Below are 99,003 nucleotides of genomic sequence, written 5' to 3'. Positions count from 1 at the left end.
ATGTCGGCCGGGTCGGGAGCAGTGTCGTCCATGATGGTCATCCTCAGGTTATGTGAAACCTGTATAATGAACCATATGGGTGAAATGTAGGAAAGGGGGGTGAGGGCCCTATTTTGCGCGGTGCCGTTGGATGGCGGTTTTGGGATGGGAAGCGGACGTTCGCTAACCATCCATAACCGTCGCCCCCGTGAAGGCGGGGGCCGCAATCGGCCGAGCGCAAGGTTGCCAGCGGCTCCCGCCTTCGCGGGGGCGACGGTTATTTGGCTAGCGCCCGCAATCGGCCGATTGCAGCCATTTCCTTCTTCGTCGCCCCGGACCCTTCGACAGGCTCAGGACAGGCTTGATCCGGGGTCCCGCTGGACGTCGAAAACTGCTGGCGCCCCCAAAAAAAGCGGGATCCCGGGTCAAGCCCGGGATGACGAAGTGTTGGGCAGCTACCGGCCGGTTGCTGCCGTTCTTCTCCTCTCCCGCAGGCGAGAGGGGGCAGCATGTCCTGCCAATGGCTGCTCACCACCCCAATTCAAACTTCGATTCCTTCCAAGCAGGTCTTGCGAAACAAATCTTCCATTTTAATAAAAAATGAAATATCATCATCACGGGCGCGCGGGCGACGCGCCGGAGGGAGAGGATCGATGCTGAAATTTTTCGCGGCGGGCCCCGACGTACCGGTCGATACGGGCAGCGATATCGATGGCCGTTTCCGGCATTACCGGATGCGGATCATCGCCGCGATCACGCTGGCATACGCGATCAGCTATATGTGCCGGCTGGCGATCAACATCGTCAAGAAGCCGCTGATCGACCAAGGCATCTTCACCCCGCTCGAACTCGGCATGATCGGTTCGGCGCTTTTCTATACCTATGCGGCGGGCAAGCTGATCAACGGCTTCGTCGCCGATCACAGCAATGTGAAGCGATTGTTCGCGGTCGGGATGCTGCTGTCGGCGCTGTGCAATATCGCGATGGGCTTTTCGACGCTGTTCTGGGTCACGGTGATGATCTGGGGATTGAACGGCTGGTTCCAGAGCTATGGCGCGCCGTCGTGCGTCGTCGCGCTGGCGAGCTGGTTTTCGAATCGCGAGCGCGGGCGTTATTATGGCATCTGGTCGACCGCGCATTCGATCGGCGAGGGGCTGACCTTTGCGCTCGTCACCGCGCTCGTTGCGGCGGGCGGCTGGCACTGGGGCTTCTGGGGCCCGGGTATCGCGACGCTGATCGCCGCGGTCGCCGCCTTTTATGCGATGGCCGACCGCCCGCGCACGCTCGGCCTGCCGACCGTCGCCGAATGGCGGAACGACCATTATGCGCCGCCGGTCGAAGGGGCGCCCGAACGCGGCGTGTTCGCGACCCAGCTGTCGATCCTTGCGATCCCGGCGGTGTGGGTACTCGCGCTCGCCAGCGCGGCCAATTATGTGACGCGCTATGCAATCAACAGCTGGGGCATCCTCTATCTGCAGGAGGCGCGCGGCTTTTCGCTGGGCGAGGCGGGGGTGATGCTGACCGCGAGCACCTTGGCGGGGGTCGCCGGGGCGCTGGCCTTCGGCTTCGTGTCGGACAAATTCTTTGCCGCGCGCCGCCCGCCCGTCAATCTGCTGTTCGGCGTGGTCGAGATCATCGGGCTGCTGACCTTCTTCTACGGTCCCGAGGGGCATGGCTGGGTGCTGCTTGGCGTGATCCTGTTCGGGCTCGGCATGACCGGGCTCGTCACCTCGCTCGGCGGGCTGTTCGCGATCGACATTTGTCCCAAGCGCGTCGCAGGGGCGGCGCTCGGCATGGTCGGCGTGTTCAGCTATCTCGGCGCGGCGGTGCAGGAGCAGGTGTCGGGGGCGCTGATCGACGCGAACATGCATATGGCGGGCAGCACGCGCGTCTATGATTTCGAACCGGTGATCTGGTTCTGGATCGGCTGTTCGGTCGTCGCGACATTGCTCGCGACGACATTGTGGAACACGAAACTGCGCGACTGATGTTTCTGCCGATATCAATCCAAAAGGCCGTTCGCCCCGAGGAGGGGCTGAGCGAAGCCGAAGACCCGTCTCGAAGGGTTCGACGACGTCGCGGTCCTTCGAGATGCCATTTCGACAAGCTCAATGGCTCCTCAGGACAAACGGCTGAAGGTGGACGGGGCCATTCTAAAGGACAGGATGATGATGGAACGACGCAAGCTCCTTTGGGGAACGGGAACGCTCGCCCTGCTCGTCGCGCTGCCGCGCCGGCTCTATGCCGCCGCGACCGGCTATCCGCGGCTGCTCGACGGGCCGATGATCGGCGCGACCGGCCCGAACAGCTTCACCGTCTGGTCGCGCGCGAGCGGTGCCTTCGGGGTCGCGGTCGAATATGCGACGCGGCGCGACTTTGCCGATGCGAAGACGACGGCGGCGGTCGCCGCGACGCAGGACAATGATTTGTGCACGGTGGTCGACGTGACGGGGCTCGAACCCGACACCGAATATCATTACCGGATCAAGGCCGACGGGATCGACGACCGGCACCAGCCGCTTGCCTTTCGCACGCGCACGGCACCCGATCGCCCGCGCCCGATCCGCATCGCTTTTGGCTCATGTGCGCGCGTCCAGCTCTATCCCGAACAGCCGGTGTTCGAGGCGGTGGCGGCGATGGAGCCCGACCTGTTCCTGTGGCTCGGCGACAATATCTATGCCGACAGCGACAGCGAGACGGCTTACTCGGCGCTCTATTCGCGCCAGCGTAACGTATCGGCGCTGGTGCCGCTGCTGCGGTCGGTGCCGCAGCTGGCGATCTGGGACGATCATGATTTCGGCTATAATAATTCCGACCGCCACAATGGCGTGAAGGAAATGACGCACCGGCTGTTCCGGCGCTGGTGGGCGAATCCGGCCGGCGGGACGGCCGATACACCGGGGATTTTCTTCCGCCACAGTTTCGGTCCGGTCGACATCTTCATGCTCGACGGGCGTTATCACCGCGATCCGCCCGATGCCCCCGACGGTCCGGCGAAGACGATGCTCGGCGCGGGGCAGAAGGCGTGGCTGAAGCGCGAGCTCAAGGCGTCGAAGGCGGCGTTCAAGATCCTCGCGTCGGGCACCGGCTGGTCGCTCGCCGAGAAGGATGGCGACAGCTGGGCCTCCTATCTGCATGAGCGGAACGAGATCCTCGATTTCATCCGCGACGAGAAGGTCGCCGGCTGCCTCGGCATTTCGGGCGACGTGCATCAGGGCGAGGTCAATTGCGTGCCCTGGTCCGACAAGGGCGGTTATGATTTCTATGATCTGGTGAGTTCGGGCCTCGCGCAATATCTCGCCCCGAAATTCGTCGACCAGCATCCCGAGGTGCGGCTGCGCGCCCCCTTTGTGCGCAGCGCCAATTTCGGGCTGCTCGAATTCCATTTCGATCCCGAGCCGCGCGTCGAACTGAGCGTGCGCGACGTGATCGGCGCGCCGGGGTCGGGCAAGCCGATTGTCTTGCGCGCCGCCGATCTGGTCAATGGCAAGCAGAGCTGGCGCGCGGCGATCGACCAGGATGAGCTCGAACGCCGCGAGCGCGCCCTGCGCGGCGGCAGCTATTATGGAGGCGAGTGAGAGATGCGGTTCGAAATGGTGACGATTGCGCGTGACGAGTTTGAAGCGATGAAAGCGTGGCTGCCATGCGCAACGCGCGAAGGCCTGTTCGAGACCTACCGGATCAGCCAGAACAGCTGGTACAAGCTGCGCGACGGCCAGCCGGTGAAGCGCCAGACGATCGAGCGGCTGCGCGAACGCTATCTTGAGGTGATCGAGGCATGACCCGGCCGACGCTCAACATTGCGCTGATCGGCAGCGGCTTCATGGGGCGGGCGCATGCGCTGGCCTTTGCCGCCGCCGACCGGACGTTCGAGCTGCCGCTGTCGCCGCGCGTCGTGCTGCTCGCCGACCGCGATCCGGCGACGGCACAGGGTGCCGCGGCGTCGCTGGGGATCCCGAAGGCGAGCGGCGACTGGCGCGAGGCGATCGCCGATCCGGGCATCGGCATGGTGGCGATCGCGACGCCGAACCTGCTCCACGCCCCGATCGCGATCGCCGCGCTCGAGGCGGGGAAGGTGGTCTATTGCGAAAAGCCGCTGGCGACGACGATCGCCGATGCAGAGGCGATGACCGCCGCGGCCGCAGCGTCGGGGCGGCCGACCGCGGTCGGCTTCACCTATCTCTACAATCCGATGATCGCGCTCGCGCGCGAGCTGATCGCCGCTGGCGAGATCGGCGAGGTGACCGCCTTTCGCGGCATCCATGCCGAGGATTTCATGGCGTCGGCCGATGCGCCGTTCAACTGGCGCTGCGAGCCCGACCAGGCGGGCGGTGCGCTCGCCGATATCGGCAGCCATATCATCGCGATGGCGCAGCATCTGGCCGGCGACATCGCATCGGTGGCGGGGCGGCTGCACACCGCTTATCCGACACGCCGCGATGCCGAGGGGACGGATCGCGCGGTGACGGTCGACGACCAGATGGACGCCGTCGTTGCCTTTGCGAACGGCGCGACGGGGACGCTGGCGGCGAGCTGGATCGCGAGCGGACACAAGATGGGGCTGTCGTTCGAGATCAGCGGGACCAAGGGGTCGATCAGCTTCACGCAGGAACAGTTCAACGAGCTCAAGCTGTACCGCGCGGGGCCGGGACGGACCAACGGCTTCACAACGATCTGCGCCGGGCCCGAACATGGCGATTACGGCGCCTTCTGTCCCGCGCCGGGGCACCAGATCGGCTATAACGACCTGAAGACGATCGAGGTCAAGGCGGCAGTTGAGGCCGCGGCGGGGCTGCCGTCGGCGGCGAAGAGCTTTGCCGATGCGCTGGCGGTGGAAAGGGTTGCCGACGCGATCCGGCGGTCGCATCGCGAGGGGGGCTGGGTGCGGCCGTAGGGGGAGGTAGCGGCCGGGAGCTGCCGTTTCCTTCTTCGCCAACCCGGACTTGATCCGGGGTCCCGCTGGACCTCGAAAACAACAGATGACTTCAAAATAAAGCGGGATCCCGGGTCAAGCCCGGGATGACGAAAGTGGGTGATACCTATGGCCGCTCCCCACCCCGACGCAGCCTTGCGCCAGCCTAAACCCGCGCCAGCGCCGTCAGCAGTTCGCCGTGGATCGCCGGCGTCGATGCCAGCACCGTCCCGTTCATCAGGTCGAGCGCGTTGCCGCGCGTGTCGGTGACGACCCCGCCCGCCTCGCGCACGATGACGACCCCCGCTGCCATGTCCCACGCGCTGACGCTCTGTTCCCAATAGGCGTCGTGGCGGCCGCAGGCGACCCACGCCATGTCGATGGCGCCGGCGCCGAGGCGGCGGATGCCGGTCACCCGCGGGGTGAGCCGTTCCATCTCGGCGTAAAATTGGCCGTGGTCGGGCTTGGTGGCAAAGGGGATGCCGACGCCGAGCACCGATTCCCCGATCGTCGTGCGCGCCGAAATATGGATGCGGCGTTCGCCCAGCCAGGCGCCGCTGCCCGTCCCGGCCCAGAACAGCTCGTCCATCGCGGGGACATAAGTCACACCCGCGATCACTTCGCCCTGCCGCGCCAACGCGATGTTGACCGCGAAGAGTGGGGATCCTGTCAGGAAGTTGGTCGTACCGTCGAGCGGATCGACCACCCACACATGGTCGGCGTCGCGGCCGGGCGTCAGCCCGCTTTCCTCACCGAGGAAGCCGTAATCGGGGGCAAGGGCCAGCAGCCGTTCGCGCACTATGGCCTCGGCCTTCAGGTCGGCTTCGGTGAACATGTCGGCGGCGCCGGCCTTGCTGTGGATCGTGAGCGTCGCAATGCGCTCGCGGTCGGCGATCAGTCCTTCGCCCGCGGCGTGAGCGGCGGCGATCATGGCGGAAATAAGGGGTGACATCGTCATGGAATGAATATACATTCTGTTTTTAGATAAAGATAGAAAAAATATTCTGAAATGACGTTGCGGGATGCGCCGCCACCGGCGCGCCCACGTTTATCGATGGAAGAGGGAGGGTTTGCGTGAAAACGAGCTTGTTCGCAATTGCCGCCATGCTGGCGGGCGTATCGGCCGCAGGTGCCGCCGCACAGGAAGCCGTGCCGGTCCGCACCGCTGCCGCGTCGGCCGAAACGCAGGCGACGCAGGGGTCGGGCGCCGACGGTGCGGTCGTGGTCGCCGATCCCGGCGATCCGTCGCGTTCGCTGATCCTTGCCGGCGCCGAATCGGCGGGCATCGACGTCTTCGACCTGAAAGGGCAGCGTGTCGGGGCGCACAAGGTCGGCAATATCCGCGGCCTCGACTTGCGCGCCGGGGCCGCGCCGGGCGGCACGCCGTTGCTTGCCGCGCTCGACGGCAAGGATAATACGCCGAAATTCTTCAGCGTCGGGGCCGGGGGCGTTCCGGCGCCGCTGACGCTGGCCGGGATCAAGCCCGAAATGACGATCGCGGCGCTCTGCTTTTCGCGCAGCCATCGCGACGGCACGCTCTATCTGTTCCTCGCGGGCGACAAGGGCGAGATCGAGCAATGGGGCCTTGCGGCCGATGCCGCGGGGGCGATGAGCGGCCGGATTGCGCGGCGCTGGTCGCTGGGGTCCGAAATCAAATATTGCGCCGCCGACGACCGCGGCTCGGTCTATTTCTCGCAGGAAGCGGTCGGCGTCTGGCGCTTCGCCGCCGAGCCCGAGGCCGAGATCGTGCCCGAGATCGTCGATATCGTCCGCCTCGGCCATATCACAGAGGAAGCGAAGGGGGTCGGCATTGCGCCCGACGGCCGCTTGCTGGTGTCCGACGCCTCGGCGAACCGGCTGAACATCTATGACCCCGTCGACGACCATGCCTATCTCGGCTCGGTCGCGCTCGCGGCGGGGGCGGACGCGGTCGAGGATGCGGGGAGCATCACCATCGCCGGGCCCGTCGTCGTCGTCGCCGACGACGATAATTCGCCCGAGCAGCCCAATTTCAAGATCGCCAGCTGGGCGGCGCTGCTCGCCGCGGCGGGGCTTCCCGAGCGTCCGGCGGCCGCGGCGCCCGAGACGATGCCGCTCGCGCTGGCGACGGTCGAGACCGACCCGGTCGAAACCGGCGGCGACGCGGCCGACGATCCGGCGATCTGGATCAACCCCGCCGACCCGTCGCAAAGCGTGATCATCGGGACGCAGAAACAGTCGGGGCTGTATGTCTATGGCCTCGACGGCAAGCAGATCCAGTTCCTGCCCGACGGCCGCATGAACAATGTCGACCTGCGCAGCGGCTTCCGCCTCGGCGGCCGCGACGTTACGCTGGTCACCGCGAGCAACCGCACCACCAAGGGCATTTCAATCTATCTGCTCGACCCCGTCACGCGCAAGCTGAGCGACGTCGCCGACGGGTTGCAGGATACGGGCTTCGACGATCCCTATGGCCTGTGCATGTACCGCAGCGCGAAGACGAAGAAGAGCTATGTCTTCGTCAACCAGGGCGACGGCAAGATGCGCCAGTGGGAACTGGTCGCGACCCCGGCGGGCAAGGTGCGCGCGAAGCTGATGCGCGACCTGCCGTTCGGATCGCAGGTCGAAGGCTGCGTCGCCGACGACGAGACCGGCATGCTTTATACCGGCGAGGAAGATGTCGGCATCTGGCGCGAGGGCGCCGAACCGCGCGGCGGGCCGGCGCGGACGATGCTGGCGAAGGTCACCGACAATCCGAAGCTCAAGGACGATATGGAAGGCATCGGGCTGTACGCGCAGGCGGGCGGCAAGGGCTATCTGGTCGTGTCGAGCCAGGGCAATGACAGCTATGCGGTGTTCCGCCGCGAGGGCAATAATGACTATGTCGGATCGTTCCGCATCGGCGCCGACATGGCGGCGGGCATCGACGGCGTGTCCGAAACCGACGGGCTCGACGTCACCAGCATGGCGGCGGGCCCGGCTTTCCCGCACGGGCTGATGGTGGCGCAGGACGGCCGCAACGTATCGCCGCCCGAGCATCAGAATTTCAAGCTGGTGCCGTGGGAGCGTATCGCCAAGGCGCTGGGGCTCGAAGCCGGGGATTGACCCTTGTGTGCCGCGGCGCGCGGCCGGCCCCTGCGGCCATCGCGCGCCGCGGTGATTTCTTCCGCTTTGGCGATCCCATGTTTTGCGGGGGCATGGCGGGTTGGGGCAGGAAACGGCCGTTTCCTGCCGTTCCATTCATCGTCACCCCGGACTTGATCCGGGGTCCACGACTTCAACGCCGCAGTGGATCCCGGATCAAGTCCGGGATGACGAGGAGGGGAGTAGAAAAGGCATGAAACGGCCGAAACTTGCCGTTCCGCCTTTCCTGCTCCGCCGCGCGTCATGAACCGGACGGCGCCGCTTGCGGTGCTTGACGAACCGGCGGTCCAGGCGCCATCCATGGCTATGGCCCGCGCCGTTCACGCCCTGCTTCTGGCGCTTCGCGACTTGCCGCAGCCGCGCGTGCTGCGCATTCTTGCGCTCAGCCTGGCGCTCACGCTGCTGCTCTTCGCCGCCGCCGGCACCGCGATCTTTTTCGGCGTGCGCCGGTCGCTCGCGCATGGCCAGTGGTTTGGTGCCGCCGGGCTCGACATGGCGGGCATCCTGGTCGTCCTGGCGCTGGTCGCGGGAAGCTGGCTGCTGTTTCGTGCGGTCGCGATCGCCGTGATCGGGCTGTTTGCCGACTCGATCGTCGCCGATGTCGAGGGACGCCATTATCCCGCCGCGGCGGCGCGCGCGATCGATGTCGGCTGGCGGCAGAATATCGCGCTGGCGCTGGCGTCGCTCGCGCGGCTGATCGGCGGCAATCTGATCGCGCTGCCCCTGTATCTCCTGCTCCTCGTCACCGGCGTCGGCACGCTATTGCTCGCGCTCGCCGTCAATGCGTTGCTGCTGGGCCGCGACCTCGAGGCGATGGTGCTCGCGCGCCACCCCGATCGCCCGCGCTTCGATCGCGCCGCGCGCTGGTCGCTCGGGCTGCTGTCCGCCGCAAGCTTCCTGGTTCCCGTCGCCAATCTGTTTGCGCCGATCGTCGGCGCGGCTATGGCCGTCCATATGCTGCACCTGCGCAGCGGGGACCGATAGATATGATCCAAAACCACCGCCGGGCCGCCATCACCGGGCCCGCCCCGATATTTTTGGCCCTGATATTGACGACCCTGACGCTCGGCGCCTGCGCCGGCCCCGCGATCCCGCGCCCCTCGACGCCCCCGGCGGTCGCCGCGCCGGCGCCGACCGTGGTCAAGCCGGTGCAGAACAACGCGCTGATCGGCAGCAGCGCCGACGCGATCGGCCGCATGTTCGGCAAACCGCGGCTCGACGTGACCGAGGGGGCCGGGCGCAAGCTGCAGTTCGCGGGCTCGAACTGCATCCTCGACATATATTTCTATGCGCCGCGCGTCGGCGCCGATCCGGTCGCGACGCATGTCGACGCGCGCACCCCCGACGGGCGCAATGCCGAAGTGAACAGCTGCGCGCAGAGCTTTCAGCGCTGAGCCGACGTCATAGAGCCAGTTCGGCGAGCGCCCATGCCGCGGCATCGGCGACCATCGGCGATGTGTCGGTCACCAGCCGCTCCAGCCGCGTGCGGAAGCGCACATCGCCGCTGTTTCCGGCGGCGATCGCGGCGTTGCGCACCATGCGGTTCCGCCCGAGCCGCTTGATCGGCGACCCTGCAAACACTTGCCGGAAGCCCGCATCGTCGAGCGCGAGCAGGTCGGCGAGCGCCGGTGCGACGAGTTCGGCGCGCGGCAGGAAGGCCCGGTGCGCGTGCGCGGTTTCGGCGAACTTGTTCCACGGGCAGGCGGCGAGACAATCGTCGCAGCCATAGATGCGGTTGCCGATCCCGCGCCGCAAATCGTCCGGGATCGGCCCGTCATGCTCGATCGTGAGGTACGAAACGCAGCGCCGCGCATCGAGCCGGTAGGGCGCCGGGAAGGCATCGGTGGGGCATGCATCCTGGCACGCCGAACAGCTGCCGCACGTATCGCGCCCCGGTGTCGACGGCGCGAGATCGAGCGTCGTGTAGATCGCGCCCAGAAACAGCCAGCTGCCATGGTCGCGGCTGACGAGATTGGTATGCTTGCCCTGCCAGCCGAGCCCGGCGGCCGCCGACAGCGGCTTTTCCATCACCGGCGCGGTGTCGACGAACACCTTGACCTCGGCATCCCTGGCTTCGGCGACGAGCCAGCGGGCGACCGCCTTCAGCGCCTTCTTGACGACGTCATGATAGTCACCGCCCTGCGCATAGACCGAAATCCGCCCGCGATCGGGCACATCGGCAAGCGCCAGCGGGTCGTGCGCCGGGGCGTAGCTCATGCCGAGAGCGATGACCGAGCGGACCTCGGGCCACAGCCCCTTGGGCGACCCGCGCTGGCCGGCGCGATTTTCCATCCAGATCATGCCGCCATGGCAGCCATCGGCGAGCCATTGGTTCAGCCGTGCCGCGGTTTGCGGCGCCGCCTCCGCCCCGGCGATGCCGAACGCCACGAAACCGTGCGCCCGCGCAACATCGGCGAGTCGCTGTTCGAGCGTGTCCGGGAAGGGGGGCAAGGCTTCGGCAACCATTGGCGCCCTATACGACAAGGACTCTGTCGTGCCATATAGCTATGACATCCCACCGTTCATCCTGAGGAGGGGCTGAGCGAAGTCGAAGCCTGTCCTGAGCGCCTGCAAGGCAGTCGAAGGGACCTGTCTCGAAGGACGCGGCGCGGCGTCAAATCCTTCGAGACGCCATTTCGACAAGCTCAATGGCTCCTCAGGACAAACGGTCGATTATTCAGGGACCCAGGTGTGAGCGATTATAGCGTCGAGGCGAACGGCCTCACCAAATATTTCGGCGATTTCAAGGCGGTCGACCATGTGTCGCTCGCGGTCCCCACCGGCAGCATCTATGGCGTGCTCGGCCCCAATGGCGCGGGGAAGACGACCAGCCTGCGCATGACACTCGGCATCATCGACCCCGACGAGGGGACGAGCCGCGTCTTTGGCGAGCGGCCGCAGTCGGTGCGCCACCGAATCGGCTATCTCCCCGAAGAGCGCGGGCTCTATCCCGGCATGAAGGCGCGTGACGCGATCGCCTTCATGGGGGCGCTGCGCGGACTCGACTGGTCGGAGGGCCGCCGCCGCGCCGCGGGCTTCATGACCGAACTTGGGCTGGAGCGGGTGATCGACGAAAAGATCCGCAAGATGTCGAAGGGCATGGCGCAGATGGTCCAGCTGATCGGATCGATCGTCCACGCCCCCGACCTGATCATCCTCGACGAACCTTTCTCGGGGCTCGACCCCGTCAACCAGGAACGGCTCGAAATGCTGGTGAAGCGCGAACGGACACGCGGCGCGACGATCCTTTTCTCGACGCATGTGATGGCGCACGCCGAGCGCCTCTGCGACCGCATCGCGATCATCGCGCGGTCGCAGCGCCGCTTCGAAGGCACCGTCGACGAAGCGCGCGCGCTGCTGCCGATGCAGGTGCGCTATACGCCGCGCACCGGCGGCGATGTCGCGGTCATCCTGCCGCCAGGTGCCGAACAGCGCGGCGATGCGTGGCATTTTTCGATCGAGGACAAGGCGGTCGAGCCGCTGTTGTCGCGGATCACCGCGAGCGGCCATGGCGTCACGGGCCTGTCGATCGCGCGCCCCGCGCTGCATGATGCCTTCGTCCATATCGTCCGCCAGGTCGATGCCGGGTTCGCGGCCGACGCGCGCAGCGACGCGATCGAGGAGGCCGCAGCATGAGCCCGTTCGCCAAGACCATGTTCGTGATCGCGCGCCGCGATTTCCTGTCGATCGTCGCGACCCCGACCTTCCTGCTCTTCCTGCTCGCCCCCTTGTTCATGATCGCGATGGGGGCGCTGGGCGGAGCCGGTGCGACGCAGCTCGCCGACAGCGCGCGCGGCGCCGGGCGCCTGGTCGCGGTGGTCGATGCCGCCGACGTCGAGGCCTTGCGCAGCGCCGATACCCGCCTGCGCAAGGCGATGGGCCGCGAACCCGCGACACTGGAGATCCGCGTCGCCGGGCCCGATGCCGCCGATCCGGTCGCGATCACCCGCGAAAAGGGCAGCGACACCTATGCGGTGATGACCGGCGCCTTCGCGAACCCGCGCATCGTCGAACGCGACGCCGACAGCAATTCGGGCCGCTACCTCGCCCTGCTCGCCAGCGACGTCCTGCGCGATCGGGCGGCCGGCGCGGTACCGCCCGCGCGCGCGCATTTCGAAAGCCTCGCCAACGGCGGGACGAGCATCGCCGCGCAGCAGTCGATGGGCTTCGGCGCGGTGTTCATCATCTTCCTCCTCACCCTGCTCCTCGCGGGACAGGCGGTGGGCATGCTGGCCGAGGAAAAGGGCAACAAGGTGATCGAAATCCTCGCCGCCGCGGTGCCGCTCGAAAGCGTCTTCATCGGCAAGCTGCTCGGCCTGCTCGGCGTCGCGATCCTGTTCATCGCCTTCTGGGCGGCGATGGCGGCCGGCGGCGGGCTGGTCTTCGCGTCGCAAATGGACCCGGCGGCCGCCCCTGCTGCCCTTGCCGCTGCGGGCAAGCCCGCCATCGCGCTCACCGCCGCCCCGGCGAGCGGCTGGCCCTTTTTCATCACCATCTCGCTTTGCTATTTCATCCTGTCCTTCCTCCTTCTCGGCGCGGTCTTCCTCGGCGTCGGGGCGCAAGCGGGAACGGTGCGCGAAATCCAGATGCTCAGCCTGCCGATCACCATCTTCCAGGTCGGCATGTTCAGCCTGTCGACCGCCGCCGCGAGCGCGCCGGGAACGGGCCTTGCGACCTTTGCGCAAATCTTTCCCTTCTCCTCGCCGCTCGCGATGGCGGCGCGCGCCGCGAGCGATGATGCCAAGGCGGTCCACCTGCTCGCGCTCGGCTGGCAGGCGATCTGGGTCGCGCTCGTCATCTGGCTTTCGGTGCGGCTGTTCCGCGCCGGGGTGCTCAGCGGCGGCGGCAGCTGGAAATTCTGGCGCCGCGCGCGGCCCGCCGCCGCGGCTGCGGCTGCCGGCGCTGCAGACATAACATGACCGTCGCCCCCGCGAAGGCGGGGGCCGCTGGCAGCCTCGCGCAACATTTATAGCGGCCCCCGCCTTCGCGGGGGCGACGGATAGGGATCGCAACTCAAACTCCCCAACGCGCTCCCTCCCGCTCCATTGACAAAGCTGTAAATAGTGGCATTCTGCAACTGAATCGGCCGCGCCAGACGGCTTTCGACAGAGGAGCGCCCCCCATGGCCACCGTCATCCGCGAAACCCCCGCCATCGCCAATCCCCTCGACATGTCCCGCGCCGACCTGTGGCGCGAGGATCAATGGCAGGAGCCGATGCGCCAGCTGCGCGCCGAATCGCCGATCTATTATTGCGAGGATTCGAAGTTCGGCGCCTATTGGTCGGTGACGACCTACAAGCCGATCCAGCATATCGAGGCGCTTCCCAAGATTTTTTCCTCGTCGTGGGAATATGGCGGCATCACCGTCGCCGGCGATGGGGTCGAACATCTGAAAGAGGGCGAGATCCCGATGCCGATGTTCATCGCGATGGACCCGCCGCAGCATAGCGCGCAGCGCCGCACCGTCGCCCCCGCCTTCGGCCCGTCGGAGATCGAGCGCATGCGCGCCGACACGCAGGCGCGCACCGCGGCGCTGATCGACACGCTGCCGGTCGGCGAGGCGTTCGACTGGGTCGAGCGGCTGTCGATCGAGCTGACGACCGACATGCTCGCGATCCTCTTCGATTTTCCGTGGGAAAACCGTCATAATCTGACGCGCTGGTCCGACGCGCTCGGCGATATCGAGAGCTTCAATACGCTCGAGGAACGCCAGGCGCGCCTTGCCACCGCCTTCGAAATGGGCGCCGCGTTCAAGGAATTATGGGATCATAAGGCGAAAAATCCCGGCCCGCACGACCTCATCTCGATCATGCTCCAGTCCGACGCGATGAATCACATGAGCCATGAGGAATTCATGGGCAACCTCATCCTGCTCATCGTCGGCGGCAACGATACGACGCGCAATTCGATGTCGGCCTACGCCTACGGCCTGCACTGCTTTCCCGAGGAACGCGCGAAGCTCGAGGCGAACCACGACCCCGACCTGGCGGTCAACGCGATGCACGAGATTATTCGCTGGCAGACCCCGCTCGCGCATATGCGCCGCACCGCGATGGAGGACACCGAATTGTTCGGCCACCAGATCCGGAAGCGCGACAAGCTCGCGCTCTGGTATGCCTCGGCCAACCGCGACGAAAGCATCTTCCCCGATGGCGACCGGATCATCGTCGACCGCGAAAATGCGCGCCGCCACCTTGCCTTCGGTTATGGCATCCACCGCTGCGTCGGCGCGCGCGTCGCCGAACTGCAGCTGACGACTTTGATCTCCGAAATGCAGAAGCGCCGCCTGCGCGTCAATGTCCTGTCGGAGCCCGAGCGCGTCAATGCGAGCTTCGTCCACGGCTATCGCCATATGCAGGTCGAACTCGAACGCTATTGACGGCGGTCACAGCCGCGCCCATTTCGCATGGCAACAGGGGGCATAAGGAGCCCTTCGATGATCGAACGCCGTTATCTGCTTTCCGGTCTCGCGCTTGGCGGCGCGCTGATCGCCGCGCCGATGCTGTTCGCCAAACCCGGCAAGCGCCCGCCGGCCGAGCCCGGCTGGCGGCTTTCCGATGCCGAATGGAAACAGCGCCTGTCGCCCTTATCCTATCGCGTCCTGCGCGAAGCGGCGACCGAACGCGCGTTCACCAGCCCGCTCGACAAGGAAAAGCGCGCCGGCACCTTCCTCTGCGCGGGATGCGCGCTGCCACTCTATGCCAGCCGCACCAAGTTCGACAGCGGCACCGGCTGGCCAAGCTTCTGGGCGCCGCTCACAGGCGCGATAGGCACCTCGACCGACCGCGAACTCGGCTATGTCCGCACCGAAGTCCATTGCCGCCGCTGCGCCGGGCACCTTGGCCATGTGTTCGATGATGGGCCAAAGCCGACCGGCAAACGCTATTGCATGAATGGCGCCGCGCTGACGTTCCGGGCGGGCTGAGGCCGGCTTTCCGGTCGCAGGCCGGTTTCGGCCGCAAGGAGCTCCGACTATCCTTGCGGGGAGGATTTATATCTCCGCTCTCCAACCCAAAACCGACGGTCTGCCTTTGGGTTTGCAATCCCCCTCAGCTCAGGACCCGTTAGGGTCCTGACCTTGGTCGCCAGCGCTTGGCCACGCCCGTCGCGCCATCCGCCACCTCGAAATATTTCGAATGACATCGATAACATTCTGCCTTACACGCAGCTGGAATATCGGGAGAGGCGCAATGATATCGACAGACGGACCCCGCGTGGAAACCGCCCGGGCCAGTGGCGTCGGCGTCGGCGTCGGCGGCGCGGGCGATCGTCTGGGGCTTGGCGTATCGGGCCTCTATCTCAGCCTCTATCTTCATTATGGCTTCTTCGCCTTCCTGCCGCTGTGGCTGAAAGCGACGGGCGCGCCGCACGAGGAAATCGGCGTGCTGATGGCGATCCCGATGGTCCTGCGGCTGCTGACCGTCGCGCCTTTTTCGGCGTTCGTCGGCCGGCGCGGGTGGGTGCGCAACGCGATCGCCTATACCTCGCTCGCATCGGCGGCGATCGTGCTGTTCCTGCTCGGCGAGCCCGATCATGCCGGGCGCATCCTGATCGTCATCTTCCTGTCGATCGTCTGGGACCAGATTCCGGTGCTGACCGATGCCTATGCGGTGATGGCGGTGCGCAGCCGTTCGCTCGATTTCGGGCGGCTGCGCGTCTGGGGGTCGATCGCCGTCGTGGTATCGAATGCGGCGGCGGGCTGGGCGATCGCGACCTTCGGGATCAAGATGCTGCCGCTGATGATCGCGGCGCTGCTTCTCGCGCCCGCGCTGGTCGCTTTCCTGCTGCCCGCCGATCGCCAGCTCTCGGCCGCCGGTGACGCTGTCGGCGGACGCTGGCGCGACCTGATCGGCGACCGCGGGCTCATCCTCGCGATGGTCGCGGCGTCGCTGATCATGGGCAGCCATGGCGTGGTCACCAGCTTCGGCGCGATCCAGTGGACCGCGCAGGGTATTTCGACGACCACCATCGGCCTGCTGCAGGCGCTGGCGGTCGCGGCGGAGATCGGCGCCTTCTGGTTCGGCGCCAGGCTGCTCGGCCAGCGCGATCCGCGCCTGCTGATCTGCGCCGGGGCGGTGGCGGCCGCGCTGCGCTGGGCGATCATGGCGACGAGCCCGGGGCTTGCCGTGCTGATCGTCGCGCAGCTTTTGAACGGCATCACCGCCACCGGCACCATCCTTGGCATCATGCTGGTGATCGCGACGCGCGTGCCGACGCATCTCAGCGCGACCGCGCAGGGGATGAACGCGGTGCTGCTGGGCGCGGTGCTCGCGGTTGCGACGGCGGGGTCGGGGTTGCTTTGGTCCTATGGGCTTGCGATTGCCTATGTCGCGATGGCGGTGCTCGCGCTGCTCGGCGCGCTGTGCGCCTGGCCGCGCGATGCCGGTGCCGGGGCGGCGATCAACACGGACGGTCTGTCCGCATCGGGAGTCGAATCATGACCAAAGCCATTCTCCTTGCCGTGCTGCTCGCGGGGGCGGTGCCTGCGGCGGCAATGGCCGAGACCGCGCCCGCGGCGCCGCCGACGCTGGGCCTCGACAAATGGCCGCTTCCCGACACGCTCAGCGCGGAGGGCAAGGCGGCGGCCGCCGCGGCGGCGCGCCAGGCGATGCCCGATCCGCTGCCGCCGATCGCCGATATCCGCGCGTTCATCGGGACGCTGCAGGCGACAATGGGGGCCGCGCTTCAGAAGCGCTACGAGGTGCGCGTCGAGGCTGCGACGATCGCGGGCATCCCCGTGCGCATCGTCTATCCCAAGGGGGTGAGCGCGCTGGGCAAGGGGCCGGTGCTGCTGAACCTGCACGGCGGCGGTTTCGCGATCGATTCGGGTTCGCTGACCGAGACGATCCCGATCGCGGCGCGCACCGGCCTGCCCGTCGTCGCGGTGCTTTATCGCCTGGCGCCCGAACATCCCTATCCGGCGGCGCTCGACGATGCGCTCGCGGTCTATCAGGCGCTCGAAAAGGACCGCAAGGCGAAGAGCATCGCGGTGTTCGGTACGTCGGCGGGGGCGTGTCTTTCGGGACAGCTGATGGCCCGCCTCGCCGGCATGGGCCGCCCGATGCCGGCGGCGCTCGCTTTCCTGTCGGGCAGCGCCGATCTGTCGCTGCGCGGCGATTCGGAAAGCTGGCTGCCGGGTCCCGGCTTCGACTGGGTCGCGAGCTATGCCGGCCAGACGCCGCTCGCCGATCCGATCCTCTCCCCGCTGCACGGCGACGTGTCGCGCTTTCCGCCGACCTTGCTGATGACCAGCTCGCGCGATTTCCTGCTCAGCCCGACCGCGATCCTGGCGCGCAAGCTGACCGAACAGGGCGTCGATGCGCGGCTGGTGATGTTCGACGGACTGCCGCACGCCTTCTGGGCCTATATGGCCATATCCGAAAGCGATCAGGCGAACGAACTGGTCGCGCGTTTCCTGAAGGACAGGCTTGCCGCTGCGACGAGGTAGCCGATAATCTTAATCGTCGCCCCCGCCAAGGCGGGGGCCGCTGTCGGCCTGGCGCAAGGTGGCTAGCGGCCCCCGCCTTCGCGGGGCGACGGATGTTGATCGATCAGCCGGGCGCCGCGAGATGATCGCGGTAGGTATCGCGCAGCACCTTCTTGTCGATCTTGCCCGTCGCGGTGAGCGGGACGGCGGCGAACACTATATCGTCGGGCATCCACCAGCGCACGACGCGCGTCTCGAGATGCGCGCGGACCTGTTCGGCGGTCACGCTCTCGCCCGCATGCGCTTCGATGACGAGCAGCGGGCGTTCCTCCCATTTGGGATGATAGACGCCGACGACCGCGGCGATGCGCACGCCGGGGCAGCCGGCCGCGGCGTTTTCGAGGTCGATCGAACTGATCCACTCGCCGCCCGACTTGATCACATCCTTGGCGCGGTCGGTGAGCCTCAGGAAGCCGAAGCGGTCGATGGTGCCGATATCGCCGGTGTCGAACCAGCCGTCGCGGTCCGCCGCGGGAAGATCGGGATAATAGCGGTCGACGACCCATGGCCCGCGCACCTGCAGCTTGCCCGCCTGTTCGCCGTCCCACGCCAGCGCCGTGCCCGCATCGTCGATGATGCGCAGCTCGATCCCGAACTGCATCCGCCCCTGGCGGGTCAGGATCGTCTCGGTCGCATAATCGTCGCCCTCGGCCATCAGCAGCGGCGTCGGGGTCGAGATGACGCCGAGCGGATTGGTCTCGGTCATTCCCCAGATCTGGAGGACGGTGACGCCATAGGTTTCGCGGAAGGTCTCGGCCATCGCGCGCGGCACCGCCGATCCGCCGATGACGAGGCGCTTCAATGCGCCGACCCCCTGGCCGCTGGTTTCGAGATGCGCGAGATACATCGTCCAGATCGTCGGCACCCCGCCCGAAAAGGTCACGCCTTCGCCCGCGATCAGATCGGCCAGGCTGGCGCCGTCCATCTTGTCGCACGGCAGGACGAGCTTGCAGCCGTTGATCGCGGCGGTGAAGGGCAGGCCCCAGGCGGTGGCATGATACATCGACGAACAGGGCATGATGACGTCGAAGGCGCTGAACCCGAACGCGCTGCTGAGCCCCGCCGCCATGCCGTGGAGGACGATCGAGCGGTGGCTGTAGAGCACGCCCTTCGGATCGCCGGTGGTGCCCGAGGTGTAGCAGAGGAACGCCGCCGCCTGTTCATCGAAGCGCGGCCAGGCGAAGTCGCCGTCCTCGGCGGCGAGCAGCGCTTCATAGGGCGCGGCGAGCAGGATGAAATGCTCGATCGCGGGCAGCAGCGGCTTCAGCCGCTCGACGAGGTCGGAGAGATTGGGTTCGAAGAACAGGATGCGGCTGCCGGCGTGGTTGATCGTGAAGGCGATCTGATCGTCGCTGAGGCGCGGGTTGGCGGTGTGCAGCACCGCGCCGATGCCGGGGACCGCGTAAAATAGCTCGAGATGGCGGTGGGTGTTCCAGGCGAGCGACGAGACGCGGTCGCCGCTGGCGATCCCCAGTTTCAACAGCGCCTGCGCGGCCGCCCGCGAACGGCGTTCGCAGCCCGCCCAGTCGTAACGCCAGACGGGCTCGCCCACCAGCTTCGAGACGATCTCGCGCTCGCCATGCGCGCGCGCGGCATGGGCGAGGATCGAACTGATCTGCAGGGGGAAATCCTGCATCAAAGCGGGCAGCATCGTCTCTCCTTTCGCGGCACCGGCGCCGCGTTCTTGTCTTTGCATCATGCCACCCGTGAGGATGGCTGTCAGCGGGTCCGCCGGAAGGGCTTGCCATCCTGCAGCCATTGCAGCCGCTCATCGCGCAGCGCGGCGCGGCGCACCTTGCCGGCGTCGCTGCGCAGCGGCCCGGCGGTGACCTCATAGCTTTCGGGGCATTTATATTTGGCGAGCCGGGTGCCGACGAACGCGCCGACCGCGTCGATCGACAGCGCTTCGCCGCCCTCGATAATCGCGTGCACCCGCTGGCCAAGGTCGTCGCACGGCAGTCCGACGACCACCGCGTCGGCCACCTCGGGATGTTCGCTCAGCGCCGCCTCGACCTCGGCGGCATAGATGTTCGCGCCGCCGCGGATGATCATGTCGCTGCGCCGGTCGGAGAGGAAGAGATAGCCGTCGGCATCGACATAGCCGAGGTCGCCGAGCGACAGCCGTTGTTCGCCGTCGAGCTTTGCCTCGGCGCCGACATAATGGAAGCGCGTCGAGGCATCGCCGCCGAAATAAATCTCGCCGATCTCGCCGGGCGGGCAGGGCAGGCCGTGCTCGTCGATGATGGTGACGACGTCGGGCGGCGCCTTGCCGACCGAGCCGGGCTTGGCGAGCCATTCCTCGCCGGTGATGATCAGCGCGGCGCCCTCGGTACCGGCATAGACTTCGAGGATGCGCTGGGGTCCGAGCCAGTCGATCCAGGCGCGCTTGAGCCACGGCGGGCACGCCGCCGCCATATGGCAGACGCATTGCAGGGAGGAGAGGTCGTAGCGCGTCCGCACCTCCGCGGGCAGGCTCCAGATGCGCTGCATCATCGTCGGCACCATGCACACCCATTCGACGCGCTCCTGCTCGATCAGGCGCAGCGCCTCTTCGGGGTCGAAGCGGCTCATCCCGATCACGCGCGACCCGGCGAGCAGCGCGAGGCTGGTGAAGAAGAAGGGGGCGTTGTGATAGAGCGGCCCCGGGTTGAGGATGGCGCCGCCGCGCGGCATGCGGACGAGATGGATCAGGCCGTCGAGCCGTTCGCCGAAGCGCGCCGGGGCATGGTCGACGATCAGCTTGGGGCGGCCGGTCGACCCGCCGCTGGTGACCGCTTTCCAATGCGCGGCGGCGAGGCCGGGCGGCAGCGCGGCGTCGCTGTCATCATCGTCATCGGGCGCCAGTCGCGGCACGCCTTCGGGGCCGTCGCCGCCGCGGATCAGGACGGCGGGGGCGGCGAGTTCGACGATCTGCGCCAGTTCGTGGCCGGGCAGCTTGGTCGGCAGAATGCACGGCGTCGCCCCTGCGCGCCACGCCGCGAAGCTGGCGATATGATGGTCGATCCCGTTGGGCAGCGAGATGGCGACGAAATCGTCGGGCTTGACACCGAGCGACACCAGCCGCCGCGCCCGCGCCGCGGCGCGGGCGTCGAGTTCGGCCCAGCTCAGCCGCTCGCCCGGATAGGTGATCGCGGTTTCACCGGCCTGCGGTCCGCTTCCGTGCGCCGACAATATCTGGTCGAAACTCGGGTCGGACATCGGGCTACTCCACAAAAGGCGAAAGATCGTAACTGTCGATAAAATCGGCAGTCACGCCATTTGTCCAGCCAAACCCGGTCTGCGTTTCATATTCGCCGCCGCCGCCGACGACCGCCCGCTCGACATCATATTTTTCGAACAGCAGCCCGGTGCGGGCAAAGGTCGTCCCCACCGTATCGACCCAGCGCCGGGCGATCTCGCGCGCGAGCCTGTCATGGCCATAGCGTTGCAGGCCCGCCGCCGCGATCCACTGCAGCGGCGCCCAGCCGTTCGGCCGGTCCCATTGCTGGCCGGTCTCGGCCAAGGTCGTGTTCAGCCCGCCGCGCGCGAGAAGCTGCGACGATACCGCGGCCGCGCTGCTGTCGGCCTGGTCCTGCGTCGCAACGCCGACGAGCAAAGGGGCCAGCGCAGCGGCGGTCAGCGGGGTACGGAGCTGGCCGCGTTCGATATCATAGTCGGCGAAATAGCCGCCGCCGGCATGCCAGAGATGGCGGTTCATCGCGTCGCGCCGGTCATCGGCCAGGCGCGCATAATGCGCCGCCTCACCATCGCCGCGCGCGGCGATCGCCATTTCCAGCCCGAACAGGAAGGCGTTGAGATCGACCGGGGCGATCGCGGTCGTGCGGATCGACGGCAGCGCGTCGCCATCGAGCCAGCGCGAGGAGAAGTCCCAGCCGCTTTCGGCTCCGGCGCGCAGGTCGCGATAGACGTCTGCGGCGGCGCGGCCGCTTTCGGCGGCCGTCGCGACATCCTCGCGCCAGCTTTCGTCGCGCGGCGTGTCGCGCGGGTCCCAATAGCGGTTGAGCAGATGGCCGTCGGCCAGCCGCGCGACCCGCGCGCCATGGCTGCCCGGCGCGAGCGTTTCGGCCCCCGCCATCCACCACGCATGTTCGCGCTTCATCGCCGACAGCCGGCGTGCCGCGACGTCGCGGCGTCCGTCATCCAGCAGTTCGACCATCATATGGAACAGCGGCGGTTGCGACCGGCCGAGATAATAGGTGCGGGTGCCGTTCGGGATATGGCCGTGCGTTTCGATGAGGTCGGTCATCGCATCGACGATGCCGTTGGCGAGTTCGAGCTCGCCGTCGCGGACGAGCCCCAGCATCGTGAAGAAGCTGTCCCAATAATAGATTTCGCGAAAGCGTCCGCCCGGCACGACATGCCGGTGCTGCACCGGCAGCGCCGATCCGCTCGCGGCTTCCTTCGGCGCGCGGGCGAGGTCCTTCCACAGGGCGCGGATATGCGCGCGCAGCGGCAGCACCGCCGGGCGGGCGCCCTGCCCGGCGGCCGGCAGGTCGAAATTGGCGGCGATGAAGGCGCGCAATGCCTCGTCGCCCGCGGCAAGCCGCGCGAAGTCGTGCATGATGTCGGCGACCGGCCGTTTGGGCAGCGCATCGACGAAGGTCTTGCCGTCGGGCAGGATCGCGCGCTCCTGCACCTTGGCGAGGAGGGGTCCGAACAGGTCGGCGGGGCTGGAATCGGGTCGCATCAGCGCGCCAGATGACGGCTGAAAAACGCCGCCTGCGCCGCCAGCGCATCGTCGGTTTCGGGGCATTCCATATAGGCCCAGAAGGCGTGCAGCATGCCTTCATAGACCATCAGGTCGGCATCGACCCCGGCCTTGCGCAGCGCGAGATGGAGCCGCACCGTCTGGCTGAGCAACTGGTCGCGCGTGCTCGCCATCAACAATGTGGGCGGCAGGCCCGACAGATCGCCATAGATGGGCGACAGCAACGGATCGGTCCGCCCGGTGCCGGCGCTATAATCCGCCAGCACCTCGGGCCCCGTCCGCGAGCCCATGATCGACGGCAGAAAGGCTTCGCAGTCGCTGACCAGCGCCAGGTCGGCCGACCCCGAAAAGACGCCCGCCGCCGCCGGCATCGGCAGCCCTTCGGCCTTGATCCGCGCCAATAGCTGGATCGTCAATATGGCGCCGGCCGAGGTGCCGTAAAGCCCGATCGCGGCCGCCGGCCGCTGCGCCAGCGCGTCGCGATAGACCGCCAGCGCGTCGTCGACCGCCGCGGGGAAAGGATGTTCGGGCGCCATCCGGTACATCACCGTGACGACGGGAATCGCGGTCAGCCCGGCGATCGGAATCGTCTCGGTCTCCGATCCCGAATCGACCATGAAGCCGCCGCCGTGGAAGTTGATCAGCAGCCGCTGGTCCGATTCGGCATCGCTGCCCCGGCGGCGGACGAACTTGACCGGTACCCCCGCCACGCTGCCCTTGCTCACTTCGACGTCGAAGCGTTTCGCGCGGCTCTTGTTCAGCGGCTTCAGATGATTGGCCGCCGCCGCGCGCACCGCCTTGCGCGTGATCGCATTGCGCATCAGCGTCGCGGTCATTTCGGGCGCCGATCCGCTGGCGATCAGCGGCGTCATGACCGCGCGCGCCTCGGCACTGACCGTCGGGGCCAGGGGCGGCTGTTGTTTGGAGCGGTCACCCATCGGTTCAGCGTCCGAAACGATAGCCGATCCGCACGCCGTACATCCGCGGCTCGGTATAGGTCAGCCCGACCATGCCCGACGATTGCGCATATTGGTCGAGCACGCCGACCGGCTTCGCCTCGTTGGTAATATTGTTCGCAAACAGGCTGAGGTCGATCGGGCGCCCGCCGATATCCTTCAGCTCGATGCTGGCGTTGAGCAGGCCATAGGCGGGCAGGAAGTTGTAGAAGGAGGCGTTGGTCTGTGCGGTCGAAACCTTGCTCTGGCGGGCATAGTTGACCGCGAGCACGATGTCGCCGGCGCTGCCGAGCGAGGTTTCGTACGAGCCGCCGACCGAAATCTTGTGCTTCGGCGTATAGGGGAAGGGTGCGCCGTCGAGGATCGCGCCCGCGCTTGCATCGGCGACCTCGGTGTAGCGCGCATCGATATAGGAATAGCTGCCGTTCAGCGTCAGCCCGCGCACCGGCACGACCGCCAGATTGAGCTCGACGCCCTGGATCTTTCCCTTCGCCGCGCTGCGCGTGACGTTGAGCGGTATCGTGCCGCCGGGCGTTTCGACCACCTCCGCCGTCGTGCGCTGGATATTGTCGTAGATACCGCGATAGGCGGCGATATTGGCGCGGACATCGACATTGCCGAGCGAGAATTGCGACTTCAGCCCGACCTCGATGTCGGAAAGCCGTTCGGGCTTGTAGGTGCGGAATTCCGAATCGACCGGCACCGGCCCGTTCACGCCGCCGGACTTGTACGCGTCGCGCGCGGTGACATAGACGTGGACGCCGGGCGTCACATCATAGTCGAGCGTCGCGGTGTAGCTTGGATAATCGCTGTCGACCGAACCCGAGACCGTCGGCGGGCCGCCGATCGTCTGCGCGGTGAAGCTATGCTCCCAGGTATAGCGCAGCCCGCCGGTCACGCTGAGCCCGGCGAGCGCGCCCGACAGCTTGCCAAGATCGACCGTCGCCTGCCCGAACACCGCTTCGCTCTTGTTCGTCTGGGTGAAAAAGCCCGAAATCGTCGGGAGCAGGGTGCCGATCGGGAAGAAGGTATATTCCTCGATCCCCGCCGGGTCGGACCAGCTCTGCCGGTCGAGATAGCCGCCGACCGAGAAATCGACCGCATCGTCGAACAGGGTGCCCTGAAGCTGCAGTTCCTCGGTGAAGAAATTGGGGGCGACGGTCGGAATGCGCCCGCGCTGGCCCGCGATCGGGAACGGCATGGCGTCATAGTCATAGCCGTAGATCGTGCGCAGCTCCGAATAGCTGATGATATTGCGCAGCTTGATATTGTCGCTGAGCTGCACCGAGGCCTGGTTGATCACCTGCCAATATTTCGTCTCCGAAAACTGGTCGAGGTCGTAGGATACGCGGCGCGGGCCGCGCGCCTGCTGTTCGGCGACCGCGGTCAGCACGCCGGGATAGAAGGCCGCCACGGGCAGGAACCCCAGCCCCAGCGCCGTGGCGTCGAAGCCCGCCGCGGGATTATAGGCGCCGAGCACGGTGCCGCCGCCGTTGTTTTCCGAATGATAATAGCGGACCATCGTATAGAGTTCGATGTTGTCGGTCGGCCGCACGGTCAGGCCGAAGCGGAAGCTTTCATAGGCGAGATTGTCATAATCCTTGCCCGCGAAGAAGGGGCCGACGTCCTTCGTATAGCCGTCGCGGCGGCCGACCTCGCCGGCGATGCGCAGCATCACGCGGCCGGGAACGATCGGGGTGTTGAGCGCGCCCTCGATCCGGCGGTCGTCATAATTGCCGAGCTGGACGCGGACATAGCCTTCGAACTCGTCCTTCGGCTTGACCGGTTCGAACAGGATATTGCCGCCGGTCGCATTCTTGCCGAACAAGGTGCCCTGCGGCCCCGCCAGCACCTGGATATTGGCCATGTCGAAATAGGTGCCGACGCGGCCATCGACGTTGACGCTGTTCGGCACTTCGGCGAAATAATTGACCACGCCCGGGGTCGAGCCGAACGCCGGTCCCTGGCCGCGCAGCGCGAAATAGGCGAATTCGCGCGGATAGCCGCCGCTGATCGTGAACAGCGAGGGGGTGTTGTCGGCGAGCGAGGTGCGGTCGCTAATCCCCTTTTGCTCGAGCGCTTCGTCGGTGAAGGCGGTGACCGCGATCGGCACGCTTTGCAGATTCTCTTCGCGGCGGCGGGCGGTGACGATAATATCACCGAGGCCGCTGTCGTCGCTGACCGCGGTTTCGCCCGGCGGCGACGCGTCGGCCTGCGCGAAGGCGGCGGCGGGCAGCAGGCTGGCGCCGCTGGCGAGGGCCACAAGAAAGGCGGAACGCATCGAAATCATCTCTTCCCTCCCAAAGGATAGCCGGATTCATCCGGTCGAGCCAGCGGTTGCGGCAAAATGTTATCGATGTCAATAGTTGTTGCGCCGGAAACCATAGGGGCTATCAACGAACGTTGCGAACCACTGCTATCGATAACAGGGAGAAGGCGTGATGAAGGATGCCGAGCAATTTGGCCCGTGGGTCAGCGACGAAGCAAAGGCCCGGTTCACCGCCTATCTGGCTGAGTCCGCCGCACCCGCCGACCTGGCGGCGGCGCGGCGCTTTTTCGCCGCCTATAACCAGCGCCTGCTCGACAAGGCGGAAGCCCGCTATGCGGTGGATATCGCCGAGCGCGAGATCGCCGGGGTGAAGGTCTACGACGTCGCCCCGGCCGGCGGCGCCGGACCGTCGCCGGTGCTGTTATGTCTCCATGGCGGCGGCTTCATGTGGGGCGAAGGGCCGGGGGCGCTGCTCGAGGCGGTGCCCGTCGCGGCGGTTTCGGGCCTGCGCGTGATCGCGGTCGATTATCGGCTGGCGCCCGAACATGTCTATCCCGCCGCGGTCGACGACATCGTCGCGGTCTATCGCGCCCTGCTCGCAGAGGCCGATCCCGGACAGATCGGCATCTACGGCTGCTCGGCCGGTGCGGTACTGACGACGCAGGCGGTGGTGCGCATCCTGCATGACGGCCTGCCCGGGCCGGCGGCGATCGGGATATTCCACGGCGCCCCGCTCGACTTCGCGGGCGACGCGGCGCTGGCGCAGCGGCTCTTCGACCCGCGCGCCGGTGCCGCCGCAACGCCGCGCATCGCCGGGCTTCCCTATTTTGCAGGCGCCGACCTTGACGATCCGCTCGTCCTGTCCGCGGGGCACCCTGAATGGCTGGCGAAATTCCCGCCGAGCCTGCTCATCTCGGCAACGCGCGATTTCGCAGCGAGCGCGGTTTCGGTGATGCACCGGCGCCTGCTCGCGGGAGGCGTCGATGCGCGCTTCGTCCTCTTCGACGGGCTCTGGCACGCGCATCATATGGACGTCGGCCTGCCCGAATCGGTCGAAACCTATGCGATCATCGCGGCATTTTTCCGCGAACATCTGGGCTGAAGCGAAGCGCGTTACCGATCCTTCCGCGTCTGCGGAATCACAACCAGGTCAGGACCCATAATCTTCCGTCATTCCCGCCTGCGCGGGAATGACGGAAGAGGATTTTCGGATAGGATTTAATGGGGTCCGTCTAACGACTCGTTTCGCGCGGTACGAGTTCGACGGGGAGGGCGTGCGCGGCGGGGACCGCGCGCTTTTCGATGAGGTCGATGACGGCCTGCCCGAGCGCGCGGCCGGCTTCGGCGCCGTCCTGCCGGATCGAACTGATCGACGGGCGGTGGACGCTGGCGACCGGCGCGTCGTCGAAGCCGACGATCGCGATCTCGTCCGGCACCGATATGCCGCGGTTCGACAGCGCGTCGCAGGCGCCCGCGGCGATCGAGTCGCTTGCGGCAAAGATCGCGTCGAACGCCATCCCGGCGTCGATCGCGCCGCCGACCGCCGCGGCGCCGCCTTCGGCGGTGAACGGACAGGGCAGCACGTCGACCAGTCGCGCTTCGCTCGATGCCAGCGCTTCGCGAAATCCTTCCAGGCGCGCCGCGATTTCGGGATGCTGGACATCGCCGAGGAACAGCAGCCGCGCGGCGCCGCGCGCGACGAGATGTCCGGCGGCCAGCTTGCCGCCCATCCGGTTGTCGCTGCCGACGACTTTCACGCTGACGCCGGGCACGGGTTCGCCCCAGGCGACGATCGGCAGGCTCATCGCCGAGACCTGCGTCACCCGGTGGGCGCCTTCGCCTTGCCCCAGCATTACCGCGCCGTCGGCGCCCACGGCGCTCGACGACAGGAAATGTTCGTTGGTGGTGAGCAGGGTCGAATAGCCGGCCGGGGTCAGCGTTTCGAGCAGCCCGCCGATGATCGAGAGGATCAGCGGGTCGGTGTGCGACTGGCGGCCGGGGTCGATCTGGTCGATCACGACCGCGATCGTCCGCGTCTCGCGCGTGCGCAGGCTGCGCGCCGCGACGTTCATCCGGTAACCGACCTGATTCGCGATCTCGGCGATGCGCGTCCGCACTTCGGGGCGGACGAGGTCGCTGCCGCGCAGCGCGCGCGAAACGGTGATTTTCGACACGCCGGCCAGCGCCGCGACCCGTTCCATGGTCGGCCGTTCGTCCTTGCCGATCTTGTTCATCGATGAACGTCCCCCGAAAATCCGGTCCCTATGTAGCCGCGAAGTAGCGGCGGACCAGCCCTCCTATCAAATCATTGGCTGCGGCCACCGCCGGAATCGTGATCGGCAGGAACTGGAAGCCGTGCGGCAGGCCGGGCAGGCGGCGGGCGAGCGTTTCGACCCCGGCGCGAACCAGCGCGGCGGCATAATATTCGCCATCGTCGCGCAGCGGGTCTTCCGACGCGGTCAGGACGATCGCCGGGGCCAGTCCGTCGTGGCGGCCGGCGCGCAGCGGCGAGACGAAAGGATCGGCGACGTCGGCGGCGCCGAGGTAAAATTCGCGGCAGGCATCGAGATAGGTTTTCGACAGGCCGGGCGCCGCGACCTCGGTGAACGCGGGCAGGGAGAAACCGAGGTCGGTGGCGGGGTGGATCAGCAGCTGGAACAAGGGTTGCGGCTTGCCTTCGTCGCGGAGGCGCAGCGTGGCGGCGGCGGTCAGGTTGCCGCCCGCGCTCTCGCCGCCCAGCGCGATCCGCGCGGGATCGCAGCCAAGCCCGGCCGCCGACCGGCGCGCCCAGGCAAAAGCGGTCATGGCATCGTCGAGCCCCGCCGGATATTTATGCTCGGGCGCCAGCCGGTAGCCGACGCCAAGCACCGCGCAGCCGCTCGCCGCGGCGAGGTGGCGCGTCATCGCGTCGTGCGTCTCCAAATCGCCGAACATCCAGCCGCCGCCGTGGAGAAAGACGAGCAACGGCAGCGGTGCATCCGACGCCGGGCGATAGAGGCGCACCGGCACGCCGTCGGCGTCGAGGTCTTCGACATGATCGATATCGGTTCCCGGCATCGCCGCCGCCATCATCGCCATATTGGCGCGCAGCATCGGGATGAGGCCGGGCGTCAGCGGCGGCATTTCGGCAGGTTCGCCGGCAAAGGCGGCAATATCGGGATCGAGCATGGAATATCCTTTCGCGATGACATCGATACCAATGCCATTCACGCTTGTCCAACGGCTCTTGCGGCGAGCCCGAATCGCCGTCGGTCAGCGTTGCGGAACGAGCTTGCCGGCGCCCCGGACGACGGCGGCCAGCGTCACGAAAATCGCTCCGCTGAAAACCAGCATCGCATCGACCGAAAAGCGGCCGACGGCGACGCCCGCGAGCGACGGCAGCAGCGCCGCGCCGCCGAGCTGAAACGCGGTGAGGTAGAGGATGGCGCGGCGGGCCGGATCGATTTCGATCAGCCAGCCGGCGAAGAAGGGCAGGGTGAACAGCCAGACGAAACCGAAGGCGATGCTGACGGCGATGATCGCCGCCGCGCTTCCCCGGCCGAGGAAGAAGGCGGTGACGAGCAGCGCCCCGGCCAGCGCGCAGGCGGCGATGGTCCGCCGGTTCGGCAGGCGCTCGCCGAAGCGCGCCGCGGTGAGCGCGCCGGCAACCTGCGCGACCAGGCACAGCGACACGGCGATCCCCTCGAACGCCGGGGGATATCCATAATGGATGAGCCAGAGCCCGAAATAGCTCCACACCGATACGATCGCGCCGAGGAAGAGCCCCGCCCCGGCGAGCGCGGTCAGGCTGGCGGGCGTCAGCGCGCCGCGTTCGGCATCGGGCGCGGTGGGCCGCAGACGGGACGGAAGCGAAAGCGCCGCCACGGCCGCGACCGCCCCCGCGGCGGCAAGCGCGATCAGCGCGCTGTCGGTGCGCGAACCCGCGACGGCGACGAGGGGGAGCAGCGCCGCGACGACGGCCTGCAGCAAGGTCTGGGCGGCGAGGAAGATCGCGCTGGCGCGCTCGACCCGCGCGACGCGCGAAATGGCGACGAGCGCCGACGCCACCAGCACCCCCTCGCCGATCCCCGCGGCGGCGCGGAGGAGCAGGAGTATCATCAGCCCCGATCGGCCCGTCATCGCCAGATTGAGGCCCGCGAGTGCCAGCCCGGCGAGGCCGATGACGAGGCGCGCGGGCAGCTGGCGAAGCAGCGCGATCCCGGCCAGCGAGCCGAGCACCATCGCGAGCATCTCGACCGTCACCAGATTGCCGACCTCGGCATCGATGATCCGCCCCTCCTCCACCATCGCGCCGAGCAGCACCGGCTGGACCCCGAGGACGAGCAGGGCGCACGAACCGATCAGGAGGGAGACCCCGAGCGTCCGCCCCGTGACCGGCGGCGGCGCGGCGGTCAAGACGCCGCCTTGTCCGCGCGCAGCGGCAAATATTCGGGGTCCGCGCGCAGCGGCAAATATTCGGGAAGGAAGGTCCGCGAATAGGCGATGCGCGCGCGGCGCGCCTGTTCCTCCATCGCGTCGGTGATCAGGCCGTGCCGGTGGATCGACAGCGACCAGATCGCGTCGTTGATCACGATCACCTCGACGAGCCGGTCGTGCAGGTCGGGGATTTCTGGCATGATGAATTTTTGGGTCATCACCGCGATGCTGTGGCCCGCCATCACGAAATTGCTGTCGAGATCCTGCATGCGGATGTCCGACGACCACGCCGGGCCGCCCAGCAGGACCTGCCGCGCCGCCGGGTGCGCGTTGAACCAGTTCCGGCCGGCGCGATATTGCAGCGTCTGAAAATCCTGCCAGCTTTCGACATCGTCGGGCACTTCGGTCAGTACGCCCTCTTCGAAATGCTTGAGATAGCGTTCGGCGAGCGCGCTGAACACAAGCTGCGGTTCGGGAAAGAAGTGATAGATCGACGGTGGCGAAATGCCGACCTCGGCCGCGATGGCATGGATGCTGATCGCCGACGGCGACAGCGTATCAAGCAGCCGTTCGGCGCCATCGAGGATCGCTTCGAACCGCGCGCGACTCCGCTTCTGCGCGGGGCGGCGGATCTCGGGACGGGCAACATCGGTGGTCGTCATGGGTGCTCCTGATGGCATCTATCATTCCCCTGCGACACAATAAAAGCAACTTTTATCTGGTTATAATGCTGATTTTGAAATTTCCTTGACAGATTTGCCGATTCTTGGTTTTTAAATCGGACAAATATCCGAAAATGGGAAAGGGGCTCCGATGGAACGCGCTTTGGCTTTGGTTTCGGTCTCGCTGCTGGCGCTGATGCCGGCCACGGCGGTGGCACAGGATGGCGCCGCCGGTTCGGCCAGTGCGGCGTCCGCGGGCGAAGAGGGCATCGGCGAAATCGTCGTCACCGCCCAGCGGCGGGCGCAGAATATTCAGGATGTGCCGATCAGCATTACGGCGATCAGCGGCGACGCGTTGACCGAGGTCGGCATCCGCGACCCGCGCGACCTGTCGATCCTCGTCCCCGGCCTGTCGTCGCAGGCGGGCACCTCGGCGACGACGACCTCGCTGTTCCTGCGCGGGGTCGGCATCGGCGACTTCAATTCGAACACGACGGGCGCGGTCGGCGTCTATGTCGACGACGTCTTCCTCGGCGCGAACGCCGGCAAGCTGTTCAACGTCTTCGACAGCGAAGGCATCGAGGTGCTGAAGGGGCCGCAAGGCACGCTTTACGGCCGCAACACCACGGCGGGCGCGATCCGTTTCTCGTCGCGCAAGCCGACCGACGAATTCAGAGCCAATGCCGCGCTCTCCTACGGCCGCTTCAACGAAGTGCAGGTCGAAGGCGGCGTCGGCGGGCCGATCGCGGGCGATGTGCTGAAGGCGCGCGTCGCGGGCACCTATTTGCGCCGCGACGGCTGGCTGCTCAACCGCGTCACCGGCCACAAGCTCAACGACCTCGACATGTGGGCGGGGCGCGCGATCGTCGATTTCACCCCGAACTCGGACATATTGATCCGCGCGATCGTCCACGGCGGGCAGAATCGCGGTGGCGCGCGCCAGTTCCAGCATCGCGGACAGGGCGTCGATTTCGCGGGCAACCCGAACTTCGCCAATGGCGTGCCGCTCGACGGCCTCGGCTATGCCGACACCGATGGCGACCTCAACGCCGGCGACTATGACATCGAGGGGCAGGAGCGCGTCAATGTGTTCGGTGCCTCGCTCACCGCGAGCATCGATATGGGCGGCATCACGCTGACCTCGATCAGCGCCTATGAACAGGTGCGCCGCAGCACCGTCGAGGATACCGACGCGAGCCCGAACAATGTGCTGACCGCGACCTATATCGACCGGCCGCAGCAATATAGCCAGGAACTGCGGCTGCAGTCGAAGGACGGCGGCGCGGTCAACTGGATCGTCGGCGGCTATTATTTCCACGACAAGCTCGTCACCGAAAGCGCGTTCGACATCCTGCGCGTCTTCCGCGATCCCGACGATCTGCCCGGCACGCTCGACCCGGTCAATTCGATCGGCAATTTCGCCTATCCCTATACGCAAAAGACCGAAAGCTGGGCCGCCTTCGCGCAGGCCGACGTCAAGCTGACCGACCGGCTGACGCTGACCGGCGGCCTGCGCTATTCGGTCGACAGCATCGATTTCGATTTCCACAGCTTCTTCGACGATGTCATCACCGTGCCGGTGCTCGACTTCACCGGATCGAAGACCTTCAAGGATCTGTCGTGGCGCGCCGCGCTGTCGTTCCAGGCGACCGACGACCTGCTCTTCTACGCCTCGTCTTCAAAGGGCTATAACAGCGGCGGCTTCGCCGGCGGCTCGTCGAGCGATCCGGCGCAGCTCCAGCCGTTCCGCTCGGAAAAGCTCTACGCCTATGAAGCGGGGTTCAAGAGCGACCTTGCCGGCCGGGCGTTGCGTTTCAATGCCGCGGTCTTTTATTACGACTATCGCGACCTGCAGGTGTTCGTCTTCGATACGTCGGGGGTGCTGCCCGTCCAGCGCAAGCTCAACGCGGGCAATGCCGAGCTTTACGGCCTGGAAATCGAACTGCAGGCGCAGCCGTCGCGCTATTTCAACGCCTTCGTCAACGCCAGCCTGCTGCACGCGCGCTACAAGGATTTCACCGCGCTCGCGGCCGAGGATTATTCGGGCAACAAGCTGGTCAACGCGCCCGAAGTCGCGATCTCGGCCGGTTTCGCGCTGACCCAGCCGCTGCCGGGCGACAGCGCGCTGCGGCTGCGCGTCGACGGCAGCCTCCAGTCGGAAACCTTCCTGACGCCCGACAATGCCCGGGCCAATCGCGTCAAACCCTATGGCACCGCAAATGCGCGGCTGTCTTGGCTGTCGCGCGACGAAAAGCTCGAACTGGCGCTCTGGGCCAAGAATATCACCGGCACGCGCTATGTGACCTATGTGTCGCCGGTCGTGACGATGGACCAGCTCAACTACAATGACCCTGCGACCTATGGCGTCCAGGCCGTCGTGAAATTCTGACCCGGCAAGCGAGATCGAAATGAACAATGTGCAGGATGCGGCGCTGCGCGCGCGCGCGCTGAAGGTGATCCCGAACGGGATGTACGGACATGAATCGGTGCGGCTGCTGCCCGCCAGTTTCCCGCAATTCTTCAGCAAGGCCGAGGGCGCCTATATCTGGGACGCCGACGGCAACCGCTATCTCGACTATATGTGCGCCTATGGCCCGAGCCTGCTCGGCTATCGCGATCCGCGCGTCGAGGCGGCGGCACAGGCGCAGGCGGCGGTCGGCGACACGCTGACCGGGCCGTCGCCGCTGATGGTCGAACTGGCCGAAACGCTCGTCGGCATGGTCGACCATGCCGACTGGGCGATGTTCTGCAAGAACGGCACCGATGCGACGACGATGGCGATGAGCAGCGCGCGCGCGCAGACCGGCAAGCGCATCGTCCTGGTCGCAGAGGGTGCCTATCATGGCGCCGCGCCCTGGTGCACGCCGATCCCCGCCGGCACCGTCGCCGAAGATCGCGCCCATGTCCGCGCCTATGTCTATAATGATGCCGCGAGTCTCGAAGCGGCCGTCGCGGAGGCGGGTGACGACCTGGCCGCGATCTTCGCCTCGCCCTTCCGCCACGATGCCTTCATCGATCAGGAAGCGCCCGATCCGGCCTATGCCCGGCGCGCACGCGACTTGTGCGACCGGGCAGGGGCGATGCTGATCGTCGACGAGGTGCGCGCGGGCTTCCGCCTCGCGCGCGGCAGCAGCTGGAGCGAGCTCGGCGTCCGGCCCGACCTCAGCACTTGGGGCAAATGTTTCGCCAACGGCCATCCGATTTCGGCGCTGCTCGGCGCGGACCGCTGCCGCGAGGGCGCGGGCGCCATTTACGCCACCGGCTCCTTCTGGCTCTCGGCGGTGCCGATGGCGGCCGCGATCGAGACGCTGCGGATCATCCGCGAGAGTGACTATCTCGAGCATATGGTCCGCCTGGGAGAACAGCTGCGGGCGGGGCTCGACGCCGCGGCGGCGAGCCACGGCTTCACGCTGCGCCAGACCGGTCCGGTCCAGATGCCGCAAATCCTGTTCGCGGGCGATCCCGATTTCCGTACCGGCTATGGCTGGGCCGAAGAGATGCTGGCGCGCGGCGTCTATATGCATCCCTGGCACAATATGTTCCTGTGCGCCGCGATGTCCGAAGCCGACATCGCGCTGACCCTTGCCGCGGCCGATGGCGCCTTTGCGGCGCTCGCGGCGCGGCGCGGCGAACTCGCGCCGCATCCGGTCCTGGTCGCGCTCGCGGCGGCGACGGCCGGCTGAAGATGCCGCTCGACCTGCTCGCCGTCGGCCTCACGACGATCGACATCACCGTCCATCCCGTCGCGTCGCTGCCCGAGGGCGAGACGGGGGAGATTGTCGAAAAGATCGTCCTGTCGCCGGCCGGGACCGCGGGGGGAACCATCTTCGTCGCGCAAAGGCTGGGCCTCAGCACCGCGATCGCCTCGGCGGTCGGCGACGATCCGCAGGGGCAGCTGATCCGGTCGATGTTCGATGCGGCCGGCGTCGACACCAGCCTGCTCGCCGTCGATCCGGGCTGGCCGACGTCGACCACCGTGCTGCCGGTCCGTCCGAACGGCGATCGCCCGAACTGGCATATGATGGGGGCAAGCATCTTTGCGCCCGTCACCGACGCGGTCTTTGCGGCGCTGGGCCGCACCGCGGCCGTCCACTGGGCCGGGGTGGGCTTTCCGGGCGCGGCGGGGAAAGGCGCCGATCTGCTCCGTCAGGCGCGGGCACGCGGCGTGTTCACCTCGTGCGATCTGATCGCGCCATCGGACGCGGCCGGGGCCGATCTGGCAACGCTGTTGCCGCACGTCGACCTGTTCATGCCCAGCCTCGCCGAAGTGCGCGTGCTCGCCGGGACCGACGACCCGGTCGAGGGCGCGCGCCGCTTCATGGCGCGCGGCGCGGGCGGGTGCCTGATCAAGATGGGCGGCGAAGGCGCTTTGCTCGTTCTTCCGGGCCGGCAAGTCCATGCGCCCGCGCACCGGATCGATCCGGTCGATACGACCAGTTGCGGCGACAGCCTGTGCGCGGGATATATCGCCGGGCGCGCGCGCGGTCTCGATCCCGCCGACGCGCTGCGTTTCGGGGTCGCCACCGCGGCGCAGGTCGCGCTCGGGGTCGGGACGCTGGGCACACTCGAAAGCTATGATGCGACGCTCGCGTTCATGCGCGATACGCCGGTAAGGGAAGAGGCGCGATGACCGAAGACGAAGCCCGGCAGCAGCTGGTCGATGCGATGCGCGCGCTCGATGCACGCGGGCTCAATCGCGGGACGTCGGGCAATCTGTCGCTCCGTTTCGGCGCCGGCATGTTCGTGACGCCGTCGGGCGTGACCCCCGATCGGCTGACCCCCGAAGCGATGGTGTTCGTCGGCGGTGACGGCAGCGTCGCGGCGGGCGCGGCGCGCCCGTCGAGCGAGTGGCGGATGCATATGGGCCTGTACCGGCGGCGCGCCGACGCGAACGCCATCGTTCATTGCCACGCGCGCCATGCGACGATCCTCGCCTGCGCGCACCGCGAGATTCCGCCGCTTCATTATATGGTCGCGGTCAGCGGCGGCGCGAGCGTCCCCGTCGCGCCCTATGCCACCTTCGGCAGCGAGGAACTGGCGGCGGGTGTCGTCGAGACGCTCGACGGCCGCCTCGCCTGCCTGATGGCGAACCACGGCCTGATCGCGCTCGGCCCCCGCCTCGCGACCGCGATGGCGATCGCCGAGGAGATCGAGGAACAGGCGGCGATCTATTGCGGTACGCTCGCGATCGGCGGCCCGAAGCTGCTCGATCCCGCCGAAATGGAACGGATTCTCGGCGCCTTCCGGCAATATGGGCAACGGGATGACCGGGATTAGGCCGGGCGTTGCAATGGGCTGGGCGGCGCCGTGGAATGCCGGGAACCCGGCTGTTCGCGGACATCTCGATCATCGTCACCCCGACTTGATCCGGGGTCCATTTATTCAGCGCCGCCGTGGATCCCGGATCAAGTCCGGGATGACGAAGTGAGGGTGAGCGAGTGGCAGCTCCCCATCCCAAAGCCGCCATCCGGGCAATTCAAATCCATCGCTCCGTCCCGGGTCAGCGGCATTTTCCCCAGCCGGCGCCGCGTACCGCGCGCCCCGGGGTGGCGCCGCTATGTTCGCCGTCCTTCAGCACCGCGACGCCGTTGACGAAGACGTCGCGAACCCCGACCGAATATTGGTGCGGCTCGGCAAAGGTCGCGCGGTCGGCGACCTTTGCCGGGTCGAAGACGACGACGTCGGCATAATAGCCGGGCTTCAGCGCGCCGCGCTCCTTGATCCCGAGGTTGGTCGCGGGCAGCGTCGTCAGCCGGTACACCGCATCGGCGAGCGTGATCAGCTTTTCGTCGCGAACATAACGGCCGAGCAGCCGCGCGACATTGCCATAGGTTCGCGGATGCGCCCCCGATTTCAGGAAGACGCCTTCGGGCGCCTGCGACGCCGCGTCGGACCCGAAGCTCATCCATGGCAGCTTCACCTGCGCGCGAACATTATCCTCCGACATCAGGAAATAGACGGTCCCGACGCGCGAGCCGTCCTCGACGACGAGGTCCATCGCGGTTTCCTCGGGCGATTTGCCGCGCATCGCCGCGACCTCCGCGAGCGTCTTGCCGGTCAGCGGCTTGAGCGCGTCATTCTTGAACCCCGACAGGATCATCTTGTCGGCGCCCGCGCCGAGGTAGAGATTTTCCCAGTCGCTGCCCGGCTGCTGCATTTCGGCTGCGACGCGCGCGCGAATCTTTGGGTCCTTCAGCCGCTCGATCCATGCCTCGAGCCCGCCCGCCTGCACCCAGGTCGGCATCGCGGCGTCGAGCCCGGTCGCCCCGGCGGTATAGGTGTACATATCGGCGGTGATCCGCTGCCCCGCGGCGCGCGCCGCCTCGACCTTTGCGACGACCGACGCCAGCTTGCCCCAATTGGCGCGGCCGCCGAGCTTGAGATGATAGATTTCGGCGGGCGCGCCTGAACGCCGCGAAATCTCGATCAGTTCGTCGACCGCTTCCTCGACCCGGTCGCCCTCGGACCGCATATGGCTGATATACATGCCGCCGCATTTCCCCGCCTCGGTCATCAGCGCGGCGAGCTCATCGGTCTCGGCATAGGATCCGGGGGCGTAGATCAGCGAGCTGCCGACGCCGAGCGCGCCTTCGTCCATCGCCTGGCGGACGAGCGCGCGCATGCGGTCCAGCTGCTGCGCGTCCGGATCGACATCGCCCTCGCCCAGTTCGTGGACGCGCACCGTCGCGGCGCCGACGAAGCTCGCGACATTGGGTGCGATGCCGCGCTTTTCGAGATAGGACAGATAGTCGCCGAGGCTGGTCCATTCGATCGGATATTTGATGTCGCCCTGGCGCTCGGTCTCATGGGCCTTCATCGCGGCGTTCATCGGCCCCATCGACCAGCCCTCGCCCATCACCTCCAATGTGACGCCCTGCCGGATGTCGCTCTGGCTTTTGGGGTCGGCGATCAGCGATTCGGTCGCCCAGCTCAGCATGTTGATGAACCCCGGCGCGACCGCCATGCCCGCCGCCGACACTTCGGTGCGGCCCTTGCCCGCCACCTTGCCGACCGCGACGATGCGATCCTTGTCGATCGCGACGTCGCCGACGACGCCCGGCGCGCCCGATCCGTCATAGATGGTGCCGCCGCGGATCACGACGTCATGGCTCGGCTCGGCGGCCAGCGCCGTGGCGGAGGCGGTCAGCAGCAGCGCGCTGCCCAAAAACCCTAGCCGTCGTTTCGCGTCCATCATCCGTCTCCCTGTTGCCTGCCTGCCTGCGGTTCCCGCGATTTCATCCGAATTTTCGAAAAATCACAAGCGCTTCCTGTCGTGGCGCGCGTCACGCTCTTTTGCGCGACGCCAAATTTGCTATGGCGGGCGCCGGGCACAATCTGCGCGCGGAGACAGCATGGACATTCCGGACGATATCTTCACCGAACCCGACGACGTCGCCCCCGATACGCTCGCCAATCTCGGGCCGCTCAGCCGGCTCGCGGGGATTTGGGAGGGCCATCGCGGCGTCGATATCAATCCCAAGGCCGACGGTCCCGAACAGCGCGCCTATTATGAGCGGATCGAAATGCACCCGATCGACCCGCAGGCGAACGGGCCGCAGCTTTTCTACGGGCTGCGTTATCATGTCCATGTCAACACCCCCGAAGAGGATATCGCCTTCCACGATCAGGTCGGATACTGGCTGTGGGAGCCCGCCACCGGGCTGGTCCTGCAGACGGTCGCGATCCCGCGCGGGCAGGTCGCGATCGCCGCCGGCCATGCTGCCGCGGGGGACATGCGGCTGGAGCTGAAGGCGACGCGCGGCACCAGCGAATATGGCATCTGCTCGACGACCTTCCTCGAACAGGCGTTCCGCACCGACAGCTATACGATCACCGTCGATTTCCACGACGACGGGTCGTGGAGCTATGTCTCCGACACCGTGCTGACGGTGCGCGGGCAGAGCGAACCCTTCCTCCACCGCGATCGCAACCATCTGGTCAAAGTGGGCGAAGCGGGGCCGAATCCGCTCGCTGAGATCGTGCGTGAACAGCAGAAAGGCTGAGTCCGAACCGCATTGGCGGGGCAAGGGAACCCCAGATTTATTCGGGTTGTAAAATGGGATCGGGCTGATCCATTGTCCGCCGTGTCGCAACCGGGGGGCAGCGCACGCCGATATGAGTCTGACGCACAATATCCTGATCGTCGACGATCATCCGATCACGCAGAACGGCCTCCGCCTCCTGTTCGCGGCGCATGAGCGTTTCACCGTCGTCGGCGCGCTCGATCGCGGCGCCACCGTCGGCGCCTTCGTCCAGTCACAGCCGGTCGATCTCGTCCTCCTCGACCTCAACATGCCCGACGTGCGCGGGATCAACATCCTCGCCGAAATCGTCGGGTCGCGCGACATGACGGTGATCATCCTGACCGGCGAGACCAACCTCGGCGAAATCGACTATGCGCTGAAACTTGGCGCGCGCGCCGTCGTCAGCAAGTCCGATCCGTCGGATCAGATCATCGCGGCGTGCGACGCGGCGCTCGCCGGCGACATCTATATCTCGCCCTTCATCGGCGAGGCGCTGGGCCGGTTCCAGCAGCCGCCGGTCGCGCTCTCGTCGCGCCAGATGGCGATCCTGCACTATCTGGCGCAGGGGGAAAGCAACAAGGAAATCTCCTATCGCCTGTCGATCGCCCAGCCGACGGTGTCGTTCCATATCGCCGAACTCAGGCGCAAGCTCGATGTGTCCAACAACCGCAAGATCGTCGAACGCGCGCAGGAATTAAACCTGCTCTGATGCACGGCGCAGCAGCGGATGGCCGATCAGCTCGCGGCACGGCGGCTTGATCATCATCATCCCGGTCACCTCGCTCAGCCGCCCGCGCGTGACGGTGGTGTCGTCATAGGTCAGCGCGATGATCCGTTCCGCTGGGCGGGTGGCGGCCGCAAGCGCGGCCTCGAATGTCTGGCGCTGGTCGAAATCGACGATCACCCAGTCCGGTAGCGCCGCCTGAAGCTCTTCCGGCTGGCAGGGCGCGACATTGTCGAAGGCGCACGGGACAGTGACGCGGACGATGGTGCCCGCCGCCGTCGATGACAGGATTTCCAGCCTTCCCGACAGGCTTTCGACCAGCCGCCGCGCCGCATGGAATCCCGACCCCGTCCCCTCGCCCCCCTCGTCGGCGCGCAGCCGGGCGGCCTCGCTCGCGTTCAGGGCCTTGCGCACCGCGTCGGACATGCCGCGTCCGGTATCGGCGATGGTGATCAGCGCGCTGTCGCCGTCGCGCGCCAGCGACAGCTTGGCGCCGCCGGTGTCGCTGTATTGATAGCTGTTGCTGAGCAGGTTCGCGAGCGCGCGCATCAACAGCGGCTTGTCCGAGACGATGGTGATATCGTCGGCGCCCTCGGTTTCGAGCACCAGATTCTTGCGCGCGAACGGGGTGCGGAACATCATCATCAGCGGCTCGACCAGCGCCTGCCCCTTGAAGCTGCTCAGCGCCACGAAACCGGAATCGCTGCCGACGATATTGGCCCCCGACATCGTCGTCGATACGATCTCGTTCAAATAGGTGGCCGAACTTTGCAGCATGCCGATCAGCTCGCCATTGTCCGCCGGTTCGGCGCTGCGCCTGAGCACGTCGACCGCGGTGTTGAGCGCCAGGATCACCTGCTTGCTGTCATGCCCCGACGCGTGGAGCAGCGCGTTCTGGCTGTTGACGGTGGCGAGCGCGAACGCCTTTTCCTCGGCCAGCCGCGCCGCGCGCTCGCTGATCGCCAGCCGTTCCGACAGCGACCGGGCATAGTTGAAATCCGCAGCGACCTTGTCGCGCTGGATCTTCTTGAGGTTGAGCCCCAGCGCGAGGGTGACCATCACCGATTCGAACAGCCCGATGGGCCCCGACAGATGCCAGTTGATCGGCAGCCAGGTGAAAAAGCCCATCGATGCGATCGCGGCGTAGATGATGAACAGCGCCAGGCTGGCCCAGCCGACGAACAGCGGCCACAGCTGATAGCCAAGCTGCTTCATCGCCGCGAAGCCGACGAAGGGCAGGAAAAGCGCGACGGCGATCGCGACGAGCCAGCCGCCGACGTGGAGCGCAAAGCGCAATCCGGGCGGATAAAGCGACAGGCCCGGCTGGAGGATCATCACCGCGAGCGAGCAGAAGATCAGCACTTTCAGCGCGATGTCGCGCTTCGGGAAATTGGTCCGGGTGTTGACGAAGACGCGGCAGAATTGTGCCATCGCCCCCGCGAAGCCGCATTTGAAGAAATCCTCGACCGCGACCCCGACCAGCGGTTTGTCGTAGAGGAAGAAGATGGTGAAATAGCCTTCCGAATGGACGGTGTTGAGCGCGAAGAAACCCTCGGCGACCGCGAGCCACAGAAATTCGCGATGCCCGGTGATCGAGAAGAAGAGGAAGTTGAGCAGCAGCAGGATGAAGGCGCCGATGACGACGCCCGACACCATCGAAATATTCGATCGCCGTTCCTTGAAGAAGGTGCCGTAGGTGCTGATCTTCAGCGGCATATAGGTCGAATTTTCGGACAGGAATTCGATCAGGATCAGCTTCTCCTGTCCCGGGTCGAGCACGAGTTCGGAACTGAACGCCTGATAGGTGCCCAGATTGCGCCGCGCCGTCTCCGGATCGGTGCCGTCGACGCGAAGGTCGAACCGGTCGCCCGCCGCCTCGTAAAGCCGGAAGAATTTCAGCGACCCGCGCCCGGTCGTCAATATCCAGCTGCCTTGCGTCGATCCGGCGTTCCGGACCTTCAAAAACAGTGCAGTCCTGACCCCCGGCGGGCCGAAATGGATCGTCTCGCCCTTGATGCGTTCGAGCGGCCGGTCCACCAGGTCACCGGGCCGCAGCCCCGCGAAATCGGGAACGTCTTTCGAATAGCGGATATAGGGCGCGACCGGTGCCGGATCCCGGCCCGCGTGAAGTTCGAACGCGGGTATGTCCGTCGCCGACGCCTTCGCCGGCGATCCGATCGCCGCGATGACAAATGCCAGAAAGACAATCCAGTATCGCATATTCCCCGCCCCGCAGACGGCTTTGCCCACCCTGCCGCGAAGGTCAATCGCGATGAGCATCGGGTGTCGCCGCGGCCGGTCGTCGACCCGGGCCGCGCCGCAAGGCGCCGCACCCGAAACCCCCGCTTTCGGGTGAATCGGGGATTACCCTAAAAAACATTGGGTAGACGGTTGGAGGTGCCGGCAATTATTCCGTCGATACAAAACTGAAAGATGCGGGGGCATCCAAACAGTTGACGGGACGCTGAATTCGGGTGTGGGGGGTACCCAGCCGGAAAGCGCTGATGCGTTTTCCGGCGAACCCCTGCCTGTGTCTGCAGAATCTAGGGGATCATCCAGCCATGACGAATATTTCCAAATCCCGCCTGCTCGCGACCAGCGCGATCGCCGGCCTGTCGATGCTCCAGCTGGCGCCCGCTGCTTTGGCGCAGGACAGTTTCGGTATCCACAACGACCAGCCCGAGCCGCTGGAAATCACGGTGGCCGAGGATGAAGTGATCGTCGGCGGCGATATCGGCGTCTACGCCGACAACGGCCCGGTGATCGTCGACAACCAGGGTGAAATCCGCGGCGACGGCACCATGCCCGGTGGCCCCGACAGCCGGCCAAGCGGCGGCGTGGTGATCGCGCAGGCGGGGTCGAGCATCACCAACGGCGGCACCATATCGGGCGGTTCGAACGGCATCGCGACCTCCTATTTCTTCAGCGAGGATGAGGACGGCGAAAATCTGCCGCCGCAGCCGCTTGCCGCCGGCACGGTGGTCGTCAACAGCGGGCAGATCGTCGGCGAGGGCGGCGCGGGTGTCGGACTGACCGGCGGCGGCAGCGTCACCAACGACGGCGGCGTGATCCAGGGCTATAACAATGCGATCACCGGCACCGCGGGCATCGGCGTCGCGATCACCGAATTCCCCGATGCGATCGCTTCGGACGCGACGGGGGTGGGGTCGATCGTCAACGATGACGGGCTGATCGAAGGCCAGACCTTCGGCGTCGTGCTGCAGGGCGGCGGGACGATCACGAACGAAGGCATGATCCGCAGCACCGGCGGCTTTAACCCGGCGACCCCCGGGATCACCCCCATCGGGATCGTCATGGGCGCGACCGACGCGCAGCAAGGGCGCAGCGCGACGCTCGACAACGACGGCGTCGTCCTCGGCTTCCTCGGCGTCCTGGCGGGCGGATCGCTCGAAACGACGACGATCGACAATGACGGGATCATCAACGGCAATGCGATCGGTATCATCGGCCAGTCGACCGGCGATCTTGTCATCAACAATGCCGAAGGCGCCGAAATCGCTTCGGGCGGCAACGCCATCGCGGCGAATAGCAGCAAACTGACGGTCAACAATGCCGGAACGATCCGCAGCCAGTCGCAGAACGGCATCAATATCCTGACCGCCGGCGCGGTGATCACCAACAGCGGCGTCATCAACGGTCAAGGGGCCGACGGCGTCCATGCGGCGGGGGCGGCCGACGGGACGGTGATCGACAATGCCGAAGGCAGCCTGATCACCGGGGCGCAATCGGGCGTCCATGTCGAACTGGGCAGTGTCACGCTGACCAACGCCGGCGAGATTTATGGCGGCGGCCTGTACGATGGTTTCGACGCGCCGCCCGACGGCGGGGTCACCATTTCGGGCGGTGCCAGCACGATCACCAACAGCGGCACGATCACCGGCGAACGGTTCGGGATCACCACCGCCAGCTATTATAATCCCGCGACCGGCCAGCTCGAAGGCCGCGCCACCGGCACGACGGTCGTCAACAGCGGCACCATCTATGGCTTTTCGGACGACGGCGTCCGCCTGATCGGCGGCGGCAGCGTCACCAACAGCGGCGAAATCGGCGGCCAGATCGGTGCGGGCGCCGACGGCGTGTCGATGTTCGCCTATCCCGATCAGGCGAGCGAGGATTATAGCGCGCTCGTCACCAACGAAGCCGACGGTCGGATCATCGGCAGCCGCTTCGGTGTCGTGCTGTCGGGGGGCGGCGACGTCGTCAACGACGGCACCATCCTCGGCGCCGCGGGCGGCGTCTATATTCAGGGTACCGCGCTCAACACCGATCCGGGCGAGGAACGCAGCGGCCTGACGGCGAATATCGTCAACACCGGCACGATCCAGGGCATCGGCGATTTCGGCGGCAGCCACGACAATGGTTTCGGCGTCGGGTTCGGCAGCGACATGGCGGCGGCGACGCTCACCAACAGCGGGACGATCACCAGCGATTTCTCCGACGCGGTCGGCCACAATTCCTTCGCCGACCTTTTGGTGACCAACGAAGACGGCGGCGTTATCGAGGGTGCGATCTCGGGCATCTATGGCGGCGGCAGCGGCGCCTTGACGGTCGACAATGCCGGGACGATCCGCGGCAATGGCACGGCCGCGACCTTCACGCAGTTCGATGCCGGTATTTCGATCGGCCATGCCGATACGATCGTCACGAACAGCGGCACGATTTCAGGCGCGGCGGCCGGCATCGCCACCTTTGCGGTGTTCGATGAGGAGCTTGGCCAGAATGTCATCGGAGCGACCGGGACCAGCATCGTCAACAGCGGCACGATCACCGGCGAAAGCGCCGCCGGCGTGCGCCTGCTGGGCGGCGGCACCGTCGCGAACAGCGGCACGGTCAAATCGCTGGGCGGCGACGGGATCCAGATCGTTCGCGGCGATGTGGCGCTCGACGACTTCGCGGCGGAGGTCGCCAACGAAGCGGGCGGCACGGTCACCGGCACCCGTTACGGGATCGTCGCGGGCGGCGGGGGCGGCAGCGTCGCCAATGCCGGCGCGATCGCGGGCTTCGCCGGCGGGGTGCTGATCCAGAGCGGCGACGAAGGGGAGGTGACGACCGCGTCGGTCCTCAATTCGGGCAGCATCACCAGCGTCCAGGGCTTCGGCGTCGCGCTTCAGGGCGCGCTTGCCGAAGCATCGCTCGAAAACAGCGGCAGCATCGCGGGCACCAACAGCGTCATCGTGAATGCGGCGAGTTCGACGATCGTCAACGCCGCGGGCGGCACGATCGCCGGCACCAACATTGGCGTCATCGGCCAAAGCGGCGTGCTCAGCCTGACCAACGCGGGTACGATCACGGGCACCAACAGCATCGGCATCTTCTCGGCCGGCCCGACGACGCTCGTCAATTCGGGGACGATCTCGGGCATGACCGCCAGCCCCGAAGGCGAACGCGCCGCCTTCGTGCTCGGCGCCTTCGACGATGTCGTCACGCTCCAGACCGGCAGCGTCATCAATGGTGCGATGGTGGCCGGCGACGGCAACGACAGCCTGATCCTCGACGGCGACATTCTGGACCTCACCGCGGCGCAGCAGGTCGGGGCCGCGGTCGGTTTCGAGGAGCTGACCGTCGCGGCGGGCTATTGGTCGACCGCAAGCTATGTCGGCGAATTCAACCATGTTGCGATTGCCGAGGGCGGCGCGTTGCAGGTCAACGAGATCGAATATGACGAGGGGCTGTTCTCGACCCCGATCTTCACCCCGGCGATCGCCAACGATGGCCTGCTGGTGGTCAATTTCGACGAGAGCGACGTCGTTTCGGGGCTCGGCCAGCTGTCGGTCACCGGCACCGGCGCGGTCCAGCTGATCGGCGAGGGCGTCTTCACGCTCGACACCGACAGCTTCGCGCATCTGGGCGGCACCACCGTCTCGAACGGCGGCCTCATCCTCACCGGCACGCTGCTTGGCGGCGTGACCACCGAGGGCGACGGCTTCTTCCAGCTCGGCGCGGGCGGGACCGAGGGCAATTTCGCGGGCGACCTCGTCAACAACGGCCGCTTCATCTTCAACCGCTCGGACGATTATGACTTCCTCGGCGGCTTCTCGGGCAACGGCACGCTCGACAAGATGGGCGACAGCGTCCTGACCTTCATGGGCGACTATGCGTTCGAAGGCGTCACCAACATCCTCGGCGGCGCGGTGCGCATCGGCGGCACGATCGATCCGGCGACCGACTTCAACCTCGGCGAAGGCGGCACGCTCGACATCACCGGCAAGGACCAGACGATCGGCGGCCTCGCGGGCGCCGCAGGCTCGAACGTCGAGATGGGCGAAAACAACCTGACCGTCGCGCAGGCGGGCGACAGCCAGTTCGGCGGCACCATCTCGGGCAGCGGCTCGTTCACCAAATCGGGCGACGGGACGCTCAACCTGACCGGCGATAGCGACTATAGCGGGCCGACGGCGGTCAACGGCGGCAAGCTGGCGGTCAACGGCTCGATCGTCTCCGACGTCACCGTCAACGACGGCGGGACGCTGGGCGGCAACGGCACCGTCGGGTCGACGGTGGTCGCCGCGGGCGGCACGATCGCACCGGGCAATTCGATCGGCCGACTCACGGTGAACGGCGACCTCGCCTTCGCCGCGGGCTCGACCTATGAGGTCGAGGTCAACGCCGCGGGGCAGGGCGACCGGCTCGACGCGACGGGCGCGGTGACGATCGCCGCCACGGCGGGCGTTTCGGTGCTCGCCGAAGACGGCGATTACAACCCGCGCACCGACTATGTGATCCTGACCGGCGTGGCGGGCGTCACCGGCACCTTCGGTTCGGTGACCACCGACCTTGCGTTCCTCGATCCGCTGCTCCGTTACGGTGCCAACAGCGTCACCCTGTCGCTTTATCGCAACGACATCGATTTCGCCGACGTCGCGCTCGGCTTCAACCAGGCGAGCGTCGCGGGGGCGGTCCAGTCGCTCGGCATCGACAATCCGCTGTTCGAAGCGGTGCTCGTCCAGAATGCCGCGACCGCGCAGACGAGCTTCGGCGACCTGTCGGGCGAGATCCATGCCAATGCGATCAGCGGCCTTACCGACGACAGCCGCCACCTTCGGAACGCGCTGCTGGGCATGCGCGCGCCGGAAGCAAGCGGCGCCTTTGTCTGGGGCTCGGCCTTCGGCGGCTGGGGCAAGTTCGACGCGCGGCCCGGCGGTCTCGCGATGGACACCGACCACAAGGGGCTGGTCGCCGGTATCGGCTATGGCGGCAACGGCTTTGCCGCGGCGCTCTCGGCGGGGATCGGCGGGTCGGACTTCAAGGCGAAGGGCCGGGGTGACAGCGCCGATGTCGAAAGCAAATATCTGGCGGCGCACGCGACCTATGGCGCTCCCGAAGGCGGCTTCCGCGGCACGATCGGGGTGACCTATGCGTGGCACGACGTCGACACCAGCCGGGCGGTGACGGTGGCGCCGTTCGCGCAGACGCTGACGTCGAAATATGACGCGAGCACGCTGCAGATCTTCGGCGAAATCGGCTACGACCTGACGACGGGCAAGGCATTGATCACCCCCTTCGCCCGCCTCGCGCACGTCAAGACCGACAGCGAAGCCTTCACCGAAGCGGGCGGCAACGCCGCGCTGGTGGTCGCCGACATCGACCAGAAGACCACCTTCCTCAGCCTCGGCGCGCGAGCGCGCTTCAACGCCGGCGAAACGGGCTTCCAGCCCTATCTCTCGGCGGCGTGGAACCGGGCGTTCGACGATCGCGGCGCAATCATGGTGTCGCGCTTCGCGGCGGGCGGCACACCCTTCGGCATCATCGGCTCGCCGATCCCGAAAAATTCGGCGGAGGTCGAGGCCGGGTTCGATTACAGCGCCGGCGCCTTCAACATCGGTGCCGCCTACACCGGCACGCTGGCGTCGGACCGCAACAGCCACGGCGTCCGCGTCACTGCTCGAATCGCTTTCTGACCAGAAGCGACCCTATCAGGGGCGGATCGTGCAGCCGGGGCCGGAACGACACGCGTCGTTCCGGCCCCTTCGCATTTCCACCAGCGTCCTGACCCTAGACGACCAGCAGCGCGAAGAGCAGCGACGCGGCGAAGCTGGCGAGCGTCGCGACGACGACAGGAACCCCGGCGCGCCAGCCCATGCCGATCAGCAGGCCAAGGTTGGTGCGCATCGCGGTTGCGGTGACCGCGAGCAGCAGCAGCGCCTTCGACGCCGTCAGGGCCCAGCCCTGCACGACCGCCGGCATCGCGACGACGCTGTTCAGCGTGACCATCGCCAGGAAGGCGAGGATGAACCAGGGCAGCGCGAGGCGGCGCCAGATCCGGGCGTCGCCACCCTCGGGCTTCAGCAGCAGGCTCACCAGCGCGACGACGGGGGCGAGCAGCGCGACGCGCGCCAGCTTGACGATCGTCGCGCCCGCGCCCGCCGCGTCCGAAAAGGCATAGCCGCCGCCGATCGCCTGCGCCACGTCATGGATCGACGCGCCGATCAGGAACCCCGCCTGCGCGTCGCTGAGCCCGAAATGGACGGCGAGCATCGGATAGATCGTCATCGCGAGCGCGCTGGCGAGAGAAATGCCGACGAGGGTCAGCGCGAACTGCGCCTGCGGCAGCCGCTGCCGCCCGATCACGCCATAAAGCGCCAGCGCCGCGCTCGCGCCGCAGATTGCCGTCGCGCCGCCCGCGAGCAATCCGGCATAGGGCGACTGTCCGGCGACACGCGCCCCCGCCAGCCCCGCCGCCATCGTCACCGCCATCACGACAAGCAGGCAGGCAAAAGGCACCGGGCCGAGCACGACGATCTGCGCGAAGGTCACCTGCAGCCCGAGCACGACGATGCCGGTCCGCAGGAAGCTGCGCGATGCGAAGTCGAGGCCCCGGTGCGTACGTTCGTCGGCCGAGATGAAATTGAGCGCCAGCCCGACGAGCAGGCCGAGCAGGATGATCGGCACGCCATAATGGTCGGACAGCCACGCCGCCGCCGCCGATCCCGCGGCGCAGGCGGCAAGCCCGGGAAACAAGCTGCCTTTCGGCGCCGTCCCCGCCGCCGTCCGGGCCAGATGCAGTTCGCCGAACAGATCACCGCCGCTCGGCAGATTGTTCCAATGCGCGTGGCGCATCGAGGTCCCGTCATTTCTGTCCAGCGCTGTCATAAGATCGCGCCATATCGTCAAGCGGGGCGAACGCGCAAGGCTTCTCTTGCGGTGCAGTGCGCGACGGGCCAAAGCAGACAGCGTGGTCAGCAGGCCGAGCGGGGAGATATACAGCCGTGACAGGGATTTGCCAGCCGGGTGCGGAGCGTTTGCGCGCATGACCCGGGCGACGATCAAGGATGTCTCGCGCGTCGCCGGCGTGTCGATCAAGACCGTGTCGCGCGTGCTCAACAAGGAACGTTATGTCAGTGACGACATGCGGCAAAAGGTCGAGGAAGCGGTCGCGCGCCTCAACTATCACCCGAGCCTCGCCGCGCGCACGCTCGCCGGGCGGCGGTCGTTCCAGATCGGGCTGATCCACGACAATCCCAGCCCCTATTACATCTTCAACATGCAGGCCGGCGTCGGGCAGCGCTGCCGCGAGGCGGACTTTCGCATGATCGTCCAGCCGTGCGACATCAACTCGCCCGGCCTCGTCGATGACATCGGGGCGCTGATCGATCAGGCGCAGCTCGACGGGATCATCATGACCCCCCCGGTCACCGACGTCGGCACCGCGCTTGCCGAGCTGTTCCGCCGCAAGATTCCCGTCGTGCGTGTCCAGCCGGGCACCGATCTCACCGCAACCTCGGCGGTTTACATCGACAATGTCCAGGCCGCCGACGACATGACGGCCTACCTCATCTCGCTCGGCCATCGCCGGATCGGGCTGGTCACCGGCCACGCCAATTATTTCGCCAGCGGCCAGCGCCTGACCGGTTACCGGCAAGCGCTCCAGCGCGCGGGCATCGGCTTTGACGCGGCGCTCGTTCACCCCGGCCAGTTCGATTTCCAGTCGGGCACTGCCGCCGCCGAGGCGCTGCTCGCGCTGCCCGAACCGCCGACCGCAATCTTCGCGAGCAGTGACGAAATGGCTGCGGGGGTGCTGGCCGCGGCGCACCGCAAGGGCATATCGGTGCCGGGCCAGCTTTCGGTCGCGGGTTTCGACGACACCGATCTGGCGCAGGTCGTCTGGCCGTCGCTGACGACGATCCGCCAGCCGATCCGCGACCTCGGCTATGCTGCCGCCGACCTGTTGCTCGAATTCGGCGAGACGATCGAGCGGCGGCAGCTTCCGCATGAACTGATCGTACGGGGGTCGACGGCGGGGCCGCGCGCATAGTCGTCGCCCCCGCGAAGGCGGGGGCCGTTGTCGGTTGACGCAGCGATGCTGGACAATTCCTCCAGCGGCCCCCGCCTTCGCGGGGGCGACGAAGATTTCGCTGTCCATTCCGATATGACAACGTTATCTTATCCACACGACAGATAGATTCGGGGAGAGACGATCTTGGCGCAAATCGCCGACAGACGCCGCTGGCTTTTGGTGGGGCTCGTCTTCATCGCGATCGTCCTCAACTATGTCGACCGCCAGATTCTCGCGCTGCTGAAGCCGACCCTGCAGGCCGAGTTCGACTGGACCGATCGCGATTACAGCCATATGGCCTCGGCTTTCCAGTTTGCCGCCGCGCTGGCGTTCCTCGGCACCGGCTGGTTCATCGACAAGGTCGGGCTGCGCTGGGGCTTTGCGATCGGCGTTGGCGTGTGGAGCCTCGCGGGCATGGCGCATGCCTTCGCCTCGACCGTCGCCGGCTTCGTCACCTCGCGGGCGGTCCTCGGTGCCGCCGAATCGATTGGTACCCCGGCCGCGGTGAAGACCGCCGCGACCTATTTCAACGCCAAGGAACGCAGCTTCGTCCTCGGCCTCGGCGGCATCGCGCCGAACGTCGGCGCGATCCTGACGCCCTTGCTCATCCCCTTGATGGCGCTGATGTGGGGCTGGCAGGCGACCTTCCTGATCGCCGGCGGCCTCGGGCTCGTCTGGGTGGTCGTCTGGCTCGCGGTCCGCATTCCCGAACAGCCCAACGCCGCGCGCGATGCCGCCGCGCCGAAGATCGCGTGGAGCAGCCTGCTCCGCGACCGCCGCCAATGGGCGGTGATCCTCGGCAAGGCGCTCACCGATCAGGTGTGGTGGTTCCTGCTCTTCTTCATGCCCGATCTGTTCCACCGCGTCTTCGGGCTGACGCAGGGCACGCTGGGCTTGCCCGTCGCCTTCGTCTATTTCATGGCGGCATTGGGCGGCATCACCGGTGGTTATCTGCCGTCCTATCTGATGGGCCGCCGCGGCTGGAGCGTGAACGCCGCGCGCAAGACGACGATGCTGATCTACGCGCTGCTCATCCTGCCCGTGCCCCTGCTCGTCGGCGTCGACAGCGCCTGGACCGCCGCGATGATCCTCGGCCTTGCGCTGTTCGCGCATCAGGGCTTTTCGACCAATCTCTTCGGCCTCACCACCGACGTCTTCCCCGCGCGCATCGTCGGTTCGGCGATCGGCATCGGCGCCTTCGCCGGCAATCTGTCGGGCATGGCGATGATCGAGTTCGCGGGCTGGTCGCTCGATACGGGCCGGGGATATCTGCCGATGTTCCTCGTCTGCGCCGTCACCTATCTCGTCGCGCTCGCCGCGATCCACCTCATCCTGCCGCGCATCGTCGCGGTCGATGAGGGGGAGGATGGCGACGTGCAGGTGCTGGCGCATTGAAGCCGACACCTACCCTTTGTCATTCCCGCGAAAGCGGGGATCCAGCCTTTTCGACCTTCTTTGCGCCTTCGCGGCGTTGCGTGAAATATCGAAATCTCACGCAAAGGCGCGAAGGCGCAAAGAAGACGAAATAATAGCCCTCCAGGCATCCTAAACTTTGCACAACCGGAACAAACTCGCTTCCATTCAGCCAACAATTGGAGTATATGACAGCGATGTCAGATTTTCTACCCGCTCCCGCCCATATGACCCTCGCCGGTCATGAGGTTTTGCCCATCGCCTGGGGCATGTGGCGCTTCGCCGGCATCGACGTCGCCATGGCACGCGCCCGGATAGACGCGGCGTTCGAGGCGGGCGTCGCGCTGTTCGACACCGCCGACATCTATGGCTGCGACACCCCCGGCGGCTTCGGCTCGGCCGAGGCGCTGCTCGGCGACGTCTTCGCCGAGGCGCCCGGCCTGCGTGACAAGATGGTCCTCGCGACCAAGGGCGGGATCATCCTCGGCGTACCTTATGACAGCAGCGCAGCCTACCTGACCTCGGCGATCGACATCTCGCTCCGGCGCCTGCGCACCGACCATGTCGAGCTGTGGCAGATCCACCGTCCCGACCTGCTCACCCACCCGCAGGAAAGCGCGCGGACGCTCGAGGATGCCCACCGGGCGGGCAAGATCGGCGCGATCGGCGTCTCTAACTTCACGCCCGCACAAACCGCGGCGCTCGCCAAATTCCTGCCCGTTCCGGTGGTCAGCCATCAGAGCGAATTTTCGCCGCTTCACCTCGCCCCGCTGTTCGACGGCATCTTCGACCAGTCGATGGCGGAGGGGATGCGTTTCCTCGCCTGGTCGCCGCTCGGCGGCGGCCGGCTTGGCGATCCGGCCGACGAGCGCACGCGCGCAGTCGCCGGACTGCTCGACGCGAAAGCCGCCGAATATGGCGTCTCGCGCGCCGCCGCGACCTACAGCTGGGTGATGGCGCATCCCGCGCGCCCGATCCCGATCGTCGGCACACAGAATGTCGAACGTATCCGTGAAATTCCGCAGGCCTTGGCGCCGCGCTGGACGCGCGCCGAATGGTATGCGGTGCTGCAGGTATCGATGGGGGAGAATCTGCCATGACCGACCGCTCGTGCGAAGTCAGCTGGTTTTCGGCGCTCTGCGACGACGACTATGAATTTCTGGGGGTTCCCGACCCGATGCTCAAGTCGAGCTGGGAACATTGCCGCGACATCGTGGTGCAGGCCGATACCTTGGGGTTCGACAATATCCTGCTGCCGTCGGGCTATGTGCTCGGCATCGACACCACCGCCTTCGCCGCGGCGATCGCGACGATGGTCAAGAACATCCGCTTGCTGATGGCGGTGCGCATCGGCGAAAGCTGGCCGCCGCAGCTCGCGCGCCAGATCGCGACGATCGACCAGATCCTCGGCGGCCGGCTGACGGTCAACATCATCTCCTCCGACATGCCGGGCGAGACGATGGACTCCGAACCGCGCTATCGCCGCACGGTCGAGGCGATGCATATCCTGAAGACTTTGCTCAATGGCGAGGCGCTCGACCATGACGGCGAGTTCTGGCAGCTGAAGCTCGAACCGCCGCGCGTCGGCATGGTGTCGGGCAAGGCGCCGCCGCTCTATTTCGGCGGCCTCTCGCCCGCCGCGCGCGACGCCGCCGCAAAGGGCTGCGACGTCTTCCTGATGTGGCCCGACCGCGAAGAGGTGGTGAAGGAGATCATCGCGGATATGACCAAGCGGGCCGCCGCCTACGGCCGCACGCTCAAATTCGGCTATCGCGCGCATATGATCGTCCGCGACACCGAAAGCGAAGCGCGCACCGCCGCCGACCGCCTGCTCTCGAAACTCGACGCCGCGAAAGGTGCCGAGATCAAGGCCAAGTCGCTCGACTCGCAGTCGTTCGGGGTCAACGCGCAGGTCGCCTTGCGCGAAGCCGCCTCCGACGACGGCTATGTCGAGGATAATCTCTGGACCGGCGTCGGCCGCGCCCGCTCGGGCTGCGGCGCCGCGATCGTCGGCGATCCCGATCAGGTGCTCGCGAAGCTGAACCGCTATCAGGACCTGGGCATCGAAGCCTTCATCCTCTCGGGCTACCCGCACGCGGCCGAAGCCGACCTCTTCGCGCGCCATGTGCTGCCGAAGATGAAGCACGGGCCGTTGATACTCTGACCCTCTTCGTCATTGCTTCGCTTCGCTCGCAATGACGATGGTTGTGGAAGGGGATACCCCGCCTCCACGTTTGAGACGTAGGAGAGAAGGAGACGGGGCACGCGCCCTTAAGCAGCGTGCGGCTTACCTGTTGATGAACAAAAGATATTATCCAGCCCACACCTGCGCATAGAGCATCGCCATCTCCTCCGCATCGGGCACCCGCGGATTGTTCGCCGGTGAGCCCGACGCCGCCGCCTGCGCACACATCGTCGGGACCAGCGCGTCCCAGCGCGCCGCGTCGATGCCCCATGCCGCGGGGCCCGGCACCGCGAGTTCGCGGTTCAATGCCGCCAGCTCATCGAGCAACCGCGCCACCGCCGACTGGTCGCCCTCGGCTTCGTCGGCCACCCCCATCGCCCGCGCGCAATCGGCATAGCGATGCAGCGCCGCGGGCGCCGACCAAGCGGTGACCGCGGGCAGCAGCATCGCGTTCGACAGCCCGTGCGGCACATGGAAATGCGCGCCGATCGGCCGGCTCATCCCGTGCACCAGCGCGACCGAACTGTTCGAAAAAGCGATCCCCGCCTGTGTCGCGCCCAGCATCATTGCCTCGCGCGCCGCGGCGTCCATCGGGTCGCTGCACACGCGGCGCAAATTCGGCGCAATCGCCCGCATCGCGAGCAAGGCCATGCCGTCGCTGAACGGGTTCGCGCGCTTCGACACATAAGCCTCGATCGCGTGCGTCAGCGAATCGATCCCCGTATCGGCGGTCAGCCGCACCGGCTTGGTAAAGGTCAGCGCATAATCGACCAGCGCCGCGACGGGCAGATAGGCGAGCCCCGGGCACAGCATCTTCTCGTCGGTCGTCTCGTCGGTGATGATCGTGAAACGCGTCGCCTCCGACCCCGTGCCGGCGGTGGTCGGGATCGCGATCACCGGCAGCCCCGGCGCGTCCTGAACATGCGGTGCCTTGTAATCGGCCATCGCGCCGCCGAACTCGCCGAGCACCGCAATCGCCTTCGCGCTGTCGAGCGGGCTGCCGCCGCCAAATCCGACGACGCAGTCGTGGTCGCCCTCCAGCCGATACGCCACCCCCGCGTCGATCGACGCCACCGTGGGGTCGGGCACCGTTTCGGCAAACACGCGCGAAGCGATGCCCGCCGCCGTCAGCCCATCGACCAGCTCGGCCACGCGCCCGCTGCTCACCAGCCAGCTATCGGTCACGATCAACGGCCGCGCCAGACCCAGCGCGCCAAGCACCTCGGCCAATTGCTTCGACGCGCCGCCGCCGATGCGCAGGATGCGGGGCAGGGCGATACTCGCGATACTCAACTCACCATCTCCTCGCGAATCGAACGGCGCGCCATCCAGAACAGCGCCGAGGCGAGCGCGCCGAAGAGGATGAAAATCATCAGCGACCAGCGCACGCCTTCCGCCGACCCTAGCCCCATCGGGCCCGAGAGGAAATCGCTGACCGCGCCCACGCCGAGCGGCCCGAGCCCGAGCCCGAGCAGGTTGATGATGAACAGCAGCACCGCCGACGCCGTCGCGCGCGTCTGCGGCCGCACCAACCCCTGCACGGCGGCGAAACCCGGCCCGTACCACAGCGTGTTGAGCACCGGCGGAAAGGCGAACATGGTCAGCGCGAACACTGCCGAATCCGCCATCAGTCCCGCGATATAGAAGGGGATGCCGAGGAAGGTCGAAACCGCCGGGATCGCGACATAGGCGCGCAGATCGCGCGCACCATATTTGTCGGCAAGCTGCCCGCCCATCCATGTGCCGAGCGCCCCCGTCAGCCCGAGCACGACGCCCAGCGCGACGCCGAGAAAGCCCGTCAGCCCCAGCCCGAAATCGCCCGCGATCAGCGTCAGTTCCGCGGCATGGTTGCGAAAGAAGAAGGGTGCGAGGAACGCCGCGGCGCCATAGCCGATGAACGCCTTGATCGCTGCGGCAAAGGCGATCAGCCAGAAGGTCCGCTTGCCGCGGATCTCTGCCATCGCGGTTTTGAAGTCGGGCCTAGACGCCTTCAACCTTGCCAGATCGCCATGCATCTGCCGTCGCGGTTCCTTCAGGGTCGTCCACGCGATCAGCGCCATCAGCACGCCGGGAGCGCCCGCGAACAGGAAGGCCGCCCGCCAGCCGTACGCATCGGCAATCAACCCGCCCAAGGCCAGCCCGAGCAGCCCGCCGAGCGGGATGCCGAGCGAATAGAAGGCGAGCGCCGACGCGCGCTTCTCCTTCGGCGTATAGTCGGTGATCAGCGAATGCGCTGGCGGCGTGCACCCCGCCTCGCCGATGCCGACGCCGATACGGCACAGCACGAGCTGGACGAAATTCTGCGCAAAGCCGCAGGTGACGGTGAAGATGCTCCACAGCCCCGCCGCGACCGCGATGATCCGCGGCCGGTCGCCCGTCTCGGCAAAGCGCGCGATCGGAATCCCGAGCACGGTATAGAAAAGCGCAAAGGCCAGCCCCGTCATCACCCCGAGCTGCCAGTCGGCGAGGTGCAGCTCATTCTTGATCGGCTCGGCGAGGATCGAGACGATCTGCCGGTCGAGGAAGTTCAGGATATAGATGATCAGCAGCACCGTCAGCGCATAGCGGCGGTACGCCGATGACACTGGCGGCAAGGCGGGCGGAGTAGCGGCTTCGGTTGTCATCTCATCCTCTCTCTATTCGTCACCCCGGACTTGATCCGGGGTCCCGCCCTGTCATTCGCCGCGACAAGCGGGATGCCGGGTCAAGCCCGGCATGACGGGGTCTTTCTATTTGTTCGGCCGCCAATTGACTCCCCCGCCCGACACGATATGACAGCGCTGTCTGAAAGGGAAGACATGCCCGAATTGCTCGTTCTTCAATCGGTCTGGGGCCTCGACAAATGCCCCGGTTTCGACATCGAAAACCGCCTCGACGAAGCGCTCGGCCAGGTCGTCGCCGCGGGCTTCGACGGCGTCGGCGTCAACCTCGCACGCACCGCGCGCACCGATGGGGTCGCGCGCGTGATGAACCCGCTCGGCCTTGCATGGGAAGGGCAGGTGCTCGTCCACGACGCGGACCAGCTCACCCACTGGATCGGCGAGGCGCAGCGGCTCGGCGCGCATCATCTCAACGTCCAGATCGCCGGCCCGACCGCCGATTTCCGCGCCGCGCTGCGCCTGATCGACAGTCTCGTCGCCGCGGCGAAGGACGCGCCGCTCCCCGTCTGGTTCGAAACCCACCGCGGCCGCCTCACCAACGATCTGCTCTTCACGCTGGAACTGCTCGAGGAACGCCCCGGATTTCCGCTCACCGCCGACCTGTCGCACTATCCGGTCGCGGGCGAGATGGAACTGCCGCTCCGCGACGACCAGCTCGCCGCGATCGAGACGATCCTGCAGGGGAGCCATAATTTCCATGGCCGCGTGTCTACGACGCATCAGGTGCAGGTCGCTCTCGATGCGCCGCAACATCGGGGCTGGCTCGACCAGCATATCGCTTGGTGGCGCCGCGGTCTCGAACTCTGGCTCGAGCAGGCGCGCGCAGATGATGCGCTGACCTTCATGTGCGAACTCGGGCCTCCCCCTTACGCGATCACTGCGCCCGACGGCAGCGAACTGACGAACCGCTGGGACGAAGCACAGCGTATGCGCGACATCGTGCGGGGGCTGTGGCGCGAGGTGGGGGGGATATAACTCTGTGCCCCTGCGAAGGCAGGGGCCCATCACCAAACCTATCCGTTCCCCATTACCGGCTGCTCGACAACCAGAGGTCCGGAAACGGGCCCCTGCCTTCGCAGGGGCACGGGAGAGCGGAATCATCACACCGCCACCGCATCCCGCCAGCGCGCAAACGCAGTATCGGCCTCATCGCGACCGACCTTCGGCAAAAACTCGGCATCGTATTGCGCCAGCCGCTTCAGATCGCCTGTCCCGAACAGGCCCGCACCCATCCCCGCCGCGAGTGCGGCGCCATAGGCGCTCGCCTCGCGTACCGCATGGCGCCGCACCGGCCGCTGCAAGGCGTCGGCCTGCAACTGCATCAGCGTCTCGCTCGCCGACAGCCCGCCCGCGACGGGCAGCGCCTCGGGCACCGGCAGCGCCGTCGCAATCACGTCCGCAATCTCGCGAAAGCGGAACGCGATCCCTTGCAACGCCGCGCGCGCGACCTGCCCCGGTCCGTCGGCAAAGCTCAGCCCGGCGATCAACCCGCGCGCCTCGAACTTGCCATGCGGCGCGCCCATCCCCGCAAGCGACGGTCGCACCACGACTTTTCCCGCATCGCTCACCGAAGCTGCCGCCGCTTCCATCGCAGCGGGCGATGCAAACAGCCCCAGCCCGCCGCACAGCCACTCGATCATCGATCCGGTGGTGATCACCATCCCCTCAACGCAAAACCGCGGCTTCCCGCCCGCAAAGGCCAGCGCCTCGGCGGGCATGCTGCTGTGGATCGTCTCGGGCACCGCGCCCGTCCCCGCCATCAGCACCCCCGACGTGCCATAGGTCGCCTTCCAGTCGCCGCGCTCCAGCGCGCCATGCGCGACCATCGCGGCCTCCTGGTCGGCGATCAGCGCGGTGATCGGCACCCGCGCGCCGAGTACCGCCGGATCGCTTGTCGCAATCGCGCCCCAGCTTTCGACCTGCGCCGGGAACATGGCTGCAGGCAGCTTCTGGTGGGCGACCAAGGCAGCATCCCATCCGGCGCCATTCGCATAATCATAATAGCCCGTCAGCCAGGCCGCCGAGGCATCGGTGACATGCGCGCCGCTAAGCTTGTAAGTCAGCCAGCTATCGAGCGTTCCCCATTGCAGCCCGCCGGGATCGCACCCCGACAGCGCAATCGCTGCGGGCAACTTTGCCGAAGGCACCTGCGGCCATCCAGCGAAGCCCGCCGCGCGAAGACGCTTATATTCGTCCATTCCGCGCAGGTCGCTCCACACGAGCATCGGTGCGACCGGCTCGCCGGTGGCGCGATCCCACAGCACGATGCTTGCGCGCTGTGTCGTCACGCCGATCGCGGCAACATCGGCGATGCTGCGTCCCGCCGCCGCCAGCGCGCCGTCGATCACCGCCCGGCAGATAGTCCAGACCCCGGCCGCGTCCTGCTCGACCAGCCCGGGGGCAGGGAAATGGCTCGCGATCGGCCATTTATCGACGCCCAGCACCGCGCCCGCCGGGTCGACCAGCATGGCGCGGGCGCCCGTCGTGCCCGCGTCGAGCGCGAGCAACAACTCAGGCATCGGGTATCAGATTGCCCGGGTTCATGATCCCTTCCGGATCGAGGCAATCCTTCACCCGCCGCAGCAACGCAACGCCGCTCTCGCCCAGATCATGGTGCAGATACGGCTTCCTCAGCCGCCCCGCGCCATGATGGTGCGCGACCCCGCCACCATGCTTCGCGGTCGCTTCCATGATCGCGCGCCAGCCGGCGAAATAGGCGGGCTCCATCTTCGCGCTGTCCTCGAACGTCGCCGCGAAGCTGAAATAGAGGTTGATGCCCGACCGATAGACATGGCTGCTGTGCGCCGACGCGTTGATCACGCCGGGAATTTCGTTGAGCGCCGCGATGCTGGCGTCATAGATCGCGCCGATCTCGCTCCAGCGCCCCGAAATCTCGACTGTGTCGGCGACATAACCGCGCTCGAACATGTCGCGCCAGCTCGGCACATGATTGCGCTTTTCGATCCACTGCTTCGCCGCCATCGGATCGCCCGCTTCGAGCCCCGCGCTCGCGCAGATTTCGTGCACCGCCGCCAGCTCGGCATCGACTCGAGCTTTCGGTCCCTCGTGGACCATCAGCAGCATCGCCTTGCCGCCCTGCTCATAGTCGCGGAACAGCCGCCGCACCTCGCGCCCGTCATACTGGCGCATCACCGGCGGGCGCCAATCGGCGCGCACGATCTGCCGCTGCGCCTCGAACCCGGCGCGCATATCGTTCGCATAGAAGATGCTGTAGTCGCGGTGCGGCGCCTTGGCGCGCAGCGAGAAGGTCACGCCGGTGATTACCCCCATCGTCCCTTCGGCGCCCATCAGCAGATGCCGCAAATCCGGCCCAGCGGCGGCGCGCACCGCCTTGCCCAGCGTTACCAGTTCGCCGTTCGGCAGCACCGCCTCGATCGAATGGATGATATCCTCGATATTGCCGTAAGCGGTCGAAAACTGCCCCGACGCGCGCGTCGCGACCCAGCCGCCGACACTGCTGATCGCGATCGACTGCGGCCAGTGACCGATCGTCAGCCCGTGCGCCGCGACCGCTTCCTCGGCTTCCATGCCGTTCAAACCGGCATCGAAGCTCGCGAGCAAATCGTCGCCGTCGATGGTGCGCACGCGGTTCATGCTGCTCATGTCGAGCAGGATCGCATCGGGCGTGGGCTCGATCCCGCCGCACACTCCGCTGCCAAGGCCATAGGGGATCAGCGGCACGCGCTTCTCCGCAGCCAGCCGCACGACCCTCTGCACATCCTCGACCGACTGCGGCCGCACGACGCATCCCGGTGCGGGCACCGTTTCGCCGCGCCAGTCGCGCAAGTGCTTGACCGCCCACTGGTCATAGCGCCGCGCTTGTCGCGCGTCGGCATCGCTCGCGACGCGGTCGGCGCCGATGACGTTGGCAAGGGCTTCGGCAATCGAACTCATTTCATTCTCCCAAAAGCCTGCGGCTCTCATCGTTGATCGCTCGGCAATGCGCGATTTGCGCCGCCTTCATCGCGTCATCCCAGCCGAGCAGCGCGCCCATCGCCTCGGCGGCTGGCGCGAGCGCACCAAGGCCCGCGCCCTCGTCGAACCACGCGCGTGCACTCCGCCGCACCCAATAATCCTCCAGCGTCGACGCACCCTCGTGCGTCACCGCGCGCGCCGCCTCGGCGGCGATATCGCCGCCTGCAATCACGATCTCGTTCGCCTCGTCGCCATAGAGTCCTGCCAGCCGTTCGGCCGCCAGCGGATCGAGCCCGGCGAGCCGCACTTCGCGCGATCCGCCGGGCAGCGGCGTGTGAGCGCTCGAACAGGGCGGGGCGCTCTTGCCCAGCCGTTCGAGGACCAGGTCGACCACCCGCCCGGCCATCGCGCGATAGGCGCTGAGCTTGCCCCCTGCGATCGACACCAGTCCGCTAGGCGAGGTCCATATCTCGTCCTTGCGCGATATTTCGTTCGCCTTCTTCCCCGGCTGCGCGATCAGCGGCCGCACCCCCGACCACAGCGAGACGATCTCGCCGTCCCTGATCGGGTCGACGCGCAGCGCCGCCTCGGCCGCGCGCAGCAGATAGTCGATGTCGTCGCGCGTCGGCGCGGGCCAGTAGACGGCGCCGTCGTGGAATACATCGGTCGTGCCGATATAGGTGAAGGCGCCGCGCGGGACCGCGAAGACGCTGCGCTTGTCCGGGGCACGAATGATGATCGTCGAATTGACCGGCAGCCGCGCGCGCGGCAGGACAAGGTGGATACCGCGGCTCATCGACATGCGCGTGTCGGTTTCACCCGCCTCCAGCCCGCGCACCTTGTCGACCCACGCGCCCGCGGCGTTTACCACCAGTTTCGCCCGGATCCGCGCCCCCCGGCCATCGTCCAGCGTTGACGTCGCGACCAGCCCGTCGCCCGTCAGTTCCGACGCCGCCGCATGATTAACCACCACCGCACCCGCGCCCCGCGCGCTCCGCACATTGGCGAGTACCAACCGCGCATCGTCGGTCAGAAACTCGGGATAGAGCACCGCGCCGTTCAGCCCGCCGGTCCGCATCAGCGGCTCGCGCCGTTGAAGCTCGCCCAGCCCGATCACCTCGTGCTTTTCTGCTTCGGGCACTCCGCCGAGTTTCTCGAACGCCCACAGCCCCGTGCGCAGCTTCGCGGTCATCGCCATGTTCGTCGTCGGGATCAGAAAGGGCGACAGCCGCGTCAGGTGCGGCGCGATCCGTCGCAGGATCTGCCGCTCCGATGCCGCTTCCTTGACCAGCGCAATATCACCCTGCGCCAGATAGCGCAGCCCGCCGTGGATCATCTTCGACGAACGGCTGCTCGTCCCGCTTGCATAGTCGCGCGCCTCGACCAGCGCAACCGACAGCCCGCGCATCGCCGCATCGCGCGCGATCCCCGCGCCGGTGATCCCGCCGCCGATCACCGCAAGGTCGAACGTCCGCGATTCCAGTTCGGCAAAGACCTGCGCGCGCCGCCGCGCATCGAGAGAGGTGCTGCTCATGCTCTCACGCTAAGCACATCACAGATGCATTGGTAATGCAAAACAGGAATGATATGCTGCGCGCCATGAACCTCCGCCGCCTGCGCCATTTCGACACCCTCTATCGCCTCGGCAGCTACGCGCGCGCCGCCGGCGAACTCGGCCTCACCCAATCGGCGCTCACCCGCTCGATCCAGAAGCTCGAGGAGGAACTCGGCGCCACGCTCTTCGACCGCACCACCCATTATGTCCGCCCGACGAGCGACGCCGATCGCCTGATCCGTTCGGCGCGCGACGTCATCGCCGCCTCGGCGAACCTCGAACAGGAAGCGCGCGGCCTCGGCCAGCCGAGCAGCGGCACCGTCGCGGTCGGCAGCGGGCCCTATCCGCTGCAACCCCTGCTCACCGATGCGATCGCGCGTTTCGCCGGGGCGCATCCGGGCGTGCGCGTCACCGTTACTGGCGGACCGTCGCAGCAACTCCTCGAAACCCTTGTCGACCGCCGCCTCGACCTCGTCGTGTGCAACCGCGCGAAGTTCGCCACGTCCGCCCACGCCGACGAGGTGCTTTGCATCCCGCTGCCGCCCGAACCTTTGATGCTCGTCTGCTCCTCCGGTCACCCGCTCGCGAAGGGGCAGGGCGACAGCGCCGATTTTCCCTGGGCGCTGCCGCGTCCCGCACCGGGCAGCAACCTGCCGCGCGCCCTCCGCGCCCGCTTCGCTGCCGGGCAATTTCCCGACTATGAACTCGACTCCACCGCCGCCTGCCTCGACATGGCGAGGAGCGGCCGCGCCATTACCGTCGTTCCGCGCGCGCTCGCGCTCCGCTCGGGCCTGCACATGATTGCGCTCCCGCCATCCGAAGTCACTCGCGACGCGATCCATCTCCTCCGCAACCGCAGCCGCAGCGCGCTTGTCGCCGCCTTCGTCGGGATATTGAAGGATGTCGCTCAGGCCGAAACGATCCCGTCGAACAGCGCCGCATCCGCCGACCCGGCGCGATAGAAGACCGGCGGCTCTCCGAACGGCGCCGCGACGGTCGCGTCGCTGCCGCCCGCGTAGCTCTTGCTCGACCACAGATGCACCCATTCGGCGCCCGCGGGCAGATAGGTCGTCCATTCGCTTTTCCCCGCCGCGATCACCGGCGCGACGAGCAGGTCGGGGCCGAGCAGATAGCTGGTCTGGATCGCATAGGTCTCCGCATCCTCCTCGAAATGCAGGAACAGCGGGCGCTGCACCGGCAGGCCAGTTTCCGACGCCTCCTTCGACAAGCGCCGCAGATAGGGCGCGAGATGCGCGTAGATCCGCGTCATCTTGGCAAAATGCGCGAGCAATTCGGGATCGTCGTCATATTGCACATTCTGCCGCGGCCGGTTGCCCTCATGCGTGCGCATCATCGACGTGAACGCCGACATCTCGGCCCAGCGCATCGCCAGTTCGGCATCGCGCGTGGTGTCGAACAGGCTGGTATAACCGCCGCAGTCGCTATGATGATGCGCGTTGCCGAGCATTCCCGCCGACAGCGCGGCGCAGATCACCGTGCCGATCCCGTCATGGCGGCTGAAATCGACCGCCTGGTCGCCCGCCCAAAGCATCGGGCAATGCCCCTGCACGCCGGCGGCGCCCGAGCGCATGAACACCATCATCTCGCCCGTCTGGCCGCGCCCGGCGATACCCCTGGCGTTCACTTCGCCCCACAGCGCCGGCCAGCGATTATGCGCGGTCATCCCGCTTTCGCCGTTCGCCAGCCGCACATCGACGGGCAGATATTCGCCGAAGTCAGCCATCCAGCCCGACAGCCCGAAATCGACCATCTTTTCGCCGATGATCGTGTCGGCGAACCACGCCGCCGCCGCCGGATTGGTGAAATCGACATGCCCGCAATCGAACTCGCCGAAGTCGATCACATAAGGCTCGTCGCGCTCGGGGTGCATGACCATATAGCCCTCTGTCGCTGCTTCGGCATAAAGCGGGCCGTCGACCGCCAGATAGGGGTTCACATAGCCGAGGAAGCGAATACCGCGTTCGCGCAGTTCGGCAATCCGCGCCGGCAGGTTTGGGTAACGTTCGGCATTCCATTGCCAGTCCCAGAACAGGCGGTTGCCGAAGCTGGTGATGCGCAGCCCGACCCAATCCTCGCACCACAGCCCCGATACCGCGACCCCGGCGTCCTCATAGGCCTTGAGGCGCGCAAAGCTGTTGTCGCCATCCTTCAGGCCGATGACGGCGCCCTTCAGCAGCCATTCGGGCAGCGGCGGCTGGCGTCCGAAGCGCGCCGACAATGCCGACACCAGATCGGTGAAACGCGGCCGCGCCCATAAGTCGATCTTCGCCGGGATCTCCCAGACCTCGACCTCGTGATAATCCTCGGCGCGAAAATCGAACGCCGCATAGGCAAAGCTGTCGACGTGCAACGCATAGCGCCGCGAACTCACATAGGTCGGCTGCGGATAATTGGTGTGGGCATAGCTGCCGCCGCCGCCCTTGCGGTGCGCTTCGACCTGCTGGAACAGCTCCGACGAGGGATCGCGGCCGACGCCGGGTTCGCTCGACCACAGCGGGAAATACCGACCGCGCAAGTCGAAATAGGAGAGTTGCTCGCCGCCGCCCCACACATGCTCGCCGGCCTCGGCCGCCACGCGCAGCCACAACCGGTTGAGCGCCGGGTCGAGCGCGGTCAGCGCGATCGTCGCGTCGTCCCCATCGCCCGAAACGCGCGCTTCGAGCAGCCAGGGCGAACCGGCGGCTTCGGCAAAACGCACGACCGGACCATCGGCCTCGACATGCCCGAGCGCGATCCGCTCGATCACCGTCTGCGAAACATCGAAATGCCCGAGCTTCGAATGCACATGCGCTTCGCCGCGTCCGACAAAGAAACAGGGCGCGCCGTCGCGATGCGAAAGGATCACCTGTCCGCCAAGGCGGAGTGCAAAGCCGGTGTCGAGCGCGTCAAGCGCCATGGGGAGGATCCTTTCCATCGTCGTCGCCCCCCGCGCAGGCGGGGGCGACGACAGCAGGTCGCCGCTGACTATAACCTATCGGACAAATTTATCCCCGCCGCATCGTGGACGGACGCGGCGGGGCAGGGGGTTCTTCAGAAGTTCATCCGCGCCGTCACCCCGGCATAACGCTCGGCATCGCGCGGCGTGATCTGGCGCATGAACGATGTGCCGTTCGGGATGCGCTGGATCACGAAATGCTTGTCGGTCAGATTCTTGACGATCAGCGACAGGCTGTATTTGTCGTCGGCGGTGCTCACCGTCAGCCCGGCGTCCCAGATCGCATAGCCTTTCTGGAAGGCGTTGGGATTCTGGTTGATGTCGAACTGGGTGCGGCTCTGATAGACGAGCGAGCTGTTGAGATCGACGTGGAAGCCTTCGATATTGAGCGGCAGGCGCCAGTCCATCGTCACCGTGCCCTTATATTTGGGCGCGAAGGGCAGAGGCTTGCCGTTGATTGCATCGGCGCAGGTCACCGCGGCACCGGGCGGGCAGATGAACTGGTTGATATGCGCGTCGGTATAGTTGAACCCGCCGCCGAGCGAGAAATCGTCGGTCAATGCGGCGTTGAAATCGACCTCGATCCCGCGCGTCGACACGGTGCCGGCGTTGGTCAGGCGGGTCACCACCTGCCCCGCGACAAGATCGAGGAAATTCGCCTGATAATTGTCGTATTTCGCATAAAAGGCGGCGATGTTCAGCGTGACGCGGCGATCGAACAGCCGCGTCTTGAGCCCGAGTTCATAGGCATTCGACTTTTCGGGATCGATGCGGCCAGTGTCGCGCGCCTGCATGTTGAAGAAGACATTGAGCGCCGGACCCTTGTAGCCGCGCGTGTACATGCCGTACGCCATGACGTCATCGCTGAGGTCATATTGCAGCCCGGCATTGCCCGACCAGCCATTTTCCTTGATCGACCCCTCGGCGGCGAAGTCGGGGTTCACACCCGGGAACGCCGTCAGCGAACTCGAATCGCGGACGAAGTCGTATGACACCTTGTCCTCGGTATAGCGCAGGCCGACGATGCCGCGGAACGCGTCGGTGAAATTGGCGGTCAGCTGCCCGAACGCCGAATAGCTCGTCAGCCGGGTCGTGAAGTCGGCGTCGCCCTGGTTGGTGACATAGGTCGACGATCCCGGCGCGCACGGGGTCAGCCCGCCGACGGTCGGCAAGGTCGACGCGGTGCACGATGTCACCGTGCGGTTGAAATAGTCGACTTCCTTCGTCTTGTAGAAATAAAGTCCCGCGACATATTCGAGGAACTGCGGGTTCGACGACGCGATGCGCAATTCCTGCGTGAACTGGTCGAATTTCAGGTCGCCGCGATCGTGCGACAGCACGTCGCCCGACGCGGTGCCGGTGTTGACATATTTGGGGGCATCCGACCGGAAATCGCCGTCGCGCTGCTGGTAGTTGTACCAGTGGCGATAGGCGGTGATCGACGTCAGCGTTGCGGCGCCCAGGTCGACGTCGATCTGCGCCGACACGCCGCTATTCTTGTCCTTCGTGTACGGATCGAGGTCGTTGTCGATATCCTTGTTCTTGCCGTCTAGCGTCAGCGGCGCGAGGCTGGGGATGAACACCGCATTGTTGAAGGGTGAAGAAAAGACGGTGCCGATGCTGTCGGCATAGCCATTGTCGCTATTCTTCGAATAATCGGCGATCAGCGTCACCTTTACCGCGTCGACCGGCTCGGCGATCAATTTCCCGCGCACGCCCCAATGCTCATATCCATTGACCTTGCGGCCGTTGAAGACGTTGCGGGCATTGCCGTCATATTGCGACCAGAAACCGGTGAGCGAGGCCTTGAGGCCCTCGCCGAGCGGGCCGCCGACGCTGGCGCGCAGCCGCATTTCATTGCCCTCGTACCAGGCGGCGTCGACATAGCCGCCCAGCGTATCGCCGGGTTCGCGCGACACGATGTTGATCACCCCGGCGCTGGCATTCTTGCCGAACAGGCTGCCCTGCGGGCCGCGCAGCACTTCGATCCGCTCGACATCCAGGAAGTCCGACGTCTGCTGGCCGGTGCGCGCATAAACGACGCCGTCGATCACCGTCGACACCGACGGTTCGACGCCGGAAGAGAAGCTGATCGTGCCGACGCCGCGGATCGACAGCGCCGAATCCTTGTTCGTATTGCCCTTGCGAAAGGTCAGCGTCGGAACACGCTGGAACAATTGCTCGGCCGAATTGACGTTCGCGCGCTCGAGCTGGTCGCCCGACACCACCGAGATGGCGACCGGCACATCCTGCAGATTCTGCGCGCGCTTTTGCGCCGTGACGATGATTTCGGCGCCGCCAAAGGCGCTCCCGTTGGTTTCGGCGCTATCCTGCGGCGCCGTCTCCTGCGCATGGGCGGGGGCCGCGAGCATCGCCGCCCCGGCCGTCGAAAGCGCCAGCGCCAGCCTGTATTTCGTCATCGTCATCGAAAACCTCTCCCCATTCGCCTCCGGCGGATCATGCGCCCGCCTGGATCAGGAACCATCGGCGAGACCGCGGTGCGCGGCCAGATATCGTCCGGTCGGCAAAAGGGCCAACCCGCCACGCAGTGGGATGCGCGTCAAAATCATATCAGTCCAATCGAGAAATATCGGTAGATTATGTCCAAATGCTATGGCTTGGGTTGACGGCCGCTTTTGGCCGGAAGCCGCCGTTCCCCTTATCGTCACCCCGGGCTCGATCCGGGGTCCCGCTGCATGGCTACTGCCGGTATCCGAAAAACGGGATCCGGGGTCGAGCCCGGGATGACCACGATAGGGAGCGGGAATTCTATCGCGAAGCCACCACCTGCTGCACATGCGCCAGGCACGCCGCCGTCTCGCGCTGCACATCGGCGTTCAGCCACGCGACGATCTCGGGCGTCGGTCCGATATCGGGCTCGAGCAACGCGAAATCCAGATATATGGGCGGCGAGATCGGGCGGACCGCGACCCCCAGCCGGTGAAAGCGCGGTGCGCTGAACGGTTCGGCGATCGTCACGCCCAGCCCGGCCTCGACGAAGGCATATAATATTTGCGAATGCTGCGTCTCCAGACGCCGCGATACGGTGATGCCCGATGTTTCCAGTGCGGTGTCGATCCCCGTCCACAGCGCATCGGCTTCGTGCATCGGGCCGACGAACTCCTCGCCTGCCAGATCGGATATCTTCAACCGCGCGCGCGCCGCGAGCGGGTGGTGGGCGGGCAGGATACAGACATATTCGGCGCGCGCGAGCGGCGTCGACCGGATGCCCTCGCGTCCCTGCATATCGACCCCGACGCCGAGATCGGCCTGACCCAGGAACACCCGCTCCTCGATCGCACGCTGGCCCAGCGATTCGACGATGATCTTGATGTCGGGATACAGGATACGGAACCGCGCGATCACCGCGGGCAGGATTGCCATCGCAATCGCGGCGAGCGCCGCGATCCGCACCGTGCCCACCGGATGCGCGCGAATGCGCCGCGCCGCCTGGTCGAGCAGGTCGAGCCCGGCGTAGCTGCGCCGCACCGCTTCATACAGCGCCTGCGCCTGCGCGGTCGGATGCACCCGCGCGCCGCGCCGGTCGAACAGGCGAAAGCCCACCGCGCGTTCCATATCGGCGATCAGCCGGCTCACCGATGGCTGGCTGATGTTGAGCATCGTTGCGGCGGCGGTGATGCCCCCGCTCATCATCACGGCGCGAAACGCCTCGACCTGTCTCATTCGCATGAGCCATAGTATAGACGTATGATTGCTCGATGCAATTCGATTGGATGCGATGGCTGATGCTGCGCTACGTGGCACTTTAGATAACATCGGGAGAGTGAAGATGGATTTCTCGGCGCAGCGCGACCAGTTCGCCAGCGAAGGCTATGCGGTCTTCGAACGCATCCTCGAAGGCGAGCTGCTCGACCTGCTCCGAGCCGAATGCGGCCGCGTGATCGACCGCGAGGACGCGCGCCTGGACGCGCTCGGGGTCGAAGTCGATGGCATCAGTCACAAGGGCAAGCGCTATTTCGCCGGCGAATGCCAGCGCCGCCAGCCCGCGCTCCGCGACATGCTGTTCAGCGAAACGATGGCTGATGTCTGCCGCGCGACGCTCGGCGACGACGCCTATTTCTTCTACGACCAATATGTCGTGAAGGGCGCCAGCGAGGGCATGCCGTTCAGCTGGCACCAGGATTCGGGTTATGTCGTCGGCAATGGCGGTCCCGCCGATCACAAGCCCTATCTCACCTGCTGGTGCACGCTCGACGACACGACGGTGGCCAACGGCACCGTGCGGATCCTGCCCTTTTCGCAGGCGCCCGATACGCGCGAGGGGATCGTCCCGCATGTCCGCCAGCCGGGCAGCAATGACCTTGTCGGCTACACCGGCGACAGCGAGGGGGTGACGCTCGAGGTTCCGGCGGGCAGCATCGTCGCTTTCTCCAGTCTCGCGCTCCACGCGACGGGATCCAATTCGACCCCGACCATGCGCCGCGTCTATCTGGCGCAATATTCACCCGAACCGATCCTCAACCCGGGCACCAGCCATCTGCGCCGCAATGCGATCGCCTTTCTGCGCGGCGGTTTGCAGGTCACCTTCAACTGATGATCGAGCGCCGCATCACAGCCCGCTGCCCGCATATCGTCGGCCTCGGCGGCAATGCGACCCCCGGCGGCTCGGCCGAGCGGCTGCTCGCCCACGCGCTGGCGCACTGCGCCGCGCAGGGGGCGACGACGGCGCTGTTCGCCGGTCCGGCGATCGACCTGCCGATGTATGCGCCGCACCGGAGCGAGCGCTGTCCGAAGGCGCAGGCGATGATCGCGGCGCTGCGCCAGGCCGACGGCGTCGTCATCGCCTCGCCCGGTTATCACGGCACCGTGTCGGGGCTGGTCAAGAATGCGCTCGATTATGTGCAGGACATGGCGGGCGATTCCGCCGCCTATTTCGATGGCCGTGCGGTCGGGCTGATCGCGGTTGCCGGCGGCTGGCAGGCGACGGGCAGCACGCTGGCCACCCTGCGCTCGATCACCCATGCCCTGCGCGGCTGGCCGACGCCGATGGCGGTTACGGTCAATTCGGCGCAGCCGGTTTTCGGCGATGATGGCGCGGTTGCCGACCCGGGAATCGCGGCGCAACTCGACCTGATGGCGCGGCAGGTCATGATCTTTGCCGACATGCAGCAACGGCACCGCGCCGCGATGCGCGAAGCGCTGCCCGCCGCCTCCGCCTGAACTCCTCGCATTTGCAGGTTGCCGTTAGGGAATCCCTAACCATTGCTAAGGAATAATACGCAGCAATCAGGATGGATGCTGTGGGGACATCCTTCATAAAAATGGGCGCGCGCCACCAAAATTTCACTCGCCCGCTGACCTCGGGTGCTGCAAGCGAGGATGAAGGATATGGGGGGTTTTCCCAGCCCGATGGACGATCCATCGAACCAGATTGAAAGCGAAACCGATCGCCGCGCCGCCGACCGCTTCTGCACGGTCTGCCGAATCGCGAAGATCGAACGCGAGGATGACGCCGGCCTGTGGCGGGTGCGCAATATATCCGATCGCGGCATGATGCTGTCGGCCGACGTTCCCGTCGAAACGGGCGAACGGCTGGAGATTGCGCTGTCGGAAAATGTCGTGCTGACCGGGCGGGTCGTCTGGGCCGAAAAGGGCCGCTGCGGCGTTGCGTTCGATAAGGAGATCGACGGTGTCGGCCTGCTCAAACAGCTCGCCGCCGAACAGCGCGAGGGCGGCTATCGCGCACCGCGCCTGCCCGTGCGGGTCAAGGCGACCGCGGCGACCGACGACGCGACGGTCCCGATCGACCTCGTCGACGTCTCGCAATCGGGTGCGGGCTTCATCCACGACGGCCGCTTCGAGGCGGGCATGGTGCTCAAGCTGATCCTCGAAGGCGGCATCAAGCGCCAGGCGGTCGTCCGCTGGTCGCGCGGCGGCCGCGGGGGGCTGTGGCTCACCGCGCCGCTCGACCGCACCGACCTCGAAAGCATCCGCCGCCTCGAAGGCTGACGTCTTTATCCACTGACGTGAAAACGGCACCGGCCCGCTCCCCCGCCCGGCCTCCCATAGGTTACTATCGTCAGGGAGGCCGGGCGGGGGAGCGGGCCGGTGCCGAGCCTGTTTCAGTGCAACTGAAACAGACCTAGCCCGCTCAATCCTTCAGCCACAGCAGTGGCTGGCGGACCGGGAAATTGCGCAAGACCTCGCCGATCTTCGGATCGGGGTCGAGCCGTTGCCACAGCTCGAGCCAGCCGGGGCGATCCAGCGCCAGGGCGCCGAACAACAGGCTCGGCTGGCGGACCGGAAACCCGTCCCAATATTCGATGTCGGGGGCGAGCGGCCATTGGCGCTTGTCGGCGATGAAGGGCGCCATCCACGCGATCGCGCCGCCGATCGACCGGCCGTCGGACGTCTGCCACGCGATAAGCGCGCCGGACCGCTCGGCAAGCAGCCATGCCGCGGCGGCGAGCACGTCGAGGTTGAACAGCGAATAGGCGTAAGGCTTGGTGCGCGCGAGTTCGAGCGGCTGACGCCCATCGGGTTCGATCTGGCTAGGGATGATCACGGTTTGCAGCCGCGCGCGCGCGGCATCAAGTACCGGCTTCCGATCGAGCAGGGTGGCAAAGGCGGCCGCCTGCAACAGCCAGCAGGTGCCATGGTTATTCTGCTGGTCGCGTTCTTCGATCCCGAACGGGGATGTCGTCAGCCAGTCGAGATAGTCGGTGAACCAGCGCTCGACGCCGACGCGGATCGCCGCATAGCCCGGCGCCTGGCGCGCCGCGAACAGCGTCGCGGCGCGCGCGACCTCGACGATCTGCAGCGTGTCGATCACCCCGATCGCGCGGCCGCTGTTCACCCCGATGATCGCCTGCGCATGGGCGAGGTCCGGGTTCATCCGCGTCGCCGGATCGACGAACCACGCGTCCAGATGGCGCATCGCGGCGCGGGCGAAGCGCGGATCGCCGGTCAGGTCCCACGCCGCCGCAAGCGTCGGCACATCGCGGCCGAAGGCGATCAATGCGTCGCGGTGACCGTCGAACTTGTCGGGGTTCGAGCGGCCGTCGCGGCGTATATAGGCACCGCCGGGGTTGGCAGGATCGGGCCACCAATAATCGCCCTCGGAATAATAGTCCTGCGGTCCCGCCGGGCTGCGCGGCGCGTTGATCGCGGCGATCGTGCGCGGCGCGCCGTCCAGCAACGCGGTCGCACGCGGCAGCAGGCGGCGGCGCTCGATCGCGCGAATATCCGGATATGGCCGGACGCCGGGCCGGGCATAGGCGGCAGGTCCGGCGAGCAGCGCGGCGAGGAGCAGCGTGCGCCGCGCGATCATCGGCGGGCTCCCGGGACGATGCGGTAACGTAGTGCGAAGTCGTCGTGCGCGGTGCGCGGATAGGTGCCCGGACCCCAGGCGATATCGGCGCGGACCAACAGTTCGTCGAGTGTTCCGGCGGGCCAGTGCATTTCCGGATACGGCCAGTCGGCGGCGCGGTTCCGATAGGCGGCGACATGGTCGGTCGCCTTGCGCAGCGAGCGCCCTTTGGCGCCCTCGTGATCATAGAGGTCGATGCCCAAGCAGGCGGCGCTGTCGGCGACGTCATAGGCGGCGGCGAGTGCATAGAGCGAATAATGGAAGCTGCGGGTGCGCGTCAGTTCGGCGGGCAGCGCCCCCGAAGGATCGATCTGCCGGTCGATGCGGGCCTTGGGAAAGGCGGCGGCGACGCGGGCCGCGACATCGGTGCGGCGGGCGAACAGCGCGAAGCGCGCGATCTGGGCGTCGTACCACAGGCCGTGGTTATTCTTGGCCGCCCGTTCGCCCCGGCCGTTCGGGCTGGTCAGCATCCAGTCGACATAGCGCGAGAACCAGCCTTCCAGCCCCCGCGTCTCGGCGGGGGTCAGCGCCCCCGACGGCGCGATCAGTCCGGCGGCATCGATCGCCGCGATGAAGCTTGCCCCGTCGAGCACCCCTTCGGGCCGCCCGTCGGCGACGCCGGGCACCGCCTGCGCATGGTTCATATTCGGGTTCATTGCGGTGGCGGGGTCGAGGAACCAGGCCCGGATCACCGCCGCCGCGCCGTCGGCATATTTCGCTTCGCCGCTGTAATAATAAGCCAGCGCCAGCACATCGGCGCTCCGCGCCATGCGGCTCAGCGCACTACGGTCGAAGCGGTCGCTTTCGATCTCGGGGTTCGTCTGGCCGTCGCGGCGCACATAGGCGCCCTTGGGGTTGGCGGGAACGGGCCACCAATAGCGGGCAAGGCTGACATAATCATGCTTGTCCCTCGAAACGGGAAGGCTGCGCTTGTCCATGACCGAGCCGGGCTTGCCGGCGAGCGCCCGGTCGGCGCGCGCGATCAGGTCGCGATAGGCGGCGGCGATCGCCGGATCGGCGGACAGCGCCGCCTTGATCGCCGTCAAGTCGGCAGGGCGCAGCGTGAAGGTGCGGCGCCCCCCGAAACTGGCGGCATAGCCTTCGCTGCCGCGGCAGACCGCTTCATTGGCCGGGGCCGAAAAAGCTGCCGCCGCGGACGGAATCGCCGCGGCGGCAAGGGCTAGGGGGAGGAGGGCGGCGCCGCGCGTCACAGGCGGACGCGGACGCCGAAGAAATATTGCGTCCCGCTGCGCGACACCTCGGCGATGCTGTCGTAGCCGCCCTTGACCATGATGTCGTTGGTCCCGGTGACGTTGAGCGCCTGCAGCTTCAGCTGGACGTTCGGCATGACGTCATATTGTGCCGACAGGTTGAGATAGGTGCCGCCGCGAATTTCGCGGTTGGTGCCGCCGTTGGGCTTGTAATAGCCCGACCGGTAACGAAGATTGGCGCGCAGCGAGAGGCCCCATTTTTCGAACCACACCGATCCGCTCGCGGTCCATTTCGACAGCCCGATCAGGTTCGCCGGGTCGACATAGCCCGCGATCGGGGAGGTGTCGGGATATTCGAAATTGGCGAAAGCGCGATTGACCGAACCCTGGATGCCCAGCCCGTCGAGCGGATCGGGCAGCCAGGTGAAGGCATGGCTCGCGGTCGCCTCGACCCCGTAAAGATGGCGCGTTTCATCGTCGTTCGCGGGGGCGACGGGGTTGATTATGATCGTTTCGGTGACCGGCGCGCCGCCGTCGCGGATCGTCGTGACGGTGATGTCGGTCGGAATCGATTCCTCGGCGCTGATCACCGTGCCCTTGGCCCATTTATAATAGCCGGCGATTGAGACGAGCGTGTCCTGCGAGGCATAAAGTTCGAGGCTGGCATCGACGTTCCACGCGCGCAGCGGTTTCAGGTTCGGATTGCCGGTCGTCGCATCGAAGATGATGTTGCCGGTCCCGGTTCCTTCGGACGGGTTGAGGTTGATCCCGGCGCCGAAGCTTTCGATCCCCGACCGGGCGATGGCGCGATAGGCGGCCAGGCGCAGCTTGACCTGCTGCGACAGGTCGAAGGCGATGTTCGCGCTCGGCAGGAAATAATTATAGCTGCCCTTGGTGATGTTCGACACGAGTTCGCCGTTCGGATCGACGTCGATGCTATAAGTGTCGCCGGCGCTTTCGATCGTCAGGATATAGGGCTGGCGATACCCCTTTGACGTGATGTCGGTCTTCACCCAGCGCAGGCCGATATTGCCGCTGACCGGCACATTGCCGAGGTCCGATTCGAAATTGGCCATCGCATAGGCGGCGTAGATGCGCTCGCGCACGTCGATGTCGCTGGGATCGCGGCCGTCGGCCGGGGTCGGCAGCGCATCGTCGCTGCCGGTGAAGGTCCGGAACAGGCAGTCATTGTCGAAGCTGGCCCAGCGGGTGACGTTGGTCCCCATGCCGCGCATATAGGAGGAGGTGGTGAAGGGCGTGCGGCACTGCCGGTTTGCCTGCGCGATCAGCTCGGCCGGGCTGACCCCGTCGATCGCCGCCAATGTGTTGAGATCATTGTTGCGGGCATTGTCGTTGGTGCGGTGGTGGTCGGAAAAACGGCCGCCGAACTTCACGCCGGTGAGGAAGCCGTCGAGTTCGCGTTCGATGTCGAGCTTTGCCGCCCAGATGCGATCCTCGCGATCGGTGACGAAGCGGCGCCGCGCATAAACCGAATTGGGCGCGGTGGTCACGAACAGGTCGGGATCGGTGATGTCGAAATCGTCGAACGCGACGACCGGCACGACATTATCGTCCTCATAGCTCAGCGTATAACCGACGCGGCGGTTCGACCGCATGCGCGTCTGCTTCTGCGTCTCGGTGCGGTGGCTGTTCGAATAGGAGGCGTCGAACGCGACGTTCCACCGCTCGGGCGACCAGATGAGGCTGAGCCCGCCGCCCAGATATTCCTCGTTGCGCTGGCGCGTTTCGAGCTGGTTTTCGAGGTTCGAATTGCCGCGATAGCTGATCAGCGAATGCGGCGAATAGCCGTTGCTGCCGGTCCCGACGATCAGTGGCTGAACCCCGCGCAGCCCCTCGGTGATCCCCAGCACGTTGCGCTCCTCGCGGCTGTTGCGCTTCGAATATTGGCCGTCGATCGAAATCTCGAAATCCGGGGTGGGGCGCCACTGGATCGCGCCGATGATCGCATCGCGCACTTCGGATGTCTTCTGGGTGCGGAAACTGCGCGACGAATTGGCGAAATAGGGATCGACGATCGTCTCGTTCGCGTTGCGCGCGGCTGGAGTGAAGGCGCAATTCAGGCTGTTCGTCGCGCCGTTGGTCGCGGCGGTGTTGCATAGCTGGAAGGTCGAGTTGCCGTTGTAATAATCCTCGGGCGCGGTCGTATCCTGCCGCTGATAGCCGATCGAAATGCCGATATCGCCGATCGCGGTCGAAAACTGGTCGACGTAGGAGATGTTGCCGCGATAGCCGAGGCCGTCATGCTGATAGACGTCATCGTCCTGCGGCTGGAAATCGCCGCGCAACTCGAACTGGATGCGGCGCTTGCCATAGTCGAGCGGCTTCATCGACTTGAGTTCGATCACCCCGCCGACGCCGCCTTCCAGAAAGTCGGCGCGCTGCGTCTTGTAGACGAGGACGCCGTTGACCAGTTCGGACGGGAATTGCTGGAAAGCGACCGAACGGTCGGGGCCCGCGGTCGACACCTCGCGGCCGTTGAAGGTCGAAAAGCTGAGTGTCGGGCCGAGGCCGCGCACCGACAGTTCGTTGGCATTGCCCTTGAAGCGGTCGGCCGAAACGCCGACGATGCGCTCGAGCGTGTCGCCGATCGAATTGTCGGGTGTCGCGCCGATCTCGTCGCTGACGAGGCCGTCGACGACGACGTCGGCGGCGCGCTTATACTCGATCGACGACCGCTGGGTCGCGCGCGCGCCGGTGACGATGATTTCGTCGCCGGCGGCCGTATCGGCCGTATCTGCAGCTGCGGCGACGCTGTCCTGGCTCCACGCGGGGGCGGCGGCGAGCAGCGTCGCCGGCGCAAGCAGCGAAGCGCGGGCGATCAGGGCCGATCGTGATGTCATTGTCTCTCTCCCAGTTCCGCCGGTCTACGCGCCAGCGCGGTAAATTGATACCGGTGTCAATTTCAGATGTAGTACAACTTTGCCCTTTTCGTCAATCCATCTCTTGGCCGGCTGGGGCACGATGGGCGGCGGTTGCCAGCACGGCGCTGGCTAGGCTGCGTGGACAAATTCGAATGTCCGTTATCGGCTGGGAGCGGACGTTTGGGAGGCTTGCTCTCTCCCCTTTAGGGGAGAGATACGGAGGCTTGCCGGTTTACCGGCTAGCCGCAGTTGAGAGGGGCTTTTACGCGTCCCCCTCTCCCAACCCTCTCCCCTGAAGGGGAGAGGGCTATATGTCCGCTCCCCACCCCAAAGCCGACGTTCGACGAGCGAATTTGTCCACGCGACCTAAGATTCGCACATATAATTCCTATCATTCCCGCAAGGGTGGGAATCCCGCTGCCTTCCTTTTTTCCTTCTTCGTGGCTTCGGCCTTTGTGCGAGATTTTTTGATTCGCACAAAGGCCAAAGCCACGAAGAAGTGGGATTACCTGGCGTGCCGACGGCCTCTCTGCGCCAGATCGTACATCGCCGTCCCCGCGAGGATGAAGGCGCCGGTGCCGTAGAATTGCGTTTCGTGCGCCGAAACGCTGTCGGGCCGGTCGCCGACCTGCTGGACCCAGCCGAGCATCCCGTCGGGCTGGACCGCCTGGCCGAGCGCCGTCCATCCGCGCACTGCCGCAGGTTCATAGACCTTGCGGTCGAGCAGCCCGTTGTCGACGCCCCATGCAAAGGCATAGGTGAAGAAGGCGGTGCCGCTCGCTTCGGGCGGCGTGCCCGGATCCTGATCGAGCAGCGACGCGGGCCAATAGCCATCGGCCTTTTGCAGCGTCACCAGCTTCGCCGCCATCTTTCTGAACCGCCCCTCATAATAGGGGCGCTGCGGGTCGTCGTCGCCGAGCACCTGCAGCACGCGGACGAGGCCGCCCATCACCCAGCCATTGCCGCGGCTCCAGAACAGCTTGCGTCCCTTGGCATCGCGCTGGCCGAAAAAGCGGCTGTCGCGGAAATACAGGTCTTCGCCCGGATCATAGAGATAGTCGGTCGTCGCTTTCCATTCCGCGTGAACAAAGGCGGCGTAGCGCGGATCGCCGGTCGCTATTCCGATGCGCAGCATCGTCGGCGGTGCCATGAACAAGGCGTCGCACCAGCACCAGCGTTCGGTGCACAGCGAATAGCCGCCGCCGGGCCGGGTGGGGGTGAATTCCAGGCTGTTGGTCCGGCGGTTGGTCAGGACATTGTCGAAATAGGCCCGCGACGGGGCGAGCGCGTCGCCGGCGCCGTTGCGCGCCGCCCATTCCCACGCCTGCGCAATCAACTGGTCGTCGGCGTGGAAGGCGAGCTTGCCGAGTTGCCATGCCTCGGCGCGGCCCAGTTCGATGACCGGGTCGCGGTAGCGTATGTCGCGTTCGGCAAGGTCGGTGAGCGCGACCCAGAAGGTTGCCTGTTGCCAGTCGCGCGGGTTGCGCACGCTCGGCCGCGCTGCCGGCATCTTGTCCCACGCCGCTCGGTGCGCGAGCTGCCAGTCGGCGACGCGGCGCGTTTCGACGAGGATATCGGCGGGCTGCGGCATGACGGGTTCGGCCGGGGCCGCCGCCGAGGCGCTGATCAGCATGAGCGGGGCAAGCAGGCTCAGCGACATGTCACATCCTTTGCGGGGGCCGGAGCGGCCGATGGCGTTGACATATCTCTTTCCCTTTTCGTCCGGCCCTGTCAATAAGGTTGTCAGACAACTTTGATTTTGGACCGAGGGGAAGACCATGCCGAAGATCGTGTCAGCACGCGTTATCGTGACAAGCCCGGGGCGCAATTTCGTGACGCTGAAGGTCGCATGCGACGACGGCACGACCGGCGTCGGCGACGCGACGCTGAACGGCCGCGAGCTCGCGGTGGTCAGCTATCTCGCCGACCATGTCGCCCCCTGCCTGATCGGCCGCGACGCGCACCGGATCGAGGATATCTGGCAATATCTGTACAAAGGCGCCTATTGGCGGCGCGGTCCGGTGACGATGGCGGCGATCGCGGCGGTCGACATGGCGCTGTGGGACATCAAGGGCAAGGTTGCGGGTTTGCCCGTCTATCAGTTGCTCGGTGGTGCAAGCCGGGAAGGCTGCATGGTCTATGGCCATGCCAATGGAACAAGCATTGCCGACACCATCGAAGCGGCGCTCGATTACCAGCGCCAGGGTTACAAGGCGATTCGCCTGCAGTGCGGCGTGCCGGGGATGGCGTCGACCTATGGCGTCAGCAAGGACCGCTATTTCTACGAGCCCGCCGACAATGACCTGCCGAGCGAGAATAGCTGGTCGACGGCGAAATATCTGCGCGTCGTCCCCGAATTGTTCGCGGCGGCGCGCGCGGCGCTGGGCTGGGACGTCCATCTGCTCCACGACGTTCACCATCGGCTGACCCCGATCGAGGCGGCGCGGCTTGGCAAGGATCTCGAGCCCTACCGTCCCTTCTGGATCGAGGATGCGACCCCGGCCGAGGATCAGGACGCGTTCCGCCTGATCCGCCAGCACACGACGACACCCTTGGCGGTCGGCGAGATTTTCTCCTCGGTCTGGGATTGCAAGGCGCTGATCGAGAACCGGCTGATCGACTATATTCGCGCCACCGTGCTCCACGCGGGCGGGATCACGCATATGCGCCAGATCGCCTCGCTCGCTGATCTCCATCAGATCCGCACCGGTTGCCATGGCGCCACCGACCTGTCGCCGGTGACGATGGCGGCGGCGCTGCACCTCGGCCTCGCGATCCCCAATTTCGGTATCCAGGAATATATGCGCCACACGGCCGAAACCGACGCGGTCTTTCCGCATGCCTGGCGCTTTGCCGACGGCATGCTCCATCCCGGCGAGGCGCCCGGGCTGGGGGTCGATATCGATGAGGCGCTGGCCGGAACCTTTCCTTATGCGCGCGCCTATCTGCCGGTGAACCGGCTCGAGGACGGGACGATGTGGAGCTGGTGATGCGCGCACTGCTCTCCCTGGCCCTGCTGTCGGTTCCGGCTGCGGCGGCGGATCACAAACCGCTGCGGCCGGCGACAGCCGCAGAGCAGAAAGCGCGGGCCGCGGCGCTGATCGCCGACTATCGATATGATGACCTGTTATGGGAGAATGACCGGATCGCCTATCGCATCTACGGCCGCGCGCTCGAACGGGCCGAGCCGCCGTCGTCGTCGGGAATCGATGCATGGGGAAAGCGGGTGCGCTGGCCCTATATGGACCGGCAGCTCCGCACCGGTGACCAGCACGCCGACCATGGCGAAGGGCTGGACTTCTATAATGTCGGGACCGGGCGCGGGGCTGGCGGGCTTGGCATCTGGTACGACAACAAGCTGTGGACGTCGCGCAATTATGTCCGGCCGCGCATCCTGAAATCGGGACCCGGTGTCGCCGACTTCACCGTCGATTATGAACCATGGCCGGTCGACACGCTCCGCACCGTCCGCGAGACGCGGCGTTTCACTTTGCCGGCGGGAACGAACTTCACCCGGCTGGTGTCGACGATCGCATCGAATAGTGAGGGCGAATTGATCGTCGGCATCGGCATTGCGAAGCGGCCGATCAATGGAAACCAGCCCGGCGAAGTGAAGCAGGACGGCGCCGCGGCCCGCTTGACATGGTGGGGTCCGGCGGACGGTAACAAGGGCCGGATGGCCGCGGCCGTGATCGTCGATCCGGCATCGTTCGCCGGCTTTGCCGAAGACGCCGACAATTATCTGATCCTTGCCCGCGTCCGGCCGGGAACGCCGTTCGTCTATTACAGCGGCGCGGCGTGGGATCGCGGCGGCGACTTCGCCACCAGGTCAGCGTGGCAGGCTTATGTCGACGCCCAGCGCCCCGATTTCCGGCCGCCGCACGGACCCTAGCCAGCATCGTGGCGCGGTGATAACGCTGGCCCATGGCGGTAACCAAGGCGGCTTCTCTCGCGGACGATCTTGTCCAGCGCTTCGAGGAACAGATCGAAACGGGGGACATGCCGCCGGGATCGCGCTTTCCGACCGAAAAGGCGATCACCGAGGATTTCGGCGTCAGCCGGACGGTCGTCCGCGAAGCCTATTCACGGCTTGCCGCGCGCGGCCTGCTCGTGTCGCGGCGAGGGTCGGGCGCTTATGTCGCCGACGGTGCGCAATATCGTGCCTTTCAGGTGACGCCCGACGAGATCGGCAATATCGGCGACGTCCTGCAACTCCTCGAGATGCGCATGGGATTTGAAGTCGAAATGGCCGAGCTCGCGGCGCAGCGGCGCACCGCGCCGGATTTGGCCGCCATCCGGGCCGCGTTGACGGCGATGGACGAAAGCACCGACGTCGATCGCTCGGTCGCCGCGGACACCGAATTTCACGCGGCGATCGCGCGTGCCACCGCCAACCCCTATTTCATCCGCTTCACGCAGTTCCTGGGGGTCAGGTTGGTTCCGTCGCGCCAGCTCTATTTGCAGGGCAGCGACGCATCCCAGCATCAACGCTATGCGCGGACGATCAACCGCGATCATCAGGCGATCTATGCCGCGATCGAGGCGGGCGATGCGGCCGCGGCGCGCCGGGCCGCCCGGCGCCATATCGAAAGGTCGATGGCGCGCTACCGGGCCCTGCAGGCGGCAGGGGAACGGAGTGGGCCGGGGGCCGGAGAGCATTTTTTGCCGGATCCGAAGGGATAGGGAAACGCCCGCCATGCCGCCGGCGTTTTTCGTCAATGTAACGTTAACCCAGAGGTAACGAATAGGTGACACATGTGTCTGCCTAACTTGATTTCGACTCGTGATGCTCTATGCGGGGGCGCGTGCAAGGTGACCCCGACAATTACATCAGTCTCCTTTCGGCCGCGCAAATCGAGACGTTGCGGCATGTTTTCGAGCATAAAAATTCCAAGGAGATCGCGCGCCTGATGGGCGTTTCGCCGCATACGGTTGATGAACGCGTTCGGCGGTCCTTGAGAAAGTTAAATGTTTCGAACAGGATAGAGGCCGCACGTATATTGGCGCGTAACGGTGTCTTCGATCATGTTACTCCTTATCAGCCTTTGACATATCAACTGATCGACCTAGGCGGCCCTCCACCCGCCAACGATGGCGATCCGGGGCGCAGTACGGCGGGGCGGGTTTTTGATATCGGTTCGCCATTTCCGACCGCGTCCCAGCCGTCCAACCGGCACGGGTTGATGGAAAGGATAATCTGGCCGATCCTGATCGCCTTCGCGACCATTTTGGCTTTTTCCGCCCTCTATTCGATCCTTGTCGGACTAGGTCGTGTTTTGACCTGAACGTTCGATTTGGAATGCTGCGGGGGGGACCGTTGGCATTCCCTTATTTCAAGGGACCATCATATGCTGAACGAAAGAGTTTCCGCAGCGAAGAGGATCGCCACCGAGCTGCATCGTGCCGAAGATGCCGTCGATGAGTTGATGATCCGGATCGCCCAGCTTGCGGCAACCTTGCCGACCGCGCGCCGTGAAACCAACATGTCCGCGATCGTCGGCCAGGAAGCGATGTCGAAAGTCGCGCACGCTCTCGCTGCGGCGGGCGAGGTTCGTCAGCTGCTCACCGACGCGCATCTCGCGCTGACGGTGACGCAAAAGGAGGTGGGCCTCGGCACGCGCATGTTCGGCGCTGGCGTCAAGCCGCCTTCGGGCGCGGCGCTGGCCGACGAAGGCAGCAACGATCATGCGGCTGAAGTGGCCGACCTTTCGTTCGCCAGGGCTTCGTAACCGACAGGAAGGTCGACGAGCCACATGTTGTGGACCGTGGCGTTATATTACGGCGTATTGCTTGTCACCGTGACCGTCGCGCTGCTGCGCGGCGGCCGTCTGGAACGATGGGCGGCGTACACCGCATTGATCGCCTCGGTCTCCACAACGATATTGGCACCTAATCCGGAATGGACCGACATCGAGATCAACATCTTCGTCGTGGACATCGCCGTGCTGGCGAGTTTCTGGCTTATTTCCCTGAAAACTCAGCGTTTCTGGCCATATTGGATCACCGGGTGGCAGCTGATCGCGATTTTCGGACATATCCAGAAGATGATGTTTTCGGAGATATTGGAGCGCCCTTATGCGCTGCTTTCGATGTATATTTCATATCCGATCCTGTTCGTAATTCTTTACGCATCGGGGTCGGCCGGACGGCGGGGTGATGTTGGGGCGTAACATGGAAATGCCCGGGGGGGTTCTCATCACATGCAGCAATTTTCGAACCAAGAAATTGCCGAGCTCAAGACGCGTATTGATCAAATCCACGAATTGCTGGCGACGCGCGGGGGCGACGAACCAGCAACCTTGGCAAAGGCTGCTTCGGTAGAGGCGATCGATGCGCCCAAAGCGATTCTGGTCAATCAGCTCTCATTCAACATCCAGATGCGCCGGCTGCGCAAGAGCCACTTTGGCAGCGCGCAGCTTTCCGGGCCGGTCTGGGACATGATGCTCGACCTGATGCTGGCCGCGTCGAATGGCCGCGAGCTTGGCGCGAGCGATCTGGCGACCGGTGCCGGCGTGCCCTTGTCGTCGGGCCTGCGGATGATCGCCGCGCTCGAAGATCTCGGGCTCGTCCGGCGTTTCATCGACGAACGCGACCGCCGCCGTTCGCTTGTCCAGCTGACCGACCGCGGTGCCGAGCGCATGGCGAGCTATTTCGAAACGATCGGCGCGGCGTGGCAGGACGGCCGGATCGCGGCGTGATCGCCGAGCGGCGTGGGGCCACGTCCGAATCGCCGGTCATTCGATCATTTCGCGCATCATCGCGTTGATCCTTGCCATCGCGTCGCGCTTGATCTGGCAGATGCGCGCCGCGCTGACGTCGAGGGTCAGGCCGATTTCCTGCAGATTAAGCTCTTCGAAGAAATAGAGCTGCAGCACCATTTGTTCGCGATCGGACAGGCGGTCGATGCACTGACGCAGCGCGTCCAGCGCATTCTCCTCCTCATACAGCGCGTCGGCGCCCGGCCGTTCGTCGGCGATCAGAAAATTTCCGCTCTCGGTCAGTTCGTCGAGCGAGGTCGAGCGGCCGTGCATCGCGCTGCGTTCGAGCGCGAAATATTCCTCCGCCGACATGTCGAAGGCCTCGGCCATTTCGGCCGCCGTCGGCGCGCGCATCAGATGCTGCTCGAGGGTGCCGCGAACGGTCCTGATCTGCTTGGTCGCGACCATCGCCGACCGTCCGGCGTCGGCCTCGCGGCGCAGCTGGTCGATCATCGCGCCGCGGATGCGGGTCGAGGCATAGGTGGCAAAGGCAAAGCCGCGCTCCTCATAATGGCGGCTCGCCTCGATCAGCGCGATCAGCCCGGTCTGAATGAGGTCGTCGAGCTCGCTCGTCCGCGACACGCGCGAATAGACTTGCCAGGCGATCTTGCGCACCAGCGGGGCATATTCGTCGACCAGCATTTCGACGCTGCCCGAATAGCCGCGCGGGCGCAGTGCCCCGCCGGCGGTGCCGGCCAGCTGTGGGGCGCCGGCGAACTGGTCGGCGGACTCAATTCTCATGATATTCGTCCTTCATCTGCGCATCCCGGGCGCTGCCGAGGCGCGGGATTTCCGCTCCGATGGTGGCGACGATTTCGGTCTGCTTGTTCGCAGGGATTTCGAGGTAGGAGATGACGGCGACGTCGGGGAACGTCGCGCGCACGAGCCGGGACAGCGCCGGGCGGCAGATCGGCGATGCGACGAGCGCGAAGCTGCGCGTCGATAACAGCAGGGGTTCGACTGCGGCGCCGATCTGCTCGACGATCTTCATCGCCATCCCATGTTCGAACGGCCATTCGGCACCGGGATTGGCGCGCACCGCCTGGTTGAGCAGCACTTCGATCTCGGGGCTGAAGGTGACGACGGGCAGCGGCATGCGGCTTGGCACGATGGTCTGGACGATCAGCGCCCCGATGCGCTGGCGCACCGCTTCGATCAGGTCGCTCTCGCCGAGCTGCTGCGCCGACAGTGCGACGAGCGCTTCGGCGATCTTGCGGAAATCGCGCAGCGGAACGCGTTCGATCAGCAGCGCCTTGCACAGGCTCGCGACGCGCGGCAGCGTATAGCCCTGCGGGCTGAGATTCTGCGCGAGCTGCGGATAGTGGATCTTCAGATTGTCGATCAGTGCCTGCGCATCGTCGATGCCGAACAGCTCGGCCGCCGAGGCGATGATGCTGTTGTTGAGGTGCGTGGCGACGACGGTTGCCGGGTCGACCACCGTATAGCCGGCGGCGATCGCGTCATTCTGGATCGCCTTGGGGATCCACAGTGCGTCGAGGCCGAAGGTCGGATCCTTGCACGGCCGGCCGGTGACCTTGCTGACAAGGTCGCCCGAATCGAGCGCGAGCATTTCATTCGGAAACACCTCGTCCTCGCCGACGATCACCCCGGCGACCGAGATGCGATAGACGTTGCCGGGCAGCGACAGGTCGTCGCTGACCTTGACCGGGGGGACGACGAAGCCGAGCTCCTTCGACAATTGGCGGCGGATGCCGGTGATCCGCGTCATCAGCGGCGCACCCTTGCGGTCGTCGACCATGGCGACGAGCGCATAGCCGATCTCGAGCTGGCACGCGCTTGAGGCGCTGACGTCGGCCCAGTCGATGTGATGCGGATCGGCGGCGGGCGCGGCGGGTTCGGGCGCCGCGGCCAGGTCGGCGGCCGAACGGCGCAACTGCCAGCCGATCGCGCCGGCCAGCGCGGCGGCGGGCAGGATCAGCATTTGCGGCATCGCCGGGACCATGCCGAGAATGAACAGGATGCCGCCGACCGCCATCCAGATCGTCGGCGACGCGAACTGGCTGCCGATCTGGCCGCTGAGGTCGAGCGGCGAATTGACGCGGGTGACGATCGCGGCGGCGGCGATCGAGAGCAGCAGCGCCGGGATCTGCGCGACGAGCGCATCGCCGATCGCGAGCGTGACATAGGTGCTGCCGGCTTCGGAGAAGGAAAGTCCGTGGCTGAAGATGCCGAGGATCAGGCCGCCGACGATGTTGACGAACAGGATCAGCAGGCCGGCGACCGCGTCGCCCTTCACGAACTTCGACGCACCGTCCATCGAGCCGTAGAAATCGGCTTCGGTGGCGACCTCCTGGCGGCGCGCCTTGGCTTCGTCGGGGGTGAGCAGGCCGGCGTTCAGGTCGGCGTCGATCGCCATCTGCTTGCCGGGCAGCGCGTCGAGCGTGAAGCGCGCCGACACTTCGGACACGCGCCCCGCGCCCTTGGTGATGACGACGAGGTTGATGATCATCAGCACGACGAACACGAAAATGCCGACGACATAATCGCCGCCGATCAGCACCTGGCCGAACGCCTCGATGACATGGCCCGCCGATGCCGTGCCTTCGTGCCCGTGGACGAGCACGACGCGCGTCGAGGCGACGTTGAGCGCGAGCCGGAACAATGTCGCGAGCAGCAGCACGGTCGGAAAGGCCGAGAAATCGAGCGGTTTCGACGCTTGCAGCGCGACCATCAGGATCAGCAGGCTGATCATGATATTGGCGACGAAGCTCAAGTCGAGGATCAGTGGCGAAACCGGGATCACCATCAGCGCGACGAGGATCAGCATCCCCGCCGGCAGCGCGGCAGCGCCCGCCATGCGGCCGGCCTGGCCGAGGCTGAAGCCCCCGGTCATGCGGCGCCTCCGAGCGACGCGAGCCGCTGATAGGCCTGGGCGGCGAAGCCCATCGAGAGTTTCCTGGGCATGGGCTGAATATCCATCATCGGGAGCGGCGGCCGGCCGGCGGCTTCGCCGCTGGAGCTCGCCATCTGCATGCGCCATGCGGGGGCAAGGCTTTGGCCGGGTGCCATCACGGGCGCCTCGCCATCGTCGAGCTTGGCACGGAATCGGTCGCGGATTTCGCCGAGGCTGCGCATGCTGCCGTCGGCGGCATAGAAGATCGAGCGGTTCGCGGCGGCGGCGTCGGGCATCATCGTCGCGCCCGCTTGGTCGGGATTGCTTTCCCACGCCGACAGGAATTTCGCGGCGCCGCCGCTGCCGAGGAAATGCGCGAGATACAGGTCGACGGGTTCGGCGCTGCGGCCGATCCGGCTTTCCAGATAGTCGCGATTGTCCGACGTCAGCGCGGCCGCCATGCTCGACGCGGCGGCGGGATCGTCGCGCAGGTCGAAAATCTGCTCGCGGAGTGCGGGATCGCTGATCGACAGGCGCCCCGACGCGTCGCGGCCGATCGCGTTCGCCGCCCAGCCGAGACCATGGTCGGTGCCGTGCCGCTTCAGCGTGGCAAGCCAGGTCTGGCGGGTAAACTGGAACAGCCCGCGTGCCGACGAGGTCGTTGCCTTGGCGGTCGGGTTGAACGCGCTTTCGACCCGGGCGACGTCGAACAGATAGTCGAAATCAATCCCCGTCCGCGCCGACGCGTTCTGCACCGCATCCATGACGGGTGCGGCGACGCGCGGGGCTTGGGGGTTGTTGATCGCATTCATGGCTTTGGTTCCGCTGGTTCAGCAGACCAAAAGCAATCATCGTGCCATTTCTAAAATTCCGTATTGAAACGAAGGATGTTCAATAGGTTAGGGCCGTTCCACGGGTCTGGATGCCGCGGACCTGATGGTTGTTGTCAATCCTCTGACGCGTCCAGTTCTTCAATATGTTGATGCGAATTGCCGCGGCTTCGAGCTGGCCGAGGACCTGCTCGATCAGCACCTTGGCGCGGCTTTCGCCGCCTTCGGCGACGGGCGCGCCGCGAAACAGGATCACTGCGGTCGCCAAGGCTTCGGTCGCGGCGATGATTGCCCCGGCATCATGCCCGTCGAGTGCGCCGACCAGCGTATCGAGCTGCGCCTGCACCTCTTCCATCTGCGCCAGCATCAGGCTGCGCCGCCTTGCTGAAATCGCAGCATGGCTTTTGCGATGACCGTGGAATCGGGAGCATAGCTTCCATTGGCGATAGCGGTGCGCAGCGTCGCGACGCGCGACACATCGACCGTCGGGCCCCGATCGGCGAGTTCGCCGGCCATGGTGATCAGCCGCGCGGCGGGGAGGGGGTCCTGCGCTGACGCGCGGACCGGCGCCCGCACCGCTGCGTTGGCCTCGCCCGCGATCTTGCGCGCGGCGCCCGCGCGGACGATGCCGCCGATGGCTTGCAGCCCGATCTTGCTGTCACCCGACATTTCCGCCTCCTCGGGCGTCCGTCAGAAAAGTGACGGCGCCGCTATCGAAGTCTTTAACGGCCGATGGTCGGGGGGATTAAGCCGGGGTGCCGGAAAAATGACATGGGCCCGATGTTCAGGTTGGGCGATGCGGCGGATAGCGGCCGGTTGCGGACATTTCCTTCTTCGTCACCCCGGACTTGATCCGGGGTCCCGCTGGACGTCGAACCTGCGCTACCTTCAAAAAGCGGGATCCCGGGTCAAGCCCGGGATGACGAAAGGGGTAGCAGGAAACAAAGAAAAACCCGGCGGCGTCGGAAAATCGACAGCCGCCGGGCTGGTGCGACCCAGAGGGCAGAGGGTTCAGTCCTGGAGGCGGGCGCGGCCCGGGCCGGTGACGGTGGCGCTGAGCGTGCTTTTGGCGTCGTTGCCGCGCAGCGCGATCGTCTCGCCGACGCGCCCGTCTTCGGAAGCGATCGCGGCATAGCTGATCGAGTAGCTTTCGGTGTCGATCGTCACGCGGACATTGTCGCCGCGGCGGATCACCGGTGCCGCCGCAGCCGGGCGGGCGTAACTCGCCTGCGTCGGCGTCACCCCGGCGGGACCGGTCATCGGCACCCGCAGGCGCCAGCCGAGCGAGGGACAGCGCACCGCGAGCGTCTGGGCGTCGATCGCGGTGATCGATGCCTGCTCGGGACAGCGCGCCAGCTTGATGCGGCGATCGATCGGGGTCGCCGAACGGCCCATCGCATTCGCCACCATCGCGGTGAGCACGTCGATCGTCTGCCAGTCCTCGCTGGCTTGCTGGGCGTTGGCGGCGGGAGTGCAGGCGATGATGCCGGCAATCAGGCACAGGCTTGTCTTGCGAACCATGATCCATCTCCTTCAGGTCCAAAATGGTCGCGGACCGTCAAGCAGGAAGCGTGCCAGTCGCGCTTTGCGGCGGCGTTGCGCCGCGCAAAAGGGGCCGACGTCAAACTTTTGACTGGCAGCGCGGCAAGACGGTGCTGCCCTTGGCATATTTAATATAACCTATTGAAAAATAGCAATAAATATATTTTGGCACGGCCATTGCATCACGCCTTGTGTCTTCCGCGCACCCGCGCCGGCCACCGCCGGACGGGAACCGCGGTGAAGGAAGGAATGGTACGATGGCATCCGAAAAGCTCTTTGGCCTGCACGCGACGGCGCTTCAGCTGCGCAGCCAGCGCATGATGCTGCTCGCGTCGAACATCGCCAACGCCGCGACGCCGGGTTACAAGGCGCGCGACCTCGATTTCTCGAAAGCGCTCGACCTTGCGCAGCAGGGCGGTTCGGCCGCCGATGCGATGGAGGGCGCGATGGCCTATCGCGTTCCGGTCCAGGCCTCGCTCGACGGCAACACCGTCGAAATGGCGACCGAACAGACGGCCTTCGCCGAAAACGCGCTCGCCTACCGGTCGAGCCTCGCCTTCCTTTCGGGCCGCGTCAACACGCTGACCCGCGCGATCAAGGGCGAATGACGATGAACGGCAATTTCTCGGTCTTCGACATCAGCGGCCGCGCCATGTCGGCGCAACTCGTCCGCCTGAACACCACCGCATCGAACCTTGCCAACGCGGGGACGGTCGCGGGCAGCGAGGCAGGCGCCTTCCGCTCGATGAAGCCGGTGTTCCGCACCGTGATGGACGACCATGGCCGCGCGACGGTGCAGGTCGACCAGGTCACGGTGGGCAAGATGGCGCCGTCGAAACGGCACGACCCGTCGAACCCGCTCGCCGACAAGGACGGCAACGTCTGGGAAGCCGCGGTCGATAGCGCCGCCGAGCTGGTCGAGATGGTCGAGACCGCACGCCAGTATCAGAACAATGTCCAGGTCCTCGAAACCGCCAAGGGCCTGATCAACGAAACTCTCAGGATGGGACAATAAAATGGCCGTCAACAGCATCACCAGCAACAATAATCCCGTGCTCCAGCCCAAGGGCAGCGGCCAGCAGATGGGACAGAGCGATTTCCTGCGCCTGATGACCGCGCAGCTTAGCCAGCAGGATCCGTTCAACCCGGTCGATAACCAGCAGATGGTGGCGCAGATGGCGCAATTTTCCAGCCTTGCCGGGATCACCGAAACCAACACGACGCTGCAGCAGATTTCCGACCAGCTCAAATCGCAAACCGCGCTGCTGCAGGACATCAAGGCCGCGTCGAAGACCCCCACCACCGAGGAAGGATAAGTCCATGTCATTCTATACGTCACTTTCGGGCCTCAAGGGCGCGCAGACCGACATGTCGGTCATCTCGAACAATATCGCCAACGCCGGTTCGATCGGCTTCAAGCGCAGCACCGCGCAGTTCGGCGACATCTTCGCCGCGTCGCCGAGCCAGTCGACGAAGATGATCGCGGGCCAGGGCGCGCAGCTCAACGGCATCACCCAGCAGTTCACGCAAGGGTCGTATGAAACGAGCGACAAGACGCTCGACATGGCGATCGTCGGCGAAGGCCTGTTCGTCGTCAAGGGCGCGCCGCCGACCAACGCCGTCACCTATTCGCGCAACGGCGCCTTCTCGCCGCTCGAGGACGGCCGCGTCGTTGATTCGACGGGCGCGACGATGCAGCTGCTGCCGGTCGACGCCGACGGCAATGTCACCAACCGCACGCTGGCCGGCGCGCAGGATTTCATCCTGCCCAAACATGCGGCGGGCAATGCCGATGCCGCGCTGGTCAATGTTTCGATCGGCACCGACGGCCTCGTCACCGCGACCTTCGCCGACGGGTCGGCTCAGAAGCTCGGCAAGGTCGCGATGGCAACCTTCCCCGCGATGGACGGGCTGCGTCCGGTCGGCGATTCGCACTGGCAGTCGACGGGCGACAGCGGCCAGCCCGTCATCGATGCCCCGGGCAGCGGCGCGATGGGCGCGGTCCGTTCGGGCGCGCTCGAACGGTCGAACGTCGACATCACCGAAGAGCTGGTGCTGCTGATCGCGGCGCAGCGCAATTTCCAGGCGAATGCCAAGGCGATCGAGGGCGCGTCGTCGCTGACCCAGACGATCATCGGCATGCGCTGACCCCCCACCAACCAACGACGACTGATCGCCGCTTGCCGGGAGCTTCCGCATGGACCGCCTCATCTACACCAGCCTTACCGCGATGCGGGGCAGCATGGCCCGGCAGACGGCGATCGCAAACAATCTCGCCAATGCGCAGACGCCCGGCTTTCGCGCCGACATGGCCGAAGCCCAGACCTTGTGGCTGAACGGCAGCGGCGTGAATGCCCGTGCCGTCTCGTCGGAGGAAGTGATCGGCGCCGACATGCGCGCCGGCACCATCACCGCGACCGGCCGCGACCTCGACATCGCGATGCAGGGCGACGCGATGCTCGTCGTGCAGGCGGCGGACGGCGAAGAAGCCTATACGCGCCGCGGCGACCTGATGGTCGCGCCGAGCGGGCTGCTGTCGACCGGCGACGGGCATCCGGTGCAGGGAACGCAAGGACCGGTGACGATCCCGCCCGCCGATGCGGTGACGATCGACGACGAAGGCCGGGTTTTCGTTGTCCCGGCCGGCGGCGATCCCGAAAACCCGGTCGAGGTCGACCGGCTGCGGCTCGCCACCCCGACCGGATCGGACATCGTCAAGGGCCTCGACAATCTGTTCCGCGTCAAGGGCGGCGGCATCCTGCCCGACGATCCCGAGGCGCGGGTCATCACCCGTTCGATCGAGGGATCGAACGTCGCCGCGACCAGTGCGCTCGTCGAGATGATCGAGGCGAGCAAGAGCTGGGATTCACAACTCAAGCTGATCAGCGACGCGCGCGACATGGACAGCGCGACCGCCAATCTGATGCAGCTGCCCCGTTAGAGCACGTCCACAGGAGATAATGACATGAGCTTCGGTGCCTTGCACGTCGCGCGAACCGGTCTGGATGCCCAAGGCTTCCGGATGCAGGTGATCGCCAACAATCTGGCCAACGTCAACACCACCGGTTTCAAGCGCGACCGCGCCAATTTCGAAACCCTGAGCTATCAGATGATGACCCAGCCCGGCGCGCCGTCGTCGGCCGAAAACCGTTATGCGACCGGGCTCAACCTCGGCACCGGCGTGTCGCTCGCCGGCACCGCGCGTATCGACACGCAGGGCAGTTTCTCGACCACCGGCAACGGGCTCGACGTCGCGATCGACGGCGCGGGTTTCTTTCAGATCCAGATGCCCGACGGGCGGACCGGCTATACCCGCGCCGGCAATTTCACGACGTCGCCCGAAGGCACGATCGTGACCTCCGACGGCAAGCCGGTCCAGCCGGCGATCCAGATCCCCGACGGCGCGACCGGCATCACGATCGGCGCCGATGGCACCGTGTCGGCGCAGTTGCAGGGCGATGCCGAAACCACCGAACTCGGCAAGATCGAGATCGCGCGCTTCGCCAACCCGGCGGGGCTGCAGGCGATCGGTGACAATATGCTCCTCGAAACCGCCGCCTCGGGGGCGCCGCAGGTCGGTGCCGCCGGCATCGAAGGCCGCGGGACGCTGCGCGGCGGGATGCTCGAGGGATCGAACGTCAATGTCGTCGAGGAACTCGTCGACATGATCGAGACGCAGCGCGCCTATGAGGTCAATTCGAAGATGATCCAGGCGACCGACGAGATGATGAAAAATGCGACCCAGACTCTCTAAGGGCCTGCTTCTGCTCCTCACGTTTGCGCCCCTGACGGCGCAGGCGAAGGAGAAGGTCGCGCCCGATACCTTTGCGGTCACCATGCCCGCGCCGCCGCCGGCGCCGCCGGCGAATGGCTCGATCTTCCAGGGTGCCTATGTGCCGCTCACCTCGGGCGGCCGGGCGGGCCAGGTCGGCGACATCATCACCATCCAGCTTGTCGAGCGCACCGCTGCGACGAAAAGCAACGCCGCGGGGACGCAGCGCGACGGCAATATCGGCCTGACGCCGCCGTCGACCGGCCCGCTGTCGCTGTTCAACCCCAGCGACGTCGCGATGGGTGGCGGCCAGCAGTTCAAGGGCAAGGGCGACGCGTCGCAATCGAACGCGCTGTCGGGCGAGGTCAGCGTGACCGTCGCCGCCGTCTATCCGAACGGGACGATGCTGGTGAAGGGCGAGAAGCTGCTCACCCTCAATCGCGGCGACGAGCGCGTCCAGATCGCCGGGATCGTCCGCGCGATCGACATCAGCCCCGACAACCGCATCCTGTCGACCCGCGTCGCCAATGCGAACATCCGTTATGTCGGCAAGGGCGAGATCGCCCGCGCCAGCCAGCAGGGCTGGCTGCAGCGCTTCTTCTCGATCATCAGCCCCTTCTAAGGAATTTGAAGTGACCCAGCGTCCCGCCTTCATCGCCTTCCTGATGCTGCTCCTCGCGGGGCTGAGCTTCTCCGCGCCGGCGCACGCCGAACGGATCAAGGACATGGGCCAGTTCCAGGGCCTCCGCGCCAACCAGCTGACCGGTTACGGCATCGTCGTCGGTCTCGCAGGGACCGGCGATGACAGCCTCGATTATTCGACGCTCGGCATGAAGGGTGCGATTTCGCGCTTCGGGCTGACCTTGCCGCCCGGACTGAACCCGGCGCTCAAGAACGCCGCGGCGGTGATGATCACCGCCGAACTGCCGCCCTTCGCCAAACCCGGCCAGCGCCTCGACGTCACCGTCTCGGCGATCGGCAAGGCGAAAAGCCTGCGCGGCGGCACGCTCGTCCTCGCGCCGCTCTATGGCGCCGACGGTCAGATCTACGCGATGGTGCAGGGCAATCTTGTCATCGGCGGGCTTGGCGTCGACGCGGCCGACGGGTCGAAGCTGACGGTCAATGTGCCGTCGAGCGGCCGGATCGCCAGCGGCGCGACGGTCGAGCGTTCGGTCGACACCGGCTTTGCGGCGGGCGACTGGCTGACCTTCAACCTCCACCAGTTCGACGCGACCAATGCCAAGCGCGTCGCCGACGCGATTAACGCCTCGATCCCGGGCAGCGCATCGATGATCGACGGCGCCAGCATCGCGATCCGCGCGGCGGGCAATGGCGACGACCGCATGCGGCTGATGTCACGGATCGAGAATCTGGGCGTAGAACGCGCTGACCCGCCGGCCAAGGTGATCGTCAACGCGCGCACCGGCACGGTGGTGATCAATGGCGCGGTCCGCGTCGGCACCGCCGCGATCACGCAGGGCAAGCTGACCGTGTCGATCAAGGAATCGCCGATGGTCGTCCAGCCGGCGCCGTTCAGCCGCGGCGAGACTGCGGTCGAACAATCGAGCGATATCAAGGTGACCGAAGAGGCGCGTCCCGTCTTCATGATGAAGCCGAGCGCCTCGCTGGCCGAACTGGTCGATTCGATCAACCGGCTTGGCGTCGCTCCCGGCGACCTTGTCGCCATCCTCGAGGCGCTGAGCCAGGCCGGCGCCCTCACTGCGGAACTGGTGATCATATGACGATGCCCATTTCTTCTGTTGGTGCGACCCCGGCGCCTGCCGCCGCTGGCGGCGGGGGCGACGGCGGGCTGCGCAAGGCGGCCGAAGCTTTCGAGGCCGTGATCCTGCGCCAGCTGATGGCATCGATGCGGCAGGCCAAGCTCGGCGACGATATCTTCGGGTCGAGCGCGACCGACAATTTCCGCGAGATGGCCGACGCCAAGACCGCCGACAGCATCGCCGCGATGCGCCAGTTCGGTATCGCCGACATGGTCGAGGCGCAGTTCCGCGGCCGCGCCGCCGCGGCCGCGACGGGAGCCACGCAATGAGCGACCTGCTGAACATCGGGGCGAGCGGGCTGCGCGCCTATTCGCGCGCGCTGTCGACCATTGGCGATAATATCGCCAATGCGCAGACGCCGGGCTATGCGCGGCGCACGCTTGAACTTCGCGAGGCGCTGGGGGCGGGGGATAGTTCGCTGGTCCGCGCCAACGTGCGCCCGGGCGGGGTCGACATTCGCGGCGTCAGCCGCGCGGTCGACGCCTGGCTGACGGCCGATGCGCGCATCTCATCGGGCGATGCCGAGCGTTCGGGCACCAAACTGGCCTGGCTGGACCGCGTCGAAACCGCACTCAGCAATGAAAGCAACGGCATCAAGACCGGGCTCACCAAAGTCTTCACCACCGCCGACCAGCTCACCGCCGATCCGTCGAACCGGACGTTGCGGAGCCAGTTCCTGCAGGCGGTCGATGACGTCGCATCGGGCTTCCGCACCGCGGCGGGCCAGCTTTCGGATATGGCCGAGGGTGTGTCGGCCGCCGCGACCAGTGCGGTCGACCAGTTCAATGCCGATCTGAATGCACTCGAACAGATTAATGCCGGCCTGCGCAAGGCGCGCCCCGGCTCGACCGGCGAAGCCTCGCTGCTCGACGAGCGCGACCGGCTGATCGATGTGCTGTCGGCGCAGGGCGGGGTGACCGCCAGCTTTGACGACCGCGGCGCGGCGACGCTGCGTGCGACGGCGAGCGGCGACGTCCTCGTCGGCGGCGGCGTGGTCACACCGATCGCGGTGACGACGGCCGCCGACGGCCGCGTCTCCTTTTCGATTGCCGGCGGGGCGCCGTTTACGACGTCTACGGGCTCGCTCGCCGGGCTTTCGGAAGCGTCGAACCATATCGCCGGCCAACGCGCCGCGCTCGACACGAAGGCGAGCGACTTTGCCGCGCAGCTCAACGCCGCGCATCAGGCGGGCACCGACGCCAATGGCAACCCCGGCGCCGCGCTCTTTACCGGCACCGCCAGCGCCGCGACACTGACCGCCGCGCCGCTCACCGCCGATCAGGTCGCCGCCGCCGATGCGAGCGGCGCCAATGGCAATATGCTCGCACTCGGCGCGATGCGCGGTGCGAACGATCCCGAATCGCAATGGTCGGGCCACATCGCGACCCAGGCGCAGGCGACCGCCTCGGCGCGCGCGCAGGATGCGGCCGCGACGACACGCGCCGATGCCGCGGCAGCGGCGCGCGGCGAGGTCAGCGAAGTCGATCTCGACCGCGAGGCGGCCGACCTGATGCGCTTCCAGCAGGCCTATTCGGCTGCGGCGCGGACGATCCAGGTCGCGCGCGAAACGATGCAAGCGCTGCTCAGCGCGGTCTAGGAAAGGCGACCATCATGATCAACGCCGTGGGCAATCGCATGACGCGCGAAATCGCGCGCCAGCGCAGCATCGCCGACCAGATCGAGCGCAGCCAGACGCAGATCTCGACCCAGAAGAAATTGCTGCGCGGGTCGGACGATAGCGTTGCCTCGCATCGCATTGCGACGATCGGCACCGCGCAGGCGAGCACCGAGACCTGGGCGCGCAATGTCAAGAGCGCCGAGGCGATGGTTGCGCAGGCCGACACCGCGCTCGGCACGGCGGGCAACCTGCTTTCTCGGGCGCGCGAACTGACGCTGTCGGCGGCGAACGGGTCGATGAATCCCGCCGACCGGGCGAGCGTCGCCGCCGAACTGACGGCGATCGCCGACGAGATCGACAGCCTTGCGGCAACGCGCGACGTCAATGGCGAGCCGCTGTTCGCCGCGAGCAGCGCGCGGACGATGCGCTTCGACACCGACACCAGCTTCGCGCCCGTGCCGACGGCCGCCGACGCTTTCGTGGTCGACGGCAATCCGGTTTCGACAATGCTGCGCGATGCGGCGGCGGCGGTGGGCGGCGGCGACACCGCCATCATCGGCGCCTCGCTCGACACGCTCGCCGCCGGCATTTCGCACGTCGCCGACCAGCGCGCGACGATGGGGCTCGCGGCCGGTCGCCTCGAACGCATCGGCGACAGCCTCGCGAGCCGCAGCATCACGCTTGCGGATGAACGGTCGGGGCTCGAGGACACCGACCTGGCGGTCGCGATCGCCCAGCTCAACGCACAGAATCTGACGCTCGAGGCGGCGCAATCGGCCTTCGCGCGCATCAACCGGCAGAGCTTGTTCGATATTTTGAGCTGATCAGGCTCAATCTTTCGCGCCCGCTGCCGTTAATCATCAAGACGTCCCGTTTTGCCGGGGGTTTGAACCCCCGACTGGAGTAGATTCCGCATGTTTCCCGTTGTCGGCATCATCGTATTGATCCTGCTGGTGTTCGGGGGCTTCGCGCTGACCGGCGGCAATCTCGAACCCGTGCTTCATGCGCTGCCGCACGAAATGCTGATCATCGGCGGCGCCGCGATCGGCTCGCTGATCATCGGCAATTCGGGCAAGGAACTGAAAGCGCTCGGCGGCGGGCTCGGCAAGGTGTTCAAGGGCCCGACCTACCAGAAGGCCGATTATCTCGACTGCATCCTGCTCGTCTCGACGCTGATGAAGATGATGCGCACCGAGGGGCCCGTCGCGGTCGAGCCGCATATCGAGGATCCGGCCAGCTCGCCGCTCTTCCAGCAATATCCCAAGCTTCTGAAGGACCAGACGCTCGTCCACCTGATCTGCGATACGCTGCGCCTGGTCGTCGTGTCGTCGGGGACGCTCGACCCGCATGCGGTCGAGGAGGTCATGGACAGTGCGCTGAAAAGCCATCACCACCATGCGATCAAGCCCGCCGACGGGCTGCAGAGCCTCGCCGACGCGCTCCCGGCGCTCGGCATTGTCGCCGCGGTGCTCGGCGTCGTGAAGACGATGGGGTCGATCGACAAACCGCCCGAGGTCCTCGGCGCGATGATCGGGTCGGCGCTCGTCGGGACATTTCTTGGCGTGCTGCTCGCCTATGGCCTGGTCGGCCCGTTCGCGACGCGTGCGCGCACGGTGATCGAAAGCGATGCCGCCATCTATCATACGGTAAAGCAGCTGATCATCGCCTCGCTGCACGGCCATCCGCAGCCGCTGGTGATCGAAGCGGCCCGTTCGGGCGTCGACCATGCGAACCAGCCGAGCTTCGCCGAAGTCTTTGACGGAATGCGCGGTCGCTGATGGCCGCGCGTCCGAACACCCCGGTTCGCCCGATCATCGTCAAGAAGATCATCGAGGCACCGCACGCCGCGCACCATGGCGGTGCGTGGAAGGTCGCCTATGCCGACTTCGTTACCGCGATGATGGCCTTCTTCCTCTTGATGTGGCTGCTTGGCGCGACGACCGAGAAGCAGCGCAAGGCGCTTGCCGACTATTTCGCGCCGACGCTCGTCAAGACGAAACAGGAAAGCGCGGGCTCAAACGGCATGTTCGGCGGCGATTCGATCGTCTCGGCCGACGATTATCCGCACGCGGCCGGCCAGACCGGGTCGCGCTCGATCACCATCCCCAAGGACGCCGTGGGCGGGCCCAAGGAGGCGTCGGGCCGCGAGAGCGAGCGGATGAAGTTCCAGCAGGTCGCGAAATCGCTGATCGAGCGCGTGCAGAAAAAGGGCGATCTCAAGCGCCTCGCGCGCAACCTGCGTTTTACCGAAACCACCGAAGGGCTGCGCATCGACGTCATCGACGATGCCGATTTTTCGATGTTCGCCAGCGGCACCAGCCAGTTGACCCCCGACGGCGCGCGGCTGTTCCGGGAAATCGCGGAACCGATCGCGCACGTTCCCAACCGGCTGATGATCCGCGGCCACACCGACGCTGCGCCCTGGTCGGCCAAATCGGGGACCAACAACTGGCGCCTGTCGGTCGACCGTGCCGAGGTGGTTCGCCACTATCTTGAGTTTCGCGGCATCGGCACCGAGCGCTTCTCGCGTATCGAAGGTGTGGCCGATCGTGAGCCTTATCTGCCGTCGGATCGATTCGATCCGCGCAACCGGCGCATTTCGATCACGCTCGGCTGGGGCGGTGCCGGAAACAATTAGTGCCAATCTGGCAGCGTTGAATTGCTTAACGACGCAATCGCGGGAGCATTGCTGCCAACTTAGCAATAACCCTTTGTTTTGAATGGGTTATGGCAAAGTGAATAAGCTTTTGTTTACCATTTTCGTCAATCTCTGGATCCATGGAAGGCGCCGATTGGGGGGCGCGGTGGAGACGGTAATGAACGTGGGGCAGAACAACGGCGGCGCGGGGGCGCTTGAAACGCTGATCATCGGGACCAGCCCGGCGACGCAGCGGCTGCGCGAAATGATCCGCCGCGTCGCACGGTCGAACGCATCGGTCATGCTGTGCGGCCCGTCGGGTTCGGGCAAGGAACTCGTCGCCCGTGCCATCCACGACGAGGGCGTCCGTTCGGGCAAGCCCTTTGCCGCGATCAACTGCGGCGCCATCCCCGGCGAACTCATCGAATCCGAATTGTTCGGCCATGAAAAAGGCTCGTTCACCGGCGCCACCGCCCGCCGCCTCGGTCATTTCGAGGCGAGTGAAGGCGGCACCGTCTTTCTCGACGAAATCGGCGACATGCGGTTCGACATGCAGGTCAAGCTGCTCCGTGTGCTCGAAGACCGGACGATCGTCCGCGTCGGCAGCAGCGATGTCCGCAGCGTCGATGTTCGGGTTATCTCGGCGACGCATCAGGATCTCGATGCCGCGATCGCCGACGGCAAATTCCGCGAAGACCTGTTCTTCCGGCTCGGCGTGGTTGTGTTGCAGGTCCCCAGCCTCGCCAGCCGCGTCGAGGATATTCCGGCGCTGATCCGCCACTTCCAACGCCAGATGCCGGCCGACGCCAAGTGCCGTTATGACGATGCGGCGATGGCGCTGCTGATGCAGCATGGCTGGCCGGGCAATGTGCGCGAACTGCGCAATTTCGTCGAGCGCGCCAGCGTTCTTCACGGCGGCGAGACGCTTGGCGTCGAAGACGTCATCATGCTTTTGAACCCCACCGCTGCCTTTACGCCCGTACGGGCTGTTCCCGGCAGCCCCGTCCTGGTGCAGACCAGCGCGGAAGAACATGCTGCCCCGGCGGCGCACGCCAAGACGCCGGCGCCCGGCCGCCCGATCGATCTGAAACGCGAGATCGAAACGATCGAACTCGAACAGATCCACGTCGCGCTCGACCTGGCCGACGGCATTATTTCCGAAGCGGCGCGCCTGCTCACGCTCAAGCGCACGACGCTGATCGAGAAGATGCGCAAATATGGCGTCCAGCAAGCGGCCTGACCCGCTGCGGACAAGATTCCAGTTTGAATAGGGGACTCTGGTCCGTCCCCTTGCAACCACCCGGTCGCCCGTCCCCACCTTGGGCGGCCGGGTGATCTCCTTTGGCGGCGATATCCTTTGCAACCCAAGACGAATTGACCGCTTGCGGGGCCGGAAGCTGCCGTTCTTCTCCCCTCCCTTTTAGGGAGGGGCCGGGGGTGGGTAGCCGCCGAAGGCGGCGCTCTTCCTCTTGCTCGCTGCGCTCGCGGCCCACCCCAAACCCCACCCAAAAAGGGAGGGGAATGTCTC

General features: G+C 66.3%; 83 protein-coding genes. 51 read left to right on the top strand and 32 right to left on the bottom strand.

The features are described 5' to 3' along the window. Positions 1–632 precede the first annotated feature (632 nt). From FHR22_RS22025 to FHR22_RS22010, 4 genes are all read left to right on the top strand, one after another. Positions 633–1,967, top strand: coding sequence for an MFS transporter (locus FHR22_RS22025; protein WP_166946392.1), 1,335 nt, complete (start codon positions 633–635; stop codon positions 1,965–1,967). A 180-nt stretch (positions 1,968–2,147) separates the two neighbouring features. Then, positions 2,148–3,557, top strand: coding sequence for an alkaline phosphatase D family protein (locus FHR22_RS22020; protein ID WP_166946390.1), 1,410 nt, complete (start codon positions 2,148–2,150; stop codon positions 3,555–3,557). Positions 3,558–3,560: 3 nt separating this feature from the next. Beyond that, positions 3,561–3,761, top strand: coding sequence for a hypothetical protein (locus FHR22_RS22015; RefSeq protein ID WP_166946388.1), 201 nt, complete (start codon positions 3,561–3,563; stop codon positions 3,759–3,761). After that, complete coding sequence (locus FHR22_RS22010; protein WP_166946387.1) at positions 3,758–4,873, top strand: Gfo/Idh/MocA family protein; 1,116 nt, start codon at positions 3,758–3,760, stop codon at positions 4,871–4,873. Before FHR22_RS22015 ends, FHR22_RS22010 begins: the two co-directional genes overlap by 4 nt. Positions 4,874–5,057: 184 nt before the next feature. Here the strand turns inward: FHR22_RS22010 and FHR22_RS22005 are convergent, their stop codons facing one another. Then, on the bottom strand, positions 5,058–5,849 hold the full coding sequence (locus FHR22_RS22005) for an inositol monophosphatase family protein (RefSeq protein ID WP_166946385.1): 792 nt from the start codon (positions 5,847–5,849) through the stop codon (positions 5,058–5,060). 116 nt (positions 5,850–5,965) lie between these two features. On the opposite strand from FHR22_RS22005, the gene FHR22_RS22000 reads away from it, so the two are divergent. The 3 genes from FHR22_RS22000 to FHR22_RS21990 all read left to right on the top strand — a co-directional run bounded on the left by FHR22_RS22000 (position 5,966) and on the right by FHR22_RS21990 (position 9,408). Then, positions 5,966–7,975: a phytase gene (locus FHR22_RS22000; RefSeq protein ID WP_208417873.1), complete on the top strand. Its 2,010-nt coding sequence runs from the start codon at positions 5,966–5,968 to the stop codon at positions 7,973–7,975. A 339-nt stretch (positions 7,976–8,314) separates the two neighbouring features. Continuing rightward, positions 8,315–8,998, top strand: a complete 684-nt coding sequence (locus FHR22_RS21995) for an EI24 domain-containing protein (protein WP_341787246.1) — start codon at positions 8,315–8,317, stop codon at positions 8,996–8,998. Between the two features lie 65 nt (positions 8,999–9,063). After that, positions 9,064–9,408, top strand: coding sequence for a hypothetical protein (locus FHR22_RS21990; protein ID WP_243853985.1), 345 nt, complete (start codon positions 9,064–9,066; stop codon positions 9,406–9,408). Positions 9,409–9,415: 7 nt separating this feature from the next. On the opposite strand, the gene queG is transcribed toward FHR22_RS21990, so the two are convergent. Further along, positions 9,416–10,480, bottom strand: coding sequence for a tRNA epoxyqueuosine(34) reductase QueG (gene queG, locus FHR22_RS21985; RefSeq protein ID WP_166946383.1), 1,065 nt, complete (start codon positions 10,478–10,480; stop codon positions 9,416–9,418). Positions 10,481–10,705: 225 nt separating this feature from the next. On the opposite strand from queG, the gene FHR22_RS21980 reads away from it, so the two are divergent. The 6 genes from FHR22_RS21980 to FHR22_RS21955 all read left to right on the top strand — a co-directional run bounded on the left by FHR22_RS21980 (position 10,706) and on the right by FHR22_RS21955 (position 17,462). Next, positions 10,706–11,650 carry an ATP-binding cassette domain-containing protein gene (locus FHR22_RS21980; protein WP_166946381.1) on the top strand — a complete coding sequence of 315 codons (945 nt, stop codon included), beginning with the start codon at positions 10,706–10,708 and terminating at the stop codon, positions 11,648–11,650. Then, positions 11,647–12,933 (top strand): ABC transporter permease, encoded by a 1,287-nt coding sequence (locus tag FHR22_RS21975; protein ID WP_166946379.1) that lies wholly within the window; start codon positions 11,647–11,649, stop codon positions 12,931–12,933. Before FHR22_RS21980 ends, FHR22_RS21975 begins: the two co-directional genes overlap by 4 nt. Before the next feature lie 203 nt (positions 12,934–13,136). Beyond that, positions 13,137–14,393: a cytochrome P450 gene (locus tag FHR22_RS21970; RefSeq protein ID WP_166946377.1), complete on the top strand. Its 1,257-nt coding sequence runs from the start codon at positions 13,137–13,139 to the stop codon at positions 14,391–14,393. Positions 14,394–14,450: 57 nt separating this feature from the next. After that, the gene (msrB, locus tag FHR22_RS21965) at positions 14,451–14,939 is read left to right on the top strand and encodes a peptide-methionine (R)-S-oxide reductase MsrB (protein WP_166946375.1); all 489 of its coding nucleotides are present in this window, start codon (positions 14,451–14,453) and stop codon (positions 14,937–14,939) included. Between the two features lie 289 nt (positions 14,940–15,228). Next, positions 15,229–16,455, top strand: a complete 1,227-nt coding sequence (locus tag FHR22_RS21960) for an MFS transporter (RefSeq protein WP_166946373.1) — start codon at positions 15,229–15,231, stop codon at positions 16,453–16,455. Next, positions 16,452–17,462 (top strand): alpha/beta hydrolase, encoded by a 1,011-nt coding sequence (locus FHR22_RS21955; protein WP_166946371.1) that lies wholly within the window; start codon positions 16,452–16,454, stop codon positions 17,460–17,462. The genes FHR22_RS21960 and FHR22_RS21955 overlap by 4 nt, the downstream gene beginning before the upstream one ends. Positions 17,463–17,565: 103 nt before the next feature. Here FHR22_RS21955 and FHR22_RS21950 read toward each other — a convergent pair whose 3' ends face one another. From FHR22_RS21950 to FHR22_RS21930, 5 genes are all read right to left on the bottom strand, one after another. After that, positions 17,566–19,152 carry a long-chain fatty acid--CoA ligase gene (locus tag FHR22_RS21950; protein ID WP_243853981.1) on the bottom strand — a complete coding sequence of 529 codons (1,587 nt, stop codon included), beginning with the start codon at positions 19,150–19,152 and terminating at the stop codon, positions 17,566–17,568. A 68-nt stretch (positions 19,153–19,220) separates the two neighbouring features. Further along, positions 19,221–20,699 (bottom strand): AMP-binding protein, encoded by a 1,479-nt coding sequence (locus FHR22_RS21945; RefSeq protein ID WP_166946369.1) that lies wholly within the window; start codon positions 20,697–20,699, stop codon positions 19,221–19,223. 4 nt (positions 20,700–20,703) lie between these two features. After that, complete coding sequence (gene treF, locus FHR22_RS21940) at positions 20,704–22,188, bottom strand: alpha,alpha-trehalase TreF (protein ID WP_166946367.1); 1,485 nt, start codon at positions 22,186–22,188, stop codon at positions 20,704–20,706. Further along, complete coding sequence (locus FHR22_RS21935) at positions 22,188–23,147, bottom strand: alpha/beta hydrolase (RefSeq protein WP_166946365.1); 960 nt, start codon at positions 23,145–23,147, stop codon at positions 22,188–22,190. The genes treF and FHR22_RS21935 overlap by 1 nt, the downstream gene beginning before the upstream one ends. A 4-nt stretch (positions 23,148–23,151) precedes the next feature. Beyond that, positions 23,152–25,446, bottom strand: a complete 2,295-nt coding sequence (locus tag FHR22_RS21930; RefSeq protein WP_166946363.1) for a TonB-dependent receptor — start codon at positions 25,444–25,446, stop codon at positions 23,152–23,154. Positions 25,447–25,606: 160 nt separating this feature from the next. Here FHR22_RS21930 and FHR22_RS21925 point away from each other — a divergent pair, with 160 nt between their 5' ends. Further along, complete coding sequence (locus tag FHR22_RS21925) at positions 25,607–26,536, top strand: alpha/beta hydrolase (RefSeq protein ID WP_243853988.1); 930 nt, start codon at positions 25,607–25,609, stop codon at positions 26,534–26,536. A gap of 130 nt (positions 26,537–26,666) precedes the next feature. Here the strand turns inward: FHR22_RS21925 and FHR22_RS21920 are convergent, their stop codons facing one another. The 4 genes from FHR22_RS21920 to FHR22_RS21905 form a co-directional block, all read right to left on the bottom strand. Then, positions 26,667–27,668: a substrate-binding domain-containing protein gene (locus FHR22_RS21920; protein ID WP_166946359.1), complete on the bottom strand. Its 1,002-nt coding sequence runs from the start codon at positions 27,666–27,668 to the stop codon at positions 26,667–26,669. Positions 27,669–27,696: 28 nt separating this feature from the next. Continuing rightward, positions 27,697–28,602: an alpha/beta hydrolase gene (locus FHR22_RS21915; RefSeq protein ID WP_166946357.1), complete on the bottom strand. Its 906-nt coding sequence runs from the start codon at positions 28,600–28,602 to the stop codon at positions 27,697–27,699. A gap of 84 nt (positions 28,603–28,686) precedes the next feature. Beyond that, complete coding sequence (locus FHR22_RS21910; RefSeq protein ID WP_166946355.1) at positions 28,687–29,829, bottom strand: MFS transporter; 1,143 nt, start codon at positions 29,827–29,829, stop codon at positions 28,687–28,689. Then, the gene (locus tag FHR22_RS21905) at positions 29,826–30,512 is read right to left on the bottom strand and encodes a TetR/AcrR family transcriptional regulator (RefSeq protein WP_166946353.1); all 687 of its coding nucleotides are present in this window, start codon (positions 30,510–30,512) and stop codon (positions 29,826–29,828) included. Before FHR22_RS21905 ends, FHR22_RS21910 begins: the two co-directional genes overlap by 4 nt. Positions 30,513–30,663: 151 nt before the next feature. Here FHR22_RS21905 and FHR22_RS21900 point away from each other — a divergent pair, with 151 nt between their 5' ends. Genes FHR22_RS21900 through FHR22_RS21885 form a run of 4 tightly spaced genes read left to right on the top strand, consistent with a single transcriptional unit; the run spans position 30,664 to position 35,789 of the window. Next, positions 30,664–32,901: a TonB-dependent receptor gene (locus FHR22_RS21900; protein WP_166946351.1), complete on the top strand. Its 2,238-nt coding sequence runs from the start codon at positions 30,664–30,666 to the stop codon at positions 32,899–32,901. Between the two features lie 19 nt (positions 32,902–32,920). Next, positions 32,921–34,195 carry an aminotransferase class III-fold pyridoxal phosphate-dependent enzyme gene (locus tag FHR22_RS21895; RefSeq protein WP_166946349.1) on the top strand — a complete coding sequence of 425 codons (1,275 nt, stop codon included), beginning with the start codon at positions 32,921–32,923 and terminating at the stop codon, positions 34,193–34,195. Between the two features lie 2 nt (positions 34,196–34,197). Next, complete coding sequence (locus tag FHR22_RS21890; protein WP_166946347.1) at positions 34,198–35,142, top strand: carbohydrate kinase family protein; 945 nt, start codon at positions 34,198–34,200, stop codon at positions 35,140–35,142. Further along, positions 35,139–35,789 carry a class II aldolase/adducin family protein gene (locus tag FHR22_RS21885; RefSeq protein ID WP_166946345.1) on the top strand — a complete coding sequence of 217 codons (651 nt, stop codon included), beginning with the start codon at positions 35,139–35,141 and terminating at the stop codon, positions 35,787–35,789. Before FHR22_RS21890 ends, FHR22_RS21885 begins: the two co-directional genes overlap by 4 nt. A gap of 223 nt (positions 35,790–36,012) precedes the next feature. On the opposite strand, the gene FHR22_RS21880 is transcribed toward FHR22_RS21885, so the two are convergent. Further along, entirely contained in the window at positions 36,013–37,704 is a 1,692-nt protein-coding gene (locus FHR22_RS21880) for an N-acyl-D-amino-acid deacylase family protein (RefSeq protein ID WP_166946343.1), read from the bottom strand. 160 nt (positions 37,705–37,864) lie between these two features. On the opposite strand from FHR22_RS21880, the gene FHR22_RS21875 reads away from it, so the two are divergent. Together FHR22_RS21875 and FHR22_RS21870 are read left to right on the top strand one after the other, a co-directional pair. Continuing rightward, on the top strand, positions 37,865–38,515 hold the full coding sequence (locus tag FHR22_RS21875) for an FABP family protein (RefSeq protein ID WP_166946341.1): 651 nt from the start codon (positions 37,865–37,867) through the stop codon (positions 38,513–38,515). 112 nt (positions 38,516–38,627) lie between these two features. Continuing rightward, on the top strand, positions 38,628–39,245 hold the full coding sequence (locus FHR22_RS21870; RefSeq protein ID WP_166946339.1) for a response regulator: 618 nt from the start codon (positions 38,628–38,630) through the stop codon (positions 39,243–39,245). Here the strand turns inward: FHR22_RS21870 and FHR22_RS21865 are convergent. Then, positions 39,231–41,480, bottom strand: a complete 2,250-nt coding sequence (locus tag FHR22_RS21865) for a sensor histidine kinase (protein ID WP_166946337.1) — start codon at positions 41,478–41,480, stop codon at positions 39,231–39,233. The two genes, FHR22_RS21870 and FHR22_RS21865, sit on opposite strands and share 15 nt — an antisense overlap. 341 nt (positions 41,481–41,821) lie before the next feature. On the opposite strand from FHR22_RS21865, the gene FHR22_RS21860 reads away from it, so the two are divergent. Then, positions 41,822–47,179: an autotransporter domain-containing protein gene (locus FHR22_RS21860; protein ID WP_166946334.1), complete on the top strand. Its 5,358-nt coding sequence runs from the start codon at positions 41,822–41,824 to the stop codon at positions 47,177–47,179. 94 nt (positions 47,180–47,273) lie between these two features. Here the strand turns inward: FHR22_RS21860 and FHR22_RS21855 are convergent, their stop codons facing one another. Next, complete coding sequence (locus FHR22_RS21855; RefSeq protein WP_425057487.1) at positions 47,274–48,371, bottom strand: YeiH family protein; 1,098 nt, start codon at positions 48,369–48,371, stop codon at positions 47,274–47,276. A gap of 157 nt (positions 48,372–48,528) precedes the next feature. Between FHR22_RS21855 and FHR22_RS21850 the strand changes: the two genes are divergently transcribed. The 4 genes from FHR22_RS21850 to FHR22_RS21835 all read left to right on the top strand — a co-directional run bounded on the left by FHR22_RS21850 (position 48,529) and on the right by FHR22_RS21835 (position 53,131). Beyond that, the gene (locus FHR22_RS21850) at positions 48,529–49,533 is read left to right on the top strand and encodes a LacI family DNA-binding transcriptional regulator (RefSeq protein ID WP_166946332.1); all 1,005 of its coding nucleotides are present in this window, start codon (positions 48,529–48,531) and stop codon (positions 49,531–49,533) included. A 165-nt stretch (positions 49,534–49,698) separates the two neighbouring features. Beyond that, positions 49,699–50,949 carry an MFS transporter gene (locus FHR22_RS21845; protein WP_208417870.1) on the top strand — a complete coding sequence of 417 codons (1,251 nt, stop codon included), beginning with the start codon at positions 49,699–49,701 and terminating at the stop codon, positions 50,947–50,949. Between the two features lie 215 nt (positions 50,950–51,164). Continuing rightward, complete coding sequence (locus FHR22_RS21840; RefSeq protein WP_166946404.1) at positions 51,165–52,067, top strand: aldo/keto reductase; 903 nt, start codon at positions 51,165–51,167, stop codon at positions 52,065–52,067. Then, positions 52,064–53,131, top strand: coding sequence for an LLM class flavin-dependent oxidoreductase (locus FHR22_RS21835; RefSeq protein ID WP_166946330.1), 1,068 nt, complete (start codon positions 52,064–52,066; stop codon positions 53,129–53,131). The genes FHR22_RS21840 and FHR22_RS21835 overlap by 4 nt, the downstream gene beginning before the upstream one ends. A gap of 147 nt (positions 53,132–53,278) precedes the next feature. Here FHR22_RS21835 and FHR22_RS21830 read toward each other — a convergent pair whose 3' ends face one another. Together FHR22_RS21830 and FHR22_RS21825 are read right to left on the bottom strand one after the other, a co-directional pair. Beyond that, entirely contained in the window at positions 53,279–54,445 is a 1,167-nt protein-coding gene (locus FHR22_RS21830; protein WP_208417869.1) for an iron-containing alcohol dehydrogenase, read from the bottom strand. Next, positions 54,442–55,776 carry a spinster family MFS transporter gene (locus FHR22_RS21825; RefSeq protein ID WP_166946328.1) on the bottom strand — a complete coding sequence of 445 codons (1,335 nt, stop codon included), beginning with the start codon at positions 55,774–55,776 and terminating at the stop codon, positions 54,442–54,444. The genes FHR22_RS21830 and FHR22_RS21825 overlap by 4 nt, the downstream gene beginning before the upstream one ends. A gap of 174 nt (positions 55,777–55,950) precedes the next feature. On the opposite strand from FHR22_RS21825, the gene FHR22_RS21820 reads away from it, so the two are divergent. Beyond that, positions 55,951–56,787: a sugar phosphate isomerase/epimerase gene (locus tag FHR22_RS21820; protein ID WP_166946326.1), complete on the top strand. Its 837-nt coding sequence runs from the start codon at positions 55,951–55,953 to the stop codon at positions 56,785–56,787. Between the two features lie 125 nt (positions 56,788–56,912). Here the strand turns inward: FHR22_RS21820 and FHR22_RS21815 are convergent, their stop codons facing one another. From FHR22_RS21815 to FHR22_RS21805, 3 genes are read right to left on the bottom strand one after another with little or no spacing between them, the layout of a single operon-like run. Next, positions 56,913–58,331, bottom strand: a complete 1,419-nt coding sequence (locus FHR22_RS21815; protein WP_166946324.1) for an FGGY family carbohydrate kinase — start codon at positions 58,329–58,331, stop codon at positions 56,913–56,915. Continuing rightward, positions 58,324–59,727, bottom strand: coding sequence for an FAD-binding oxidoreductase (locus FHR22_RS21810; RefSeq protein ID WP_166946322.1), 1,404 nt, complete (start codon positions 59,725–59,727; stop codon positions 58,324–58,326). Before FHR22_RS21810 ends, FHR22_RS21815 begins: the two co-directional genes overlap by 8 nt. A gap of 1 nt (position 59,728) precedes the next feature. Next, positions 59,729–61,282: a glycerol-3-phosphate dehydrogenase/oxidase gene (locus FHR22_RS21805; RefSeq protein WP_166946320.1), complete on the bottom strand. Its 1,554-nt coding sequence runs from the start codon at positions 61,280–61,282 to the stop codon at positions 59,729–59,731. Between the two features lie 53 nt (positions 61,283–61,335). Between FHR22_RS21805 and FHR22_RS21800 the strand changes: the two genes are divergently transcribed. Beyond that, positions 61,336–62,265, top strand: coding sequence for a LysR family transcriptional regulator (locus FHR22_RS21800; RefSeq protein ID WP_166946318.1), 930 nt, complete (start codon positions 61,336–61,338; stop codon positions 62,263–62,265). On the opposite strand, the gene FHR22_RS21795 is transcribed toward FHR22_RS21800, so the two are convergent. From FHR22_RS21795 to FHR22_RS21785, 3 genes are all read right to left on the bottom strand, one after another. After that, positions 62,211–64,220 (bottom strand): alpha-glucosidase, encoded by a 2,010-nt coding sequence (locus tag FHR22_RS21795; RefSeq protein WP_243853979.1) that lies wholly within the window; start codon positions 64,218–64,220, stop codon positions 62,211–62,213. The two genes, FHR22_RS21800 and FHR22_RS21795, sit on opposite strands and share 55 nt — an antisense overlap. A 134-nt stretch (positions 64,221–64,354) precedes the next feature. Next, on the bottom strand, positions 64,355–66,685 hold the full coding sequence (locus tag FHR22_RS21790; protein ID WP_166946314.1) for a TonB-dependent receptor: 2,331 nt from the start codon (positions 66,683–66,685) through the stop codon (positions 64,355–64,357). Between the two features lie 343 nt (positions 66,686–67,028). Further along, on the bottom strand, positions 67,029–67,943 hold the full coding sequence (locus FHR22_RS21785) for a LysR substrate-binding domain-containing protein (protein ID WP_166946312.1): 915 nt from the start codon (positions 67,941–67,943) through the stop codon (positions 67,029–67,031). A gap of 106 nt (positions 67,944–68,049) precedes the next feature. Here FHR22_RS21785 and FHR22_RS21780 point away from each other — a divergent pair, with 106 nt between their 5' ends. The 3 genes from FHR22_RS21780 (at position 68,050) to FHR22_RS21770 (ending at position 70,229) form a co-directional block, all read left to right on the top strand. Continuing rightward, entirely contained in the window at positions 68,050–68,814 is a 765-nt protein-coding gene (locus FHR22_RS21780; RefSeq protein WP_166946310.1) for a phytanoyl-CoA dioxygenase family protein, read from the top strand. Next, entirely contained in the window at positions 68,814–69,440 is a 627-nt protein-coding gene (locus FHR22_RS21775; RefSeq protein WP_166946308.1) for an NADPH-dependent FMN reductase, read from the top strand. Before FHR22_RS21780 ends, FHR22_RS21775 begins: the two co-directional genes overlap by 1 nt. A 168-nt stretch (positions 69,441–69,608) precedes the next feature. Then, positions 69,609–70,229, top strand: a complete 621-nt coding sequence (locus FHR22_RS21770) for a PilZ domain-containing protein (protein WP_166946306.1) — start codon at positions 69,609–69,611, stop codon at positions 70,227–70,229. Between the two features lie 142 nt (positions 70,230–70,371). On the opposite strand, the gene FHR22_RS21765 is transcribed toward FHR22_RS21770, so the two are convergent. From FHR22_RS21765 to FHR22_RS21750, 4 genes are all read right to left on the bottom strand, one after another. After that, positions 70,372–71,550: an alginate lyase family protein gene (locus FHR22_RS21765; RefSeq protein WP_166946304.1), complete on the bottom strand. Its 1,179-nt coding sequence runs from the start codon at positions 71,548–71,550 to the stop codon at positions 70,372–70,374. Then, on the bottom strand, positions 71,547–72,800 hold the full coding sequence (locus FHR22_RS21760) for an alginate lyase family protein (RefSeq protein ID WP_341787233.1): 1,254 nt from the start codon (positions 72,798–72,800) through the stop codon (positions 71,547–71,549). Before FHR22_RS21760 ends, FHR22_RS21765 begins: the two co-directional genes overlap by 4 nt. Further along, a complete protein-coding gene (locus FHR22_RS21755; RefSeq protein ID WP_166946302.1) occupies positions 72,797–75,661 on the bottom strand; it encodes a TonB-dependent receptor in 2,865 nt (954 codons plus the stop codon). Before FHR22_RS21755 ends, FHR22_RS21760 begins: the two co-directional genes overlap by 4 nt. 526 nt (positions 75,662–76,187) lie before the next feature. Next, on the bottom strand, positions 76,188–77,342 hold the full coding sequence (locus tag FHR22_RS21750) for a glycoside hydrolase family 88/105 protein (protein ID WP_166946300.1): 1,155 nt from the start codon (positions 77,340–77,342) through the stop codon (positions 76,188–76,190). 118 nt (positions 77,343–77,460) lie between these two features. Here FHR22_RS21750 and manD point away from each other — a divergent pair, with 118 nt between their 5' ends. The 7 genes from manD (at position 77,461) to FHR22_RS21715 (ending at position 82,380) form a co-directional block, all read left to right on the top strand. Continuing rightward, on the top strand, positions 77,461–78,672 hold the full coding sequence (gene manD, locus FHR22_RS21745) for a D-mannonate dehydratase ManD (protein WP_166946298.1): 1,212 nt from the start codon (positions 77,461–77,463) through the stop codon (positions 78,670–78,672). Continuing rightward, positions 78,672–79,574: a DUF4861 family protein gene (locus tag FHR22_RS21740; RefSeq protein ID WP_166946296.1), complete on the top strand. Its 903-nt coding sequence runs from the start codon at positions 78,672–78,674 to the stop codon at positions 79,572–79,574. The genes manD and FHR22_RS21740 overlap by 1 nt, the downstream gene beginning before the upstream one ends. A gap of 32 nt (positions 79,575–79,606) precedes the next feature. Continuing rightward, the gene (locus tag FHR22_RS21735) at positions 79,607–80,365 is read left to right on the top strand and encodes a FadR/GntR family transcriptional regulator (RefSeq protein WP_166946294.1); all 759 of its coding nucleotides are present in this window, start codon (positions 79,607–79,609) and stop codon (positions 80,363–80,365) included. A 110-nt stretch (positions 80,366–80,475) separates the two neighbouring features. Continuing rightward, positions 80,476–80,967, top strand: coding sequence for a response regulator transcription factor (locus FHR22_RS21730; protein ID WP_166946292.1), 492 nt, complete (start codon positions 80,476–80,478; stop codon positions 80,965–80,967). Between the two features lie 63 nt (positions 80,968–81,030). Continuing rightward, on the top strand, positions 81,031–81,411 hold the full coding sequence (locus tag FHR22_RS21725; RefSeq protein ID WP_166946290.1) for a hypothetical protein: 381 nt from the start codon (positions 81,031–81,033) through the stop codon (positions 81,409–81,411). Positions 81,412–81,435: 24 nt separating this feature from the next. Then, the gene (locus FHR22_RS21720; RefSeq protein WP_243853977.1) at positions 81,436–81,852 is read left to right on the top strand and encodes a hypothetical protein; all 417 of its coding nucleotides are present in this window, start codon (positions 81,436–81,438) and stop codon (positions 81,850–81,852) included. A 30-nt stretch (positions 81,853–81,882) separates the two neighbouring features. After that, on the top strand, positions 81,883–82,380 hold the full coding sequence (locus FHR22_RS21715; RefSeq protein ID WP_166946288.1) for a MarR family winged helix-turn-helix transcriptional regulator: 498 nt from the start codon (positions 81,883–81,885) through the stop codon (positions 82,378–82,380). Positions 82,381–82,416: 36 nt separating this feature from the next. On the opposite strand, the gene FHR22_RS21710 is transcribed toward FHR22_RS21715, so the two are convergent. The 6 genes from FHR22_RS21710 to FHR22_RS21685 all read right to left on the bottom strand — a co-directional run bounded on the left by FHR22_RS21710 (position 82,417) and on the right by FHR22_RS21685 (position 87,645). Continuing rightward, complete coding sequence (locus FHR22_RS21710; protein WP_166946286.1) at positions 82,417–83,181, bottom strand: sigma-70 family RNA polymerase sigma factor; 765 nt, start codon at positions 83,179–83,181, stop codon at positions 82,417–82,419. Beyond that, the gene (flhA, locus tag FHR22_RS21705; protein ID WP_166946284.1) at positions 83,171–85,294 is read right to left on the bottom strand and encodes a flagellar biosynthesis protein FlhA; all 2,124 of its coding nucleotides are present in this window, start codon (positions 85,292–85,294) and stop codon (positions 83,171–83,173) included. Before flhA ends, FHR22_RS21710 begins: the two co-directional genes overlap by 11 nt. Continuing rightward, positions 85,291–86,106 carry a transglycosylase SLT domain-containing protein gene (locus FHR22_RS21700; RefSeq protein WP_166946282.1) on the bottom strand — a complete coding sequence of 272 codons (816 nt, stop codon included), beginning with the start codon at positions 86,104–86,106 and terminating at the stop codon, positions 85,291–85,293. Before FHR22_RS21700 ends, flhA begins: the two co-directional genes overlap by 4 nt. A gap of 79 nt (positions 86,107–86,185) precedes the next feature. Next, complete coding sequence (locus FHR22_RS21695) at positions 86,186–86,491, bottom strand: hypothetical protein (protein WP_166946280.1); 306 nt, start codon at positions 86,489–86,491, stop codon at positions 86,186–86,188. Further along, a complete protein-coding gene (gene flgM, locus FHR22_RS21690) occupies positions 86,491–86,793 on the bottom strand; it encodes a flagellar biosynthesis anti-sigma factor FlgM (RefSeq protein WP_166946278.1) in 303 nt (100 codons plus the stop codon). The genes FHR22_RS21695 and flgM overlap by 1 nt, the downstream gene beginning before the upstream one ends. Before the next feature lie 342 nt (positions 86,794–87,135). Beyond that, positions 87,136–87,645, bottom strand: a complete 510-nt coding sequence (locus FHR22_RS21685) for a flagella basal body P-ring formation protein FlgA (protein WP_166946276.1) — start codon at positions 87,643–87,645, stop codon at positions 87,136–87,138. 278 nt (positions 87,646–87,923) lie between these two features. On the opposite strand from FHR22_RS21685, the gene flgB reads away from it, so the two are divergent. From flgB to FHR22_RS21615, 14 genes are all read left to right on the top strand, one after another. After that, positions 87,924–88,274 (top strand): flagellar basal body rod protein FlgB, encoded by a 351-nt coding sequence (flgB, locus tag FHR22_RS21680; protein ID WP_166946274.1) that lies wholly within the window; start codon positions 87,924–87,926, stop codon positions 88,272–88,274. Further along, on the top strand, positions 88,271–88,681 hold the full coding sequence (flgC, locus tag FHR22_RS21675) for a flagellar basal body rod protein FlgC (RefSeq protein ID WP_166946272.1): 411 nt from the start codon (positions 88,271–88,273) through the stop codon (positions 88,679–88,681). Before flgB ends, flgC begins: the two co-directional genes overlap by 4 nt. A 1-nt stretch (position 88,682) precedes the next feature. Then, positions 88,683–88,982 (top strand): flagellar hook assembly protein FlgD, encoded by a 300-nt coding sequence (locus FHR22_RS21670; RefSeq protein WP_166946270.1) that lies wholly within the window; start codon positions 88,683–88,685, stop codon positions 88,980–88,982. Between the two features lie 4 nt (positions 88,983–88,986). Continuing rightward, positions 88,987–89,814 carry a flagellar hook-basal body complex protein gene (locus FHR22_RS21665; protein WP_166946268.1) on the top strand — a complete coding sequence of 276 codons (828 nt, stop codon included), beginning with the start codon at positions 88,987–88,989 and terminating at the stop codon, positions 89,812–89,814. Positions 89,815–89,863: 49 nt separating this feature from the next. Next, the gene (locus tag FHR22_RS21660) at positions 89,864–90,607 is read left to right on the top strand and encodes a flagellar basal body rod protein FlgF (protein ID WP_166946266.1); all 744 of its coding nucleotides are present in this window, start codon (positions 89,864–89,866) and stop codon (positions 90,605–90,607) included. Positions 90,608–90,631: 24 nt separating this feature from the next. Continuing rightward, positions 90,632–91,420 carry a flagellar basal-body rod protein FlgG gene (flgG, locus tag FHR22_RS21655; RefSeq protein ID WP_166946264.1) on the top strand — a complete coding sequence of 263 codons (789 nt, stop codon included), beginning with the start codon at positions 90,632–90,634 and terminating at the stop codon, positions 91,418–91,420. Further along, complete coding sequence (locus FHR22_RS21650) at positions 91,401–92,060, top strand: flagellar basal body L-ring protein FlgH (RefSeq protein WP_166946262.1); 660 nt, start codon at positions 91,401–91,403, stop codon at positions 92,058–92,060. Before flgG ends, FHR22_RS21650 begins: the two co-directional genes overlap by 20 nt. Before the next feature lie 43 nt (positions 92,061–92,103). Beyond that, a complete protein-coding gene (locus FHR22_RS21645) occupies positions 92,104–93,180 on the top strand; it encodes a flagellar basal body P-ring protein FlgI (RefSeq protein WP_166946396.1) in 1,077 nt (358 codons plus the stop codon). Continuing rightward, positions 93,177–93,488, top strand: coding sequence for a rod-binding protein (locus FHR22_RS21640; RefSeq protein WP_208417868.1), 312 nt, complete (start codon positions 93,177–93,179; stop codon positions 93,486–93,488). The genes FHR22_RS21645 and FHR22_RS21640 overlap by 4 nt, the downstream gene beginning before the upstream one ends. After that, positions 93,485–94,816 carry a flagellar hook-associated protein FlgK gene (gene flgK, locus FHR22_RS21635; protein WP_166946260.1) on the top strand — a complete coding sequence of 444 codons (1,332 nt, stop codon included), beginning with the start codon at positions 93,485–93,487 and terminating at the stop codon, positions 94,814–94,816. The genes FHR22_RS21640 and flgK overlap by 4 nt, the downstream gene beginning before the upstream one ends. Positions 94,817–94,830: 14 nt before the next feature. After that, a complete protein-coding gene (locus tag FHR22_RS21630) occupies positions 94,831–95,661 on the top strand; it encodes a flagellin (protein ID WP_166946258.1) in 831 nt (276 codons plus the stop codon). 90 nt (positions 95,662–95,751) lie between these two features. Next, positions 95,752–96,615, top strand: a complete 864-nt coding sequence (gene motA / locus FHR22_RS21625) for a flagellar motor stator protein MotA (protein WP_166946254.1) — start codon at positions 95,752–95,754, stop codon at positions 96,613–96,615. Beyond that, positions 96,615–97,475, top strand: coding sequence for a flagellar motor protein MotB (locus tag FHR22_RS21620; RefSeq protein WP_166946251.1), 861 nt, complete (start codon positions 96,615–96,617; stop codon positions 97,473–97,475). Before motA ends, FHR22_RS21620 begins: the two co-directional genes overlap by 1 nt. 178 nt (positions 97,476–97,653) lie before the next feature. Beyond that, positions 97,654–98,715 carry a sigma-54 interaction domain-containing protein gene (locus tag FHR22_RS21615; protein ID WP_208417867.1) on the top strand — a complete coding sequence of 354 codons (1,062 nt, stop codon included), beginning with the start codon at positions 97,654–97,656 and terminating at the stop codon, positions 98,713–98,715. Positions 98,716–99,003 lie beyond the last annotated feature (288 nt).

It is taken from the genome of Sphingopyxis panaciterrae (assembly GCF_011762125.1).
In the GTDB taxonomy this organism is placed as follows: Bacteria; Pseudomonadota; Alphaproteobacteria; order Sphingomonadales; family Sphingomonadaceae; genus Sphingopyxis; species Sphingopyxis panaciterrae.
This window is presented reverse-complemented; position numbering and strand designations above follow the sequence as displayed.

Excerpts from the sequence above, each read along its gene's own strand:
- FHR22_RS22025 (WP_166946392.1), top strand. The coding sequence starts at position 633 with ATGCTGAAATTTTTCGCGGCGGGCCCCGACGTACCGGTCGATACGGGC.
- FHR22_RS22020 (WP_166946390.1), top strand. The coding sequence starts at position 2,148 with ATGATGGAACGACGCAAGCTCCTTTGGGGAACGGGAACGCTCGCCCTG.
- FHR22_RS22015 (WP_166946388.1), top strand. The coding sequence starts at position 3,561 with ATGCGGTTCGAAATGGTGACGATTGCGCGTGACGAGTTTGAAGCGATG.
- FHR22_RS22010 (WP_166946387.1), top strand. The coding sequence starts at position 3,758 with ATGACCCGGCCGACGCTCAACATTGCGCTGATCGGCAGCGGCTTCATG.
- FHR22_RS22005 (WP_166946385.1), bottom strand. The coding sequence starts at position 5,849 with ATGACGATGTCACCCCTTATTTCCGCCATGATCGCCGCCGCTCACGCC.
- FHR22_RS21995 (WP_341787246.1), top strand. The coding sequence starts at position 8,315 with ATGGCTATGGCCCGCGCCGTTCACGCCCTGCTTCTGGCGCTTCGCGAC.
- queG (WP_166946383.1), bottom strand. The coding sequence starts at position 10,480 with ATGGTTGCCGAAGCCTTGCCCCCCTTCCCGGACACGCTCGAACAGCGA.
- FHR22_RS21975 (WP_166946379.1), top strand. The coding sequence starts at position 11,647 with ATGAGCCCGTTCGCCAAGACCATGTTCGTGATCGCGCGCCGCGATTTC.
- FHR22_RS21970 (WP_166946377.1), top strand. The coding sequence starts at position 13,137 with ATGGCCACCGTCATCCGCGAAACCCCCGCCATCGCCAATCCCCTCGAC.
- msrB (WP_166946375.1), top strand. The coding sequence starts at position 14,451 with ATGATCGAACGCCGTTATCTGCTTTCCGGTCTCGCGCTTGGCGGCGCG.
- FHR22_RS21955 (WP_166946371.1), top strand. The coding sequence starts at position 16,452 with ATGACCAAAGCCATTCTCCTTGCCGTGCTGCTCGCGGGGGCGGTGCCT.
- FHR22_RS21950 (WP_243853981.1), bottom strand. The coding sequence starts at position 19,152 with ATGCTGCCCGCTTTGATGCAGGATTTCCCCCTGCAGATCAGTTCGATC.
- FHR22_RS21945 (WP_166946369.1), bottom strand. The coding sequence starts at position 20,699 with ATGTCCGACCCGAGTTTCGACCAGATATTGTCGGCGCACGGAAGCGGA.
- treF (WP_166946367.1), bottom strand. The coding sequence starts at position 22,188 with ATGCGACCCGATTCCAGCCCCGCCGACCTGTTCGGACCCCTCCTCGCC.
- FHR22_RS21935 (WP_166946365.1), bottom strand. The coding sequence starts at position 23,147 with ATGGGTGACCGCTCCAAACAACAGCCGCCCCTGGCCCCGACGGTCAGT.
- FHR22_RS21930 (WP_166946363.1), bottom strand. The coding sequence starts at position 25,446 with ATGCGTTCCGCCTTTCTTGTGGCCCTCGCCAGCGGCGCCAGCCTGCTG.
- FHR22_RS21925 (WP_243853988.1), top strand. The coding sequence starts at position 25,607 with ATGAAGGATGCCGAGCAATTTGGCCCGTGGGTCAGCGACGAAGCAAAG.
- FHR22_RS21920 (WP_166946359.1), bottom strand. The coding sequence starts at position 27,668 with ATGAACAAGATCGGCAAGGACGAACGGCCGACCATGGAACGGGTCGCG.
- FHR22_RS21915 (WP_166946357.1), bottom strand. The coding sequence starts at position 28,602 with ATGCTCGATCCCGATATTGCCGCCTTTGCCGGCGAACCTGCCGAAATG.
- FHR22_RS21905 (WP_166946353.1), bottom strand. The coding sequence starts at position 30,512 with ATGACGACCACCGATGTTGCCCGTCCCGAGATCCGCCGCCCCGCGCAG.
- FHR22_RS21900 (WP_166946351.1), top strand. The coding sequence starts at position 30,664 with ATGGAACGCGCTTTGGCTTTGGTTTCGGTCTCGCTGCTGGCGCTGATG.
- FHR22_RS21895 (WP_166946349.1), top strand. The coding sequence starts at position 32,921 with ATGAACAATGTGCAGGATGCGGCGCTGCGCGCGCGCGCGCTGAAGGTG.
- FHR22_RS21890 (WP_166946347.1), top strand. The coding sequence starts at position 34,198 with ATGCCGCTCGACCTGCTCGCCGTCGGCCTCACGACGATCGACATCACC.
- FHR22_RS21885 (WP_166946345.1), top strand. The coding sequence starts at position 35,139 with ATGACCGAAGACGAAGCCCGGCAGCAGCTGGTCGATGCGATGCGCGCG.
- FHR22_RS21880 (WP_166946343.1), bottom strand. The coding sequence starts at position 37,704 with ATGGACGCGAAACGACGGCTAGGGTTTTTGGGCAGCGCGCTGCTGCTG.
- FHR22_RS21875 (WP_166946341.1), top strand. The coding sequence starts at position 37,865 with ATGGACATTCCGGACGATATCTTCACCGAACCCGACGACGTCGCCCCC.
- FHR22_RS21870 (WP_166946339.1), top strand. The coding sequence starts at position 38,628 with ATGAGTCTGACGCACAATATCCTGATCGTCGACGATCATCCGATCACG.
- FHR22_RS21865 (WP_166946337.1), bottom strand. The coding sequence starts at position 41,480 with ATGCGATACTGGATTGTCTTTCTGGCATTTGTCATCGCGGCGATCGGA.
- FHR22_RS21860 (WP_166946334.1), top strand. The coding sequence starts at position 41,822 with ATGACGAATATTTCCAAATCCCGCCTGCTCGCGACCAGCGCGATCGCC.
- FHR22_RS21855 (WP_425057487.1), bottom strand. The coding sequence starts at position 48,371 with ATGACAGCGCTGGACAGAAATGACGGGACCTCGATGCGCCACGCGCAT.
- FHR22_RS21850 (WP_166946332.1), top strand. The coding sequence starts at position 48,529 with ATGACCCGGGCGACGATCAAGGATGTCTCGCGCGTCGCCGGCGTGTCG.
- FHR22_RS21840 (WP_166946404.1), top strand. The coding sequence starts at position 51,165 with ATGTCAGATTTTCTACCCGCTCCCGCCCATATGACCCTCGCCGGTCAT.
- FHR22_RS21835 (WP_166946330.1), top strand. The coding sequence starts at position 52,064 with ATGACCGACCGCTCGTGCGAAGTCAGCTGGTTTTCGGCGCTCTGCGAC.
- FHR22_RS21825 (WP_166946328.1), bottom strand. The coding sequence starts at position 55,776 with ATGACAACCGAAGCCGCTACTCCGCCCGCCTTGCCGCCAGTGTCATCG.
- FHR22_RS21820 (WP_166946326.1), top strand. The coding sequence starts at position 55,951 with ATGCCCGAATTGCTCGTTCTTCAATCGGTCTGGGGCCTCGACAAATGC.
- FHR22_RS21815 (WP_166946324.1), bottom strand. The coding sequence starts at position 58,331 with ATGCCTGAGTTGTTGCTCGCGCTCGACGCGGGCACGACGGGCGCCCGC.
- FHR22_RS21810 (WP_166946322.1), bottom strand. The coding sequence starts at position 59,727 with ATGAGTTCGATTGCCGAAGCCCTTGCCAACGTCATCGGCGCCGACCGC.
- FHR22_RS21805 (WP_166946320.1), bottom strand. The coding sequence starts at position 61,282 with ATGAGCAGCACCTCTCTCGATGCGCGGCGGCGCGCGCAGGTCTTTGCC.
- FHR22_RS21800 (WP_166946318.1), top strand. The coding sequence starts at position 61,336 with ATGCTGCGCGCCATGAACCTCCGCCGCCTGCGCCATTTCGACACCCTC.
- FHR22_RS21795 (WP_243853979.1), bottom strand. The coding sequence starts at position 64,220 with ATGGCGCTTGACGCGCTCGACACCGGCTTTGCACTCCGCCTTGGCGGA.
- FHR22_RS21790 (WP_166946314.1), bottom strand. The coding sequence starts at position 66,685 with ATGACGATGACGAAATACAGGCTGGCGCTGGCGCTTTCGACGGCCGGG.
- FHR22_RS21785 (WP_166946312.1), bottom strand. The coding sequence starts at position 67,943 with ATGAGACAGGTCGAGGCGTTTCGCGCCGTGATGATGAGCGGGGGCATC.
- FHR22_RS21780 (WP_166946310.1), top strand. The coding sequence starts at position 68,050 with ATGGATTTCTCGGCGCAGCGCGACCAGTTCGCCAGCGAAGGCTATGCG.
- FHR22_RS21775 (WP_166946308.1), top strand. The coding sequence starts at position 68,814 with ATGATCGAGCGCCGCATCACAGCCCGCTGCCCGCATATCGTCGGCCTC.
- FHR22_RS21770 (WP_166946306.1), top strand. The coding sequence starts at position 69,609 with ATGGGGGGTTTTCCCAGCCCGATGGACGATCCATCGAACCAGATTGAA.
- FHR22_RS21765 (WP_166946304.1), bottom strand. The coding sequence starts at position 71,550 with ATGATCGCGCGGCGCACGCTGCTCCTCGCCGCGCTGCTCGCCGGACCT.
- FHR22_RS21755 (WP_166946302.1), bottom strand. The coding sequence starts at position 75,661 with ATGACATCACGATCGGCCCTGATCGCCCGCGCTTCGCTGCTTGCGCCG.
- FHR22_RS21750 (WP_166946300.1), bottom strand. The coding sequence starts at position 77,342 with ATGTCGCTGAGCCTGCTTGCCCCGCTCATGCTGATCAGCGCCTCGGCG.
- manD (WP_166946298.1), top strand. The coding sequence starts at position 77,461 with ATGCCGAAGATCGTGTCAGCACGCGTTATCGTGACAAGCCCGGGGCGC.
- FHR22_RS21740 (WP_166946296.1), top strand. The coding sequence starts at position 78,672 with ATGCGCGCACTGCTCTCCCTGGCCCTGCTGTCGGTTCCGGCTGCGGCG.
- FHR22_RS21735 (WP_166946294.1), top strand. The coding sequence starts at position 79,607 with ATGGCGGTAACCAAGGCGGCTTCTCTCGCGGACGATCTTGTCCAGCGC.
- FHR22_RS21730 (WP_166946292.1), top strand. The coding sequence starts at position 80,476 with ATGCGGGGGCGCGTGCAAGGTGACCCCGACAATTACATCAGTCTCCTT.
- FHR22_RS21725 (WP_166946290.1), top strand. The coding sequence starts at position 81,031 with ATGCTGAACGAAAGAGTTTCCGCAGCGAAGAGGATCGCCACCGAGCTG.
- FHR22_RS21720 (WP_243853977.1), top strand. The coding sequence starts at position 81,436 with ATGTTGTGGACCGTGGCGTTATATTACGGCGTATTGCTTGTCACCGTG.
- FHR22_RS21715 (WP_166946288.1), top strand. The coding sequence starts at position 81,883 with ATGCAGCAATTTTCGAACCAAGAAATTGCCGAGCTCAAGACGCGTATT.
- FHR22_RS21710 (WP_166946286.1), bottom strand. The coding sequence starts at position 83,181 with ATGAGAATTGAGTCCGCCGACCAGTTCGCCGGCGCCCCACAGCTGGCC.
- flhA (WP_166946284.1), bottom strand. The coding sequence starts at position 85,294 with ATGACCGGGGGCTTCAGCCTCGGCCAGGCCGGCCGCATGGCGGGCGCT.
- FHR22_RS21700 (WP_166946282.1), bottom strand. The coding sequence starts at position 86,106 with ATGAATGCGATCAACAACCCCCAAGCCCCGCGCGTCGCCGCACCCGTC.
- FHR22_RS21695 (WP_166946280.1), bottom strand. The coding sequence starts at position 86,491 with ATGCTGGCGCAGATGGAAGAGGTGCAGGCGCAGCTCGATACGCTGGTC.
- flgM (WP_166946278.1), bottom strand. The coding sequence starts at position 86,793 with ATGTCGGGTGACAGCAAGATCGGGCTGCAAGCCATCGGCGGCATCGTC.
- FHR22_RS21685 (WP_166946276.1), bottom strand. The coding sequence starts at position 87,645 with ATGGTTCGCAAGACAAGCCTGTGCCTGATTGCCGGCATCATCGCCTGC.
- flgB (WP_166946274.1), top strand. The coding sequence starts at position 87,924 with ATGGCATCCGAAAAGCTCTTTGGCCTGCACGCGACGGCGCTTCAGCTG.
- flgC (WP_166946272.1), top strand. The coding sequence starts at position 88,271 with ATGACGATGAACGGCAATTTCTCGGTCTTCGACATCAGCGGCCGCGCC.
- FHR22_RS21670 (WP_166946270.1), top strand. The coding sequence starts at position 88,683 with ATGGCCGTCAACAGCATCACCAGCAACAATAATCCCGTGCTCCAGCCC.
- FHR22_RS21665 (WP_166946268.1), top strand. The coding sequence starts at position 88,987 with ATGTCATTCTATACGTCACTTTCGGGCCTCAAGGGCGCGCAGACCGAC.
- FHR22_RS21660 (WP_166946266.1), top strand. The coding sequence starts at position 89,864 with ATGGACCGCCTCATCTACACCAGCCTTACCGCGATGCGGGGCAGCATG.
- flgG (WP_166946264.1), top strand. The coding sequence starts at position 90,632 with ATGAGCTTCGGTGCCTTGCACGTCGCGCGAACCGGTCTGGATGCCCAA.
- FHR22_RS21650 (WP_166946262.1), top strand. The coding sequence starts at position 91,401 with ATGCGACCCAGACTCTCTAAGGGCCTGCTTCTGCTCCTCACGTTTGCG.
- FHR22_RS21645 (WP_166946396.1), top strand. The coding sequence starts at position 92,104 with ATGCTGCTCCTCGCGGGGCTGAGCTTCTCCGCGCCGGCGCACGCCGAA.
- FHR22_RS21640 (WP_208417868.1), top strand. The coding sequence starts at position 93,177 with ATGACGATGCCCATTTCTTCTGTTGGTGCGACCCCGGCGCCTGCCGCC.
- flgK (WP_166946260.1), top strand. The coding sequence starts at position 93,485 with ATGAGCGACCTGCTGAACATCGGGGCGAGCGGGCTGCGCGCCTATTCG.
- FHR22_RS21630 (WP_166946258.1), top strand. The coding sequence starts at position 94,831 with ATGATCAACGCCGTGGGCAATCGCATGACGCGCGAAATCGCGCGCCAG.
- motA (WP_166946254.1), top strand. The coding sequence starts at position 95,752 with ATGTTTCCCGTTGTCGGCATCATCGTATTGATCCTGCTGGTGTTCGGG.
- FHR22_RS21620 (WP_166946251.1), top strand. The coding sequence starts at position 96,615 with ATGGCCGCGCGTCCGAACACCCCGGTTCGCCCGATCATCGTCAAGAAG.
- FHR22_RS21615 (WP_208417867.1), top strand. The coding sequence starts at position 97,654 with ATGAACGTGGGGCAGAACAACGGCGGCGCGGGGGCGCTTGAAACGCTG.